Source organism: Emticicia aquatilis (assembly GCF_014644295.1).
Classification (GTDB): Bacteria; Bacteroidota; Bacteroidia; order Cytophagales; family Spirosomataceae; genus Emticicia; species Emticicia aquatilis.
The window spans coordinates 115,344-230,686 of record NZ_BMKK01000006.1 but is presented as its reverse complement, the minus strand read 5'-3'; the positions used below and the strand labels follow the sequence as shown (position 1 = coordinate 230,686).

The 115,343-nt window shown below is 38.6% G+C and carries 94 protein-coding genes (2 of these 94 cut by a window edge); 37 read left to right on the top strand and 57 right to left on the bottom strand.

What is annotated here, in order from left to right; all coding sequences use genetic code 11:
- The 3 genes from IEX65_RS16025 to IEX65_RS16015 form a co-directional block, all read right to left on the bottom strand.
- Positions 1-1,966 carry the 5' portion of a TonB-dependent receptor gene (locus IEX65_RS16025; RefSeq protein ID WP_188767241.1) on the bottom strand. It extends 209 nt beyond the left edge of the window, so only the first 1,966 of its 2,175 coding nucleotides appear in the window; it begins with the start codon at positions 1,964-1,966; the stop codon falls past the left edge of the window.
- Between the two features lie 122 nt (positions 1,967-2,088).
- A complete protein-coding gene (locus IEX65_RS16020) occupies positions 2,089-2,439 on the bottom strand; it encodes a YraN family protein (protein ID WP_188767239.1) in 351 nt (116 codons plus the stop codon).
- Positions 2,440-2,486: 47 nt separating this feature from the next.
- Positions 2,487-3,146 carry a phosphatidylserine decarboxylase family protein gene (locus IEX65_RS16015; RefSeq protein ID WP_188767236.1) on the bottom strand — a complete coding sequence of 220 codons (660 nt, stop codon included), beginning with the start codon at positions 3,144-3,146 and terminating at the stop codon, positions 2,487-2,489.
- A gap of 143 nt (positions 3,147-3,289) precedes the next feature.
- Between IEX65_RS16015 and IEX65_RS16010 the strand changes: the two genes are divergently transcribed.
- From IEX65_RS16010 to IEX65_RS16000, 3 genes are all read left to right on the top strand, one after another.
- Positions 3,290-5,872, top strand: coding sequence for a tetratricopeptide repeat protein (locus IEX65_RS16010; protein WP_188767234.1), 2,583 nt, complete (start codon positions 3,290-3,292; stop codon positions 5,870-5,872).
- Positions 5,873-5,955: 83 nt separating this feature from the next.
- Entirely contained in the window at positions 5,956-6,693 is a 738-nt protein-coding gene (locus IEX65_RS16005) for an ABC transporter ATP-binding protein (RefSeq protein WP_188767232.1), read from the top strand.
- Positions 6,694-6,788: 95 nt separating this feature from the next.
- Complete coding sequence (locus tag IEX65_RS16000) at positions 6,789-7,274, top strand: DUF2911 domain-containing protein (RefSeq protein WP_188767230.1); 486 nt, start codon at positions 6,789-6,791, stop codon at positions 7,272-7,274.
- Positions 7,275-7,368: 94 nt separating this feature from the next.
- Here the strand turns inward: IEX65_RS16000 and IEX65_RS15995 are convergent, their stop codons facing one another.
- The 5 genes from IEX65_RS15995 to IEX65_RS15975 all read right to left on the bottom strand — a co-directional run bounded on the left by IEX65_RS15995 (position 7,369) and on the right by IEX65_RS15975 (position 12,680).
- Positions 7,369-9,501: a S9 family peptidase gene (locus IEX65_RS15995; RefSeq protein ID WP_188767227.1), complete on the bottom strand. Its 2,133-nt coding sequence runs from the start codon at positions 9,499-9,501 to the stop codon at positions 7,369-7,371.
- 57 nt (positions 9,502-9,558) lie between these two features.
- Positions 9,559-10,491 carry a Brp/Blh family beta-carotene 15,15'-dioxygenase gene (locus tag IEX65_RS15990; RefSeq protein ID WP_188767225.1) on the bottom strand — a complete coding sequence of 311 codons (933 nt, stop codon included), beginning with the start codon at positions 10,489-10,491 and terminating at the stop codon, positions 9,559-9,561.
- A 105-nt stretch (positions 10,492-10,596) separates the two neighbouring features.
- Complete coding sequence (locus IEX65_RS15985; RefSeq protein WP_188767222.1) at positions 10,597-11,349, bottom strand: bacteriorhodopsin-like; 753 nt, start codon at positions 11,347-11,349, stop codon at positions 10,597-10,599.
- Between the two features lie 181 nt (positions 11,350-11,530).
- A complete protein-coding gene (locus tag IEX65_RS15980) occupies positions 11,531-12,349 on the bottom strand; it encodes an SdiA-regulated domain-containing protein (RefSeq protein WP_188767214.1) in 819 nt (272 codons plus the stop codon).
- A gap of 109 nt (positions 12,350-12,458) precedes the next feature.
- On the bottom strand, positions 12,459-12,680 hold the full coding sequence (locus IEX65_RS15975) for a DUF2795 domain-containing protein (protein WP_015028821.1): 222 nt from the start codon (positions 12,678-12,680) through the stop codon (positions 12,459-12,461).
- A gap of 222 nt (positions 12,681-12,902) precedes the next feature.
- Here IEX65_RS15975 and IEX65_RS15970 point away from each other — a divergent pair, with 222 nt between their 5' ends.
- Entirely contained in the window at positions 12,903-13,241 is a 339-nt protein-coding gene (locus IEX65_RS15970) for an L-rhamnose mutarotase (RefSeq protein ID WP_188767212.1), read from the top strand.
- A 102-nt stretch (positions 13,242-13,343) separates the two neighbouring features.
- Here IEX65_RS15970 and IEX65_RS15965 read toward each other — a convergent pair whose 3' ends face one another.
- Positions 13,344-15,851: a PspC domain-containing protein gene (locus tag IEX65_RS15965; protein WP_188767210.1), complete on the bottom strand. Its 2,508-nt coding sequence runs from the start codon at positions 15,849-15,851 to the stop codon at positions 13,344-13,346.
- Positions 15,852-15,956: 105 nt separating this feature from the next.
- Positions 15,957-16,286: a PadR family transcriptional regulator gene (locus tag IEX65_RS15960; RefSeq protein WP_188767209.1), complete on the bottom strand. Its 330-nt coding sequence runs from the start codon at positions 16,284-16,286 to the stop codon at positions 15,957-15,959.
- A 283-nt stretch (positions 16,287-16,569) separates the two neighbouring features.
- On the opposite strand from IEX65_RS15960, the gene IEX65_RS15955 reads away from it, so the two are divergent.
- The 5 genes from IEX65_RS15955 (at position 16,570) to IEX65_RS15935 (ending at position 23,498) form a co-directional block, all read left to right on the top strand.
- Complete coding sequence (locus tag IEX65_RS15955; RefSeq protein WP_188767208.1) at positions 16,570-17,895, top strand: sensor histidine kinase; 1,326 nt, start codon at positions 16,570-16,572, stop codon at positions 17,893-17,895.
- A 163-nt stretch (positions 17,896-18,058) separates the two neighbouring features.
- Positions 18,059-19,384 (top strand): vanadium-dependent haloperoxidase, encoded by a 1,326-nt coding sequence (locus IEX65_RS15950; protein WP_188767207.1) that lies wholly within the window; start codon positions 18,059-18,061, stop codon positions 19,382-19,384.
- Positions 19,385-19,652: 268 nt separating this feature from the next.
- Entirely contained in the window at positions 19,653-20,078 is a 426-nt protein-coding gene (locus tag IEX65_RS15945; protein WP_188767206.1) for an Hsp20/alpha crystallin family protein, read from the top strand.
- Between the two features lie 447 nt (positions 20,079-20,525).
- Positions 20,526-22,058: a Do family serine endopeptidase gene (locus tag IEX65_RS15940; RefSeq protein ID WP_188767205.1), complete on the top strand. Its 1,533-nt coding sequence runs from the start codon at positions 20,526-20,528 to the stop codon at positions 22,056-22,058.
- Between the two features lie 159 nt (positions 22,059-22,217).
- Positions 22,218-23,498, top strand: a complete 1,281-nt coding sequence (locus IEX65_RS15935; RefSeq protein ID WP_188767196.1) for a M16 family metallopeptidase — start codon at positions 22,218-22,220, stop codon at positions 23,496-23,498.
- A 62-nt stretch (positions 23,499-23,560) separates the two neighbouring features.
- On the opposite strand, the gene IEX65_RS15930 is transcribed toward IEX65_RS15935, so the two are convergent.
- Positions 23,561-24,529 (bottom strand): SMP-30/gluconolactonase/LRE family protein, encoded by a 969-nt coding sequence (locus tag IEX65_RS15930; RefSeq protein ID WP_229250715.1) that lies wholly within the window; start codon positions 24,527-24,529, stop codon positions 23,561-23,563.
- Between the two features lie 219 nt (positions 24,530-24,748).
- Between IEX65_RS15930 and IEX65_RS15925 the strand changes: the two genes are divergently transcribed.
- Positions 24,749-25,426 (top strand): AlbA family DNA-binding domain-containing protein, encoded by a 678-nt coding sequence (locus IEX65_RS15925; RefSeq protein WP_188767192.1) that lies wholly within the window; start codon positions 24,749-24,751, stop codon positions 25,424-25,426.
- Between the two features lie 105 nt (positions 25,427-25,531).
- Positions 25,532-26,479 (top strand): NAD(P)-dependent alcohol dehydrogenase, encoded by a 948-nt coding sequence (locus tag IEX65_RS15920; protein ID WP_188767190.1) that lies wholly within the window; start codon positions 25,532-25,534, stop codon positions 26,477-26,479.
- Positions 26,480-26,488: 9 nt separating this feature from the next.
- Here IEX65_RS15920 and IEX65_RS15915 read toward each other — a convergent pair whose 3' ends face one another.
- The 3 genes from IEX65_RS15915 to IEX65_RS15905 all read right to left on the bottom strand — a co-directional run bounded on the left by IEX65_RS15915 (position 26,489) and on the right by IEX65_RS15905 (position 28,437).
- Positions 26,489-27,280 (bottom strand): amidohydrolase, encoded by a 792-nt coding sequence (locus tag IEX65_RS15915; RefSeq protein ID WP_188767188.1) that lies wholly within the window; start codon positions 27,278-27,280, stop codon positions 26,489-26,491.
- A 108-nt stretch (positions 27,281-27,388) separates the two neighbouring features.
- The gene (def, locus tag IEX65_RS15910) at positions 27,389-27,964 is read right to left on the bottom strand and encodes a peptide deformylase (RefSeq protein ID WP_188767185.1); all 576 of its coding nucleotides are present in this window, start codon (positions 27,962-27,964) and stop codon (positions 27,389-27,391) included.
- A gap of 8 nt (positions 27,965-27,972) precedes the next feature.
- A complete protein-coding gene (locus tag IEX65_RS15905; RefSeq protein WP_188767183.1) occupies positions 27,973-28,437 on the bottom strand; it encodes a GNAT family N-acetyltransferase in 465 nt (154 codons plus the stop codon).
- A gap of 20 nt (positions 28,438-28,457) precedes the next feature.
- Between IEX65_RS15905 and lipB the strand changes: the two genes are divergently transcribed.
- Together lipB and IEX65_RS15895 are read left to right on the top strand one after the other, a co-directional pair.
- The gene (gene lipB / locus IEX65_RS15900; protein WP_188767181.1) at positions 28,458-29,174 is read left to right on the top strand and encodes a lipoyl(octanoyl) transferase LipB; all 717 of its coding nucleotides are present in this window, start codon (positions 28,458-28,460) and stop codon (positions 29,172-29,174) included.
- Positions 29,175-29,349: 175 nt separating this feature from the next.
- The gene (locus IEX65_RS15895; RefSeq protein WP_188767179.1) at positions 29,350-32,526 is read left to right on the top strand and encodes a WD40/YVTN/BNR-like repeat-containing protein; all 3,177 of its coding nucleotides are present in this window, start codon (positions 29,350-29,352) and stop codon (positions 32,524-32,526) included.
- 336 nt (positions 32,527-32,862) lie between these two features.
- Here IEX65_RS15895 and rpsG read toward each other — a convergent pair whose 3' ends face one another.
- Complete coding sequence (rpsG, locus tag IEX65_RS15890; protein WP_188767177.1) at positions 32,863-33,330, bottom strand: 30S ribosomal protein S7; 468 nt, start codon at positions 33,328-33,330, stop codon at positions 32,863-32,865.
- A gap of 146 nt (positions 33,331-33,476) precedes the next feature.
- On the bottom strand, positions 33,477-33,887 hold the full coding sequence (gene rpsL, locus IEX65_RS15885; protein ID WP_015028867.1) for a 30S ribosomal protein S12: 411 nt from the start codon (positions 33,885-33,887) through the stop codon (positions 33,477-33,479).
- Positions 33,888-34,297: 410 nt separating this feature from the next.
- Here rpsL and IEX65_RS15880 point away from each other — a divergent pair, with 410 nt between their 5' ends.
- Complete coding sequence (locus IEX65_RS15880) at positions 34,298-35,005, top strand: hypothetical protein (RefSeq protein WP_188767175.1); 708 nt, start codon at positions 34,298-34,300, stop codon at positions 35,003-35,005.
- Positions 35,006-35,076: 71 nt separating this feature from the next.
- Here IEX65_RS15880 and IEX65_RS15875 read toward each other — a convergent pair whose 3' ends face one another.
- Positions 35,077-35,415: a hypothetical protein gene (locus IEX65_RS15875; RefSeq protein ID WP_188767172.1), complete on the bottom strand. Its 339-nt coding sequence runs from the start codon at positions 35,413-35,415 to the stop codon at positions 35,077-35,079.
- 295 nt (positions 35,416-35,710) lie between these two features.
- Here IEX65_RS15875 and prfB point away from each other — a divergent pair.
- Positions 35,711-36,785, top strand: a protein-coding gene (gene prfB / locus IEX65_RS15870) for a peptide chain release factor 2 (RefSeq protein ID WP_188767170.1) whose coding sequence is annotated in 2 segments (ribosomal slippage) — positions 35,711-35,770 and positions 35,772-36,785 — 1,074 coding nt in all. Because the reading frame shifts where the segments join, the coding sequence is not laid out codon by codon here.
- 71 nt (positions 36,786-36,856) lie between these two features.
- Here prfB and IEX65_RS15865 read toward each other — a convergent pair.
- Positions 36,857-37,969, bottom strand: coding sequence for an alkane 1-monooxygenase (locus tag IEX65_RS15865; RefSeq protein WP_188767168.1), 1,113 nt, complete (start codon positions 37,967-37,969; stop codon positions 36,857-36,859).
- Positions 37,970-38,088: 119 nt separating this feature from the next.
- On the opposite strand from IEX65_RS15865, the gene IEX65_RS15860 reads away from it, so the two are divergent.
- Positions 38,089-38,682 carry a HupE/UreJ family protein gene (locus tag IEX65_RS15860; RefSeq protein WP_188767166.1) on the top strand — a complete coding sequence of 198 codons (594 nt, stop codon included), beginning with the start codon at positions 38,089-38,091 and terminating at the stop codon, positions 38,680-38,682.
- A 139-nt stretch (positions 38,683-38,821) separates the two neighbouring features.
- Positions 38,822-40,201, top strand: coding sequence for a protein-disulfide reductase DsbD family protein (locus tag IEX65_RS15855; RefSeq protein WP_188767164.1), 1,380 nt, complete (start codon positions 38,822-38,824; stop codon positions 40,199-40,201).
- A 283-nt stretch (positions 40,202-40,484) separates the two neighbouring features.
- Here IEX65_RS15855 and aat read toward each other — a convergent pair whose 3' ends face one another.
- Both aat and IEX65_RS15845 read right to left on the bottom strand, forming a co-directional pair.
- Positions 40,485-41,102, bottom strand: a complete 618-nt coding sequence (gene aat / locus IEX65_RS15850; protein ID WP_188767163.1) for a leucyl/phenylalanyl-tRNA--protein transferase — start codon at positions 41,100-41,102, stop codon at positions 40,485-40,487.
- A 126-nt stretch (positions 41,103-41,228) separates the two neighbouring features.
- The gene (locus IEX65_RS15845) at positions 41,229-42,224 is read right to left on the bottom strand and encodes a toxin-antitoxin system YwqK family antitoxin (RefSeq protein ID WP_188767160.1); all 996 of its coding nucleotides are present in this window, start codon (positions 42,222-42,224) and stop codon (positions 41,229-41,231) included.
- Between the two features lie 115 nt (positions 42,225-42,339).
- Between IEX65_RS15845 and IEX65_RS15840 the strand changes: the two genes are divergently transcribed.
- Positions 42,340-43,083, top strand: a complete 744-nt coding sequence (locus IEX65_RS15840) for an SAM-dependent methyltransferase (RefSeq protein WP_188767157.1) — start codon at positions 42,340-42,342, stop codon at positions 43,081-43,083.
- A gap of 80 nt (positions 43,084-43,163) precedes the next feature.
- On the opposite strand, the gene folK is transcribed toward IEX65_RS15840, so the two are convergent.
- The 3 genes from folK to IEX65_RS15825 are packed head-to-tail and all read right to left on the bottom strand — an operon-like array spanning position 43,164 to position 44,804.
- The gene (gene folK, locus IEX65_RS15835) at positions 43,164-43,655 is read right to left on the bottom strand and encodes a 2-amino-4-hydroxy-6-hydroxymethyldihydropteridine diphosphokinase (RefSeq protein ID WP_188767156.1); all 492 of its coding nucleotides are present in this window, start codon (positions 43,653-43,655) and stop codon (positions 43,164-43,166) included.
- A complete protein-coding gene (locus IEX65_RS15830) occupies positions 43,652-44,410 on the bottom strand; it encodes a phosphoglycerol geranylgeranyltransferase (RefSeq protein ID WP_188767154.1) in 759 nt (252 codons plus the stop codon). The genes folK and IEX65_RS15830 overlap by 4 nt, the downstream gene beginning before the upstream one ends.
- On the bottom strand, positions 44,391-44,804 hold the full coding sequence (locus IEX65_RS15825; protein WP_188767152.1) for a hypothetical protein: 414 nt from the start codon (positions 44,802-44,804) through the stop codon (positions 44,391-44,393). Before IEX65_RS15825 ends, IEX65_RS15830 begins: the two co-directional genes overlap by 20 nt.
- A 154-nt stretch (positions 44,805-44,958) precedes the next feature.
- Between IEX65_RS15825 and IEX65_RS15820 the strand changes: the two genes are divergently transcribed.
- Positions 44,959-45,762, top strand: coding sequence for a penicillin-binding transpeptidase domain-containing protein (locus IEX65_RS15820; RefSeq protein ID WP_188767151.1), 804 nt, complete (start codon positions 44,959-44,961; stop codon positions 45,760-45,762).
- A gap of 190 nt (positions 45,763-45,952) precedes the next feature.
- On the top strand, positions 45,953-47,188 hold the full coding sequence (locus tag IEX65_RS15815) for an exo-beta-N-acetylmuramidase NamZ family protein (protein WP_188767150.1): 1,236 nt from the start codon (positions 45,953-45,955) through the stop codon (positions 47,186-47,188).
- A gap of 48 nt (positions 47,189-47,236) precedes the next feature.
- Here the strand turns inward: IEX65_RS15815 and IEX65_RS15810 are convergent, their stop codons facing one another.
- Positions 47,237-48,436, bottom strand: coding sequence for a molybdopterin molybdotransferase MoeA (locus IEX65_RS15810; RefSeq protein WP_188767149.1), 1,200 nt, complete (start codon positions 48,434-48,436; stop codon positions 47,237-47,239).
- A 98-nt stretch (positions 48,437-48,534) separates the two neighbouring features.
- Between IEX65_RS15810 and IEX65_RS15805 the strand changes: the two genes are divergently transcribed.
- A complete protein-coding gene (locus IEX65_RS15805; protein ID WP_188767148.1) occupies positions 48,535-51,267 on the top strand; it encodes a formylglycine-generating enzyme family protein in 2,733 nt (910 codons plus the stop codon).
- Here the strand turns inward: IEX65_RS15805 and IEX65_RS15800 are convergent.
- The 10 genes from IEX65_RS15800 to IEX65_RS15755 form a co-directional block, all read right to left on the bottom strand.
- Entirely contained in the window at positions 51,264-52,406 is a 1,143-nt protein-coding gene (locus IEX65_RS15800) for a vWA domain-containing protein (RefSeq protein WP_188767146.1), read from the bottom strand. The genes IEX65_RS15805 and IEX65_RS15800 overlap by 4 nt on opposite strands.
- A gap of 51 nt (positions 52,407-52,457) precedes the next feature.
- Positions 52,458-52,835 carry a GxxExxY protein gene (locus IEX65_RS15795; RefSeq protein ID WP_188767145.1) on the bottom strand — a complete coding sequence of 126 codons (378 nt, stop codon included), beginning with the start codon at positions 52,833-52,835 and terminating at the stop codon, positions 52,458-52,460.
- Positions 52,836-52,891: 56 nt separating this feature from the next.
- A complete protein-coding gene (locus IEX65_RS15790; protein WP_188767144.1) occupies positions 52,892-53,776 on the bottom strand; it encodes an AAA family ATPase in 885 nt (294 codons plus the stop codon).
- Between the two features lie 148 nt (positions 53,777-53,924).
- Positions 53,925-54,776 (bottom strand): FAD binding domain-containing protein, encoded by an 852-nt coding sequence (locus tag IEX65_RS15785; RefSeq protein WP_188767143.1) that lies wholly within the window; start codon positions 54,774-54,776, stop codon positions 53,925-53,927.
- Between the two features lie 107 nt (positions 54,777-54,883).
- Positions 54,884-57,250, bottom strand: a complete 2,367-nt coding sequence (locus tag IEX65_RS15780; protein WP_188767142.1) for a xanthine dehydrogenase family protein molybdopterin-binding subunit — start codon at positions 57,248-57,250, stop codon at positions 54,884-54,886.
- A 140-nt stretch (positions 57,251-57,390) separates the two neighbouring features.
- Complete coding sequence (locus IEX65_RS15775) at positions 57,391-57,867, bottom strand: (2Fe-2S)-binding protein (protein WP_188767141.1); 477 nt, start codon at positions 57,865-57,867, stop codon at positions 57,391-57,393.
- Between the two features lie 34 nt (positions 57,868-57,901).
- Complete coding sequence (locus IEX65_RS15770) at positions 57,902-58,345, bottom strand: SRPBCC family protein (RefSeq protein WP_188767140.1); 444 nt, start codon at positions 58,343-58,345, stop codon at positions 57,902-57,904.
- A gap of 191 nt (positions 58,346-58,536) precedes the next feature.
- Positions 58,537-59,277: a hypothetical protein gene (locus IEX65_RS15765; RefSeq protein ID WP_188767139.1), complete on the bottom strand. Its 741-nt coding sequence runs from the start codon at positions 59,275-59,277 to the stop codon at positions 58,537-58,539.
- Between the two features lie 58 nt (positions 59,278-59,335).
- The gene (locus IEX65_RS15760; protein ID WP_229250713.1) at positions 59,336-60,469 is read right to left on the bottom strand and encodes an XdhC family protein; all 1,134 of its coding nucleotides are present in this window, start codon (positions 60,467-60,469) and stop codon (positions 59,336-59,338) included.
- 73 nt (positions 60,470-60,542) lie between these two features.
- Entirely contained in the window at positions 60,543-61,679 is a 1,137-nt protein-coding gene (locus IEX65_RS15755) for a cysteine desulfurase family protein (protein WP_229250734.1), read from the bottom strand.
- Positions 61,680-61,866: 187 nt separating this feature from the next.
- Here IEX65_RS15755 and IEX65_RS15750 point away from each other — a divergent pair, with 187 nt between their 5' ends.
- Positions 61,867-62,847, top strand: a complete 981-nt coding sequence (locus tag IEX65_RS15750) for an AraC family transcriptional regulator (protein ID WP_188767135.1) — start codon at positions 61,867-61,869, stop codon at positions 62,845-62,847.
- A 181-nt stretch (positions 62,848-63,028) separates the two neighbouring features.
- Positions 63,029-65,584, top strand: coding sequence for a phosphoenolpyruvate carboxylase (locus IEX65_RS15745; protein WP_188767133.1), 2,556 nt, complete (start codon positions 63,029-63,031; stop codon positions 65,582-65,584).
- Between the two features lie 102 nt (positions 65,585-65,686).
- Here the strand turns inward: IEX65_RS15745 and IEX65_RS15740 are convergent, their stop codons facing one another.
- Together IEX65_RS15740 and IEX65_RS15735 are read right to left on the bottom strand one after the other, a co-directional pair.
- Positions 65,687-67,606 carry a 3-coathanger stack domain-containing protein gene (locus IEX65_RS15740; RefSeq protein WP_188767131.1) on the bottom strand — a complete coding sequence of 640 codons (1,920 nt, stop codon included), beginning with the start codon at positions 67,604-67,606 and terminating at the stop codon, positions 65,687-65,689.
- An 86-nt stretch (positions 67,607-67,692) separates the two neighbouring features.
- The gene (locus tag IEX65_RS15735) at positions 67,693-68,883 is read right to left on the bottom strand and encodes an anhydro-N-acetylmuramic acid kinase (RefSeq protein ID WP_188767129.1); all 1,191 of its coding nucleotides are present in this window, start codon (positions 68,881-68,883) and stop codon (positions 67,693-67,695) included.
- Between the two features lie 176 nt (positions 68,884-69,059).
- On the opposite strand from IEX65_RS15735, the gene IEX65_RS15730 reads away from it, so the two are divergent.
- The 5 genes from IEX65_RS15730 (at position 69,060) to IEX65_RS15710 (ending at position 75,944) form a co-directional block, all read left to right on the top strand.
- The gene (locus tag IEX65_RS15730) at positions 69,060-69,773 is read left to right on the top strand and encodes a GDSL-type esterase/lipase family protein (RefSeq protein WP_188767127.1); all 714 of its coding nucleotides are present in this window, start codon (positions 69,060-69,062) and stop codon (positions 69,771-69,773) included.
- Between the two features lie 77 nt (positions 69,774-69,850).
- Positions 69,851-71,143 carry an acetylxylan esterase gene (locus IEX65_RS15725; RefSeq protein WP_188767125.1) on the top strand — a complete coding sequence of 431 codons (1,293 nt, stop codon included), beginning with the start codon at positions 69,851-69,853 and terminating at the stop codon, positions 71,141-71,143.
- Positions 71,140-73,215 carry a ComEC/Rec2 family competence protein gene (locus IEX65_RS15720; protein ID WP_188767124.1) on the top strand — a complete coding sequence of 692 codons (2,076 nt, stop codon included), beginning with the start codon at positions 71,140-71,142 and terminating at the stop codon, positions 73,213-73,215. Before IEX65_RS15725 ends, IEX65_RS15720 begins: the two co-directional genes overlap by 4 nt.
- A gap of 22 nt (positions 73,216-73,237) precedes the next feature.
- The gene (locus tag IEX65_RS15715; RefSeq protein WP_188767123.1) at positions 73,238-75,331 is read left to right on the top strand and encodes a TonB-dependent receptor; all 2,094 of its coding nucleotides are present in this window, start codon (positions 73,238-73,240) and stop codon (positions 75,329-75,331) included.
- Positions 75,332-75,413: 82 nt separating this feature from the next.
- A complete protein-coding gene (locus IEX65_RS15710) occupies positions 75,414-75,944 on the top strand; it encodes a DinB family protein (RefSeq protein ID WP_188767122.1) in 531 nt (176 codons plus the stop codon).
- 151 nt (positions 75,945-76,095) lie between these two features.
- Here the strand turns inward: IEX65_RS15710 and IEX65_RS15705 are convergent, their stop codons facing one another.
- Both IEX65_RS15705 and IEX65_RS15700 read right to left on the bottom strand, forming a co-directional pair.
- On the bottom strand, positions 76,096-76,446 hold the full coding sequence (locus IEX65_RS15705; protein WP_188767121.1) for a hypothetical protein: 351 nt from the start codon (positions 76,444-76,446) through the stop codon (positions 76,096-76,098).
- Positions 76,447-76,561: 115 nt separating this feature from the next.
- Entirely contained in the window at positions 76,562-77,755 is a 1,194-nt protein-coding gene (locus tag IEX65_RS15700; protein ID WP_188767120.1) for a lactonase family protein, read from the bottom strand.
- A gap of 232 nt (positions 77,756-77,987) precedes the next feature.
- Between IEX65_RS15700 and IEX65_RS15695 the strand changes: the two genes are divergently transcribed.
- Together IEX65_RS15695 and IEX65_RS15690 are read left to right on the top strand one after the other, a co-directional pair.
- Positions 77,988-78,824 carry a glycosyltransferase family 25 protein gene (locus tag IEX65_RS15695; protein WP_188767119.1) on the top strand — a complete coding sequence of 279 codons (837 nt, stop codon included), beginning with the start codon at positions 77,988-77,990 and terminating at the stop codon, positions 78,822-78,824.
- The gene (locus tag IEX65_RS15690; protein WP_188767115.1) at positions 78,755-79,333 is read left to right on the top strand and encodes a GNAT family N-acetyltransferase; all 579 of its coding nucleotides are present in this window, start codon (positions 78,755-78,757) and stop codon (positions 79,331-79,333) included. Before IEX65_RS15695 ends, IEX65_RS15690 begins: the two co-directional genes overlap by 70 nt.
- A gap of 50 nt (positions 79,334-79,383) precedes the next feature.
- Here the strand turns inward: IEX65_RS15690 and IEX65_RS15685 are convergent, their stop codons facing one another.
- From IEX65_RS15685 to atpD, 7 genes are all read right to left on the bottom strand, one after another.
- The gene (locus IEX65_RS15685) at positions 79,384-80,586 is read right to left on the bottom strand and encodes a pyridoxal phosphate-dependent aminotransferase (protein ID WP_188767114.1); all 1,203 of its coding nucleotides are present in this window, start codon (positions 80,584-80,586) and stop codon (positions 79,384-79,386) included.
- Positions 80,587-80,877: 291 nt separating this feature from the next.
- The gene (locus IEX65_RS15680; protein ID WP_188767112.1) at positions 80,878-81,684 is read right to left on the bottom strand and encodes a crotonase/enoyl-CoA hydratase family protein; all 807 of its coding nucleotides are present in this window, start codon (positions 81,682-81,684) and stop codon (positions 80,878-80,880) included.
- A gap of 90 nt (positions 81,685-81,774) precedes the next feature.
- Positions 81,775-84,156, bottom strand: coding sequence for a M1 family metallopeptidase (locus tag IEX65_RS15675; protein ID WP_188767110.1), 2,382 nt, complete (start codon positions 84,154-84,156; stop codon positions 81,775-81,777).
- A 274-nt stretch (positions 84,157-84,430) separates the two neighbouring features.
- Positions 84,431-84,874 carry a peptidylprolyl isomerase gene (locus IEX65_RS15670; protein WP_188767107.1) on the bottom strand — a complete coding sequence of 148 codons (444 nt, stop codon included), beginning with the start codon at positions 84,872-84,874 and terminating at the stop codon, positions 84,431-84,433.
- 85 nt (positions 84,875-84,959) lie between these two features.
- Positions 84,960-85,946 carry a GTP 3',8-cyclase MoaA gene (moaA, locus tag IEX65_RS15665; RefSeq protein ID WP_188767105.1) on the bottom strand — a complete coding sequence of 329 codons (987 nt, stop codon included), beginning with the start codon at positions 85,944-85,946 and terminating at the stop codon, positions 84,960-84,962.
- Between the two features lie 165 nt (positions 85,947-86,111).
- Positions 86,112-86,354 carry an ATP synthase F1 subunit epsilon gene (atpC, locus tag IEX65_RS15660; protein ID WP_188767103.1) on the bottom strand — a complete coding sequence of 81 codons (243 nt, stop codon included), beginning with the start codon at positions 86,352-86,354 and terminating at the stop codon, positions 86,112-86,114.
- A gap of 78 nt (positions 86,355-86,432) precedes the next feature.
- Positions 86,433-87,938, bottom strand: a complete 1,506-nt coding sequence (gene atpD, locus IEX65_RS15655; protein WP_188767101.1) for a F0F1 ATP synthase subunit beta — start codon at positions 87,936-87,938, stop codon at positions 86,433-86,435.
- 352 nt (positions 87,939-88,290) lie between these two features.
- Between atpD and IEX65_RS15650 the strand changes: the two genes are divergently transcribed.
- Both IEX65_RS15650 and IEX65_RS15645 read left to right on the top strand, forming a co-directional pair.
- A complete protein-coding gene (locus IEX65_RS15650) occupies positions 88,291-88,968 on the top strand; it encodes a glycosyltransferase family 2 protein (protein WP_188767099.1) in 678 nt (225 codons plus the stop codon).
- A 6-nt stretch (positions 88,969-88,974) separates the two neighbouring features.
- Positions 88,975-90,429: a cellulose synthase family protein gene (locus IEX65_RS15645; protein ID WP_188767097.1), complete on the top strand. Its 1,455-nt coding sequence runs from the start codon at positions 88,975-88,977 to the stop codon at positions 90,427-90,429.
- Between the two features lie 69 nt (positions 90,430-90,498).
- Here the strand turns inward: IEX65_RS15645 and IEX65_RS15640 are convergent, their stop codons facing one another.
- Positions 90,499-92,826, bottom strand: coding sequence for a TonB-dependent receptor (locus IEX65_RS15640; RefSeq protein WP_188767095.1), 2,328 nt, complete (start codon positions 92,824-92,826; stop codon positions 90,499-90,501).
- Between the two features lie 204 nt (positions 92,827-93,030).
- A complete protein-coding gene (cysS, locus tag IEX65_RS15635; RefSeq protein ID WP_188767094.1) occupies positions 93,031-94,518 on the bottom strand; it encodes a cysteine--tRNA ligase in 1,488 nt (495 codons plus the stop codon).
- 328 nt (positions 94,519-94,846) lie between these two features.
- On the opposite strand from cysS, the gene eat reads away from it, so the two are divergent.
- The gene (gene eat, locus IEX65_RS15630) at positions 94,847-96,163 is read left to right on the top strand and encodes an ethanolamine permease (protein WP_188767093.1); all 1,317 of its coding nucleotides are present in this window, start codon (positions 94,847-94,849) and stop codon (positions 96,161-96,163) included.
- 67 nt (positions 96,164-96,230) lie between these two features.
- Here eat and IEX65_RS15625 read toward each other — a convergent pair whose 3' ends face one another.
- The 3 genes from IEX65_RS15625 to IEX65_RS15615 form a co-directional block, all read right to left on the bottom strand.
- Positions 96,231-97,835 (bottom strand): SusD/RagB family nutrient-binding outer membrane lipoprotein, encoded by a 1,605-nt coding sequence (locus IEX65_RS15625; protein WP_188767092.1) that lies wholly within the window; start codon positions 97,833-97,835, stop codon positions 96,231-96,233.
- A 12-nt stretch (positions 97,836-97,847) separates the two neighbouring features.
- Positions 97,848-100,934 (bottom strand): SusC/RagA family TonB-linked outer membrane protein, encoded by a 3,087-nt coding sequence (locus IEX65_RS15620; RefSeq protein WP_188767091.1) that lies wholly within the window; start codon positions 100,932-100,934, stop codon positions 97,848-97,850.
- Between the two features lie 256 nt (positions 100,935-101,190).
- A complete protein-coding gene (locus IEX65_RS15615) occupies positions 101,191-103,788 on the bottom strand; it encodes an FBX42 beta-propeller domain-containing protein (protein WP_188767084.1) in 2,598 nt (865 codons plus the stop codon).
- A 209-nt stretch (positions 103,789-103,997) separates the two neighbouring features.
- On the opposite strand from IEX65_RS15615, the gene IEX65_RS15610 reads away from it, so the two are divergent.
- Positions 103,998-104,843, top strand: coding sequence for a UbiA family prenyltransferase (locus tag IEX65_RS15610; RefSeq protein ID WP_188767082.1), 846 nt, complete (start codon positions 103,998-104,000; stop codon positions 104,841-104,843).
- A 125-nt stretch (positions 104,844-104,968) separates the two neighbouring features.
- Here the strand turns inward: IEX65_RS15610 and IEX65_RS15605 are convergent, their stop codons facing one another.
- On the bottom strand, positions 104,969-105,481 hold the full coding sequence (locus IEX65_RS15605) for an RNA polymerase sigma factor (protein WP_188767079.1): 513 nt from the start codon (positions 105,479-105,481) through the stop codon (positions 104,969-104,971).
- 327 nt (positions 105,482-105,808) lie between these two features.
- On the opposite strand from IEX65_RS15605, the gene IEX65_RS15600 reads away from it, so the two are divergent.
- Entirely contained in the window at positions 105,809-106,732 is a 924-nt protein-coding gene (locus IEX65_RS15600; protein ID WP_188767076.1) for a sugar phosphate isomerase/epimerase family protein, read from the top strand.
- 105 nt (positions 106,733-106,837) lie between these two features.
- Here IEX65_RS15600 and IEX65_RS15595 read toward each other — a convergent pair whose 3' ends face one another.
- From IEX65_RS15595 to IEX65_RS15575, 5 genes are all read right to left on the bottom strand, one after another.
- Positions 106,838-108,172, bottom strand: coding sequence for an MFS transporter (locus tag IEX65_RS15595; protein ID WP_188767074.1), 1,335 nt, complete (start codon positions 108,170-108,172; stop codon positions 106,838-106,840).
- A gap of 172 nt (positions 108,173-108,344) precedes the next feature.
- A complete protein-coding gene (locus IEX65_RS15590; protein ID WP_188767072.1) occupies positions 108,345-108,668 on the bottom strand; it encodes a hypothetical protein in 324 nt (107 codons plus the stop codon).
- Between the two features lie 228 nt (positions 108,669-108,896).
- Complete coding sequence (locus tag IEX65_RS15585) at positions 108,897-109,802, bottom strand: prohibitin family protein (RefSeq protein ID WP_188767601.1); 906 nt, start codon at positions 109,800-109,802, stop codon at positions 108,897-108,899.
- A 409-nt stretch (positions 109,803-110,211) separates the two neighbouring features.
- The gene (locus tag IEX65_RS15580) at positions 110,212-111,132 is read right to left on the bottom strand and encodes a sugar phosphate isomerase/epimerase family protein (protein WP_188767070.1); all 921 of its coding nucleotides are present in this window, start codon (positions 111,130-111,132) and stop codon (positions 110,212-110,214) included.
- Between the two features lie 70 nt (positions 111,133-111,202).
- Positions 111,203-111,724 (bottom strand): KdsC family phosphatase, encoded by a 522-nt coding sequence (locus IEX65_RS15575; RefSeq protein WP_188767068.1) that lies wholly within the window; start codon positions 111,722-111,724, stop codon positions 111,203-111,205.
- 86 nt (positions 111,725-111,810) lie between these two features.
- Here IEX65_RS15575 and pbpC point away from each other — a divergent pair, with 86 nt between their 5' ends.
- Complete coding sequence (pbpC, locus tag IEX65_RS15570; protein ID WP_188767066.1) at positions 111,811-114,147, top strand: penicillin-binding protein 1C; 2,337 nt, start codon at positions 111,811-111,813, stop codon at positions 114,145-114,147.
- 77 nt (positions 114,148-114,224) lie between these two features.
- Positions 114,225-114,833: a Uma2 family endonuclease gene (locus IEX65_RS15565; protein WP_188767064.1), complete on the top strand. Its 609-nt coding sequence runs from the start codon at positions 114,225-114,227 to the stop codon at positions 114,831-114,833.
- Positions 114,834-114,919: 86 nt separating this feature from the next.
- Here the strand turns inward: IEX65_RS15565 and rpsA are convergent, their stop codons facing one another.
- On the bottom strand, positions 114,920-115,343 hold the 3' portion of the coding sequence (gene rpsA, locus IEX65_RS15560) for a 30S ribosomal protein S1 (protein WP_188767062.1). Its footprint extends 1,409 nt past the window's final position; the window shows 424 of its 1,833 coding nt (coding positions 1,410-1,833); its start codon lies beyond the right edge, outside the window; its stop codon occupies positions 114,920-114,922.

Sequence of the window (115,343 nt, the reverse complement as noted above, 5' to 3'; positions counted from 1 at the left end):
TATAACTCGCCGAAAGGCTCACGTTTTGATACGGTTTCATATAAATTGGCAAAAACGACGTGGTAGCAAAATCATAGTTTGGTCGCCCGCTTGTATGCGTGAATGTTACACCAACGTTTGTGCTGATTTTTTCAAGAAATTGTTTATAAACCACGCTAAAATTGTGTTTTGAAGCAAAAGTTGGCGTAGCTTCTTGCTGATAATTTCTGAATAAGCGTTTGGTATCCAAGAAAGAATAAGTGAACCAAAAATCTCCATTTTTGATGCTTTTCTTGTCTCGAAAAAATCCATCGAAGCCTTGAGCGTAGCCGAACCCGCTATTATCGGTTTTTCCAATCGGGAAACGATATGGGTTTGGGTCGTAGAAAGTTGTGTATTCTCGTACTAAATCTTTATAATCTTTTCTAAAAGCCTCAACTCGAAATGTACGGTCGTTTTTGATGATTTGATAATTCAGAATCAAGTGATTAGCCAACTCAAAATCTAAGTTTTGATTGAGGTAAAGATAGTTTTTCTCTGGAGTTTGATAAAACTGCCCCGCCGCCAAAGAAACTTGACTATATTGACCCGTTTTGTAGGCCAAAGAGATTCGAGGAGCAATATTGGCTTTATCTATCACGTTCGTGTATTCGCTTCGTAAACCAAATCTTCCTGCCAATTTTGGTGTGATGTAGAGTTCAGTTTCTACGAAAGCCGTTCCATAATTTTCATTCAACCTAAAATCATACTGATTATAAACATTTCCGACTTTTATGGCGTGAAACTCTGTGCCAAACAGAACCGAACTGGCATTATTCCTTCCAAATAGGCGAGTCATTACTGCTCGCACCTGTGTACGCTCATCGAGGCGGTCGCCTGCGTTGCCTCCGATTGTTAATTTATCAGTATTATGGCTGTACGAAAGTCCAGTTTGTAAAATCCAACGTCCTTCATCAAAATTTACTTGATAGCTTCCATTCGTGAAAACATTGCGATTTTTCAGGTCAAATCTATACTTTGTGCCAACTTCCTCATAAGATGGAAACAAAATCGTAGATTGATTATCGGTATAAGTTCCGTAGATTTTCAACGAACTATTTTTAGTCAGATTTTCATTGACCGTTAGCGAAGTGCTAAAACCTTGCGGCATTTTATCAAAAATGATATTCGACTGAATCAGATTGAAGTAAGGAGAAAGATTGCTGTAATAAACTGACCCCGAAACACTGCCTTTATGCGTGTAAGTTGCTCCGATACCCGCCATATTGGCATTCAGATTCCAACCGCTGGCATTATCGGTTTTGTCTTTGGTTTGCAATAAAAGCACCGACGAAAGAGCCTGACCATATTGTGCCGAATACCCACCCGTGCTAAAAGCGGTTCCTTTAAACATAAAAGGCGTGAATCGTCCACGTTGTGGCACATCGGGCGTACTACTAAAAAACGGATTCTGCACAATCATGCCATCAATCACGGTTTTTGTTTCGCTGGCCGAACCTCCACGCACAAAAAGCCCTTCTTGCTCGCCCACTCGTTGCGAACCTGGCAAAAGCTGCATTACGGCCGTAATATCTGCTCCACCACCTGCGGTTGTTACAATATCGAGCGGTTTTAGCATAACCATTTTTTTGCTATCTGAGGCCTCGAAAGTTCCTGCCGTAATCGTGACGGTATTCAGCACATTCATGGCTTCTTCTAACTTGATGCTTACTTCTACGATTGGTTTATCCAGTTTTATTTTTTGCTCGAAAGGCTCGTAGCCCACAAAACTTGCCGAAATCGTTGCGGTGTCTTTCTGAGAAGTTTTGAACGTGAAATTGCCATCTAAATCGCTGGTTGCACCATCGTAGCTGCCTTTTACGAAAACATTGGCACTCGGCAGGGCTTCTCCTTTGCGGTCGGTTACTTTGCCTTTGATGGTTGTTTGGGCAAAAAGCGTTGAAAGTAATAAGAGTTGGAATAAAAAGAGAGGTAATAGCTTTTTCATTGATTTGTGTTTTTTGATGACACAAATTTATTTTTGAAAACCTCCTTAGATTAGCGTTTTCAGACAAACGCCTGTTTTTGAAGAATAAACTTAGCAGATAATGGAGTGAAATAAATCAAAATTTAGAAAAACGCATCTTCAAAGTGCATAATTTCAAATTTCTCGCCCACGGTTATAGCAATGATGTCGAAACGAACGTTTCCGTGCCAATCATGCTCATAAATGTAGTTTTCGGCAGTTTTAATAATAAGACTGGCTTTGTTTTTCGAGATAGTTTGTTCGGGAAAGCCATGAGCAACTTCTGACCTCGCCCGAACTTCTACAAAAACTAACCAGCCATCTTTCAGAACCACAATATCTATTTCGCCTTTTCCATGCGTGTAGTTTTGGTCGAGAATCTCGTAACCTTTCTTTTCCAAGAATTTGGCCGCCATAGCTTCGGCCTTATTGCCCGTTTCGTTGTGTTCTGCCATTGTTGTAGAGCAAGTTTCTAACTTGCCCTCAGAAAGTGTAAAATGTCTTACATTAATTCTGCAATTACTGTTTCACCACCAACTGGTTTATCATCGATATTGACTAAGATTTTTGCATCTAATGGCAAGAAAATGTCAATTCTTGAACCAAATTTGATAAAACCAAATTCCGAACCTTGCTCCACGGCTTGTCCTTCTTTCACGTACCAGCAAATTCTACGAGCCAAAGCCCCAGCAATTTGGCGGAACAAAACCTCTGTGCCGTTGTGGTGTTTCACGACGATTGTCGTGCGTTCGTTTTCGGTGCTTGATTTTGGGTGCCAAGCAACCAAGTATTTACCAGCGTGATATTTGGCGTAAGTAACAATTCCAGCAATCGGGTTAAAGTTGATATGCACATTGAGTGGCGACATGAAAATCGAAATCTGGCGACGTGGGCCTTTGAAGTATTCAGTTTCTACAACTTCTTCAATTACCACAACTTTGCCATCAGCAGGAGCTATCACGTGTTTGGGATTTTTAACAGTGGTGCGAGTTGGTTTGCGAAAGAATTGAACCACAATCACAAACAGGAATAAGCTCACGACGAGCAACAATGTGTGTAAAATTTCTTGTTCGGGTAAAAAATATCTTAAAGCCGCATTAGCTGCCAATAGTCCAATAATTGTCAATGAAATCGTTCCTGTGCCTTCCTTATGAAGTGTCATTTTCTGAGCTGTTTAGTTTTTTAGAACCGCAAATATAATCAAACAATGTTTTTACGTTATCTTCACGGCTCAAATATTTATAATGCGTGTGCAAAAGCTGTGGATAAGTTGGTGTTTCACGTGGAAAAACTCTTGATATAATTATGCAAAAACTCTTTTTTTGGCGAAACTGGCCTAAAAATGAACGATTTAGCTTTGTTTTTATTCTTACGATACTTTTCACCTCAATTCTATTACTTTCTTTTTATTGGTTTAAAGGATTAGAAAATGTCATTCATTGGGATATTCTGAGCGAGCTTGACGAAATTCCTGCCGTTTTGGATACTTTCTCGGATGGCCAATTAAAGTTTACCATTAACGGAAATGCTTATATTGTTAAAGAGCGTTATCTCGCTTCGATGATGGATATTAACCTTTGGGCAAATCATGCTTTTGCGGTATTGTTTATCTTAGGTCTGAATTTGCTATTAAGTGCTTTTTCGGGTATGAGTCGTTATTGGTTTTTGGGTGGAATGGTTCTACTGGCAGGTATTCTGATAACCTTTCATCTCGAAATTGTCTTTAACTCGGTCAATCAGCTGCCATTTTTGGTGGCTTTTGGTGCGTTTGCCGGTTTGGCTTTTTACTTCAACACATTTGCTCCTCAAATCAATGCCCTGAAAAGATTCTTAGCTTTTCTTGTTTTGAGTGTAGCAGCCGCTGCCTTGATTGGTTTTACGGCAAAAGCAGCCAATCCAAGTTTGGCAGTTTTTTCTTATGGATTGCTTTCAGCAATTATTCTATCAACAATTTTTATCTTATTGGTTGCTCACGAAATCTCGGCAAGTTTGGTTTGGGTGGTATCAAATTCTGGCGTGAAAAATCGCAATCATATTCCTTCGTTCTTGGCAATTTCGAGTATTTATTTGCTCAATGTTCTTTTAATTTACCTCGAAAAATCGCAGTATATCGATTGGAATATGATTTCAATAAATCCCGTAGCTCTTTTTGGCATTTCTATGATTTTAGGAATTTGGGGTTTCAGAGATTATTCTGAGCAATCGAATTTCTTTGATTTTCGTAGCATTGGCTCGTGGTTTTATTTGGGTTTGGCCATTATCACCACCGCTACAATTGGCTACGCTTACGCAACCGCCAACGACCCACTCATTGAAGCTTTCGAGGATTTTATCTCGTATGCTCATGTAGCGATGGGGCTTTGCTTTTTCTTTTATGTATTGATAAACTTTACGCAACCACTTCAAAAAGGTTTGGAAGTGCATAAAGTGATTTACAAACCAAAGTTTTATGAATTGCTACTTTTTAGAATGGCGGCGGCAATTTTGGTTTTCATGCTGATTTCGTTCAAAAATTATAATAATTACTTCCAAACCAAAGCTGGCTACTATAATGCCATTGCCGATTATTATACAGCCACCGAAGATTTTCAGGCCGCTGAGACATTTTACAAAGAAGCATTGCATTTTGATATTCGTAACCATAAATCAAATTATGCGTTGGCGTCGTTGGCTCTAAAAAATGGCGATAAAGAAAATACAGGCTTATTTCTGAAAAATGCTTTAGAAAAAAATGCCAGTCCGTTTGCGTATGCGGGTTTGAGTAAGGTTTTGCAGGAAAAAGATATGTTTTTTGATGCTCTTTTTACGTTGCGTGAAGGCGTGAGTAAATTCCCGCAGAACCAACAACTTTTGACCAACATTGCGTATCTCTACGAAAAAACAAAAGTGCTTGATTCAACTTTTTATTATCTGAATCTGGCAAAAACTAACTGCTCTGACTGCGATTTGGCGGAATCTAATTTGTTAGCTTATCAATTAAAATATGGAGAAAAAGATTCTCTTTACAAATCATTAAAGGCATCAAATCCAAAACTCGGAGGAGATAATCGAGCAACAAAAAGCATGAGTCTTCGTGCAAATAGGGCTGCTGCCGATAAAATTTTACTGGTGCAGGCAACGACAAATATCGAATTAACAAAAGATTCTGCCATTAACGTAAGTCAATTTGCATTGCTTTATAATTTGTCTTCATTTAATAATACCATGTTTCCGTATTCAAGCAAAGATTTGCAGAATATTCAGCGAAAGGAAGTAAACAACGATTTCTTTGAAGATTTAGAATTTGCTATTTCTTGTCGAAATTATTTCAGTGAAAATAAACTTGAAGGATTGAAACAACTGGCGGTTTTGGCTAATGATTCGACCAAACACAAACCTTTATATAATCAAGTAGCTGGAATGTGGTTTTTGCAACAAGGCGTGTATGATAAAGCGGTAGAACTTCTCAGTAAAGCTGGAGATGTTTCGTCAGTAGAAGTTTTGCAAAAACAAAATTATCAACAAACAATTGCCGATTTTCAAAAAGCTAAAGCGGAGGAATTATTTAAAACTGCTTTAACTAAAAAAGCTGACTTTGATAAGGTTTTGCAGGAAAATCCACTAAATCCTTATGTTTTGAGTAAAGTCGCTGATTTTTATAACAATACACTCAAAAAGCCCAACGATGCCTATAATTTCGTTTTCCGAGCAGCCGAATTAAACGATACTTCCGCCGAAATTTGGAAGTTATACACACTACAATCGCTCAGAATTGGCTTGACCGACTACGTAGCTGATGGTTTGGCAAAAGTACAACAGCTAAGTAGCCCTGCCGATTATCAAGCATTTCTTTCCATCTATCAAGCCCAAAAAGCATTGATGGAAAAAACAAAGGATGGTTTTGAATAGAATAATATCTTTGGATATTGAATAGTAAAATGAGTGAAAGTTATTCGCTCATTCACTCATTCACTCATTCAACATTTCTTCTCATGAAAATTATCGAAACAACCAATATTTCAAAACGCTACATCATGGGTAGCGAAATTATTGACGCCTTAAAATCGGTTACGATTTCGGTCGATAAAGGTGAATATGTAGCATTTATGGGGCCTTCTGGGTCGGGTAAATCTACATTGATGAACATTATTGGTTGTTTGGACTCCCCAACGGGCGGACGCTACGTTTTGAACAACAATGATGTAAGTCGCATGAGCGAAAATGAACTGGCTGAAGTCCGAAATAAAGAAATTGGTTTCGTTTTTCAGACATTTAACTTGCTTCCTCGTCAATCAGCCCTCGAAAATGTGGCTTTGCCTTTAATTTATGCGGGATACACCAAATCGCAGAGAACAGAAAAAGCCATGCTTGCCCTCAAAAATGTGGGTCTTGATAATAGAGCCCATCATAAACCAAACGAACTTTCGGGTGGGCAGCGTCAACGTGTAGCCATTGCCCGTGCGTTAGTGAATGACCCAAGTATTCTATTGGCCGATGAACCAACGGGTAACTTAGATACTCGTACTTCTTATGAAATCATGGAGTTATTCGACCAACTTTATTCCAAAGGAAATACCATCGTAATGGTTACGCACGAAGAAGACATTGCCAAATATTCGCACCGAATCATTCGTTTGCGTGATGGTTTGTTGGAGTCGGATAAAGTAAATCCAGAGCCAACCAACCCACGAGAAATGGCCAAGCTTTTTGCCGAAAAAGTAAAAGAGTAAGCCGTTGAATAGAAATATTGCAATTGCTTCAAACTAAAATCTAAAGTTTAGCGTTTATAGTATTAAATCAACATTTTCAATCTTATATTATTTTTATGAAAAAAGTATTATTCTTTTTCTCTTTATTGCTCACAATTAGCACATTAACTTTTGCACAAAGCCCAAGAGTTTCTGCTGAAAGTGCAAATGTAAAAGTTTCTTACGGTCAACCTTCTAAAAAAGGCCGTGTGGTTTTTGGTGGATTAGAAAAATTCGGAACAGTATGGCGTACTGGAGCTAATGAAGCAACCGAAATCACTTTCAAAAAAGATGTAAAATTTGGTGGTAAATCTGTGAAAGCAGGTACTTATTCTTTATTCTCTAAATTAGGCGAAAAAGAATGGACTATCATCTTGAATAGCGAATTAAAACAATGGGGAGCTTATGGATACGATAAAATTAAAGATAAAAACGTAGCCGAAGTTACGGTTCCTGTAAAGACATTAAAAGACGTAGTAGAGAAACTAACAATCACTACTGACGACAAGACTTTAACCATTTCCTGGGATACGACGAGTGTGAGCGTACCTATGGAGTTTTAGGGTTTAGGTAAGTGTAGTAATAAAAAGCCGAGGTTTTGCCTCGGCTTTTTTTGTGGCTCGTTCCCTGAGCGTAGTCGAAGGGAACAAAAGAGAGTTACTTCTTTCCAACAAATCTCTCAAAAAATTCATAAATGCGTAGCATTCGGTCGATTCTTTGACGAACATTTCCTGTGCGTGAAAGTTCGTGCGTGCCTCCTGGCATTCTTACATATTCTACTTCTTTGCCCATTATTTTCATTGATTTATACATCATTTCGCTCTGAATTACGCCCGTGCGAAGGTCATTTTCGCCGTGTTTGATGAGCAATGGCGTACGAATTTTGTCAACGAATGTATAAGGAGAATTGGTCTCTAAGACTTTTTCTTGTATATCATTCCAAGGATAATTGAAATAACTCGGAATCAAACGCCATGCGTTTCCTTCGCCTAAAAATGTCGTAAGGTCATACACGCCACGCTGAGCAAAAGCTGCTTTAAAACGGTGGTCGTGAGCAACAATCCAAGCGGTCAGATAGCCCGCATAAGAGCCACCAGTGATAACTTGACGAGAAGTATCCACCCACGAAGCCTTGGCGGCATCAGTTGCGGCAGCGAGAACGTCTTCCGTTGGCCCAGTTCCCCAATCTTTGATATTAGCACGCATAAAGTCTAAACCGTAACCGCCCGAACCACGTGGATTGGCATAAACCACGCCGTAGCCTTGTGAACAAAAGTACTGATGCTCATGCCACATCGAAAACTCGCCTGGTCCCCACATGGCAGTTGGACCGCCGTGCATATTCAATAAAAGTGGATATTTCTTGCCCGCTTCTAAATTAGTTGGCTTCATTATCCAATATTCTACTTTCTGGCCTTTTGAGTTGGTATAGATTCGTTTTTCTGGAAAACTCAATGCTTTGTTTTTTACCCAATCATTTACCGAAGTCAATTTTACAGGATTTTTCATCTGCAAATCGGCTACATAAAGCTCGTTTGGATTGGCAACTTCAGTTTTTGAATAAAGGATTTTATCGGCCGATAAATCAAAACCTAAAATTCCCGAATCAAAATCAGTTAGCTGCTCCACTTTTTTACTTGCAACATCAATTCTATAAATAGGCTGTCCACCGTTTGATTGTGCTGTAAAATAAACATATTTCATGTCTTTCGACCACGTTAGTCCACTCGCCGAACGGTCAAACTTAATTAATTGTGGATTCGACCCATCGGCTTTGGCAATATATAATTCGCCAATATTTACACCTTGCGAGTTAGATTTTGTGTAAACAATGCTTTTTCCGTCAGGCGACCACGTTACTCCGCCAAACGATTTTCCTTTTTCACCTAAAATGGTCTTACGATTCGAGCCATCTGGGTTCATTACCAAAACTCTATTATCTTGTTCACGGTCTGGGTGGAGTAGTGAGTCAAGAGCCGTTTGTACCGCAATTTGTCCATCTTGTAGCCATGCTCCACCGCCATAACTCCTGAAACCCGTAGTAAGAGGCGTGGCTTTTGCACCTTCTTTCACTTCGATTGTGTAGATATGCGAGAAATTCAACTCTGGTTGAGTAGTAGCTTCACCTTGAAAAGTAAGACGATTGATGACTTTCGCTTTTTTATCTTCGACGTCTTTCTCTAAATACGCTCTAATTTCTTCGATTGTACCATCGGGATTTGGTTTCACGCCTTTGGCGGGTTTTAAAAACTCATTTTTTGCAAAACCAGGCTTTTCTAAAGACCACACAGGAACGCCTTTCGATGGATTCAGGACAGAATCTTTCAAAAGTTCGGTCAGAGAAAGCCCCACGCTAAATGAGATTTTTGAACCATCTTTCGACCAGTTCGGATTTGAAGCACCATATTTTGAATCAGTTAGCTGAAATGCTTCGCCACCATCAAGCGGCATAACAAAAATCTGAGATTTACCTTTCGTATATCTTGCAAATGCAATTTGTTTACTATCAGGTGACCAAACACCATTATTTACACTTTCAACTCCACGAGTAAGCTGTCTAACTGTCTGAAAATCTGTTAAAAACAAATGGGTACGATACTCATATTCGAGCTTGTTTTCCTCGCTTGGTTCGGAAGTTCGGAGCGAGTAAATGGCTTTTTTTCCATCGGGAGCGATGTTGATAGAGCCAATTTGTTTGATTCGGGTGAGGTCTGTTACTAATACTTTTTCTTTGCCAACTTGGGCAAAAACTAAGTTTGAAATGAAGATAAGGGTTAGAATTATTCTCATAATTGATTGTTTTTGAAGTTTACTTGGTAAAAGTACAAAAACAAATCAAGATTGCATTCAGGCGTTTTGATTGAGCCGAATTTTGTGGTACATATCGTGCATGACTTGCATGTGCGGAGCAGTCAGAACGGCAAGCCCCAGAAAACTGTACGCCATTATTGCATTATTATTGATAAACATAAAGCCCGTAAAGCCAAAAATCAAAATTCCGCCGATGGCCAATAGACTGTAAAATACAATTTGCCGAATAACTCGGTTGGCTGTATTAAAGTTGCTATTTTTTCGGAGATAAGAAGTGATATTTTTGAGTGATAAAGTAGAATGCCAGATTACAAAATAAAAAGTAAAGCCCAGCACCATCGGAAGATTGTATAGGATGACCAAAATCAGCAGAAACTGTATGGAGAAATACCTGTTTTCAGAAAAAGCAAGCTCTTTGTTTTTACTGAAATAAATAGTCACACTTAATAAAAATAAGACAACTGCCGAGAAAATCAAGCCGATTCGGTGCGAATCAAGCCAATTGATAAATGCCAAATTATCAAAACCAGCTTTGAAGAGTAAAAGTATCGGTCGAACTTCATTAAAGTTAGGCATCAGAATTATGCTTAAAATAACCAAGCCGTAGTTCATAACCAAAATCTTACCCCAAAGAGTGTCAGTTCTGAAGCGATGCAAATCAGTTTCGCCAAAATGATAGGCCGCAAGGAAGATGAACAGAATATTTCCAATCAAAGGAAAAAACCAAAGAATTGCACCAAAACCAACGAGTCTGCCTAAGTAGTTGGTAAAAAAGAATAACATCGAAAAGCGTTTTTTCTCACTATTGGCATTCTGATTGGCTACCAATAAATCGGCCGCTCCGTGCGGAATGCCCAGAAATAAAATACCAGTTGCAAACGCCAAAAATTGGCCTTCTACCGAAATAGGCTGAATATAATGATGCACAAACAGCATAGCAAAGCCTACAAACAAGAGGATTATTCTCATTAGTTTTGAGTATTTAGCAGAAAAAAGAAACTGATTGTACGAAGAGAGAGAAAAGCATTCTGCCCAAAAACCATAGTAGATTTTCGGGCAGAATATTAAATCATTTTAAGCGAAAGCTTTTTTAGACTCAGTAGTTGCAATGTTATAAACCACCAAACCAAAACCTATTTTATTGATTGCATCGGCAATGTTATAAAATAAGTTCAAATCTTTTGTTTGAAACAAACCTGCACCATCTGGTCCTAACCAACCACCAGGGCCAGCCATGTAGCCGATTGGGTAAATCGCCCATCCAGCCAATACGAACCAAGCCAGTGCTTGAATTCCTGACTTTACTGAATCAGAGTTTGAAGAAGCAGCTAATTGCTTTGCCTCGCCAGCCCATGCCGAATAAAGTACATAAACATAACCGAGAGATGAAATCACACCCCAAATTACAGAGTGACTTGTTGAGGCCGTTGGATTGAAAGCTTCACCGATGTAACCCGCTACCAACATCAATACTGATGCTACTATGAGTTTCCACATGAAAGCTGGTTTTGCACCTGCTGGCTTGAGTAATAAATAAAATTCAACGCACATCAAAGGCACTGTGAGCGTCCAGTCGATGTAACGCAAAGCTACTGGGGTTTCGCCCGTTGCTCCGTAGAAATCTCTCATGTAGTAATAGTGAACCGCTGCGATACCAGTGATTAATCCTGAAACTAAAAGAGAGGTTTTCCATTTGCCATCAACACTTCCTCTTTCAAACAAGAAAAATACTGATGCGGCGAGCATTGCCATGTAACCTGTGAAGAATGTAAATGAAACTGGGTCTTTGCCGTCAACATTGACGATGTTTAGGAATAGAGAGTACATTGGGTATTATTATTTTAAGTTGAACAATACAATTACAACAGAACGTTTGTATTTTTGTTTAACGTTTTGTTTTGAAAACTAAACAAATGTTGTCTTTTTAAAATTTGAAATTGTATTATTCTAATAAAATATTGATAAATAGCCAAATTCTTTCCGTAAGAAACCAATACAAAAAATTTAATTAAAAATAAGAAAATTTTAGAATGTAACCGTTTGAATCTGACCCTTCTGACGAAATATATAAATCTCCGTTGGGTGTGAAGCAAATTCCTTCGGGCTGAACGAAACTCTCGGGGTCGAGTTCGATGAGGGTGTTTTTTTCTCCTTTGGGGGATAAAATTAAGAGTTTTTTGCCTTGTGAAGATATCACAAAAATTTCGCCCGTAACTGGGTGTATAGCAATACCCGATGGTGCAAAAGCTTTCTTGCCATCGCTGCCTTTTATCATGTCTTCATCAATAGTCAGATATCTCTCGAACTTTTCGGTAGTTAATGAGTAAGCATAAATGGTCTTTTTATCGTTTTTATCCTTGTCTTTTTCTTTCGTTACGAGTAAAAGGCTTCGGGTTTGTGGATGATAACTCAGTCCTTCGTATTCTTTTACGTCTTTATCCGAGCAATCAATTTTTCTTTCTGAGCCATCGCTGATTTTGAAACCTTTGATTTTACCATTGCTTTTCATGATAAAAATCTCATCATCAACCACCTCGATACCTTCGTAGTCGCCGTTTTTGCCAATATCAATGGTTTCTACAACCTCTTGCAAGGCCAAATCATAGATAAAAACTGTGCCTTTTTCGTCGTTTACGCAGGCAAGCTGATTTTCTTTGTAGAACGATAAGCCAGAAATCTCTTTTAAGTTTTGAGGCATTTCCATTTTGTTATTGGGCTTACTGATGTCATATCGAAGAGTATATTCTTTGGCTTTTTTCTTGGGTAAACAAGCAAAAACAATCAAAGCCAAAACCAAAATCCCGATAAAAATTTGTAGAATATTCATGAGTGAGAGGAAGTTAAGGTGTAGAAACAACAAAGCAACAATTAGAAAGGCTAACTGTTGCTTTGAAATAAATAAAAATCCGAATACGCTACCGAATCAGAAACTCTGTTTAATATTCATCTTCATTAAAGAAAAAGTCATCTTTGGTCGGGTAATCTGGCCAAATCTCCTCAATGCTCTCGTACGGTTGTCCGTCGTCCTCAAGTTCTTGTAGGTTTTCAATAACTTCAATGGGTGCTCCCGAACGAATCGAAAAATCTATCAACTCATCTTTTGTAGCGGGCCACGGAGCGTCCTCCAAATACGACGCAAGTTCGAGTGTCCAATACATAGTCTTTATTCCTTTTTAGTGTTACAAAAAATTTAAGGCTGCAAAAGTATAACAAAAATTTACTTCTCAAATGAAATAACGAAAAAATCTATTTAATTTCAAACGTTTTTTACGAAAAATATTGTAGGAAAACTAAAAAACATTTCTACTCAATCATAAAAACTCTGATTATCAATTAATTATATCTGAAATTTTATTCAAAAACTCCCCCATTTTTTCACGATGAAACGTTATACGCTTGCTCTTGATTTAGTTGACGACCCAACTCTGATTGCCGAATATGAAAAATTACACGAACGCATCGCCGATGAAATTGCCAAGAGCATTACTGATGCAGGCATCACCGAAATGGAAATTTACCGAATCGGAAATCGGTTGTTTATGATTATGGAAACCGAAGATGATTTTTCGTTTGATAGAAAATCAGAAATGGACGCCAACAATCCTAAAGTACAAGAATGGGAGGCTTTTGTGTGGAAATTCCAACAAGCCCTACCAATGGCCAAACCAGGTGAAAAATGGATGTTGATGAAACAAATATTTAAACTAACCAATCAATAAGCAAAATGAGTGAATAATGCTTGATGGCTTATTCACTCATTTCTTTATTCTAAATAATCTAACAATCAAATAAACTGCTGTTGACTGTCGACCATTGACCATCTATTCTCTGCTAATCTTGCTTGCTCCGCTTGTATTTGAGTCGAAATCTTTTACTTTTCCGAAACTAATATGACTTGCTCCGCTGGCATCGGCTCTGGCTTGGTTGATTTCCATGCGTTTAGCATCAATGTGGCACGCTCCCGAAATATCCATGTTTACTCTTTCGGCTGAGCCTCTCAAGTCTGCTTTTGAAGCACCCGAAGCATCGAATTCGATTTTGCGAACTTCTACATCAATGGCAGCTTTTGATGCACCCGATAACTGAATATCTAAGTCTTTGTTTTTATCTTTGAAACCAATGACTTTTAGGGTCGATGCTCCCGAAATATCAAGCCCTTCGAGCGATGGCATCGTGATATTGATTCTAACGGTTTCGTTTCTTCTACTAAACGAAAACTTGTCTTTATGACCGATTTCGAGGGTATTATTACGAATTTCAAAATCAATATCATCTAAATCGCTTTGGTCGTCGGTATCTGCTATTACTTCAAATGAGCTACCTTTACGAATCGTCACGATAAATGCACCTCCCACTTCTACTTTATCAAAGCCGCTTAACTCAAATTTCTTTTCATGCTGACCTTTTTCTTCAAAAACACCATAATCAAAGGCCGAATCATCGTCGTCATCGTATCGATTATCTCTAAGTGCCTCACGTTCTTCGTCGCTTAGTTTTGGACAATCACGGCAGACCATACCCGAGTCACGTTTCATTACATAAGTGTATTTATCAACATCGTCACCGTCAAGTTCAAAATTTTTGTTTCCCCAATCATGGCGATACACACTATGATAGAATGACTTTGTGATTTTGAAAGGCTTGTCGTAAGGAACATAGAGCGTCATGTGAAGGTCTTGTCCACGGAAGCGAGCTTTCTCTGGTAACGAAATCTTTTGGTCGAATGAAAGAGATGAATCTTTTTGTATGACATTATACAAAATATTTTTCGCATTGGCTTCGGCTTCAGCTTTTGTAGGTCCAGAAGATTCAAAACGTTGTTCGAGTTTCAAATCAGTGCCTTCATAGCCCTCTAAGTTTACTTCGACGTCTTCTCTAATTTGGAATTCCTCGAAATCATCATCTTGGTTATTATTGGCATCAAGTACCAATGTTTGTCCTGAAAGCGTGTAGGGGAAGTTTTTAGTTTGTTCAAAACGACCTTTTTTCTTGAAATTCAAGGCGTATTTTGTAGCTAAAATACCTGTTCCCATCAACCCAGCTAACCAAAGACCTAATAATGAAATCCAAAAATTACGATTCCCAATTCTTCTATTTGAAAGTAAGGTCAAACCTGTAAGCAAAAGAGCCAAGAAAGGTGTAAACATTGCCAAGAAAGCAAAGAAACCTGTCATTGGGTGAATGTCTTGCGAGAAGATTTTGAACGGACTACGGTCAAAAAACTCAGTTCCTTCAATACCCGATGCGACACCAAAGAATGCCGCAACTGCTGCAACAACGCCAACTATCATTGCTAAAGAGAAAAGCATCAGCATTATGCCTGCCAAAACTCTGGCAACTGGCCCGAGGTGTTTTAACACTTCACCCAAAGCCTTGATAACTATACCGACTAAGCGGAAAGGGAATAAAAGGATTTTGGTAAGGGCGTTTTCTGGGGCGTTTTTATCAACATTAATACTTTCTTTGATATTGGTTTCGATATTAGAAAGCGTAACTGGCTCACCTTTCATTTCCATTTTTTGTGTGAGGGTCTGGGCTTTTGGTGCTACAATCCAGAGGATAATGTAAGCCAAGAAGCCCGTTCCGAATAAAAACACACTCAACACGAAAAGCAAACGAATAACGGTAATGTCAACTCCAAAATAAGCAGCTAAACCACTACACACACCACCTAAAACTTTGTTATCATTATCACGGTAGAATTTCTTGATTTTCTTGTCTTCGTCGAGGTTGAAGTTTGGCGGGAAAACAACCCAACAAACAAAATATGCTAAGAAAACAAAACCTGAAATTGGCCCGAGGTCGTCATCAATTGGCGGTAAGCCTAAGAATAACAACAAGTATATAATTCTGACCCAAACCACATCAATATTGAAATAATGTGCCAAGCCTGCCAAAACCCCGCCCAATGCTTTGCGTTTTACATCACGATAAAGGCGTTTTGGTTGAGTTGCTTTACTATCCGATTCTTGGCTTCCTGCTGTTGACTGTTGACTGCTAAATGTCGATTGAGTATTGTTCGCTGTTGATTGTGCAGTGTTTTTCAAATCTTCTTCTTCTTCGATTGCCTCAAAGTCAGATACACTACCCATTGATTTAATGAGGTCGTTTACGCCTTCATACGTAATAACAGGTTGGCTATCAGATTTTTGATTTGTCCAGAATTTTTCGGCAATACGTGCTTCGATATCAGAAACAATCTCCTGACTACCCTCATACGACGCAAAATATTGTTTAATTGAGGCTAAGTAGGCGTTTAGTTTTTCGTAGGCATCTTCTTCGATATTGAAAACCATGCCTGCTATATTTATTTGTATAGTCTTTTTCATTGTCTTATTGATAAAAAAATCGTTCGCTGTTAGATGCTTGATTTAGGGTAATTAGATTAGGTGATTTCGAGTGAATAAAACTGAAAGCTCGAAATCAGATTTTAATTATTTCTTGCTTATAATTGTCGTAACGGACTCCGAAAGTTCGTTCCAAGTATTGTTCAAGTTTTCTAAAAACATTAGCCCTGTATCAGTCAATACGTAGTATTTACGTGGTGGGCCAGAAGTTGATTCTACCCATTTATAGTCGAGCAAGCCTGCGTTTTTCAGACGAGTCAATAAAGGGTAAAGCGTGCCTTCAACAACCATTATTTTGGCGTTGATAAGTTCGTAGAGAATTTCGGAGGCATAAATTTCACCCCTCGAAATTATATGCAGAATGCAGTACTCCAAAATCCCTTTCCGCATCTGCACTTGGGCATTTTCTAAATCCATATTTTTAATCCCTTATCTTTCAAAAGGGGGAATTTAAAAAGTTTAAGTTTTCTTTAGTATCAACAACAGCTTTCTGATGATGACGCTACAAAGATATAATAAGGTACTATGCAATGCAAGATACTTGGTTAAAAACTTTTTGATTTTCTGATGAGTGGTAAAAAGAATGTATAAAACTTGTATTTTTGAGGATGGAAATTTTGCTATTATTGACTCTTTTTGCTTTAGTTTATAGAAAATCAACATCCTAAATCTCCATTTTTCAATTTTACAGACAAAATATATGAGACATTTTTCGATTGGAATACTTTGGAGATTGACCATTCTGACATTACTATTAGCCGCTTTTGCGTACTTTGTGCTACAAAAACAGTGGTTTTTGTCGTTTTTTATTCTGGTCGGAATAGCAATTAGTTTTTACTTGCTATTCAGTTATGTCACATCAGTCAATCGAAAACTGGCACGTTTCTTTGAATCGGTTCGCTACGCCGATTTTGCCGTAAAATTCAGAGCCGATAATAAACTGGGCAAAAGTTTTGAGGAAGTAAACAACCAACTTAATGGAGTTTTAGATGCGTTCCGCCAAGCTCGTGCCGAAAAAGAAGCCAATCTACATTATATAAATACCATAGTTCAGCACGTAAATGTGGGTTTACTTTCGTTTGATGCTTCTGGCAAAATCGAATTGATAAATAATGCCGCTTTTCGTACTTTAGGTATTTACAGGCTTCGTAATATTTCAGAATTGAGCAATAGCGTACATATCGGGCTTTACGAAATCCTAAAAGATTTGCCTTCGGGCGGTAAAACACTTTATATAACCTCCAACGAACAGCAAATCACGATAAACTCTACGACCGTTAGTCTTCGTGGAAGAGTTATAAAACTGGTTTCGCTACAAAACATTCAGTCCGAGCTACAAGAAAAAGAACTCGATGCGTGGCAAAACCTCACAAAAGTGCTTCGTCACGAAATTATGAACTCCGTCACGCCAATAGTTTCGTTGGCCAGTACGATGCGAGAAATTATAGAAATAGATTTATCCGAAAAAACGGAAATTAAAGAAACCGTCGATGATTTGAAAGAAGCCCTCCAGACCATCGAAAACCGTAGTAAAGGCATCATGAATTTTGTGAATGCTTATCGAGAATTTACTACAATTCCGAAACCAGTTTTTACCGAAACTACCGCCAAACAACTTGTCGGAAACCTCACAAATCTAATTTTACCTCAGATAAAAGCCAAAGGAATCAGCCTTCAAACCAACATAAAACAAGATTTTTCGCTCATCGTAGATAACGAACAGATTGACATGGTTTTGATTAATCTCATGAAAAATGCCATTGAAGCTGTAGAAAATAAATTAAATCCAGAAATAAAAATATCAATATATCAGTCTGATAATCAGAGGTTTATAGAGGTGTCAGATAATGGAAGTGGTATTGAACCCGAAGCTATCGAAAAGATTTTCATTCCTTTTTATACGACCAAAAAGACTGGTTCGGGTATTGGCTTGAGTCTTTCTCGGCAAATTATGCAAATTCATGGAGGTAATCTGAAGGTAATTTCTAAAGTAGGTGAGGGCAGTAAGTTTTTGGTTATTTTTTGAGTAGTAATTTTCCAGTAAAATAGAATTTTAACAAAAGATTCTAAAAAAAACCATGTATTTTTGTGTTTTTATGTAGGACAGGTTTGTAACCTGTTAAATAAAACTATATTGACAGGTTAAAAACCTGTCCTACAACTACTTAACCATTTACATTTTTTAGAAGATGAAACCTCTTAAACACTTGCTTACGCTCGTATTGATTGTTTTGTTTGCCAATGGCTGTAAGCAAAAAACATCGGCCGAATATACTCCGTTAGTAAATAATCCCGATTTTTATCATGATTGCGTCAATCAGCTTACCGATGTAATCGTACATGATATTTTTTCTCCACCAGTGGCGAGCCGTATTTATTCGTATGCAAATTTAGCTGGTTATGAAGCTCTCGTTTCTGGCGAAAAAGATATGCCTTCGATGGTTGGTCGAGTAAAAGATTTTAATGAAGTCCCAAAAATTGAAGCAGGAAAAGAATATTGCCACCAATTGGCAAGTATCAAGGCTTTCATGACAGTTGCCCGTGGCCTTACGTTTTCGGTTGAAAAATATGATGCTTTCGAGAAAGCTCTTGATAAGAAATTTGAAACAGCAGGTGTGCCAAGCGAAGTTATTGAGCGTTCGGTAGCGTACGGAGCGGCAGTCGGAAAAGCTGTTTTGGCTTATGCAAAGAAAGATAATTACCCACAGACTCGTGGTTTACGCTATACTTTACAAAACAAACCTGGTACATGGACTCCAACTCCGCCATCGTATGCCGATGCCATTGAGCCCAATTGGGGCAAAATCAGACCGATGATTATTGATTCGTCCTCGCAGTTCTTGCCACCGCCGCCATTTTCTTATGATTTGGCCAAAACCAGTCCATTTATGAAAGAAGTAACCGAGGTTTATGAAATTGGAAATAAACTTTCAGAAGAAGAAAAACGCATTGCATGGTTCTGGGACGATAACGCTTTTGTGATGAACGTACAAGGTCACGTAATGTTTGCCGATAAAAAAATGACCCCGGGTGGACACTGGTTGGCTATCGTAAAAACAGTTTGTAAAGATAAGAAAGTAGATTTTGCCAAATCAGTACAAGCATATCTATTGGTTTCGATGGCTTTGCGTGATGCTTTCATTCAATGTTGGGAAACAAAATACCGTTTTCACAAAATCCGTCCCGAAACTATTATCAATGCCAGTGTAGATACCAAATGGGTGCCATTTTTACAAACTCCACCTTTCCCAGAATATACAAGCGGACACAGTACGATTTCGGGAGCATCGGCCGAAGTTCTTACTGAGTTATTCGGTGGAAATGTAGCTTTTACAGATTCTACCGAAGCGAAATTTGGTCATGGTGTTGGACAGTTTAAGTCTTTCAATGAAGCAGCTGAACAGGCATCTATTAGTCGTGTGTATGGTGGTATTCACTTCCGTTCGGCTTGTGACGAAGGACTAAAAGCTGGTAGAGAAATTGGCAAATTGGTTATTCAGAAAGCGAAAAAATAAGCATAGATTTCTTTAAATTATAGAAAGGATTTGGCTTTGGTCAAATCCTTTTTTGTTTTTAGGCATTTCGAGCTAATTACCCATTTCTGCCGTTGAGTCAGTCTGAAAAATCACAAACAAGACATTTTGTCATTTTAAATTTCTGCAAAAACGCAGAAATCGGTCAAAAAGTCCGAAAAATTCAACTGGTACACAAATTGATAAAAAGTTTGCGTCGCCACAACGGTGTGGCATAAAAAAGAAACAAACATTAAAATCAATAAAAATCATGGCAACATTAGTAAGAAATTTCGCACCAGTTTTCCCAGCAGTATTAGGTAGTTTTTTAAATGACTTCGAGCGTGTAGCTCCTGCACACACACATTCGTTTCCAGCAGTAAATGTTATCGAAAGTGAAGAAGCTTTCAAAATCGAATTAGCGGCACCGGGTTTGAAGAAAGAAGATTTTAAAGTAAACGTTCACGAAAATATTTTAACTATCTCGACTGAGAAAAAAGAGGAAAGCACCGAGACTGTTGGAAAGTACACTCGCAAAGAGTTTAATTTCAGCACATTCAAGCGTTCGTTTACATTACCAAAAACTGTAGATAGCGAAAAAATCGTAGCTACCTACAACGACGGTATCTTAGGCTTAGAACTTCCTAAAAAAGAAGAAGCAAAACCAAAAGAGCCTCGCTTGATTGAAATTGCATAATTGATAGAACGGGTTGAAAGACCCGTTCAAACATTAAAATAAGGGCAAAATGCAAATCTACTTTGTATTTTGCCCTTTGCATTGATAAAACGTTATTCCTTAAAATAACCGTTCATAACGCAATAAGATTCGGTTATCCAACGCAACTTACTTTTTCAGTTAAAATTTGTTAAAATTCATCAAATACCCGAATTTACATCAATACTTTTGCGTTAAATTTGCATGAAACAAAAACGGACTTGATTTCGTTATAAACACAAAACTATTTGAAGAAACATTACAAATAATTGAAATATAAGATAAGTTACTGATATAAGATTGTAGATTACGAAGAATGATTATTCTACACTTGGTAAGCAACTTTTTGAATAAACTATTTTCCAGTAACTGCTTTGAAAATCGATTAGGTAAATAAAATATTAACTGTAAAACAACGGCATAAAACACATGAATAACACAGTAAAAACCATCGGTATTGCTGTATTGAGCAGTATCGCCACGATTGGAGGTTATCACTTGCTCGGATTGCAGGGCAATGACGTAATTTTTAATGAAGCCTCAAAACCTTCACTCGCACGCTTAGCAAACTATGATGGCCCAGCAGGTGTACCGGGCGACTTTACTTATGCTGCCGAACTCTCAACACCTTCGGTGGTGCATATCAAAGCAAAATCAGTACGAGCTGTATCTCAGCAACGCTCTATTTTTGATGATTTCTTTGGTGGCGAAAATCCTTTCGGACAGCCTCGTAATCAACAACAAGAATCATCGGGTTCGGGAGTTATTATTACCAACGATGGCTATATCGCAACTAACAATCACGTAGTAGAAGGTGCTACCGAATTAGAGGTTGTAACATCTGACCACAAATCTTATACTGCAAAAATCATCGGAACTGACCCTTCAACCGATATAGCAGTTATCAAAATCGAAGGTGGTAAGCACCCAGCAATGACTTTTGCTAACTCTGATAACGTTAAAGTTGGGGAGTGGGTATTAGCAGTAGGTAATCCGTTTAACTTAGAATCGACAGTTACGGCGGGTATTGTAAGTGCAAAGGGACGTAGTATTGGTATTTTGGCCGAAAAACAGCAACAACAAATGTATCGTCGTTATGGCGAAAGTGGTAATCAACGCACCAGCGATGCGATTGAGTCGTTTATCCAAACTGATGCGGCCGTAAACCCTGGTAATAGTGGTGGTGCTTTGGTAAACCTTAAAGGTGAATTAATTGGCATCAACACAGCCATTGCCAGCCCTAATGGTGCTTATGCAGGTTATGCGTTTGCAGTGCCTTCTGAAATCGTTAAAAAAGTAACTGCAGATATTGTAAAATACGGAAACGTACAACGTGGATATTTGGGTATCAATTTGGTTGAATTAGACGGCAAAAAAGCCGAAGAATTTAAAACCAAAACCGATGAAGGTATCTACGTAGCCGATGTAGTAGAAAATGGTGCAGCAAAAGCAGCGGGTATCCAAAAAGGTGACGTAATTGTGAAAGTTGATGGAATGGATACTAAGAGCGGCCCGAAATTACAAGAAATGATAGGCCGTAAACGTCCAGGTGAGTCAACTCGTGTAACGGTTAATCGCAATGGTTCGTTGAAAGACTTTGAGGTTACGCTTCGCAATCGTGATGGTGGAAAAGACATCGTGAAAAATAACATCGTTTCAGAAAGCAAAGTTCTTGAAAAATTAGGCGTAGAATTGGCCGAACTCTCATCAACTGACAAGCAACGCATGGGTATTCAGGGTGGAGTAATGGTGAAGAAAATCTACGAAGGAGATATTGCTGATTATACACAAATGCGTGAAGGTTTCGTAATTATGAAAGTGGGCGACAAACGCATCAATTCGGCAAATGATTTCAAGGCAGCCATCAAAGAAGCCAAAGAAAATGAAGAAGAAGGCGTAATGATTTGCGGAACTTACCAAAGTTCGGCTCGTACGACCTGCTACGGATTGAGTTTAGAGTAAATATAGTTGAGAGTAAATAAAAACGCACTTGTGTCGATAAACTTTTATCTTCATAAGTGCGTTTTTCTATGTAGAAGGCTGAAATTTTACTTTTTAGCTATACATTTACGTCAGCGTTTTCACTGACACCATATTCGATAAATTATAAATAGATTTTTGATGATTTTAGACCGAACCATTGCTCCACCATCAAGGAAAGTAGAACACGTAAATATTCCGACTGCTGAAAAGATAAATCTTGATAATAACATTCCACTTTATACAATCCGTGCAGGCGAGCAGCCAGTAATGCGTTTGGAATTGATTTTTGATGCGGGTAGTAAATTCGATGCCATTGGCGGAGAATCTCTCTTTGTTTCAAAAATGCTTACTGAAGGCACAAAAAATTATAAAGCCGCCGAAATTAGCGAGTTTTTCGACCAGTTTGGTGCTTTTACCGAAATCACACAATCGTTCGAGCGTTTGGCTATTACGGTTCATGGACTAACCAAGCATCTGACAAAACTTTTGCCGATGCTCAAAGAAATGATTTCGGAGTCGATTTTTCCCGAAGCTGAGTTTTCAATGCAAAGAAATATTGCTTCACAAACCCTAAAAGTTAATCTCGAAAAAACCGCTTTTGTGGCCAGCCAAACTTTCAGAGAGCAGATTTTTGGTGCTAATCATCCTTACGGAAAATCGGTCAATCAAGCCATTATCGAGAATATTATACCCGAAGCAGTTCGTGAGTTTTATGCAAAACAAATAAGTGGAAAATCATTCACGATTTTTTTATCAGGAAATTTCGGTGAAGAAGAAATAAAAGCCTTGAACGAAAGTTTTGGGCAAATTCCAGCAGGTTCACCAGAAAAATTAGAAGAGAAATTTCCTGAAACTCCAAAAGTTGGCGAAAACCTACTTGTTAGTCGCTCTGAAAACTTACAATCTTCAATTCGAGTTGGAAGAAAATTGTTCAATCGTTCGCACCCCGATTTTTTCAAGTTTATAGTTACAAATACAATTTTTGGTGGGTACTTTGGCAGCCGATTAATGAAGAATATCCGTGAAGAAAAAGGCTTTACCTACGGTATTTCATCATCGTTGATTCCGCAAAAAGAAGGTGGTTATTTGATTATCGGAACCGATGTAAAAAAGGAGTTTACTCAACAAACTATTGACGAGATTCACAAAGAAATTGTTCGCCTACAAACCGAACAAATTTCAGAAAACGAACTCGAAACTGCCAAAAATTATATGATTGGCTCGTTTGTCGGTTCATTGAATACACCATTTGAGGTAGCTGACCGCCAAAAAGTAGTGATTTTAGAAAACCTGCCGAGCGATTTTTACCAAAATTATATTCAGCAAGTAAATGCAGTTTCGGCCGAAGATGTGATGCAAATAGTCAATAATTATCTCAAAACCGAAGAACTATGCGAAGTGGTAGTAGGAGGGAAGTAAGAATAAAATCAAAATTTTGTGCCACACCTTATTATTAATTCAATAAGGTGTGGCACAAATGTTTAAAAACCATTGCCAATTGTCTGAGTTTGTACTTTTAGCAAATACATATCGGCCGTAATATAAAGCACCGAACCATCGTTTCCGAACGCACAGTTGGCCGTTGCTTCGCCCGTATCAATTCTTCCCAATAATTTAGCTTCGGGCGATAAAATCAAGACTCCTCCTGGCCCTGTCGTAAAAATGTTCCCTTTTTTATCAATTTTTAGTCCATCGGGCAAGCCTTTTAGTCCTTGTTTTACCATTGAAGTCATATCGTAGAAAACTCGTCCTTTTCCAACTTTACCATCAACAGAAACAGGATAAGCCATTAAATATGCACGGTCAGGGTCAGATTGTGCCACGTAAAGTGTTTTTTCATCGGGCGAAAATGCCAAACCATTCGGGCGAGTTAAATCCTCAATAATTAATGTCGTTTTCCCAGTTTTATCAACTCTATAAACGCCAAAAAGTGGCGTTTCACGACTTGGGTCATCTTCTTTTTGGCGTAAACCATAAGGAGGGTCGGTAAAATAATAATCTCCGTTCGATTTCTGTACCACATCGTTTGGGCTATTGAAGCGTTTCCCCATATAATTATCGGTCAATGTACGTTTTCCGCCAAAAGTTAATGGCATTTCTGCCAATCGGCGGTCACCGTGTTCGCACGAAACTAAATTTCCTACTCGATTGATAATCAATCCGTTACTCCCAGGTTCGTCGCTGTATGGTGGAATTCCAGTATAGCCCGAAGGTTTTAAAAACTCAGTAATTTCTTCGCCTTTTTTCCAGCGATAAATCGTATTGGCTGGTACATCCGAAAACAACAGATATTCGCCATCTTTTACCCAAGCAGGGCCTTCCGACCAAATGAAACCTTCGCCCAAAACTTCAATTTTGGTGTTCGCATCTAAGATTTTGTCTAAGGCGGCATCATAACGGTCGATTTTACCAATAGTTTTTGATTGGGCAGTAATAATGTGAGTACTCATAGAGAATAAGGACAAGAATAAAATTTTTTTCATAGTTTGATTGGGTTGAAAACAAAACAGACGAATTTAAACTATTTATTCTAATAAGTGTTAAATACTTGAAAATTTTGTTGAGGTTCTTTGATAATCAAGGCAAAAGCTATATTTTTAAAAAAGATTTTTACGTTCTTTCCACCACACAAGACTGCTGTAAAGAACCATAACCCAATCATTCGAGAAATGATGGTGGATTACCAACCAACCCAACAGTCAAAAATTGATTTACGGGTACTAAAAGAACTGGTTCGCCACGGCGAAAACAAGTTCGTAGAATTTAAACTAAAAACCAATCACCCTGAGAAGATTGTCAGGGAAATGGTCGCTTTCGCCAATACCGATGGTGGAAAATTGATTGTGGGCATCGGCGATGACAAGAGCATAAAAGGCTTGAAATTTCCCGATGAAGATGAGTATATTCTGCAAAAAGCCATCGAAAAATACATTTATCCTGCCATTGATTATCATCTCGAACGCCTAATTGTTGAGGGCGAGCGAGAGGTTTTAATTTATGATATTCAGAAAAGTCCGTTTAAGCCACACTACGTAGATTTAGATGGGATTGCCGAAAACCGTCGGGCGTATGTACGTGTAGCCGACCGCTCAGTGCAAGCCAGCAAAGAAATGCGAGAAATTCTGAAAGGCGAGCGAAAAGGCTTGAATATCAAGTTTAATTACGGAGAAAAAGAACGAATTTTGATGAAATATTTGGCCGAAAACCCAACTATTACGGTAGATACCTACGCCAGCATTGCTAATATTCCACGAAAAGTAGCTTCTCGGACTTTAATAGTTTTGGTGTTGGCCAATGTCATAAAAGTACAACCCCACGAAGTGCAGGATTTTTTTGTGGCGGCGTGAGGGTTCTACCTATATTTTATCCTAATAAAGTCTTTTATTACCTTTTGTCAATATTTGGTGGTTTATTTTGCTGCTTAGCTTTTGTTTTGAATCAAAAACAAGATTATGAAAGCTATTATAAATACTGAATACGGCTCGGCTGATGTACTTAAACTACAAGAAATTGAGAAACCTATGCCAAAGCCTAATGAAGTTTTGGTGAAAATTTATGCAACAACCGTCAATCGAACTGATACGGGTTTGCGTTCTGCCGAATATTTTATTTCAAGATTATTTACGGGACTTTTTAAACCAAGATTTCATACACTCGGTAGCGAATTTGCGGGAGTTATTGAGCAAATCGGCGAAAACGTAAAGTCATTCAAAGTCGGAGATGAAATATTTGGACTAAGTACTTCAACCTTTGGCACTCACGCCGAATACCTCGCCATACCCGAAAGTGCTTCTATTGCTCTTAAACCCAAAAACTTCAATTTCTACGAAGCCGCTTGTATTGGTGAAGGCCCATATTTAGCTCTGAATTATCTAACAAAATTCAAGATTGATAAAACTACCCAAATACTTATCAATGGTACTTCTGGCTCAATTGGTAGTTCGGGTTTGCAGTTGGCCAAATATTTCGGAGCGGAGGTAACAGCCGTAACCGATACTAAAAATCTCGCTTTGGCCAAGACTCTCGGAGCTGATTTTGTGGTAGATTATACGAAAGAAGATTTTACGGATACCGATAAAAAGTTTGATTTGGTCTTTGATGCCGTTGGCAAAAGTTCGTTTTTCAAGTGCAAAAAACTGTTGAAAGAAAACGGCACATACTTTTCGACCGAACTGGGGTATTTATCTCAGAATGTCTATTTGCCACTTTTTACCAAGAAAATTATTTTCCCGATTCCGAAAGACACGAAAGAACAAGTAGAGTTTTTCAAAGATTTAGCCGAAAAAAGGCATTTGCGTGCCATAATTGATAGACAGTATAGTTTAGAGGAGGTTGCCGAAGCACACCGATACGTCGAGAAAGGCATGAAAGTGGGAAGTGTTTCTATAAAAGTTGTTTGATTGAGGTAATCACCCAATCACAAAACTATCAGCATCTAAATAAGCAGGGAAACGCTGGCGAAACTCATCGAGCGAAGAGCGGTCGAGTGTGTGGTGGTGAATAACTTCGTTATCAATTTCACGGAAAAGTACTTTTCCTGTAAAATCAATGACAGCCGAATTGCCCGAATGCGGAAAACCATTACCATCTTCGCCCACACGATTTACACCTACCACATAACTTTGGTTTTCGATGGCACGAGCCACCAAAAGAGAATCCCACGGATACATACGCACTTGAGGCCAGTTGGCTACGTAAATCAATAAATCGTAGTCGAGATTAACGTTTCTGCTCCAAACTGGAAAACGTAAATCATAACAAATAAGCGGACAAATCTTCCAGCCTTTAATTGTCTTGATGAGTCGCTTAGTGCCTTCGGCATATACATCATTTTCTTTCGCCATTCTAAACAGGTGGCGTTTGTCATAGGTATCAACTTCACCTTCTGGAGTGACCCAAAGCAAGCGATTATAGTAATTTTCTCCTTCCTTAATAATCACACTTCCCGTAATGACCGCCCCAGTTTGTGCCGCCATTTGCTTCATCCAACGAGTTGTTGTGAGGTTCATAGGTTCGGCAAACTGCTCGGCTTTCATCGAAAAGCCAGTCGTAAACATTTCGGGCAAAATGATTAAATCAGTCGATTCATCAATGTCAAAAATTTTTTCTTCAAGCATAGCCAAGTTCGCCGTTGGGTTTTCCCAATGGAGATTCGTCTGAACCAACGAAATTCTTAGATTTTGGCTGCTATTTTCTGACATTTGCTGATTTTAAATTAAAATAGAACACAGATTGTTATGATTTTTATGGTAGTTTATGATAAAATCTTAACGAATCATAAAAATCATAATTATCAGCGTTCTATAATTTTACTTCGGAAACTTCATTCGATACTCAATATCCACATCACCTTTGGTGATATTGGTGAGTTTTTTCTTCAACATTTGTTTTTTCAACGATGTCAGGTGGTCAGTAAACAAAATACCATCAATGTGGTCATATTCGTGCTGAATAATTCTTGCTGCCAAACCCTCGTAAGTTTCAGTATGTTCTACCCAATCGGTATCAAAATAACGAATCGTAACAAACTCTGGGCGATAAACATCAGCTCTTACCCCAGGAATACTCAAACAACCTTCTTCATAAGCCCATTCGTCGCCATCTTCTTCAATGATTTCGGCATTGATAAACACTTTCTTGAAATCAATCAATGATGGGTCAATGTCTTCTTCGGTTTCTGCACCTTCGTTGATAGGTGTCCCATCAACCACAAAAAATCGAATATCCATGCCAATCTGCGGAGCCGCCAAGCCAACTCCCGATGCAGCGTACATGGTTTCAAACATATCGGCCGCTAATTTCTTAACGTCTATTTCTCCTTGCACAATATCACGGGCTTCTTTTCTCAGAACAGGGTCTCCGTAAGCAACAATTGGGTATATCATCTTCTTTACTATTTATCTATTTTTAACATTTTTCGGAGAATAATTCTGTTATCTTCAGCATTCTCCTTTATCTCTATATTTTCAATTAAAAAGCCATTTTTCAAGGCAAAAATCAGCATCGCTCCGAAACGATTGCGAGTTTTGAGCGTAATCGAACTAAAACCTTGTTCAGAAACCCATTTCTCTTGCTCATTTGCCAATTGGGCAGCAATTCCTTCTTTTCGGTTTTCGGACAAAACTCCACCGAGCCAACTATAAAAACTACCATCTTGATAGCGGTCATATCCGACCTTGAAGCCTACGACCTGCTGGTCTTTTTCGGCAACTAAAATCAAGTATTGTGTGTTTGATAATCGTTGGAGGTAGCTTTCTTCGCTGTGATTTCCACTCGAAAATTCGGGTATTTTTTCAGAAATCTCAATACATTCGGCAATTGTACCTTCACGAATAATTACATTTGCATTGGTGTTCATGCCACAAAGTTACGAAACTGATGAATAATAATCTTAATAAAACAGTACAGTTTATTGATTTAGGTCTGATTGATTACCAAGAAGGCTGGGATACGCAAGAAAAACTCTTCGCTGAAATCATAGATATTAAAGTTGCCAACCGAGGAATAGCCCCCGAAGAGCAAAAAACTACACCTAATTATTTGCTTTTTTGTCAACACCCGCACGTTTACACGCTCGGGAAAAGCGGAAAAATAGATAATCTTTTGCTCAATGAAGAAGGTTTGCAGGAAAAAGAAGCAAAATTCTATAAAATTAACCGTGGCGGAGATATTACCTATCACGGGCCTGGGCAACTGGTCGGCTATCCGATTCTGGACTTAGAGAATTTCTTTACTGATATTCATCGCTATATGCGTTTTTTGGAAGAAGGCGTAATTCTGACTTTGGCTGATTATGGAATCGAAGCGGGAAGAATAGATGGTCTAACTGGCGTTTGGCTTGATGCAATCGAGCAGAAAAATCCAAGAAAAATCTGTGCAATGGGCGTAAAATCGAGTCGTTGGGTAACGATGCACGGTTTGGCCTTGAATGTAAACACCGATTTGAATTATTTTCAGAATATTGTTCCATGTGGAATAGACGACAAAGCCGTAACCTCAATGGCCACCGAACTCGGAAAACTGCTTGATGTGCAAGAAGTTGGAACAAAGCTAAAAGGACATTTAGGTCGCCTTTTTGAAATGGAGTTTGCATAAGGATTTACCACAGAGGCACGGAGGACACGAAGAAACACGGAGCTTTTTCTCAGTGAAACTCTATGTCCTTCGTGCCTTAGTGGTAAAAAATAGCCTTTTCATCTCAACTTTTGCATTTTCTGACATTTGAAGTTTATTTTACCTTTTCAATACACTTAAAAACCCTTCGACAAACATGAAAAAAAACTACTTTCTGAGTTTTTTCCTAATCACTTTGCTCTCTACGGCAGCTTTTGCCCAAAAACTCAACACCGATTTATTCAAGAAAATGAAGGCTCGTAGTATTGGCCCAGCCGTAATGTCTGGTCGAATCACTGCTGTTGATGCCGTTTGGGAAAACCCCAATATCATTTATGCTGCTTCGGCATCGGGTGGCGTTTGGAAAAGCGAAAATGGTGGCACAAAATGGCAGCCTATTTTTGATGATATGCCATTGCAAAACATTGGTTCGATAGCCATTCAACAATCAAACCCTTCGGTGGTTTGGGTAGGAACTGGTGAAGGAAATCCTCGAAACTCAATTAATTTAGGAGCAGGAATCTACAAATCGCTTGATGGCGGTAAAACGTGGAAATTGATGGGACTTGAAAAAACTCGCAATATTCATCGCATTCTGATTGACCCTACGAATCCGAATGTAATTTATGCGGGAGTTATCGGAAATCCTTATGCCGAACAACAAGAACGTGGCGTTTACAAAACCACCGATGGCGGCGAAACTTGGCAGCGAGTATTGTTTACGAACGAAAAATCGGGTGTAGCCGATATGATTATGGATGCCAAAAACCCGAATAAACTCTTTGTGGCAATGTGGCAACACAAACGCACCGCATGGGATTTCAAATCGGGCGGTGAAGGTTCAGGACTTTATGTAACATACGATGCTGGAAAAAACTGGAAGAAACTATCTAAAACTGATGGTTTACCCGAAGGTGATTATGGTCGAATTGGTTTGGCGAGCTGTCGCTCGTATCCAAATCGTGTGTATGCGTTGATTGAAGCGACCAAAAATGGACTTTATCGCTCCGATGATGGTGGTATGAAATGGGAAAAAGTAAATGAAGACCCAAAAGACGTAACAAATCGCCCGTTTTATTTCAATGATATTTTATGCGACCCAAAGAACGAAAATCGACTTTATAGTCTTTATCAAGTAATTTCGGTGAGTGAAGATGGCGGAAAATCGTTCAAAACTACTGCTACTTTTGACCAAGCTCACGCTGACCACCACGCAATCTGGATTCATCCCGAAGACAATAATTTTATTATTAACGGAAATGACGGCGGCGTTTCGATTTCGAGAGACAGAGGTAAAACATGGACTTTTGCCGAAGCCTTACCTTTAGGACAATTCTATCACGTAAATGTCGATAACGAAATTCCGTATAATATTTATGGTGGCTTGCAAGATAATGGTTCGTGGCAAGGCCCAGCATACACTTGGAAAGAAGGCGGAATCAGAAATTACAGTTGGCTTTCAGTCAATGGTGGTGATGGATTCGATGTTATGCCTGACCCCGAAGATGCTCGTTATGGCTACGCCATGTCGCAAGGTGGTTTTTTGGGCAGATATGATACTAAAACTGGACAATCTACTATGATTCGTCCGCCACAAGTAGATATTAAAAGTCGTTTGCGTTTCAATTGGAATGCTGCAATTGCTCAAGACCCATTTGAAAAAGGGACGATTTACTACGGAAGTCAGTTTGTCCATAAAAGTCAAAATAAAGGTTTGACTTGGGATATTATTTCGCCCGATTTGACAATCAATAATCCAGAACAACAAAAACAAGACCAAAGCGGTGGACTTTCGCTTGATATTACCTCGGCAGAAAACCACAATACAATTCTTACGCTTGCTCCGTCTCAAAAAGAAAGAGGCGTACTTTGGGCAGGAACTGATGATGGAAATGTGCAGTTAACGAGAGATTTTGGCAAAAACTGGTCGAATCTTACTTCAAAAATCAGAAATTTTCCGAAAGAAGGATGGATTTGTCAGATTCAAGCATCCAAATATAATGCTGGCGAAGCCTTCGTGACTGTTAATAATTATCGTCAAGGAGATTTTGCTCCGTATGTTTTCCGCACGAAAGATTTTGGTCAAAATTGGGAGCGTATCGTTGACGAAAACAAAGTGCGTGGCTATGCTCTTTGTTTCTTGCAAGACCCAACAACACCAAACTTAATGTTCTGCGGTACCGAACACGGCCTTTGGGTAAGTGTTGACGAAGCAAAAACTTGGACACAGTGGAAAGCGGGCCTACCATCGGTTTCGACAATGGATTTAACGATTCAAGAGCGTGAAGCTGATTTAGTGGTTGGTACTTTTGGTCGTGCTTTATATGTTTTAGATGATATTCGCCCACTTCGTAAAGTTGCTCAAGCCTCTACGAAGGTTTTAGACCAAAAACTGATAGCTTTTGATTCTCCTGATGCTTATTTAGTAGAATTTTCGACACAAATTGGCTACAACACAATCGGTGATGGAATGTACGAAGGCGAAAATCGTGCAGCAGGTGCAAGAATTAGTTATTTTGTGAATGTTCCGAAAAAAGAAGATAAAAAAGATGTGTCTACTCCAAAAACGCCAAGTATCAAATACGATACAGTTTATGCAAAAATCTATGATGAAGTAGGCAAACAGATTCGTACTTTATTTAGTGTGCCTGATACTTCGGGAATGCAACGCATCACGTGGAATTTGACCGAAAAGGGCATTCGTTATCCAAATGCTCAAAAACCCAAAAAAGGAGCTGCCGAACCAAGTGGAATTAATGTTTTGCCAGGTAAATATAAAGTAGTATTAAGTTTTGGCGACCAAAAAGATTCGACTTACATAAACGTAAAACCTGACCCAAGATATAATTTCGACCGCAGTGCAGAAGTAGCTAAACGAGATATTTACGAACGCCTAAAAGTGAACGTAGCTAAACTCACCGAAGCAACCGACCGCCTCACCGAAGCCAATGATGTTACAGAAAAATTATTGAATCAGATAAAAGATAGTGAAGGTAAAGAAATGGAAGATTTCAGAAAGCAAATAAAAGCTGTTCAAGATACAATCAAAGCGAAAAAAGAGCTAATTGTGGCAAAACCACTCGAAAAACAAGGTTATGGACGCCCGTACAGAGTAACTCCACTTACAAAAGCTCAAGAGTTAATGATGTATTTGGGCAATCGCCAGTCTTCGCCATCAAAAACCGAATCAATCATTTTAGAACAATTTGATGGCCTTACAAGAGAATCAATTGCCAAAATAAATTCATTCTTTGCAAGCAACTGGGTCGATTTCAGAAAGAAAGTAGAATCAATGAAGCTGAGTATGTTTAAAGATTATGAAATGATTCGATAATCTTTTTTCGTAATAAATTTCATTTAACGACGGCAAGGTTTTGAACCTTGCCGTCGTTGTTTTTGCCGAAAAGAAATAATTACAAAAAATCATTGCCGTCAGTTTTAACTGACGGATTGCTGAAAAAACAATAAATTTGACTTTAGTCAAACCATTAATTTAGACTAAAGTCAAATTTGATTTCTTACAAGTATCCGTCAGCTAAAGCAGACGGCAATGAATAACCACTTTTATTTTGATAGCTTCACAAACCCAGCAAACGCAAAAAAGCCGCAAATACTTTTTAGCATTTGCGGCTTTTTATATATTGAATCCTTAAACTGACTTTCGTCTGAATTAGAATCTGAAGTGCGAGAATGCTTTGTTAGCTTCTGCCATTCTGTGCGTATCATCTTTTTTCTTCACTGCCGCACCTTCACCTTTAGCAGCAGCGATGATTTCGCCAGCTAAACGCTCAGTCATGGTTTTTTCACCACGCTTACGTGAATATCCAATTAACCATTTCATACCTACTGATTGCTTACGGTCAGCACGTACTTCCATTGGAACTTGGAATGTAGCACCACCTACACGGCGGCTTTTTACCTCTACTGTTGGCATTACGTTAGATAACGCTTTTTTCCACAACTCAAGGCCATTTTCTTTTGTACGAGCTTCAACTAATTCTAAAGCACCGTAGAAAATTGTGTATGCAGTACTTTTCTTACCGTCATACATCAAGTTATTTACAAATTTTGTTACAGTTACGTCTCTGAACTTTGGGTCAGGAAGCACGTAACGCTTTTTTGGTTTTGACTTTCTCATTTTGTTTAAATAAGGTTTCGTTCTTGAAAACTAATTCACCTCTGATTGCTCCGAGATTACTACCCTGTTGTTAAGCTGTATTATTGAAAAACTGAACGTTAATCTTCTAACCGAAAACTTTCAACTGGAAATTATTTTTCAGGAAATTATTTTTTCTTTCCTTTAACTGGAGCTGCTACTTGACCTGGTTTAGGACGTTTAGCACCATATTTAGAACGGCTCTGCTTACGGTTGTTTACACCGGCAGTATCTAACGCTCCACGAACGATGTGGTAACGTACCCCTGGAAGGTCTTTTACACGACCACCACGAATCAATACGATTGAGTGTTCTTGCAAGTTGTGTCCTTCACCTGGGATGTAGGCATTTACTTCTTTTTGATTTGTTAAGCGAACACGAGCAACTTTACGAAGTGCTGAGTTTGGCTTCTTTGGAGTCGTAGTGTAAACACGAGTACAAACGCCACGACGTTGCGGACATGAATCCAACGCCGGAGACTTAGATTTCCAAGTCATTTGTTCTCTGCCGTTTCTTACTAACTGTTGTATAGTAGGCATTTTGTTAAAAAATTGTTTTCGTTAGATACTAATTTCCAATTAGGGCTGCAAAGGTACAGGTTTTATTCTAAAAAGAAAAACTTTTATTAGAGATATTCTTGATTTATTGGTTTTTTGTTTGTAAAAGCTGAAAATTGAAGCTATTATATAGGATTTTATAGGCTAAGACAGTTTTAATCTAAATCAATATCTAAGAAAATCTTATATTATTTTCGATAAAAAGTACTAATAAGAGCAGTTATTAGGAGGCTGATAGTCAGTTTTTTAGGCTCAATATTTTGTTTCTTCTGAGTTTCTACAATAGTTTTTTATCATTTCTTCTTCCAACCAATTCTTCAAAGTCTGAATCTCTTTTTACGACCGGTCAGAAAATTAATCAACATAAAAACAAATTTTAAAAACAATAAAGTATGAAAAAGTGGATGTTATATAGTTGTGTTGCTTTGGCAATGGTGTTTGCGTGGGCGTGTGATAAAAGCGAAGTTAGCAACAACGTGAGCGTGGTTTCGAGTTTCGAGAATGGTTTTGATGGCTGGAGCGTAGATTTGGCCGAATACAATACTTCGATGGATAGCAGTATGATAGAATTTAAGTATGCTGTCGCAAAAATGCCTTCAGATTCAACCAAAAAAGGTTTGCGAGTGCAGAGCCATAATCGTAGCGATGATATGTTTATGTATGCAAAGAAAAAAATCAGCGGTTTAGACAGTAAAAAAACGTATGAAGTTTTCTTTGATATTGAACTCGGTACATACTTTCATGCAAATAGTATCGGAATTGGTGGTTCGCCAGGGAGTTCGGTTTTTGTGAAAGCAGGTGCTTCATCGAAAGAACCAGCTAAGTATTTAGAAGGCGATTTTTATAAGTTCAATCTTGACAAAGGTAATCAATTGGAAGGAGGAAAAGAGCTTGTAACAATCGGTGATGCCTCAAATGGTCTATCGGAGCCAGGTTTCAAGGTCGTAAATCGTAATAACACAACTAAACTGGTAACAGTAAAACCAAATGAAAAAGGCGAGATTTGGCTTTGTGTAGGTACAGATTCTGGTTTTGAAGGCTTGAGTGTTTTATATTATGATAAAATAAGTGTTTCGATTAGAGAAAAGGCTTCTTTGTAAAGTAATACCACAAGAGGTAGTCTTGGTTTAAAGGCTACCTCTTGTATTGATTTTTGAGCTAAACAATCATATTAGTTTGTTACACCTTGAAAATGCAATTTGCCACCAATAAGCGTTGTGCCATTGCACATATAAACGGCTGTTGCAGGATTGCCTGATTGATAAATGAATGATTGTGTGGCAGTCTCGTCATTTCCTGCCATTACCCATAGATAGAAAGTAACAATTGAGCCATCAGGCACACCCAATGTTCCTGGGTCAGTTGTGTACGACTGGTCGATTAATTGATTGCCTGTTTGGCTCGACATTCCAGAGTTTCCATTGTTCATGTCGATGTACTTAAATTCTGTTCTTGCAACATACGCACCTTGTTGATTCAAAGTGAATTGTCCTACTGTTTGAAGTGCCATAGCTATAAATGTTTAAAGGTTTATGTTGCCTACTCTGTTTCGGATTTTCGGCTTTCTCCTTGTTTTTTTGATATGACAAAGTTCGACACAATCCTTATCGTATATAAGCGTATAAAGACCCCTTTTTACAAACAGGTATATTTGCTTCCTCAAATGCGTAGTTTAACTCTTCTTATCAAATCAATGTGCTTTTATTTATCTAATACGCTGTTTTCTAATCAATTATCAGTAATTTTGCACCTCATTTGAGAAATATTCGTTTCTCATTACTCAAAATCATTCATTCACAAATAATATGACTACCGAACAATTGAAGGAGTTAAAGGCCAGATTAGCGGCCTTGAGGGGGTATCTTTGACTACGATAGCAAGAAAGAACAACTCGAAGATTTAGAGCAACAAACCGCTCAACCCGAATTTTGGACTGATGCTGCCAAAGCAGAAAACGTAATGAAACAAGTACGTATGCTTAAAGGTTGGACTGTTGGCTACGAAAATGCCAATGCAGCCATCGGCGACCTCGAAACACTTTATGAATTTTATGAAGGAGGCGAAGTAACCGAAGAAGAAGTTGACGAAGAGGGTAAAAAGGTAGAAACGATACTCGAAGAGCTGGAGTTAAAACGAATGCTCTCGAACGAAGAAGACCAAATGAGTGCCATTTTGGAGATAAATGCAGGAGCAGGTGGAACAGAAAGCCAAGACTGGACAAGTATGCTCATGCGTATGTATATGATGTGGGCCAATAAAAAAGGTTATAAAGTATCGGAACTCGATTATCAAGATGGCGATACGGCTGGGGTAAAATCGGTTTCGCTACAAATTGATGGGCCAATGGCTTATGGTTTCTTGAAGTCAGAAAACGGAGTACATCGTTTGGTTCGAGTATCTCCATTTGACTCAAATGCTCGTCGTCATACCTCGTTTTCATCGGTTTTTGTATCGCCATTAGTTGATGATACGATTACGATTGAAATTCGTGATGCTGATATTGAAATCCAAACTTCTCGCTCGGGCGGTGCTGGTGGACAAAACGTTAATAAAGTTGAAACGAAAGTACAACTCACGCACAAGCCAACGGGTATTGTAGTAGTTTGTCAGGTTGAACGTAGTCAGCTCGGTAATAAAGAACGTGCAATGCAGATGCTTCGCTCGAAACTTTATCAATTAGAAGTTGACAAACGTAATGCGGCAAGAGCCGAAACCGAAGCTGGAAAGATGAAAATCGAGTGGGGTTCACAGATTCGTAGTTATGTATTAGATGACCGTCGAGTGAAAGACCACCGAACTAATATTCAGACATCAAACACTGAAGCTGTTTTGAATGGCGATATTGATGATTTCATCAAAGGTTATTTGATGGCGAATTAATATTTAGTGGTTCAGACCTACGTCGGCATGGCTCGAAGCCATGCCGACGTTCAAATGATAAGCTCTCGTTTTTAAGCAAACTGCTTTACTACTTTCATAATATGCTCGGTATCAACGCTGTTTTTTTGCCATTTCTCTAAGCGTTTATTCATTACCCTAAACCAAATGGGTGGCACGAGCGACATCAAAATCATCATAGTATAACCAAAAGGTAGCTGAGGGCTTTCGTCGAAATGTCGAAGTACTTGGTACGGCCGTGCTGCATAAGCATGATGGTCGGAGTGCCGTTGCAGATGAAAAAGCAGCAGATTACTATAAAAATGATTAGCATTCCACGAATGAAGCGGATTTACTTTCTCATAGCGTCCATTTTCGAGCTGTTTCCGCAAAATTCCATAATGCTCAATATAATTTACACATTCCAAAGATAAAATCGCAATTATGCTCTGCACCGCAAAAAATGTTGGGACTATCCACGTAATTGCTTGTGATTTACTGAATGAAACTGCAAGTACATAGCAAAGAAGAATGGGCAATATAACCGACCAAATCATTTCATTATTAATGCTCCAAATCGGTTTGTCTTCTTTTTGAAGAAGCTTTTTCTCAATATTCCACGCACTTCTGAAACCTCCAACGATACTTTGCTTCCAAAAAGCAAAAACGGTTTGGTTTTTGCGAGCGGTTGCGGGGTCGAGGGGCGTTGCTACGTGCGTGTGATGCCCACGATTATGCTCAACAAAGAAGTGCATGTAGCAAACCGAAATCAAGGCGGCACGGGCATGGAATTGTGCAATTGCACTTTTACGGTGGCCTAATTCGTGAGCAACGTTGATGATGGTAGAAGCATAAACGCCTTGGCTAAGCATCAGACCGAAAATTTGATACCAAGTGAGGTCATCGTGCGTAAGGACATAACACCCCCACAAAAGCATAAAATATTGAATATAGACGTGAGAATAGACCAAAACGTCGAAATAGCGGTCATTGAGAAGTTTTTCGTATTCTTCGGTGCTGGCGTTTTGGGAGTCTCGACTTACGATTTCGTCAAGAATCGGAATCAAACCATAGGCGTAGATAAATACAAAAAATGTCCAATTGGGACTGATATAATAATAGCCCAAAAGAAAGAAGGCGATAAACGAGTAGCCCCATGCAAAACCGATTTTTTTTCTGATGCTCATGGTTTACTGATTTTTCGTTGTAAATTTAGTCAATCAATACAAATATTATAATTTTGTTGGATAAATCCTATTAAAACAACTGCTTTTTGAGTTGATTCAAATAATGACCTAACCCTATCATGAGCGAGTTTTTTATTTATTTACAGCTTGGTTATCAGCATATTACCGATATAAATGGCTACGACCACATTTTGTTTGTAGTGGCTCTTTGTGCGATTTATAGAATTACCGACTGGCAAAAAATATTATATCTTGTTACGGCCTTTACGATTGGGCATTCGATTACGCTGGCGTTGGCCGCTCTCGAACTTATCGATTACAGCACCGATTTAATTGAGTTCTTGATTCCCGTTACGATTATACTCACTTGTATTTCAAATTTCTTTCACCGAAGTACCGAAAGCGTTCTTGACCCCGAAGAGTTTTCGAGAGTGCGTTATTTTTTCGCCATGATGTTTGGTCTTATTCACGGCATGGGTTTTTCTAATTATCTGAAAAGTCTTCTCGGAAAAAACGAAAATATTGTTGTGCAATTATTAGCATTCAATATTGGTCTCGAATTTGGGCAGTTGCTCATTGTGGCAGTTGCGATTACGCTTTCGTTTTTGGTTTTGGATGGCTTCAAGATTAAAAAACACTCTTGGAATCTTATTTTATCTGCTTTTGTGGCTGGAGTAGCCTTCAAACTCATGACCGAAAAATGGTATTTTTAAAGGAGAAATAAATTTGATAGTCTTTTAAGGTGCTTATTATCAGGTACTTATATTCTTAATTCTACATTCTTAATTGTTCGTCAGCACTTTTGCACAGATTTTGTGTTATAAATAACGTAATCACTATTTTTTATTGCTCATGCAAGAAAGTACATCACTTCTCGGTTTTCTCTTAACGGCATTTTTGGCGGGTTTTGCGTCAATTTTTATGCCTTGTATTTATCCAATTATGCCCATGACGGTCAGTTTCTTCACGAAACAATCGCAAGGAACTCGTAAAGCTACTTTTTATGGACTTTCTATCATGTTCGTTTTCGGACTAATAGGTTTAGTAGCAACCGTTTTCGGAGCTCCATTTCTCAACTTCATAAGTACTCACTGGATTCCAAATCTTATATTTTTTGTCATTTTTATCATTTTTGGAATTTCCCTTTTGGGGGCTTTTGAAATCGTTCTGCCACATAATGTTGTCAATAATATTGATAGAATGTCAGAAAAAGGCGGACTTGTCGGTATTTTCTTCATGGCTCTTACACTCGTTGTGGTATCGTTTTCTTGTACAGCCCCGTTTGTTGGCTCATTGTTGATTATGGCGGCAAAAGGCGAGGTTTGGCGACCACTTTGGGGAATGTTGGCTTTCGGATTGCCATTTGGAATTGTGTTTACTTCGTTGGCGATGTTTCCGCAGTGGCTCAAAAGTTTGCCGAAATCTGGTGGTTGGATGAACGAAATGAAAGCCGTTTTCGGAATTTTGGAGTTTGCTTTAGCACTTAAATTTTTAAGTAATATCGACCTTACGTATCATTTCAACTATATTTCTCGAAACACTTTCTTGGTTATCTGGATAATCATTTTTGCTGCCATCGGACTATATATTTTAGGTATCCTTCGCCTTCCGAAAGATAGTAAAGTGAAGAAATATAACATTCCAAGAGTAGTTTTCGGAACTTTATTCCTTGCATTTGCGGCGTATATGATTCCTGGAGTTTCGCACGGAAAAGAACTAAGTTTATTATCGGGGCTATTACCACCTAAAACAATCGCTACAACAGTTGCGGATGGCTCTAAACTCAGAGATTTACCGCACGAATTGAAAGGATTCTATGATTATGATGATGCCCTTGCATACTCGAAAGAAGTTGGCAAGCCGTTGTTCATAGATTTTACAGGCTACGCTTGTGCGAATTGTCGTAAGATGGAAGAAAATGTTTGGCCAAAACCCGAAGTTTTAGAAAAACTTAAAAATGATTTCGTGATAGCTTCTTTGTATGTTGATGACAAAAAGGAACTTCCAAAAGAAAAACAATATACATCAAAATATGATGATGAATTGAAAGTAACAGTAGGGGATAAAAATATGGATTTAGAAATTGTAAAATACAACAACAATGCTCAACCGTACTACGTTATTGAAGATTCTAACGGAAAACTGATTGTAAAGCAGCCAATTGGCTATACTTCAAAAGAAGAATTTTTGAAGTTTCTGGACGAAGGAATCAGCAATTATAAAAAGCCTTGATTTATATCTAACAAGTTAGAAAAGCCTTAGTATTTTCAATAAATGCTGAGGCTTTTTTATGTTTTATTAGATATTTTTCCAATTAAATTATTGAGGAGTAATAACTGGTTTTAGTCCGTAGGACTTTCATATTGGTAGAAACAATCATTGGGTTAACTATCAGAATGCCGTAGGTATTCAACTAAACCGCCTATTTGTTGAATACCTACGGCATTCTAATTATACTTTTTCGATTTTATGCTACCAATATGAAAGTCCTACGGACTATAGATTTGAATAATTGTTATCTATTAAACAAATGTTCGATTTCGAGTTCAGTAAAGCGGGCTTTTTTTGCAGTGGCTTGTCGGAGCAAGTTGAGGTACTGAAATTTTGGAATTTCGATAGCACCAAAACGCCTTACATTATCGTTAATGAATTGAGTATCAAGTAATTCGAATCCTTGTTGGCGAAGGGTCTGAATTAAATAATGAAAAGCCACTTTTGAGGCATTAGGCTGGGTATAAAACATTGATTCACCAAAAAACGCTGCTCCGATAGAAACGCCATAAAGCCCTCCAACGAGTTCGTTATCTAAATAAGCCTCTACACTATGAGCCAGCCCCATACCATTTAGGCCAGTATAAGCATCAATGATTTCTTCTGAAATCCAAGTATCGTCCGAATCACTTCGAGCAACGGCACAGCCACGCATGACCCCCTCAAAATTATGATTAAAGCGAATCTCAAAATAGTTTTTGTTGAGTACAGGACGAAGCGATTTTGGTGGTTTGTAGGTATCAATCGGAATGATAGCACGAGGGTCGGGCGAATACCAATAAAGCGTCCCGTCCGAATCTGCCATCGGGAAAATACCATTTATATAGCCATAAATTAAGTCGTCAGGCGTAAGTTTTGTCATTAAATAGTTGTAGCTATATGCTAACAAAATTAAAGAAAAAAATAAAAAAAACTAATTTTGACACAACTGTTTTCTGAAATTAAAGAAATTTCTGTTGACAGTTTACCGTTGTCGGTTGACTAAAACTTAGTTCTTCTTAATTTTTGGAGATTCAAAAGTGATTTTCCCTTTTTCGTCGTATTCATAAACTACGTACGATTCAAAGCCGTTATCGTAGCAATCTTTCCCGTACTGAGTTTCTTTCTTGCGGCGGTTGCCTGTTGGGTAATATTCAATCCAACGACCAACTTTTACGCTATCGTCCATCATGCCTTGCTCGGCCAATGTTCCGCTTTCATTAAATGTTAGGTATTCGCCTGTTACTTTTCCGTAGAGTTTGGGTTTTACTTCTTTGATTTTTGTTTTGCTTTCGTCGTAGTAACTTATTTCAGAATCTTGGTAGAAACCTCGTTCGTAGTATTCTTTATTCAGCAAATTGTAATTTTTATCGTATAATTCCCAACGCCCATCTTTTGCTCCGAGATAATACCAGCCTTCTTCAACCACCAAATCGCCCAAATATTTTTTATACGGTCCGTGCATTAAATCATTCGTAGCTCTGTCTCGCCCGATACCTTCCACAATTCTATTGGCTTTGCGGTCGTACCAAAATAAGTGTCTGTTATACGGATTTGGTTGCGTAAATTCTTTGAGCGTATAAAACTCTAAAAAGGTCAGATTATTGCCAGTTCCCTGTCTGATTAATTGTTTTTCAACCTTAATTCCTTCGTAATCACGGCCATTAAATTCCTTTTTCAAGCCTTTAATCTCCTTTTTTACATCTTTTATGGTCTTTTTGAGCTTTAGACCTAAATCGGGTAACGTTTCGGTTGCAAACTTTTTAGCATCATCAACACTCGAAATATTGTTTCCTCCGGGCAAGGATGCCGAAGCCGTTGGTGTGGTCACACCAACGGGAAGTCTGTCAAGTTTTTCTTTAATCGTTTCTTTTTTATAACCTTTATCTCCTTTACGCTTTGCTTTTGGTACAGCATCACTTGTTTGGGCATCGGCCATTGAAAATGATAGCAGAACAAATGATGAAATCGAAGCTAATAGGTATATTTTGTGGTAAAGTTTCATTTTCGATAATAATGATGGTAATTTTGCACTCTATTTACAACGGAAAATTTGAAAAAAAATTGAATTCGGGCTTAGTTTCTCTCAACTCCGAATGTACTAAATTGATATAAAGATAATGAAAGAGTGGTTTGCAGAATGGTTTGATACTTCTTTTTATCATCAACTTTATAAAAGCCGAAGCTACGAAGAAGCTCAAATGCTCATTGATAATCTCGAAAAACAGCTTGGTTTTGCACCAAATAATACTTTTCTCGACCTTGCCTGCGGAAAAGGCCGTCACGCTATTTACCTAAATTCAAAGGGCTATGATGTAACTGGAATTGATTTATCTCAAAATAATATCAAAGCAGCTAATCAATCAGCCAGTGAGAATTTGCATTTTTTTGTGCATGATATGCGTGAAACTTTCCGTGCTGACTCTTTCGATTTTGTCTTAAATTTATTTACAAGTTTTGGATATTTTGAAGAAAACTACGACAATTTTCGAGCCATAAAAGCAGTTGCCGAAAATTTAAAATCAGGCGGAACACTCGTGCTCGATTACATGAATAGTGCCAAAGCCGTAAAAAACTTAACAAAATACTACGAAAAAGAAGTTGAAGGCATAAAATTCGTCATTACAAAAAAAATCGAATATGGTTTTATTGTAAAAAATATTGATTTCGACTACGAAAATAAGCATCATCATTTTGAAGAGAGAGTCAAGATTTTGACTTGTGAAGATTTTAGATACTATTTCCGAAAGGCAGAATTGACTTGCAAAGAAATTTATGGAAGTTATGACCTACAACCCTTCGACGTAGCGGAATCTGACCGAATGATTTTTGTGGTTCAGAAAGTACCTGCCATTATGAATTAAGTAGTCCATGGTCAATAGTCCATAAGTCCACAGATATTTACTTAATTGATATTTAGTCACCTGTGCCATTGTCTGTGTCCTCACAGACAATATTGTTTTATCTCGCCCGAATCTCGACATTTTTCGAGTAATTCAAGATTTGTCTGATTCAACTTCGGGTGAATAAACGCTGGAGCGATTTCGCAAAGTGGCACTAAAACAAATTTTCGTTCTTGAATAAATGGGTGCGGAACTGCGAGGTTTTGGGTAGAAATAATCTCGTTGTTGTAGTACAAAATATCAATATCAATGCTTCGTTCGCCCCACTTGATTTCACGAATTCGCCCCATATCTTTCTCAATTTTTAGCACTAAATGAAGCACTGCACTTGGAGAAAACTTGGTTTCAACTTCAAGAACTTGGTTCAAAAAAGCATTTTGTTCGGTAATTCCCCACGCAGCGGTTTCATAAATACTTGATTTCGAGCGAATTTTGCCAACTTTTTCTTCAATTAACTTTTGTGCCGTCGAGAGATTATCTTCTCGATTTCCTAAATTAGAACCTAAGCCAAGAAAGATTTTATGGGGTTTCAAGCAATTGATAAATTAAAGGTTTGAACGGCTTCGGCAATTTCTGAAAGTAAAGCAGGGTTTTTCTCGAAGGCATTGCCAATCACAATAATATCTGCTCCTGCTTCGAGAGCGGCGGTAGCTTTTTCGGGCGAATTTATTCCTCCTCCAACAATTAGCGGTAAACTCACGTTTTTGCTTACTTTCTCAATCATTTTTGGCGAAACAGGATACATCGCTCCGCTTCCGCCATCCAAATAAATCAATTTCTGACCAAGCATTTCTCCCGCCATTGCCGTACAAACTGCAATATCAGCTTTGTCGTGCGGAATCGGGGTAGTATTGCTGATATAAGAAACCGTAGTTTGGCGACCGCTATCAATAAGCATATAGCCCGTTGATAAAATCTCCAAACCGCTTTGTTTGAGCAGTGGAGCAGCAATTACGTGCTGACCAATCAGATAATCGGGATTTCGTCCAGAAATCAATGACAGTAAAAGAATAGCGTCGGCCGTTGGCTCAATGTGTAGGCTATTTCCTGGAAAAATAATGACAGGAATATTGGTTTTTTGGCGAATGACGACAATCATTTCGCCCATGATGTTTTTTGTAATCAAGCTACCGCCAACCAAGAAATAATCTACTCGGTTTTCGGCACAAGCATATAAAAAAGTCTCGAAAGAATTTAACTCAACTTTATCGGGGTCGAGCAAAACAGCCAAAGATTTCTTTTGTAATTGCTTGTTGGATACTATTTTATCAAGAATTGGTCTCGACATTTTCGGTTGCGTCGGTGGTAAGATTATCTATAATTCCCAAAAGTTTATTTTTTGCAATAGTCAGCAAAACCGACGTTGCAACACCTTTCAGAGCAGCCCATACGAAAGAATCTTCGTCGTTGTCTTCTTCTTCTTGTACGATTGGCTTAGGGTCAAGCGAAATTTTTTGTTTAGCCGAAGGCAAAAGTAATTCTGTCAGAGCGTAGGCCGTTAGAACCACCCCTCCGATAACCAAAGCATTCTTCCCCACTTTCTTCAAATCTCCGATTTGCGTTTCGATGGCCTCCAAATATTTATTGGCCGACTCCTGCAAAAATTCTTTACGCTCTTCACGGCTAACTCCCTTTGGCGGAACCACAGGAATATTAATGATGCTTTCGTTCGATTTTTTCACTTTAAGCTGATTTTTGTTCAAAAGTATTGAAAAATGCCCAAAAAAGAAAAGTGAATCGTTGATTTGTGACTTTGTGCCAGTAAAAGCAATATTATTTACCGATAAAATGTTAGTTTTGGTTGAGATTTAAAATTATGAGAAATAATTATTTCAAATGAAACGCCACTACTTTGTGTTGCTGGTTACCTTATTGGTTTTTGAAGTCAAGGTTTCGGGGCAAACTGATTTACAGCAAGCTTTTCGAGAATGTGGCATCAAAGGCAGCACCACAATCTATGATTATAAAAATCAGAAGTGGATTTATTCAGATTCTCTCGATGCTCAAAAGCTAAGTTTGCCTGCTTCGACCTTCAAAATCATTAATTTATTGATTGCCTTAGAAACAAAAGTAATCAGAGACGAAAACGAGGTTGTGAAGTGGGTAGGAAAGACCGATACTACGCTTTATGGCTATCGCCCAGAGATTTATAAAGATATGACCGTGCGGGAAGCATTTGAAGTATCGGCTGGCTGGGTGTTTATCGAATTGGCCAAGAAAATAGGTCGAAAGAATTATGCAAAGTATCTGAAAGCCTGCCGTTATGGTAATGTAGATTTATCGGAGAAAGGTGCTGATTTTTGGAATTTTGGACGTTTTGGAATTTCTCCGCAAAATCAAGTTGCGTTTATGAAGGCTGTTTATGAAGAAAAATTACCTTTTTCTAAGCGAAATTACGGAATTTTGAAAGAAGTAATGTTTGTAGAGAAAACCAACGATTACACAATCAGAGCCAAAACTGGATGGACTCGTGATGGTGGTATTGATTCCGGTTGGTGGGTTGGATATGTGGAAAGTCGAGAAAATACTTATTTCTTTGCAACTCGAATAGCAAAAAAGCGAACCGAGCAGAATCCAAATTTTGGTCAATGCAGAAAAACAATCACAAAAACGATTTTGAAACAAATCAAAGCTATTTGAATTGGTTATTGATTAATTTGTTGCTGGTTTACGTTGATTGCATTAAACGCTTAATGGGTTGGTGAAATGTGCCGTTAGGCACTAAATATTGGTAGAAATAAAAATGTCACATCGATTTAGCGTGCCGTAGGTACGCAACTGACAGGCTCCTAAAATTCAAGAAAATAAACATTAACAATCTATAAACTTTATGAAAAGTCCTCTTTTTAATCTTTTTATTGCCCTCGGAATTGTGGTATTCATTGCTTGTACAAAAAAACAAGTAGCCAATAAATATACCGTTTCTACGAATCAGAAAACTCAAATCATCACGGGAGCCGACCAAATTTCGGAATATTTGCCATTACTAAAAGGCAAACGAGTAGCGATGTTGGTCAACCAAACTTCAATCATCGGCAAAAAAGCCAGTGTTGATAGTTTATTGAGTTTAGGCGTAAACATTGTGAAAGTCTTTGGCCCAGAACACGGTTTTCGTGGCAATGCGAGTGCGGGAGCAAAAGTAAACAATGAAGTTGACCAGAAAACGGGTATTCCGATAATTTCGCTTTACGGAAAAATCAAACGCCCTACGAAAGAACATTTGGCCGATGTTGATGTAATGATTTTTGATATTCAAGATGTTGGGGCGAGATTCTACACCTACATCAATACGCTCGCTCATGTAATGGAATCTTGTGCCGAAAATGGCAAAGAACTAATCATTCTCGACCGACCAAACCCGAATGGTTATTTGGTAGATGGGCCAATTTTAGAAAAACAAAACTATTCGGGCATTGGTATGTTTCCGATTCCGATTACTCATGGACTTACGATTGGGGAGTTTGCCCAAATGATTAATGGTGAAGGCTGGCTTCCGAATAATCTACAATGCAAGATAAAAATTATCAAAATTGCCAATTATAACCACGATATGTCGTATGATTTACCAGTTTTTCCATCGCCAAACCTTAATTCTCAGCAGTCAATTTTGCTGTATCCAAGCACTTGTTTGTTTGAAGGTACAATTTTAAGTCAAGGTCGTGGTACTTACATTCCGTTTACGGTTTTGGGTGCTCCAGCCCTAAAAGGTAAATACGATTTTAGTTTCAAACCAGTAAGTATTCAAGGCATGAGCGAAACGCCCCTTCACCAAAACGAAGATTGCTTTGGACTTGATTTAAGAAAATACGACACGAGTATTCTGAGAAAAAGCCGACAAATCAACCTTTCATGGATGATGGAACTTTACAAGGCGTATCCAATGAAAGACAAATTCTTTGACAGAACCCAAAGCAAACAAATGGGAGACATTAATAAATTGGCAGGAACAGAAAAATTCAAACAACAAATCATAGACGGCGTTTCGGAAGCCGAAATCCGCAAAAGTTGGGAGCCAGGTTTAAGCGATTTTAAGGTTTTGAGAAAGAAATATTTGATTTATCCGTAATCTTGTAAATTAAGTTGTGGCACACTTCAAAAGTGTGCCACAACTATTTTAACGATAAATAAAAGCCTTAAAAGCTTCTCCCTTCTTAAATAAACTTCTTTCTAAAGGCAATTCGAGAAAAGCATCAGCTTCTACTAAATTCGCCAAATCGCCCGAGCCGTGGCCTTCTACTGGAGTTGCCAAAATTTTGCCAGTTAATGTATAAGAAAGCTTTACTTGCAAGAAAAACGTCAGTTCGGGTTTGAACGTAAAATCTTCTGATAACTCGGCCATTAATTGCTGATTTCCAAGGTCTTGCGAAGCATCGAGCCACTTTTTGAAATAGCGATTAAGGCACATAAATGTAGAAACTGGATTGCCGGGCAAGGCAAAAACCACCGTTCCGTTAGCCGATTTCCCAAACCAAAAAGGCTTTCCTGGGCGTTGCGAAACCTTATGGAATAGCTTCTTAACTCCTTGATTTTCAAGAGCTTTCGGGACAAAATCAAATTTCCCCGCCGAAACCCCACCGCTTAAAATCAGTACATCGAACGTTTCCATAAATGCTGCAATTTTTTGCTCAATAATTGCTTGGTCATCGGGTAAAAGCACATTTTCAGTTTCAAGTCCCCAGTTTTTGAGCGAAGCTTGTAAGGCAAATCCATTGGATGTACGTATCTGATGCGGAAGTGGCGTTTCGGTAATCGGCACGATTTCTTCACCCGTTGAAATCACTACCGCACGTAGTTTTCGTTGTACCAAAATTTCATGTTTTCCAATCGTAGCCGCTACACCGATTTCGGCAGGAGAAAGTTTTCGACCTTTCGGCACAATTATATCACCCATTTTTCGGTCAGAACCTTGTGGGTGAATGTTTTGCCTTGCTTTGATTTCGTTTATGTCAATCGTAATTCGGGCAGTTTTATCTTTTATTTCAATATCTTCGTATCGAATGACAGCATCAGTTCCGAGTGGAATCATTGCCCCAGTCATTACCTCAATACAATTTTCGGGGTTTTGTAAGGTTTTTTCGTGGCTTCCTGCCGCCGCCGTTGCTTCAATCAAGAAGCTGGTTTGACCTTTTGAAAGTTGCTCGTGTCGAATGGCGATACCGTCCATCGTAACTCTATTGAAGGGCGGAAAATCACGGTCGGCACATAAATCTTCGGCTAAAATTCGTCCCAGAGAGGCATCAATGGATACTTTTTCGGTGGGAATTGCAATCGTATTTTCTAAAATTAGTTGTTCGGCTTGTTCGACAGTTATCATAAAATAGTTTATTCAGAAAGACAAATTACCAGATTTTTTGTGAATTATTTGGTAAAAAATCACAATTTTCGCTTCATTCGTGTCCTAATCTTCAAACTATGAAAAAAACTTTATTTCTCCTCTTTTTCTCGTTGACTTTACAGGCTCAGCATCTCAAAATACAGCTTGATGATTTTGCCATCAAAAGCATTTCAAATACCAAAACCGTTGAATCTTTACCCTTGATTTCGTTTGAAATTAATAAGCAGGCAACGTCTTCGCTAAACAAAGATTGGACTTCAAAATTTGAAATTACTTACACCGAAGAAGGATACTTTAGAAATGCTTTTAAAGCTAAAATTGTTTTCAAAAATATATCAAAAGATACGCTCAACCTCCGAAATATAGTACCGTTTGGTGCTTCTGAAAAGCATGTTTATATGACAGGTTTGGGTGACCATTGGCTTTCTCGCACGCATCTTTTTCAGCCAAATAAAGTTCCTGTAAATGTCATTGTGCCTGACAACGCTTGGGAGTTGGGCTATGCAGGAATTGAACTCGCAAACGGACAGAAAGTTTGTGCCGTTACTCGGCGAAAAAGTTGGGAGAAAGCCACTCGCAAGCGTTTTGAGACAATTGTTGCTCCCCAAGGAACGGTTGTTTATGAACTCTATGCTGATTTTTATGAAGGAACCTGGCAAGATGGTGTGCGAAAGGTTTTTCAAGAAAATTACTTGTATGATGTGGAAAAATTCGACGAGTCGCTTTATCAACGAGAAGATTTGAAATGGATTCAAGATACTTACGTCATGCATTTAGTTATGGCGTGGGATAAGTGGTTTTACACGCCTAAAGATGGCTATGATGCGTATAAGAACTTCTTGAAAAATGGCGAAAAACTCTACGGAGGAAACGATGTAGTAGGAATTTGGCCAACTTGGCCAACGCTCGGACTTGACCAACGAAATCAATGGGATTTATTCCGAGATTTGCCGGGTGGACTACCAAAATTGCGAGAATTGGCCGAATATTCCCGAAAACAAGACACTAAATTCTTCATTTGTTATAATCCGTGGGACGAAAGTACGAGTTATAAAACCTCAGCCAAAGAAGGCGAAAAAGGGCATCTTGATGGTATGGCGGAGTTGGTAAAGGAAATTTCGGCTGATGGTGTGGTGCTTGATACGAAAGGAGAATCGAGTAGAGATTTGCAAGCGGCGGCTGATGGGGTCAGAAAAGGCGTGGTTATGTATTCGGAAGGAATGGCCGTGCCGAAAAATATGCCTGGAATAATTTCGGGGCGAGTGCATAATGCTTTGTACTATCCACCGATGTTGAACCTCAATAAATTTATTCGACCAGATTTTGCTATTTTTAGAGTAGCCGAATTGTATCTCGAACCAATCAAAAGAGAGTTTGCAACTGCATTTTTTAATGGTTATGGTACAGAATTGAATATTTTCAGAAATGGAAAACCACTCGAATGGCTCGATGAACAATACCGTTATTTAGGTAAAACCTCAAGAATTTTGCGGGAAAACTCGGCATTTTTTCACTCAAAAAACTACATTCCACTCATTTCTACACTAAAAGATAAAATCTACGTCAATGAATGGAAGCACGAAAATGGCAAAGAAGCGATTTATACAATTTTTAGCTTGATTACCGAAGGCTTCAAAGGTGCATTATTTGCGGTAGATTCTACGAAAGATTATCATTATATCGACCTTTGGCATCATAAAGAGCTTACGCCAAACAAGCAAAATGATGGCAAATTCTATATCGAAGCCGAAACAGATGCGTTCAATGCTTCTTGGTTGGGTACAAATAATGAAGGTGAGGTCGATGCGGTTGCAAAATTTCCCAATCTCCTCAAAATTAGCTTGAATATTTACGTAGATTCATTGAAAGTAGAAGCAAAACAAGGAACAGAAGTCAGAATTTGGGCGGGTTCGCCAAGCTATGAGAAGGAATATAAATCTTTCAAAAACCAGCAAAGTTTTTCTATAAAACTCATGGATTATTTTGAGGAATACGAAGGTAAATTTGTAGTGCAATTGTTTGATAATCAAAGGATTATTGATGAACGAGTTTTTGAAATAAAAGCAGGTACACCTCGATTAGTAAGCACTCATAAAACCAACAAAAAAGCTGTTTTAAATACAAAAAATATGGTACAAGTGCCAGCAGGGAATTTTAAGTTTACTTTTACTCGTGGCGATGATTTTGTGTTTTATCCCGACGGACAAAGTGGCATGGAGAAAACCATGAAAAGCTTTTGGATAGACCAAAATTTGGTGACCAATGCTGAGTTTCAGACTTTCTTGATACAATCAAAATACAAGCCCACCGACGCTCAGAATTTTCTGAAACATTGGCAAGCCAAGAAAATGCCTGATACTTTGGCAAACTTCCCTGCGGTATATGTCAGTTATGAAGATGCCCAAAATTACTGTGCGTGGAAAGGAAAAAGGCTTCCGACTGAGCAAGAATGGCAATATGCCGCTCAATATCCCGATGCCCGTGAATATCCGTGGGGAAAAGACTTCGATTCGACGAAAATAAATATTGGAGATGGAAGAATAAGTGTTGTTGGAAAATACCCAAGCGGTACAAATGCCTTGAAAATCAATGATTTGGTAGGTAGTGTTTGGCAACTAACCAATGATATTTATCAAAATGGCTCATACAAATACATTATGTTGAAAGGTGGCTCATACTTCAAACCGACTTCAAGCTGGTGGTATGTACAAGGTGGGCCACAAAAACTTACGCATCGCCAGCATTTATTACGAGTCTCGGAAGGTTTTGAGCGAAATGCAACGGTGGGTTTTAGGTGTGTGGCAAACTAAACTTTTAACTTCAAAATCACCTCTTTCAAAGTTTCAAAATTGTGTCCTGATGCAAACACATCAAGTAGTGGGAGGGCGGCTTTCATAGAACGAGCTTCTGGTTTATAGCCCGCATGACCAGCCAGTGGATTGAGCCATACGATTTTATTGGCTCTTTTCTTGATGGCTTTTAGGCTGTCTTCTACAAGCTCAGGTTCGCCCATGTCAAGGCCATCACTGATTATCAAAACAATACTTTTACGGTCGAGAAGCCGTTGGCAGTCGTTTTCGGCGAAATTTTGTAAGCTTTGTCCAATATCGGTTCCGCCTGCCCAATGAGGAACTGTGTCCGAAACTTTTTGTAGGGCCGTGCGGAAATCAGATTCATTGAGTTCTTCCGAAATTCGTTGTAATGAAGTGCTAAACACATAAGTTTCGATGCGGTGATATACTTTTTTGAAGGCATACATAAACTGCACGAAAAATCGACTGTAAATTTCCATTGATTTGCTTACATCGCAAATCAGAAACAACTTTACACGAGTAGGTTTGGCTTTTTTATGGTGCAGAAATAGGATTTCTTCACCATTTCGGAAGTTTTTTTGAAGTGTTCGGCGTAAATCCAAAACTCCGCCACGGCGAGTTGGCTCGAATCTTCGGCTTGGCTTTTGGGCTAAACGTCTGGCAATCAGTTTGATTAATTTTTCGGCTTCGGCTAAATCTTCATCTGTAAAAGCAGAAAAATCCTTTTTTTCGAGCGAAACATTGTCGCTATAAGCCGCCAATTCTTCCTCTTTTTCCTTATTGCCGTAAAGCCAGTTTTTTAATGATTCAAAAGCTGGAGCAGATTGTTTTTTTTCAACGGGTTTCTTCTTTTTCTTGGCCGATTCTTCTTCGGCCATTGCAATCTTTGCGTCAACACCTTTTTCGAGTTCTTTCCAATAGTTATCAAAAATGGCATCAAAATCTTTTAAATTCTTAAAGTTTTGAGGGAAAACACACCGAAGTGCTAAGTAGAAATTTTGTTTGGTAGGTTCGATGTGTGTCAGTGCCAAAAGTGCATCGCTTTCTCGCATGGGCGAAACCATGAAGCCTTTCACCCGCAAATAACGACTGAAAGCCACAATATGAGCAGATATTTCGGTTTCTCTTTGAAGCATTGTTTCTATTCTCCCGCAGAAATCGCAGAAAAACGCTGAAAGTTGGATTTTCTATAAATTATTTACTTTTCTGTAAATTGATTTTAAAATATCATCGCTGTTGAAATTGACCAATAAACCTAATTTTAACCCTGTTAATCGAAGATAAGTAAGCACCTGTTTATGGTGAACTTCTGCTAAGTTTTCGACGGATTTTATTTCTATAATTACTTTATTTTCAACCAAAATATCAAGCCGAAAGCCAACTTCTAATTTTTGGTCTTTGTAAACCACAGGAACGGGCACTTGAGTTTCAACTTTTAGACCAAGCTTTTGAAGTTCAAAAGTTAGTACAGCTTCATAAACCGATTCGAGTAAACCTGGCCCTAAGTTTTTATAAACTTCATAAATCGCACCTCTAATTTTGTACGAAATGTCATTTTCAGTCATGCTCTATTGTATTATTGTGTAAAAAGTCTGCGTTTTTCAGCGATTTTTGCGGGAAATTAAAGTCTTGAAGTAACGCCAACTTTTTCCATTAATTCAGAAAGTGAAAGTTGGGTATTACGAATGTCTTGCCAATCTTTCAGAATTACGCCTAAAGTGCTTTCTATTATTTCTTTGTCGAGATGGTCGAAGTGCATGGCAGCCAAAGCCGTTGCCCAATCAAGCGTTTCGGCAATACCTGGCACTTTATTGAGTTTTTCGTGGCGAAGATGCTGCATGAACTTCGTAATTTGTAAGGCCAGTTGGGCGTCAATTTGTGGTACTTTTTGTTTTACAATTTCGAGTTCTTTATCGAATTCGGGGTAATCAATCCATAAATACAAGCATCTTCGGCGAAGAGCCTCCGAAAGTTCACGATTGCGGTTGCCTGTGATGATTACGTGCGGGATAGATTTCGCTTGAATTGTGCCAATTTCTGGAATCGTGATTTGCCAATCCGAAAGTATTTCGAGGAGAAAACTTTCAAATTCTTCATCGGCTCTATCCATTTCATCAATGAGTAGAACAGGTGCTTTTTCTTGTGAAATGGCTTGTAAAAGTGGGCGTTTTAATAAAAACTTATCTGAGAAAAGTTGAGATTCAAGCAAGTTTGTGTTTGAAAGCTCTTGGTTTTCTGACATTTTCAAAAAAAGCAACTGTTGTTGGTAGTTCCATTCATAAATGGCATGGTTTGAATCTAAGCCTTCATAACATTGCAAACGAATCAAGTTGGTGTCCAACGCCTTTGCCATTACTTTGGCTATTTCAGTTTTTCCTACACCCGCAGGCCCTTCAATCAAGAGTGCCTTGTTGAGCGTCATAGCCAAAAAGACCGACATCGAGACGTAGTCGTCGGTAATATAGCCTTGCGATTGGAGGAGTGATTTAATAGTATCTAAATTCATTGATGAAAATCACGGGTCTAAACAATCTCTGATTTTATGAAAGTTTTATCTCTAAACAAAGAAAACAAAAAAGGCATGGATAACACAATTATATTAACCTTTCAAGGGATAATAAGTGCGTTTTCGATGCCTTTTTGTGAGGTATTAATTATCTGCAAACAGCTGTTAAGGCTCGTTTGGCATATACTCTTGCCAAATGTTGGCGGTAATCTTCATCGGCATAATGGTCGGCGTTGAGGCTTACGTCAGAGGCCGCTTGTGCAGCCGCCGAAGCGATATTTTCGGCAGTTGCTGTTTTGCCCGAAATAGCCGCTTCTACATTTCCATCACGGAATGGCCCATCCGAAACACCCGTAAAAGCAACTTTCACATCAGCAACCACACCATTTTCGACTTTTGCCATTGCGGCACAGCCCACAATCGCAAAGCGAGAGGCTGGCTGCATGAATTTTTGGTAAGTCATTTTTGTGCCTGCTGCGGGTACTGGTACTTGGATTTCGGTGATGATTTCGCCTTCTTCGAGTGCCGTAGAGAAAAAACCTACAAAAAAATCGACCGCAGAAATGCTTCTTGTATCATCTCCATTCGTAACTACGATTGAAGCATCAGCCGCCAAAAGAGCCGCTGGCCAATCGGCTGATGGGTCAGCGTGAGCGATACTTCCTCCGATTGTTCCCATATTTCGTACCTGCACATCGCCAATTACATCGGCAGTTTCGGTAAAAAGAGGTAGTTTTTCGGCAAGAAGCGATGAATGGGCTATCTGTCCGTGCGTAGTCATGGCACCGATGCAAATGTTTCCGCCTTCTTCTTTGATATAATTCAAATCAGATAAGTTGGCAATGTCAATCACCATCGAAGGGCTATTGAGGCGTAGCTTCATCGCAGGAATTAGGCTATGTCCACCCGCCAATATTTTTGCGTCAGGATTCGCCTTCAAAACACTAAGGGCGTCACTGACCGAGCTTGCTCTATAATAATCTACTGTATTTGGTAGCATATTTTTTTAGAATTAAAAATTAAGAATGTAGAATTAAGAATTTTAAAAAATCAAGAATTAGATATTCCTTTAATATGAATGCCTAATTCTTAATTCATCATTCTTAATTATTTATGGTTCATTGCTCGCCACACTCTTTGTGGAGTTAATGGCATTTCGAGGTCACTCACGCCCAAGTGCCAAGTGGCATTCATTACGGCGTTTACGACTGCTGGTGTTGAGCCGATTGCACCCGCTTCGCCAGCACCTTTCACACCCAGTGGGTTGTGCGGACAAGGCGTTGTTTTACGGTCGGTTTCAAACATCGGTAGGTCGTCGGCACGAGGCATGGCGTAATCCATGAATGTTCCAGTGGTTAATTGGCCGTTTTCGTCATAAATTACTCCTTCGAGCAATGCTTGACCAATGCCTTGGGCCAATCCACCATGAATTTGACCTTCTACAATCATTGGGTTAATTACATTACCTACATCATCAACGGCTACGAAGCGTTTAATAGTCACTTTTCCAGTTTCAGCATCAACCTCCACTACGGCAATATGGCAACCAAACGGATAAGTAAAATTAGCTGGGTCATAGAAGCTCGAGAAGTCGAGACCTGGCTCTAAATTGGCTGGATAAACGTGCGGGACATAAGCCGTAAGGGCAACATCGCCGAAACCAATTGATTTATCTGTGCCTTTTACTGTCCATTTACCATCAGCAAAATCGAGGTCATCGGCCGAACATTCTAATTTATGAGCTGCTATTTTTGCTCCTTTTTCAAGGACTTTTTCGATACTTTTTACGATGGCACTTCCACCAACGGCTAAGCTTCGTGAACCGTAAGTTCCCATACCAAAAGCTACCGAATCAGAGTCTCCGTGAATGATTTCGACATCGGCTAACGGAATACCGAGTTTATCGGCTACTACTTGTGCGAAACTGGTTTCGTGGCCTTGCCCATGCGAGTGTGAGCCTGTATAAACACTTACTTTTCCTGTGGGTTGAACACGTACTTGTGCCGACTCAAACAAACCTGCTCTTGCACCCAGAGCCCCTACAACGGCCGACGGAGCAATTCCGCAAGCCTCGATATAAGTCGAGAAACCAACTCCCAAAAGTTTTCCATTCTTTCGGGCTTCGGCTTGTTTTTCTTTGAAATCGGCATAACCGAGCATTTCTAAACCACGTTCTAAAACAGCCTTATAGTTTCCACTATCATATTGCAAGGCTACTTGGGTTTGATAACCGGGCTGATTGACTCCATCAAACGGAGGAATGAAGTTTTTGAAACGAAGTTCGGCAGGGTCAATGCCCATTTCATGAGCCGATACATCCATTAATCTTTCGAGCAAATAAGTTGCCTCTGGACGCCCCGCCCCACGATACGCATCTACGGCTGTGGTGTGCGTGAATACACAAGTCATGTCGAGATGAATCTTTGGCGTGGTATAAACACCTTGCAAGAGTGTTCCGTGCAAATAGGTGGGTACTGCCGAAGCAAACGTAGAAAGGTACGCACCAAGGTTTGCGTAAGTTTTGATGCGAAGCCCGACGATATGTCCATCTTTATCGAAACCCATTTCGGCAGTCGAAACGTGGTCACGACCGTGAGCATCTGTCAAGAAAGCCTCTGAGCGGTCAGAAGTCCACTTAATTGGGCGGCGTAGTTGCTTAGCAGCCCAAGTTACCAGAGCTTCTTCGGTGTAATGATAAATTTTACTACCGAAACCTCCACCTACATCTGGCCCTACTACACGTACCTTATGCTCGGGAATACCAAGCACAAAGGCACACATAAGTAGGCGAATTAAGTGCGGATTTTGAGTAGATGTATAAAGCGTATAACGGTCGTAGGCCGTATCGTAATCGCCGATGTAGCTGCGTGGCTCCATTGCGTTAGGCACAACACGGTTATTCGTAAAATCTAATTTAGTAATATGATGAGCCGAGGCCATTGCTGCATCAACCTCAGCTTTATCATTTCCGATTTGCCAATCAAAAGCAACATTATCTGGGTATTCATCGTGTACGAGCGGAGCACCAGGAGCAAGGGCTTCTTTCGGGTTTGTTACGGCCTTCAAAACCTCATATTTTACGTTAATTGCTTCGGCAGCATCGGCAGCAATTTCTTTGGTTTCGGCCACTACCATCGCTACGCCATCGCCTGCGTGTTTTACTTTATCCAAAACTAAAAGTGGGTGCTTTGGCTCACGCATGGTTGTACCATCTTTGAAATTGACTTGCCAACCACACGGCACACCGTTGATGTTCTCAAAGTCTTTGCCTGTATAAATAGTCACCACACCTTTCATAGCCAGAGCTTCGCTCGTATCAATGCTTTTGATGCGGGCGTGTGCATAAGGGCTACGCAAAATGTAGGCGTGTACCATGCGTGGCAGTACAATATCATCAGTATATCGTCCTTGGCCTGTAATGAACCTTTTATCTTCAACCCGCTTGACGGACTGACCTATATATTTATTACTCATAGTTTTTTTAATTAAAAATTGATAATTGAAAATGGATAATGCAGAAAAAAACAAATAGTAAATGCCTTACTACTAATCACTTATGTTTTTTCTATAAATTATCCATAATAAATTTTACATTATCCATTAAGCAGAAACAGCTAAGCTGTAACTGCCATTTTTTCGGCGGCGTCTTTGATGGCCTCAACGATATTATGGTAGCCAGTGCAGCGGCAAATATTGCCTTCGAGAGCTTCTCTGATTTCGGTTTCTGATGGGTTTGGATTATGATTGAGCAAATCAGCCGCTGTCATAATCATACCTGGTGTGCAAAAACCACATTGTAAGCCATGCTTTTCACGGAACGACTCTTGCAACGGATGAAGCTCGTCGCCATTAGCCATGCCTTCGATGGTCGTAATACTTTTACCATCGGCTTGAGCGGCCAACATTGAGCAAGATTTTACGGCTTTTCCGTCGATGTGTACGGTACATGCTCCGCAACTACTCGTGTCGCAGCCTACGTGCGTACCCGTAAGTCCGAGCGTATCTCGTAGGAAATGTACCAACAACGTGCGTCCTTCCACTTCTTTCGAGTATTGAGTGCCGTTTACGGTAATATTAACTGTTTCTGCCATAGAAAATAAATGATTATATGATTTGAATAGAAGATTAATGATTCTGTAATTCTTTCTCGAAGTTTGAGAAGAATTGCTTGGTAAGCGTATTGGCTACGCCACTCATCACACGGTTTCCTGTACGAGCCAAAAGCCCCGACATATTGGCTACGCCATCAAACGACAACTCGGTTTCGTTATTCTCGGTGGGCTTCATGAGCATCTTAATATCGGCCTCTACATTTCCGATTTTGCTATTTTGCGTTACTTTCAACACAAAACTTTCGTGTTCTACTTTGTCTGTCAATTCGGCAGAACCTTCAAATTTGCCATGAACTGGCCCGATTTTAATTTCGGCAATGGCTTTGTATAAATCGCCTGATTCTTGTTCGAGTCGAGAGATTCCAGGAGTAACTTTTGCCAAAAACTCTGGGTTCAGAATTAAATCCCATATTTTTTGTACGGGTGCTTGTAAAACATGTGAACCTGTAAGTTCCATAATGATAATATTTAAGTTTTAGAGGAAAATAGAACAGGAGTTTGCTTTAAATAAGATAATTTTTTCTTTGTATTTTACAAAAATATCGAGAAAATAGCGAAGACTGATAGAAGAATTGTATAAAAGAATGTAAGTATTCTATCAAAAATATTGAGAGAATAGGATTGATTTGGAAGGAGAAGAAACTCGAATTAATAGAATGACATCTGTTTTTTGTTCTTTTGGCGAGAAAGGCCATCAACTACCAATAGCAAGCCGACCGAAAACAAAATTTTACCATAGGTATAGAGCAAGTTTGGCTGCGAGTTTAGTACGAAAAAGCAAGTGTAAACATAAATGTCAACCGTAACGATGGCAATCATACCAACTACGAGTTCGTACCAAGTACGTTTGAATGGGCGATTGACGAAGAAACTCAAGAAAACAAGCAAAGAAGCGATAAGTAAAAAGCTAATCAGGATTAGAAAAGTGAATGGACGAGCAGGTATATAATATTGGAAAATCTCTATACCCGAAAAACTAAATGCGGCTATCACAAGTGTCGTAAAGCCAATAGCACAAGCCCAAACCGATTTGGAGGCTTTGTCAAAGCTATTTTTTTTGTTCAACAATATAAAAAGAAGTATTGCGTACGAAACAATATTATTCATAACAATAACCGCAAATTGGTTATCTGGATGAATGATATAATGATAAACTTCGGGAATGATAGAACTTATCAAGAACAGTATCAGAAGCCAAGTTACTCTTCTTTTTGCCTTATTGAGTGGAAAAGCCAAGTAACCCAATAGAAAAACTGTTGGTGCTTGGTTGAGAATTTTTGCCAACAAAACTTCGTCCCATTTCAGATAAGTAGCTACTGGAAGGTATTGAAAGAAAGGCCCCGTAATAAGTACTAATATCAAGTAAAATGTAACAAAATTAGCGGTCATAGGTTAGTTTTAGCAAAAATATTCGACAAAAGTATGACCATTCCCCCGAAGTACAAAATTAATTTTCATAAATAGGTTTTGGCCTAAATTTCAGTCGATTCCCATCTCTTCCTGAGAAAAATGCACGGATTTCGGCACAAACTGAAAGTGCGATTTCTTCGGGAGTGGCAGCTCCAATATCAAGTCCAACGGGACTGTAAATGCGTTCTTCTTGTTGGGGAGTTAGAGAAGAGCCTTCTTTGCTCATTCTGTCGTACATTTTTATTGTACGCTTTTTCGGACCAAGTAAACCTATATATTTAATGTCGGTTTTTAGTAACATTTGTAGATTTCGGTAGTCGGTCTCGTAATCATGGCACATCGAAATAGCCGCTGTGAAATCATCAATTTCGGGTTGATGGTCTTTCGGAACAACCGCATCGGCCATTTCGGAGAGCGAAGCGTGCATTTTGGCTGGATTACAAACCGAAATCACTCGCCAACCGAGTTCTTTGGCCACTCGCACCATCGGATAAACATCATAATTGCTACCAAAAACATATAATTGAATAGCTGGAGGAATTACTTCTAAGAAAAACGTAAGTTTTGTGCCATCTTCCAGAGTATATTCTTTCGAGCTTGATTTGGTTGTATCAAGTGCCTCATTAATGGCAGGAATTAAGCTTTCGTTGAGCTGCGATAAAGGAAAGATTTCTGTGAAATGTGCTTCATTATCAAACCTAAATACATTTCCAAGAGCAATGCTTTCGTGTGCCTTACTGATGCCCGTAACAGTAACTACCAAATTAGGCGTACGCTGGTCGATACAACTTTGGAGTTGTCGAACAGCATTGTTAGGGTTCTGTGGGTCGAGGGGCGTAATAAGGACATCAATGATGCCATTGCAGCCAAGACCAACGCCAATCTGATAAGGGTCATCGTCGGTAGTATCGTAGGTAATAAGCGTGGCTTTGTTTTGTGACATCGCCAAACGAGCTTTTTTCAAAGCATCACCTTCCAAACAACCGCCACTGATTCCGCCAATCCATTCGCCTGACTCTAATACTAACATTCTGGCTCCCGTACGGCGGTAAGACGAACCCTCAACTCTCACAACTGTTGCCAATGCGGCTTGGGTTTTACTAAAATCTATGTTTTGATAGGCTTCTGTAATTTGCTTAATTTCTTTCATGTATATTCTGTAAAAAGGCATTTTTTCAATTGTTTTGTAGAACAAGTTTTCAACTTGTTCCTTGTAATCAGCAGAAACAATTTAAAAAATTGTTCTACTTCATTTTTTCTACGACGCTCACTACGTGTTCGATGGCTAAATCAATATCACTCTCTTGGGTCATTCGGCCCAAACTAAATCTAACCGAACTGTAAGCTGATTCGTCGTCGAGACCCATAGCTTTCAGTACATAACTTGGCTCAGTTGAGGCCGAATTACAAGCCGAACCATTTGAAACCGCAATTTCGTTGAGATTCATCAATAATTGTTCGCCATCAATCTTTCCAAAGCTAATATTGGTTGTGTTGGGTAATCTGTTTTGTTTATTTCCATTCAATTTGGCCGTTGGAATTTGCTTTAAAATACCCGTTTCGAGCTTGTTTCGCAGTTCCGAAATCCTTTTTACTTCCAAATCTATTTCTTCTTGGCAAATCTGGGCAGCTTCGCCCAAACCTACTATTCCTGCCACATTGAGGGTTCCGGAACGCATTCCTCGTTCATGTTTTCCGCCATCTTGTTGGGCTACAAGGTTGAGTTTTTTTCTGATGAATAAAGCCCCAACGCCTTTTGGGCCATAAAGTTTATGTCCCGAAAAATTAAGTAAATCAATTTCATCTTCCAGCACATTTATCGGAATCTTTCCAACGGTTTGCGTAGCATCGGAATGAAACAAAACGCCGTGTCGATGAGCTATTTCGGCAATTTGTTTAATGGGGTAAATTACGCCAGTTTCGTTATTCGCCGCCATGACCGAAATCAGAATTGTTTCTTTTTTGATGGATTTTTCGAGATTTTCTAACGAAATATTGCCCTCAGCATCAACATCTAAGTAAGTCACGTCTGCCCCGAGTTTTTCTAAATGTTGACAAGTATCTAAAACTGCCTTATGCTCGGTTTTAACTGTTATGATATGATTTCCCTTATGACGAAATGCTTCAAAAACACCTTTAATTGCCAAATTAACTGCTTCGGTAGCCCCGCTCGTAAAAATGATTTCTTTTGAAGTACAACCCAATAAATCGGCCACTTGTTGACGAGCCGTATCAACGGCCTCAGCGGCTTTCCAGCCGTAGGCGTGCGAGCGACTGGCCGCATTGCCGAAGTGTTCGGTCAGATATGGTATCATTTCCTCCAAAACTCTTTTGTCGAGCGGAGTGGTGGCGTTATAATCCATATAAATCGGGTATTTTATCATCTACTTGGCTTACTTAATTTTTCTTCTAACGAATAATTAATCAACAATTAATCGTGATTTTGTAAAATTATTATTAAAATTGTACTAATAATTATTCTAATATTTATACGAAATAAACATATATCTTAGTTTTCAGTTTGAACAATCGTATAAATTAAGAGAACTATTCTATCAACCTTTGGCAATGGAACCTTATTTTAATATCAGCTACCATCAACAAAACCGCAAATTAGTCGATTTGGTTGAGAATCGAACAGCTTATACGTTGAATAATGCTGAATTGAATATCTATGAAACCCATAAAACAGCCGAAAAAGTTGCTTTACAATTCACAAATCCTGTTTTGGCCAGTATGATTAGAGGCAAAAAAGTGATGCACCTCACAGATTTGCCATCGTTTGATTTTTTGCCTGGAGAATCCGTAATTGTGCCGAGCCATGAAATCATGCAAATAGATTTTCCCGAAGCCAAAGAAGACAACCCCACACAATGCTTGGCTTTGGCCATTTCGCAGCCACAAATAAAGAAAATAACTGATGAACTGAACGAACATTTCCCGCTTGTCGATGATAAAAATGGTTGGAATTTTACAGAATCGAACTTTTATCTGACCAACGATAATGGTATCAATCATTTGGTTTCGCACTTAATTTATATTTTTACCGAAAACAATAAAGCCAAAGACGTATTTGCTGATTTAGTACTGAAAGAGTTGATAATCAGGCTTATGCAAACGAAAGCCCGAACAATTCTGCTCGAAAATTTCCAGCAAAATATCAATACAAATCGACTTTCGTATGCGGTAAAGTATATCCATGATAATTTATATCGAACACTATCAGTCAAGGAGTTGAGCGAGAAAGCTTGTATGAGCGAGCCTAATTTTTATAGGTGTTTCAAACAACAGTTTGGTATTTCGCCAGTAGAGTATATCAACCAAAAACGTATCGAACTGGCAAAAAAATTGCTTCAAACCATCGAGACAAATATTGCTGATATTTGTTTTTCGTGCGGTTTCAATAATCATAATCATTTCATTAAGACCTTCAAAAAATATACACAAACTACGCCCGCCAATTATCGAAAAAAATTCTTGAACGATATTTCGGTAGGCAGTCTGAAAAATCTTCCACTCGGATATGTACTGAATAGTCAAGCTTTTTGATTTTTTCTTGCAGTAAAACTATCTGAGTACAAATACTCTAAAATTACTCTGCTGATTTTGTTATTTGTTTTGAAAAATTTTAATTTTTCCAAGAAAATCCAAACTTTATTCGGTTAAATCATCAAAGTGCAGTATGTTTTTGCGTATTTTGCTTATTCAAAACCATAATACTTGCACAAGAATGTCAAAAAACTCAATCGAATCGGTTTTTACACAAGAGGTTCATAACAAATATCTTGTATTCAATACGCTTTTTTCGAGGCTGCCTTACGATAAAATGGCTAAGATTGGCCAGTTGATGCCTTTTTTACATGATTTATCAGAAGCAGGTTTTGAACAAGGTAAAGAACCCAAAGAAATCATCAATCTTTTCTTTAGTCAATACACCTCCATCAAAGACGAAAAAGAAAAAATCGACCTGTTGTTTCGGTTCATCACCTACATTGAGCGTCAGGTAGTTTTGTTTGATAGTATTGAAGATTCGGCTTTTGAGAAACTTACTCCGCTCAACGGAAAAGGTACATTGCAAAGCACGCTTGATTTGGCGGTTCAGCAAAACAAACTTGAAGAAGTGAAAGAAAAACTCAAGAACTTTAAGGTTCGAGTTGTTTTCACGGCACACCCAACGCAATTTTACCCGAATAGCGTTTTGCGTATTATTCAAGATTTGGAGGAATTAATCCCGAAAAATGATATCAACGGCATTGATGCTCTTTTGCAGCAGCTTGGTAAAACGCCATTTATCAATGACCAAAAACCTACACCACTCGAAGAGGCACAAAGTATTATATTCTATCTTCGTCACGTTTACTACCAAGTAATTGGCGAGATTCATCAGAAAATCAACAATTATCTTCAAAACGAAGAATCAGATTTTAGTCCAGTTCTCGAACTTGGTTTCTGGCCAGGTGGCGACCGTGACGGAAATCCATTCGTAACTGCCGAAATCTCGAAGAAAGTTTCGCAAGAATTACGCACAAGCATCTTGAAATGCTATTATAATGATTTCAAAATTGTTTGTCGTCGTCTGACACTCAAAGGTATCATGCCATTATTGACCCAAATCAGTAATCGCATCTATACCAACATGAATGGCCTGAAAAACGACTTAACACTTGAAGAATTATTGGCGTCATTGTATGAAGTGCGTGAACTACTTATCACGAAGCATAATTCGATTTTCTTAGACCTTTTCGATAGATTTATCCAACAAGTAAAACTTTTTGGCTTACATTTCGCCAGCTTGGATATTCGCCAAGATAGCAGTATTCATGAAAAGGTGATGGAGGAAATCAACCAGAAATATGAGATTTCGCCAAAACCATATTCAGAATGGACACACGCCGAAAAACTTCATTTCTTGACCGAAAAAGAACTCTTAATCAACGAAGATGATTTTGAAGACGCTCTCACGAAAGATACTTTCAGAACAGTAAAAGCCATTCAAGAAATTCAGGCCTTAAATGGCGAAAGAGCTTGCCATAGATATATTATCAGTAACTCTACATCGATGTTTTCGGTGTTAGAGGTGTTGGCCTTATTCAGATTCTGCGGTTATAAAGACGCTGATGTGAAGGTTGATGTAATGCCATTGTTCGAGACAATCGAAGGTCTTGATAATGCCCAATCTACAATGTCGGCTTTGTATCAGTTGCCATACTATAAAAACCATTTGATAAATCGCAAAAATCATCAGACAATCATGCTTGGTTTTTCTGATGGAACCAAAGATGGTGGATATGTAAAAGCCAACTGGGAGATTTATCAGGCAAAAGAGAAACTTTCGAGAGTATCGAAGAAAAACCAAATTGAAGTGAAGTTTTTTGATGGTCGTGGAGGCCCTCCCGCTCGTGGAGGTGGAAAAACGCATCAGTTTTATGCTTCGCAAGGACCAACGATTGCCAATAACGAAATTCAGATTACGATTCAAGGGCAAACCATTACATCGATGTATGGCTCAAGAGCTCAAGCGATGTATAACTTTGAGCAACTGATTTCGGCAGGAATCATCAATGATGTTTTCCAAGATGATAGGTCGATTATTGACAAAAAAGAACGCAATCTGATTGATGAGTTGGGCGAAGAAGGTGTAAGAAAATATTTTGAATTGAAAGAACACCCATTGTTTGTGTCGTATCTCGAAAACAAGAGTCCGCTCAAATACTATGGATTGACTAATATCGGAAGCCGTCCAAGTAAACGCAGTTCAGGTAAAAAATTGACACTTTCTGACCTCCGTGCGATTCCATTCGTGGGTTCGTGGAGCCAGTTAAAGCAAAATGTACCGGGGTATTTTGGTTTTGGTTCGGCTTTACAAAAAGTTATCGAAGAAGGTCGTTTGGAAGATTTGAAGTCGCTTTACCAAAGTTCGTTATATTTCAAGACCTTAATGGAAAATAGCATGATGGCTTTGACCAAAACTTATTTCCCACTGACCAACTACATGAAAAATGACACAGAATATGGCGATTTTTGGAAGATTCTCTACGATGAGTATTTACTGACGGTAAAAAATATGCTTTTGGTTTCGGGTCAAAAAGTTTTGATGGAAAGCGAGCCACTTGGCAAACTTTCGATAGACTATCGTGAGCATATTGTATTACCACTACTCACAATTCAGCAATATGCGTTACAGAAAATCGAAGAAACAACCGACGAAACAACTCGATTAGTTTACGAAAAAATGGTAACTCGTTCGTTGTTTGGAAATATCAACGCCAGTCGAAATTCGGCGTAAGTTTCTGATATATTTAGCAACAAAAAAGGAGTTTTTCATGCGAAAAACTCCTTTTTTGTTGCCTTATTCTGTGAAATCATCGTCTATCGACCGTGGACTATTTCAATCACACCCCAAAATAAAAGCTTTAAAAACTGCTCCTGCTTTTGCTTCAAAACCTGGCAAAAGTTCTACTTTGGTTTTAGCATTATAATCAATTTTACCACTTAATTGAATAATCTGATTACTCTGAATCGACTGCTTACTTTCATAAGCCGATTCGGCCACATTCACTGAGCCATTCAACGATAAACTACTTGGAAAACAGGAAGAAACAATGACAGATTGCGGCGAAGAAGCAGAACTTATACAATGTAAGGTTTTACATTGAACCGTATAGGCTGCCGTTGCAGCAGGAGCAAAAGTAAGCGGATTTACGTTCGCACCCGTTGACCAAACATAACTTCCATTACAGTTGGCTCCTGTAAGTGTCAGATTTTCGTTTGGTCTTACTTGTATAGCCGAAGTCGTAAAAGTAGGATTGGTTGCTAATGCAAAGCTCGTCAAATCAATAACTGGACTAAAAAGTACTTTTTTTGAAGTTTTTCTAACATTTGCAGCTATTCTTGCCGCCGAAACATTAATAGTAGCTACACTATCCAGTGTTCGCCAATTAAGATTTTCATAACTTGATAGTGGGAAATTTGTAAAACGCCCACAGCAGTTATTGGAAATTCCTAATGATTCATTGTTTGTGTTTTGTCTATTTGACCAAGCATATTTATCATAATCAGAAGCAACAGTCATTAAAATTGGTGCAGACGGATTGCCTGTATTGCAAGCCAATGAAATAGCGAGTAAGGGAGAGGCCATCATTGGAGTTGAATTGGTAAAAAATGTATTATTGAGGCTGGCATCCCAAGCATTGGCAAACTCAATCTGCCCGGCATATGTATCAAAGTGAATTCCGTCTGTTCTGATGGTAGGCCCATAAATATTATCTGTATTTGGGCCTGCAAAAACATTTGGTACTGGAGGGATAATATTATTAAAGCCAGATATAAGGGTATTTTGCCCAATAACGACACCATCATGTGACTCTGGATTTCTTGACGCCCTTGCAACTACCCATGATAAAGAGTTATGTTCGGTATTTTCACGAGTTTTGTAAATAACATTTCTTACATTTTCATAATATGGAACAAGAAAGGTTTCGGGGTCGCTTTCTCCTTGATGCCAAAGTACCCCTCGAAGGCCAGTCAGACTACCATAATAGGCAACACTGTTTTCTAATGCACGATATGGAGCTCCTAAATTTTGCTGAATCCAGTCGGGGCCGCTAAACGGTAAACCTTGTGCAGATTTACTCCAATGGTCACTTGAAGTTCCCCCATGCCCTGCACCGTAGAATAAAACAGGTACACCTAATTTTGTGGCTAATAAGTCTCCTAACCTACCCCACGCCCAAGGAACATAGTGAAATGGACCTATTTTCGTTGAATCTCCATTTGCTGTTGGTGTGCTTCCTAATTGCGAAAACCCAATTGGTAGTTTGTTATAATCACTATAGTCATTTGAATAATTCACCGAATTCACACGGTCGTCGGTAGCGGGTGTACTTACACCTGCTCCACCTTGTGCATTAGATTGCCCTGCAATGGCAAAAACTTCACCCACACCTACTTTTTGAATGGTTTTGGTATCAATCAGAGCGTTGTCTTTATAAGCCCTTACTTCTAAGCTGTACCAGCCACCTGTTGCGGTGAGCGTGCCATAAAAATAGCCGTTGCTTGGGTTTGTTTGTATGGTAGTCCATGCAGTTGTTGTGCCGCCTTGCTGTGCTACTACTCTTGCATCAATCCTATCAATGGCCGAATAATAAGTGCCAGCAATATTGATTGATGCTTGATTTGAATTATTTCGCTGAAATATCATTCGCTCAACGGGGTGCGAAATGGCAATTTGGCAGATGGCCTTTAGAGAAACGATACACAATAAACCCAATAGGGAAATGTGTCTTTTAATACTGATTTTTGGGTACATTTTTATAAAGTTTTACTCAGGCTATTTTCAATAATAACGAAATAGACTGATGTTTCGCTTAAAATATTATACAAATGTGGTGAAAATCAGTTAGGAAATGAAATTTTACCCATACTAACACTCGGAACACCCTTGCGTGAACCAAAATCTGTTTGTCCACCTGCAACTGCTTCATTGGCAAGGGTTGCGAATAAAACCGCCTCTTTTGCATCGCCCGAAATACCTAAATCATCGGTTTTCTGAAAATCAAAATTGGGCAATAGTTTTTGTAAATTACTCATAATTAAAGGATTATGAACGCCACCACCACTTCCGTAGATTTTGTAAGAATCTGATTTGAACTGTAAAATTGCTTCGGCAATCGTTTCGGCTGAAAAACGGCATAATGTAGCCAAAATATCTTCGTGCGAAAGCTCAAGCGTTTGGCTTTTCTCTTGGGCATTTGTCAAATATTTGAGATTGAAAAGCTCAGGTCCAGTTGTTTTTGGAAAAGGTTTCTCAAAAAACTCGTTGTTTTTTAGTTCATACAGTAGAGTTTGATTTACTGTTCCCTTACTGGCAATTTTCGCATTTTCATCATAAGGTAAGCCAAAATGTTTTTTCACATACGCATCAATCAACGTATTTCCAGTGCCAGTATCGGTCGCAAAAACTTCGTTTGCATCCAAATTTCCTGCTAAATACGTAAAATTGGCAATCCCTCCCATATTTAACAAAATACGATTTTCACCTCGTTTTGAGAAAATTAAGAAATCTCCATAAGCTGCCAGTGGAGCTCCTTCACCTCCCGCTGCACAATGTTTTTGACGAAAGTCTGATAAAGTAATAATTCCTGTTTTTACAGCAATATGGTCGCCATCACCAATTTGTAATGTAGCATTCGGGAATTTTTCGAGTCCATGAAGAATTTTTGGAGCGTGAAAAACCGTTTGCCCGTGGCTGGCGATTAGGTCCACATCATCGGCTGAAATATTCCATTTTTTCAAACAATCATTAATGATTTCGGCGTGAAGATTCCCAATCCAAGGGTTCAGCACGCATAGCTGTTGAAAATCAATGGTTGATTTGGCAAAAATTTTTCTGATTTCATCCTTAATATCTTCATCAAAACCGACCGTTTCAAAGGCAACAATGCTTACTTCGGTATCTCCACCACTACCACGAAATTTGCACAAAGCTACGTCAAGCCCATCCATCGAAGTGCCTGACATTAAGCCGATTATCAAACGTTCTTCCTTTTGGGCTATCTTATAAAGTTTGTCGATGTTTTGGTTCATTATGTCTATATTTTGAATACAAAGCTAAATCATTTTAGACACGATTAAAAAAGATTATTAGTTTTACAAGATTTGATTTCTTGCGATTTGAACGATAATAAATTAGAAAACCAATAGTGTTTTCTGTATTTTTGATAATCTATTTTTCTCCAATCAATTCAACCCTAACAAAACTCATGATAAAAAAGACTTTACTTCTTCCTATTTTCTTGTGTTTACTTACAATCGCTTGCCAACGCACCTTAACTTACACACCCATTGCACCGCCTGATGGAGTTGATTATAAAATCGACCGACTTGAAAGTGAAATTGTGAATTATGAGAAAAAAGATGCCGAAATTGGCTTAGAAAAACTACAAGGACAAACAATTTTCTACGGAAGTTCGAGTATCAGACTTTGGAAAACCTTGAAAGAAGATTTTGCTCCTCTTTCAGTTATCAATCATGGTTTTGGGGCGGCTACTTTTCCCGAAATGACTTATTATGCCGAACGAATGCTCGTGCCGTATAAACCAAAAACGATTGTTTTGTATTGCGAAAATGACCTTTTTATCGGAAAACCTCAACGAACTTCTGAACAAGTTTTTGATAATTTTGCCGAATTGGCCACTTTAATTCAAAATCGACTGCCAAAAACGAAAGTTTACTATATTTCGATGAAACCTTCAATTTCAAGGAAAACCGATTGGCCGAAAGTAGCCAAAGCCGATGCCATGATTGAAGATTATATCAAAAAGCATAAAAACTTTACTTATATTGATATTCGCCCAGCGATGTATCGTCCAAATGGCAGCATTAATGGTGATTATTTTGTGGGCGATAGCTTGCACATGAAACCCGCAGGATACGAAGCTTGGACAAAAATTATTAGACCATATTTGCTAAAATAAAGTGGAAATGGGTGGCTGAGCGTAGTCGAAGCCACTCACTTTTTACAAAAACATTCAACCCTAAAATCATATTTTCAATGAAAAAACTCGTTTATATTCTCTCTTTTCTGCTTGTCAGTAGTTTGGCTTTTGCCCAACCTGCCACACAAATGATAAAAGTAATGGTTGCACCTGACCACGAAGATTGGACATACAAAATTGGCGAAAAAGTAACTTTCTCAGTAACGGTTCTCAAATGGGGAAATCCTTTGAAAAACACAAAAATCACTTATCAAATCGGGCCAGAAAGGTTTGAAACAAAGAAAGATAGTGCGGTTTTGAAAGATGGTGTGATAAAACTCGATGGCGGAACAATGACAACTTCGGGCTTTTTGCGTTGTACGGTCATTGCCAAAGTTGATGGAAAAGAATACCGAAATCTGGCAACGGCTGCTTTTGAACCCGAAAAGATTCAACCAGCAGTGGAAATGCCGAGTGATTTTAATGAATTTTGGAATAAAGCGAAGGCAAATCTTGCCAAAGTACCAATGGATGCAAAAATGACTTTGCTTCCCGAACGATGCACCGAAACGGTGAATGTTTATCACCTAAACCTTCAAAATTATAAAGAAGGTGGCACAACTCGCTTATATGGCATTTTGTGTGTACCGAAAAAAGAAGGAAAATATCCAGCCTTGTTGCGTGTACCAGGTGCGGGCGTTCGTCCGTATGCAGGAGATGTCAGAACTGCCGAAAAAGGAGTAATTACCTTAGAAATTGGCATTCATGGAGTTCCCGTGACAATGGATTTGGGCGTTTATACCGATTTGGGAGCAGCCGCACTTAGTGGTTATTGGGCTTATAATTTAGATAATCGTGACCAATATTATTATAAAAAAGTATTTATGGGTTGTGTGCGTGCCAATGATTTTTTGGTAAGTTTACCACAATTTGATGGCACAAATTTGGCCGTAGCGGGCGGTAGTCAAGGCGGGGCTTTGTCGATTATTACGGCTGCTCTTGATTCTCGTGTAAAATGGGCAGCTCCGACTTACCCAGCAATGTCCGACATGGTTGGTTATCTGAAAGGTCGTGCGGGCGGTTGGCCACATATTTTTGATAAAAACAATCCGCACCATAATACTGAAGCTAAAATCAAGACCGCTGCTTATTATGATGTGGTGAATTTTGCCAAAAACCTTAAAGTACCGTGTATTTATTCGATGGGCTTCAATGACGAAACTTGTCCACCGACTTCGATGTGGGCTGCGTATAATTCTATTTCTTCGCCAAAAGAATTAAAATTATACCAAGAAACAGGTCATTGGACTTTTCCCGAAGAAAATGAAGTTATACAAAATTGGTTGCTCGATAAATTAATCAAGAAATGAAATTCACCGCTTTTCCAGTAGTCAGATACTTGCTGTTTTTTATTTTGGGGATAACTGCTTTTTTGTTCATGCAGTCGGAAGATACTACTTTGCCATTTTCTCCAACAAATATCTATTACTTGATTGGCGGTTTATTGATTGTTTTCATCGCTTCAGTTTTTACGCAAAAACCAATTCTGCGTGGAACAACACTCATGCTTATTGTTTTCTTGGCTGGTTGGTTGCTCACTTATCAGAAAACCGCTATCAATCAGTCAAGTCATTATACAAATTTGCCACAGTTTACTCATTATCAGGCTGTTATTATTTCAAATGCTGAAACTAAACCCAAAACCTACAAAGTTGAGGCCGAAATAAACGCCATAAAAGTTGATGGTAAATGGCAAAACTCTACTGGTAAAACACTCCTTTATTTCAACCGTCAAGAGTCAGAGAAACCGCAATACGGCGATGTTTTTTTGATAAAAGATATGCCTCGTGAAGTAGAAGCCCCGAAAAACCCCGAAGAATTTGATTACCGTAGGTTTATGCAATACCGAGGGATTTATGCCCACCATTTTTTGTGGGGACAGGAGTACATCAAAATTGGTCACGAAGCACCTTCTAAAATTTTAGAGTTTTCGTATAAAGCCAATCAGTATGCCGATAGCGTTTTTAAAGCCCGAATTCAAACGCCCAATGAATATAGAGTTGCGAGTGCGATGGTTGTTGGTTTGCGTGATGATATTGACAATGACTTACTCGATGCTTACTCAGCTTCGGGGGCAATTCACGTACTTTCGGTGTCGGGAATGCACGTTGGAATATTGTTTTTGTTGCTCGGTTGGATGCTGGATTGGATAAAAAAGCGTGGAAGATACGGCAAACAAATCTTTGCAGCGGTCGTAATTCTGCTTTTGTGGGGATATGCTGTTTTTACGGGACTCTCCTCAACTGTGCTTCGGGCAACGGTTATGTTTTCAATTATTCAATTAGCACCAGTCTTCAATCGCCAACAGAACATTTATAATACACTTGCCATTTCGGCACTTTTACTGCTTTGTTGGAATCCCTATTGGTTAGTTGATGTGGGTTTTCAGTTATCTTATTTGGCCATTATTGGCATTGTTTTCTTGTATCCTTATCTCAATCAACTTGCTACGCCCAATAATCTGATTTTCAGAAGTTTGTGGGAAGGTACTTGCGTTTGTTTCTCGGCACAGTTGTTTACTTTTCCGTTGAGCGTTTATTATTTTCATCAATTCCCGACATTTTTCCTCATTGCCAATCCATTTGTGGCGTTTTTCTCGTTTGCGGTTTTGCCTGCGGGTTTGCTTTTATTGATGATTGCTCCGATTCCTGTTTTATCAGATATTATTACTTTTATCTTAAAATATTCACTCGTTTGGCTGAATAAAAGCGTTTTTTTCGTAGAAAAACTGCCTTTTGGTACGCTGAAAGGTTTTTCGATGTCAATTCCCGAAATGTTGTTTTTGTACGCAACAATCCTGCTATTTATTCTCTTTTTTCTTCGCTCTGAAATCAAATATCTACGAGTTAGTTTATTGATTATGAGCATTTTATTTTGTCTGAATATTACGGAGGATTATTTTCAAAGTAATCAAAAAGCCCTAACTTTTCATTTCATTCCTAAGAAATCAGGTATTAGTATCATTGATGGAAAATCTGCCACGTTCATTGCCGATACGACTCTGCTCAACAGTAAGAAAATCTATGATTTTCATCTCAAAAACTATTATGATAAACACGGAGTTGTCAATCAAAACGAATTGGTTTTGAATCAGTACGCCAACAAACAAGGTGTAACTTTTCTGGATTTTGAGGGAAAAAGAATCTTGTGGTTACAACAAAAATTCAACGGAAATTTGCAAGGAAACGCCGATTATGTGCTGCTTTCAAACAATGCCGTTCGGGAACTAAGCCCAGCTTTCAGTAAATTCCAAACGGGTTTAATCATTGTTGATGATTCCAACAAACGATACGTAGTAGAAAACCTCAAACACCAAGCCGATAGCCTACACCTCAATCTTATTTCTTTGTACGATACAGGTGCTTTTTCGATTAATGAATAATTACAATTTTTAGAACTTCCAAATGCTTAAAACTTACCTTTTTAATACTCTTTTTATTGCTTTCATTGCTCTAAATTGTTTTGCCCAAGAAGCTGATTCTACCAAACAACTCAACGAAGTTGTGGTGCGAGGTTTTGAAACCGAACGCAAGTTGAGCGAAACTGCCGCATCGGTTAATGTGCTTACTATCAAAGACATACAGCGTTTTGAAAACACTTCGCTTGTACCAGTTTTCAATACTTTGCCAGGTGTACGCATGGAAGAACGCTCGCCTGGGAGTTATCGTTTGGCCATTCGTGGAAGTTCGCTGCGTTCGCCTTTTGGAGTTCGCAATGTAAAAGTTTATTGGAATGATATTCCGCTGACCGATGGCAATGGCAATACTTTTCTGAACTCGCTCGATATGAACACAATCGGCAATATCGAAGTAATTAAAGGCCCTGCAGGAAGCGTTTACGGAGCAGGAACGGGCGGAGTTGTGCTACTCGGAGGAGCAAAAGCCGATGGAAATAACACCCGAAAAGGACATACGAATTATATCAACACTGGTGTGGCTTATGGTAGTTATGGCTTGCAAAATAGAAATGTTTCGTGGAATGTGGCTTCCGAAAAAGTTAATTCAGTGCTGAGTTATGCCCACGCCCAAACCGATGGCTATCGACAACATAGTGCGGCCGTTCGTGATGTACTAAGTTGGCGTTCGAGTTATTTTGTTTCACCCAATAAAACCTTAAATATCAGTACTTTATACTCGGATATTAAATACCAAACCCCAGGCGGATTGAATCAAGCACAGTTTGAAAAAGACCCAAGTCAGGCACGTTTGGCAACTGCAACTCTGCCAAGTTCGATTCAGCAAAAAGCAGGAATTTATCAGAAATTATTCAATATTGGGGTTTCGCAAGAATACCGTTTGAATGCTCATTGGACAAACGTAACGAGTATTTACGGAACAGTTTCCGAACTACGAAATCCATTTATTACGAATTATGAAATCCGCAACGAACAAACTTTTGGCGGAAGAAGCCGAATGAATTATTCGTTTGATGTCGGAAATTTAAAAAATCGCTTCACGGTGGGCGGTGAACTACAAAAATCGGCTTGGGTGATTCGTAATTTTGGAAATAAATCGGGCGTAATCGATACTTTACAGACCAATGATAATGTAGCAGCTTGGAATTATTTTTTGTTTGGTCAGCTCGAAACCGACTTACCTCAAAACTTTATCCTGACGATTGGCGGCAGTTATAATCGTTTCAAATATGATTTTACTCGTTTGTCGGATGCTCCGAAAATCAAGCCAATTTCTGAATTATTGCCAGCGGCTTTTTTGCCAAGAATTGCCCTTTTGAAGAAAATACAAGATAAAATCTCAGTTTTTGCGAGTGTGAGTAGTGGTTTTTCTCCGCCAACCGTTACCGAATACATCAGCGGTTATCAAAATAGTACGTTTGTGCCTTCGCTCGCTCCCGAAAAAGGTATCAACTACGAAGTCGGTACTCGTGGAAATCTCCTGAAAAAACGAATTAATTTTGATATCACGGCTTATTCATTTCGCCTAAAAAACACCATCGTTCGCCGTACCGACAATGCAGGAAGAGAGATTTTTACAAATGCGGGAAGTACGCTTCAAAATGGACTTGAATTATTGCTAAATGGCTTGATTATCAAGCATATAGATAAAGAATTTATTCAAGAATTGCGAGTTTTTACGAGTTATACTTTCAATGATTATAGCTTCAAAAACTACCTCCAACTCAAAACCGATTTATCGGGCAATGCACTCACGGGTGTGCCTCGTCAAGTGTGGGTTTCGGGCGTAGATTTACAAACAAAAATGGGCTTTTACCTCAACTCAACCCTCAATTTCACCGACCGAATTCCGTTGACTGATGCCAACACGGTTTATGCCAATTCTTATAAATTATTGAATGCCAGAATAGGCTATCGTAAAAATTTCGAGCGAATTGGCTTGAATATTTACACCGCCGGCGATAATCTACTCAATGAAGTATATAGCCTCGGTAATGACATCAACGCTGTAGGAAATCGCTTTTTCAACACCGCAGCTCCAAGAAACTGGCAGTTTGGAGCGAGTTTGAGTTTGTTTTTGTAATTGTACGATAAGTTTCCATATTGTTTTTAAATTTACATTATTCTAATTTTTGTATATTGTATTTGAAAATTGAAATTATAATATGGAAAAAGTACAAAACTTAATCGAAGCCGTTAATTTTGCTCGTCAAAGTTATCTAAAAAAAGTAAATGAACTTACTGAGCAAGAAGCTCAATGGAAACCTGCTCCCGAAATCTGGAATACTGTTGAGATTACGGAACATTTATTTTGGGCTGAACAAGGTGGAATTTTGAGTATTTGGAGGTCTTTGCAAGCAAACAGAGAGGGCAAAGCTATATGGGAAGGTGAAAGAATTCATGCAGGGAAAACTATGGATACAATCATTGCAGAAACTTGGAAGGAAAAAGAAGTAGTTCCAGCCATTGCTGCTCCACGATTTGGTGGCCCAATTGCCTATTGGAAAACAATGCTATTGAGTTTAGAACAAGTTTTGGAAAGTTTAGGAAGACATCTTTCGGACGAAGATTTATCGATAATGACGCCACCACACCCTATTTCTGGACCTTTTGATATACAACAAAGATTAGAGTTTTTGGCATTTCATATCAACCGACATCTTGGACAGGTTGTTGAATTGCATAAAATGACATAATTAACTTACTTTCAGAATAGAATTCTGCTCAACGAAGTGTATAGCCTCGGCAAAGACATTAATGCCGTAGGAAATTGCTATTTCAACACCGCTGCACCAAGAAATTGGCAGTTTGGTGCGAGTTTGAGTTTGTTTTTGTAAGAGGTGAACACTATTCTTTTAAGTCATCTATGTCTTTTTTGATACCCATTTCGAGTTCACTATACTCTTGTTCAGAAATAATACCTTTTTCATAAAGTGTTAGAGCTTTTACCAACTGTTCTTCAAGATTTTTCCTGAGTTTTTTATCATTTTGAGGTTTTAGTTGATTTTGTTGTAACTCTAACATCTTTTTTCTGTACTCTTCTTCTTCCTTTTTGGTTGAGTTGAATGTTATAATTATACCTATTAATGGACTTAATATTATAGACCAAAAAAATGCAGGCCAAAAGCCTATTCTTCTATCAGAGCCAACATACCCGACCACAATTGCTAAAATAAACCAAAGAAAAAAAACAGTCATTTATTTGAAAAATTTATGTGGTGAAAATTATTTTATTAAATATAATATTAATTTTGTTTAAAATCATTTTTTAGCATCTACCCAGCAAAATAAGTTGAAAACCCTGTCCTAAAAATTACTCCGCCGAAACCATCTTCAAACAAACAGGCACAGGAACTTCGATTTGCTTGCCTGTTGGCGATAATTTTCCTGTTTTGGCATCTCTTTTAAAAATCGTGATATTATCTGTCTCTTGGTTGGCTACCAATACAAATTTCCCATTGGGTGTAATCATAAAATTACGAGGTATTTTTCCTAAAACTGGTTCGTTGCCGATGTAGGTCAGTTTTCCAGTTTTTTGGTCAATGCTATACATAACTATTGTATCTGTTGTATTATTAGGAGCAAAAATGCCATTTTTATTGCCAGCATCAACAAAGCGATTTGAACCGTACAAAAACTTTCCGTCGGGCGAGATATGAATATCGGCACAAAAACTCTTGTTTTTATCTTTAAAATCTTTGGCAAGCGTCGTAATCGTCTGAATAGGAGTCAATTTACCCGAAATATAATTGAAAGCCGTAACGGTGCTACTTAATTCTTGAATCACATAAGCAAATTTACCGTTTGGATGAACCGTAAAATGGCGTGGCCCCGAACCATCGGCTACCTTCGTAAAAGCAGGTTTTCCTCCCAAAAATTTACCATTTTTGGCATATAAACTGTACGTCATGATTTTATCAATGCCCAAATCTGGCACAAAAACATCTCGATTATTCGGGGCAATATTTACCGAATGAACGTGCGGTTTTTCTTGACGACCAGTATTCGGGCCTTTACCTTCGTGATTAATGGTTTGCGTAGCTTTTCCAAGTGAACCATCGGCTTCAACTGGCAAAATCGACAAATTTCCTCCCGAATAATTTCCCACCAAAACCCATTTTCCTGTTTTGTCGATACTAATGTGGCAAGGGTCTGCTCCGCCCGATGATTGTGTATTGAGTTTAGTTAAATTTCCTGATTTTTTATCAAAACTATAGGCCGTTACCGAACCATCGCTTGTTTCGGTGACAGCATAAACAAATTTTTGGTCGGGAGAAACTGTCAAAAACGAAGGATTTTTGATGCCAGTAGCTTTACTAACAGCACTAAATTCGCCAGTATTGGTATTGAATTTATAGACATAAACGCCCTCACTCGGATTTTTTGTGTTGGGGCGAGTATATGTGCCAATGATTAGATATTGCTCATCTTTTGACTGAGATTTGCTGATTTGTGGCAAAAATAATAAGCTACAAAATATGGTAACTAAAGTTTGTTTGAAGTTCATGAATAGAGGAATAAATGGCGTAGTTGGAAAATAATTTTTCCAAAGATATACTAAGATTACCTTGATTTCAAGATTAGTAACAATCTCGGAGATAATATATTTTAATGATAATAAATGTATTGCGAATAGTTTTTCAGAATCTATATTTGTAGAACGATTTAAACGTGTTATAAACTTTATCCTTGAAGTACTTAACCAATACTTCAAGGCAACTAACCTATTCTACAAAAAAATGATTGAGAAACTGCTAAAACAAGGAGTGATGGTAGTCCACGCCCTAAAGGGGTATGAATACCACGAAAAAAGAATTATTGAGTTATTTGACCAGATGGGTATGTCGTATGAGTTCGTTACTGATGGCGACCCTATTTATTTCAGGCAAGAAATTCTGGATAAATACTTTGTTCCAAACATAAGAGATATTTTATCTGATGGGGTGCTTTCATGTACCTTAAATCACATCTTTGCTCTTGAAAGAATTGTTGAAAAAGAACTTGATTATGCCCTCATTTTTGAAAATGACCCTTTCTTTTTAGGGAATTTTGTTGAAGATTTGGAATTGATATTTAATGAAGTTGAAAGTCTGGATAAAGGATTTATGATTTCATTAGAAAATAGTACTTTAAGATTTCCTTCGTATTGGGATGTTAAAAAAGACAAGCATTTATATCAAGCTTCTACGTGCCGGATGTCGGGTTCATATATCATTGACCAACAGGGAGCGATTAATATTCTCCGAGAACTGAAGGATAATAAATGTCCAACGGTTGTTGATGGCTGGCACGACCAATTGATTCAACAAAATATCATTAAAATGTATTGGGTACATCCACCAATGGTTGAAGAAGGCTCGCATAATGGACACCTGAACGCAACGATTTCTACCAAGCCCCGAAGCCAATACAGGAGATTTGCATGGCAAATGCAGAAGTTTTATAAACAGTATATTAGAAGAATATTTCCAAATAAATACATAATTAAAACGAATTCGGAAAAAGTATGCTCGATTCATCCAAAGGACCAATTATTACCACAGTCAAGAGTGACGATGATGTTAGAGGAATTTTAGCACTTCAACAAAAAAACCTCAAAAAAAACCTTACACCCGAACAAATCCAAAGCCAAGGATTTGTGACAGTCGAACATGAATATGCAGTGTTAAAGGCAATGAATGATGCTCAGCCGAGCGTTATCGTAAAAGATGGCGATACAGTTGTGGCTTATTGTTTGGCGATGTTACCACAATTCAGAAACGGTGTGCCAGAATTAAAAACCTTATTCGAGGCAATTGATGAAATAGACTACGACGGACAAACATTAAAAGACTTTAATTACGTAGTTATGGGACAAGTTTGCGTAGGAGAGGGCTACCGCAGCATGGGTTTTTTTGATGGAATGTATCAGAAACTCCGAGAAGAACTATCTGCTAAGTTTGAAATGTGTGTAACCGATATTTCAACTAATAATACTCGCTCATTGAAAGCTCACGCACGAGTAGGTTTTATTCCTGTAAAGGATTTCCACGATGCTGCTCTTGGCGAAGTTTGGCGAGTAGTTGTTTGGGATTGGAGGGCATAAAGAAGGACGGCATCGCTCAAAGCGATGCCGTCCTTATATTTATAAATTGCTTACTTCAAATTAGCCAAAGCAGCTTTTACTCTTGCAACTGCTTCAGTAAGTGCTTCGTCAGAAGCGGCAGTTGAAAGACGTAAACAGTTTGGAGCTCCGAATGAGCCCCCACCCACAAGTGCTACGTGAGCTGTTTCCAACAACCACATACACAATTGGTCAGCATCTTGGATAGTTACATTTCCGTCAGATTTTCCGAAATAATAACTTACATCTGGGAATGCGTAGAACGCTCCGTCAGGCATATTTACTTTGAAACCTGGAATTTCTCTCAATAAACCAACTACCAAATTACGACGACGTAAATAAGCTAATTTCATTGATTCGGCAGCCGAAGTATCGTCCCAAGCAACAACCGCTGCACGTTGAGCGATTGAGTTTGTTCCCGAAGTCACTTGTCCTTGTAGTTTCTCTACTGCATCAGCAATCCATTTTGCCGCTGCGATGTAGCCCAAACGCCAGCCAGTCATAGCAAAACCTTTAGCAAAACCGTTTACTGTGATTACACGGTCTTTCATGCTTGGAATTGAACCCATGCTGAAATGTCCTTCGTCAGTAAAGTTGATATATTCGTAGATTTCGTCAGCTAAAACGAAAATATTTTCGTGATTTTCGATAACCGCCGCCAATGCTCGCAATTCTGCTTCGCTATAAATAGAACCTGTTGGATTATTTGGCGAAGCATACATTACAATTTTCGTACGGTCTGTGATGGCTGCTTCTAATTGCTCAGGTTTTACTTTGAAATCATTTTCAAATTTTCCTTCTACAATTACCGATTTTCCTTCAGCTAATTTTACCATTTCTGAATAACTTACCCAATATGGCGATAAAATAGCTACTTCATCACCTGGGTTAATCAAACAAGAAATAACATTCGCCAAAGAGTGTTTTGCTCCTGTCGAAACCACAATGTTTTCTGGTTTCCAATCTATATTATTCTCACGTTTAAGTTTGTCTGCAATAGCCTTTCGTAGTTCAGGAATACCTGCTACGGGCGTGTAGTGGTGAAAACCAGCGTCGATTGCCGCTTTTGCAGCATCGCAAATGTGTTTTGGGGTTTTGAAATCTGGCTCTCCAACTGAGAGGTTGATTACTTTGTGTCCCTGTGCCGCTAATTCACGTGACTTTTTCGACATACCAAGCGTGGCAGATTCTTCCAACGCATTGATTCTGTCAGCGACTAAATTTAATGCAGACATGATACTTTTTTGTAAAATTAATAATAAAATTGAAGAATTGAGTAAAACTGCTCAAATCGGGTGCAAAATTACTTCCTTTCAAATTGAAAAACCACATTTTTTTGAAATAAATGCTGACAATGAGCTAATTAGATAGGAGTGTTTTTATAAAAGACAATAAGAAAATTCTGTGATTTGAATGTTTTTGTTTCAAAACTAAATGATTTTGGCACGCTGATAAAACGGATGTACCAACGCTGATAATCACGTTTTTTTTATTTTAAACAAGTGATTATCAGCATCCATTTAAACTTAATTTTCAAAGTTAGCATCACGTTTTTGCATTTTAGCGGCAAAGGCTTCTTGAAGGTCGTTTGAGAGCAACATGGCGGCATTCCAAGTTGCCATGTAGTTGAGTCCGTCAGCCACTGAATGGTCACGGGTGTGAAGCAAAATATGTTTTGTTCCACGAATCGACAATGGCGATTTTGAAGCAATTGTAGCAGCTATTTTCATTACTTCTTCTATCATCGTAGCTTTGTCAGTAAATGAACGATTAACAATTCCGATTTTCTCGGCCTCTTTTCCTTCTACATTTCGGCCAGTATAAGCCATTTCTCGCACCAGTCCATCGCCAATGAGTTTGGGTAAACGCTGCAAAGTGCCTAAATCGGCCACCATTCCCATATCAATTTCTTTGATAGTAAAATAAGCATCATCGGTGCAATAACGCATATCACAACCACAAACCAAGTCGATTCCGCCACCGATACAACCACCATGAATGGCTGCTAAAACAGGTTTTGAGCAGTTTTCGATGGCATTGATTGGGGCTTGTAAACGAAAAACATCTTTACGCACACGCTCACGTCGCCGAGCATCGCAAGCTATATTGGTTTGTGAAACCGACATCAGCAAACTCAAATCAATTCCTGCACAAAAATGCTTGCTTTCGCCACCTTCGAGTACTACAACTCGTACTTCGGGGTTTTCGTCGAGGTATTCAAAAACTTCGGTGATTTCGTCCCAAGCAGTTTGATTCAAAGCATTGGCTTTTTCGGGGCGATTGATTATCACATGAGCAATATGGTTTTCGATAGATAGTTTGAGCGTCTGCATGATGGTTTTGTTGTTGAATGATAATAAAAAACGGTGAAGCCATTTGATTGACTTCACCGTTAAAATTAAGAAACTTTTATTTAATTTCTCTTATTTCTTATCTCCGCTCGTCTGAGTTCCTGCTGGTTTGTTTTTCAATGCTTCTTGCATTGGGTTTGAACCGCCACTGCCAAAACTTCTTTGCTTGAAGGCTTGGAATTTTGTTGGTTGCTCAGGTTCTTTCGGGAACGCATTATCAGAGGTATCAATATCAGGAATTTCGTGATAAGGGTCAAGCTTAAATTTGGCTACTTTTTTAGTTGTTACCAAAGTTTTCTTTACTTCTTTATCATTCAAACGCCAAATCTCGGCTGGAATTCTTACGTCTTCTTTTGTGCCATCTTCAAACTGCATTTGAATAATAATTGGCATAATTAAGCCACCTTTATTTTTCAGATTTACCACATAAAAATTCTTTCCTTCTTCAATCAATTTCTTATCGTCCTCGCTCAAAGTTGACAAATACTGCTCATATTTTTTCTTATCGGCATCGGTTACGGCATATCTATCATAAGTATTATAGAAATCTTTCATTGTTGGGTCTGCCTCAACAACCGTTTCTTTGATGTCGGTTTTGTTTCTGATATTGCTCAAAGTCTGTGCTTTTGCATCGGCATCAGCTTTGGCAGCAGCTTTTAACTTGCTTGGGTCTTGGCTGTCGATGCTGTACCATTCTACGTTGGCAATCGCTTGGTCGGCAGGTTCAACACTGTAGAACCAACCTTTCCAGAACCAATCTAAATCAACACCCGAAGCATCTTCCATGGTGCGGAAGAAATCAGCTGGTGTTGGATGCTTAAATGCCCAACGGCGAGAATATTCTTTGAAAGCATAATCAAATAATTCACGTCCCATTACGCTTTCACGCAAAATATTCAAACCAGTTGCGGGTTTTGAATAAGCATTTGGGCCGAAAGTTCCTGGCAAAATATTGTCCGAACTACTCATAATTGGATTTTGTTTGGCGGCATCAATTTTCATATAGCCAGTAATTGCCTGTGGCTCAATACCACCTACTGGGAAATTTCTGTCCCATTCTTGCGAAGCCAAACATTCCAAAAATGTATTCAAACCTTCATCCATCCACGACCACTGACGTTCGTCAGAGTTTACAATCATCGGGAAGAAATTATGACCAACTTCGTGAATTACTACCGAAATTAAGAAGTTTTTTGTACCTTCCGAGTACGTACCATCAGCTTCGGGTCTTGCACCATTGAAACTCATCATTGGGTATTCCATACCACCAACCGAACCATGCACCGAATAGGCAACAGGATAAGGATAGGCAACACTACGCTTTGAATAGCTTGTGAGTGTATGAGCAACTACTCTCGTAGAATATTGCCCCCAAAGTGGATTGGCTTCTTTTGGGTAAAGCGACATCGCCCAAACTTTTTTACCTTCTACATCAACTTGCATGGCATCCCAGATAAATTTGCGAGAAGCAGCAAAAGCGAAATCACGCACATTTTTAGCAGCATAAACCCAAGTTTTTTTGCCAGTTGGCTTGCCTTTCTCGGCAGCTTCTGCCTCTTCTTGCGTTACGATTGCAATTGGGCTTTTAGTGTTTTTTGCTTGCTCCCAACGCTTAATTTGCGTAGTTGTCAATACATCTTTAGCATTTTGGAGCTCGCCAGTTGCACCAACAACCATGTCATTTGGAACAGTCAGAGCAACTTTATAGTCACCAAAAGGCAAAGTAAATTCGCCTTGACCTAAGAATTGCTTATGTTGCCAGCCATTCACATCATCATAAACTGCCATGCGTGGAAACCACTGAGCAATTTCGTACAATACGTTTCCATCTTTCGGGAAAAGCTCGTAACCACTTCTTGCTCCACTGCCTTTCAAATCTACGATATTAAACTTCCAATCGACTTGTAGCGTAAAAGCCATGCCTTTTGTCAAAGGTGTTGGTAAATCAATACGCATCATTGTTTCGTTGATGGTATATTTCAAATCTTTTCCGAGAGCATCTTTTACGGCTGAAATCTTATAACCATAATCTTTAGCATTTGCTCCTGTCATGTTGCCAAGTGTATTGAAACTTGCACCGTTAGCTGGGTTAATGGCCGATTGACCAATACTCGAACCCATCGAACCTTTAGCAAAGAGATTTTGGTCGAGTTGTAGCCACAAATATCTTAATTCTTCGGGGGCATTATTTGTGTAAGTAATCTTTTCAGTTGCCGTTATCGACTGTTTTGAGTCGTCCAGTTCAGCTTTGATGTCGTAGTCAGCTTTTTGTTGCCAATAATCTCGCCCAGGGCTACCCGCTGCTGTACGGAAAGTGTTTGGTGTAGGCAATGCCGCTCCTATTTGTTCAAATCGGGTATTGGCATTGTATTCGGTAGTAGTCGCAGGACGTTGGGCTTGAACCACCAAACTACAACTTAGGATAAGTAGGGTAAAGATGGATAGTTTTTTCATATAAAATGGATGAAGTTTGATTTTATGCGAAGATAGAAAGAAATAATTATTTTTGGTGAAGCATAAAGAAAAAGCTACTCGAAAAACAAGTTTTTGAGTAGCTTTCTTTAAATTAATTCAAGTTGTAACCTTCAAAAAATGGAACGCTGATGACGCAGATTTTTACAGATTTACGCTGATTTTAAATGAAATTTTGTTTTATCAGTGAAAATCAGCCTAATCTGCGTCATTCGTGTGCTAATTTTATTGGTTATAGCATACGTTAAAAACAATATTATGCCTCAACTTCAATAACATTGATTTTTTGGATTTTATCTCCTTGACGAATAGCATCAACAACGTCAAGTCCTTCAACAACTTTACCGAAACAAGTATGATTACGGTCTAAGTGTTGCGTATTTGAACGGTTATGGCAAATGAAAAACTGCGAACCGCCAGTGTTACGCCCACGGTGAGCCATTGAAAGTACACCTTTATCGTGGTATTGGTTATTTCCTGTCAATTCACAAGGAATTGTATATCCTGGGCCACCAGCACCTGTACCAGTTGGGTCGCCACCTTGAATCATAAAGTTTGGAATCACACGGTGGAAAATCAAACCATCGTAGAAACCTTTTTTTGCTAAAGTAACAAAGTTATTTACTGCAATCGGAGCATCTTGCTCATAGAATTCGATTGTCATTGTACCTTTGTCGGTAATCATTTCTGCTTTTAACATACTTTTTTGAATTTGGTAATTTGTAAAGTTTTATTCTAATTTTAATATTCTATCATCCTATCATTGAATCATTCTCTCATTGGATTTATCCTCCAATCGTAGTCATTGACTCTGAAACCACACTTGACCTGCGATTTTCTGCCTCAAAACCATCTTTTGCTCGATTTTGCAGGGCGTCGTAGATGCGTTGTTTGATTTCATCATTAGATAATTTCTGACGCATGAAATCTCTTACGTTGAAAACACCATCATCGTACAAACAAGTTCGGAAACTGCCTGTTGGCGTAACACGAATGCGATTACAAGTGCCACAAAAAGTTCGGCTAAATGCTGCAATTACGCCAACTGTTCCTTTAAAATTCGGAATATGGTAATTATATGACGTAGAATTAGGTTCGTCTTGTAATTTATAGAGTTCAGGGTGAGCAGAGCGAATTAAATCAATAATACGTCGATAACTCCAAAACTCCATTTGTTCGGGGCGAAGACCTTCGCCATTGAAAGGCATTTCTTCGATAAATCTCAATGAAACGTTTTGATTGCGAGTCAGTTCAACCATTGATAAAATATCTTCGTCGTTTTTACCCGCCATCACTACCGTATTGATTTTTACAGGAATGTCATGTTCGAGAAGTGCTTCAAGTGTTGCCCACACTTTCGGAAATTCATCTCGGCGAGTAATTTCAAAGAATCGTTGGCGGTCGAGTGAATCAAGGCTAAGATTAACCGAACTGATGCCAATTTTCTTTAATTCTGGCACTAATGGAGCAGTAAGCACGCCATTAGTAGTAATATTAATTTTGTTGATTCCCTCAATTTCTGATAACTTCCAGAGAAAAGGAATAATATCTCGGCGAACGAAAGGTTCTCCGCCCGTAATTCTGACTTTACTAATGCCCATTTCGGCCAAAATCGTACAAAGTCGAATCATTTCTTCGTAGCTCAATAAATGCGGTTTGGGCAAATATTGAATTCCCTCTTCGGGCATACAATAAAAGCAACGCAAATTACAGCGGTCGGTAACAGCCAATCGCAGGTAATTAATAGGTCTTCCGTGATTATCTATGAGCATCAATACGATAAGTAATATTTACATAACCTATTTATAATCTTTGAGGTTCAAAAATTATTGATGGGTGTTATTGTTTGAGTAAATATACTCTCATTTCGCATAAAAAACCAAAAGAGGCACAGAATTCTCTATGCCTCTTTCGGATATGCTTTTCAAGAAAAGTTTTTAAGCTACTGACTCAGCTAAAACCAAAACTTTATTTTTGGCTGCTTCAACTACGCCACCATCCACCACGAAAGTTTCCTTTTTGCCGTTGGCTTCGATAACTAAGTTTCCTTTAGCGAGTGTGCTAACGATAGGTGCGTGGTTATTCAAAATCTGAAATCCACCGTTGCTTCCTGGTAAAATTACCGAGTCAACAACACCAGCGTAAACTTTCTTATCAGGAGTAATTATTTCTAAGTTCATTTCTTTATAATTAAGAATGTAGAATGTAGAATTAAGAATGGCGGATAAATTCTACATTCTTAATTCTTAACTCTTAATTTATTTAGATGCTTCTGCAATCAATCTTTCGCCTTTAGCTACTGCATCTTCGATAGTACCTACTAAGTTGAAGGCAGCTTCTGGAAGGTGGTCATAATCTCCGTCAATGATTTGGTTGAAGCCTTTGATTGTATCGTTGATATCAACCAATACTCCTTTCAAACCTGTAAATTGCTCAGCTACGAAGAATGGTTGAGATAAGAAACGTTGTACACGTCTTGCACGTGATACTGTCAATCTATCTTCTTCTGAAAGTTCTTCCAAACCAAGGATAGCGATGATATCTTGTAATTCTTTGTAACGTTGTAAGATATTCTTCACACGTTGAGCAGTGTTGTAGTGAGCATCGCCCAATACGTCAGCCGAAAGAATACGTGAAGATGAATCAAGAGGGTCAACCGCAGGATAGATACCTAACTCAGCAATTTTACGGCTCAATACAGTAGTTGCATCAAGGTGGGTAAATGTTGTTGCTGGAGCAGGGTCAGTCAAGTCATCGGCAGGTACGTAAACGGCCTGTACTGATGTAATCGAACCACGTTTTGTTGAAGCAATACGCTCTTGCATGGCACCCATTTCAGTTGCCAATGTTGGTTGGTAACCTACCGCTGATGGCATACGACCTAAAAGGGCTGATACCTCAGAACCCGCTTGAGTAAAACGGAAGATGTTATCAATGAAGAAAAGGATATCACGACCTTTACCTTCGCCATCACCATCACGGAAGTGTTCGGCTACTGTAAGACCCGAAAGGGCTACACGAGCACGAGCACCTGGAGGCTCATTCATTTGACCGAAGATAAATGTAGCTTGTGATTCTTTCAAAGCTTCTCTATCTACTACGCTCAAGTCCCAGCCGCCTTCTTCCATTGAGTGCTTGAATTTGTCACCGTATTTCACGATACCAGATTCAATCATCTCACGAAGTAAGTCATTACCTTCACGTGTACGCTCACCTACACCAGCAAATACTGAAAGACCAGCATAAGCTTTTGCAATATTATTAATCAACTCTTGAATCAATACGGTTTTACCAACACCCGCACCACCAAAGAGACCGATTTTACCACCTTTTACGTAAGGAGCAAGAAGGTCAATTACTTTGATACCAGTGAAAAGTACTTCGGTTGCAGTTGCTAAGTCTTCAAACTTAGGAGCAGCACGGTGAATCGACATACCTTTAGTTGTCACTTCGCCCAAACCATCAATCGCTTCACCAACAACGTTGAACAAACGACCTTTGATTTCTTCGCCCGTAGGCATTGTAATAGGTGTACCTAAGTGAAGTACTTCCATTCCACGTTGTAAACCTTCAGTTCCGTCCATCGCAATGGCACGAACTCGGTCTTCACCAAGGTGTTGTTGAACTTCAAGAATTACTTTCTGACCGTTTGCCTTTGTTACAGACAACGCATCGAGAATTGGAGGAATTTGAGAACCTTCGCCTTCAAAACTTACGTCCACTACGGGTCCGATAATCTGTGAGACTTTACCGATATTTGCCATTTATTGAGAATTTTTAAATTAAAATCTGAAACCGTGATTTTAGTGTACTCGCATTTCAGCGTGCAAAATTAGATAATCAAGTTCTGAAAAGCAAAACTTGTGACATAGTTTTTGTATTTTTTTTAGAGAAAAGTTCTTTTTCTGCCTTATTTGTTGGAGTAAAAGAGGAAAATGAGATTATTGTATAAATAAAGGTGAAAAATTTTAGGAATAATCATGTCGGTAAAAGTAAAATATTGAACAAGAAAAACGCATAAATAAGTCTTTACTGTTTCAAATTCATACACTTTGTCGGCTTGCTTACCTTTGTGTATGTAGAAAAAGCCTAAATTGCAGTCGAAATATAATTTTAATGAAAATAATTGTCATCATTCCTGCTTTCAACGAAGCAAAATCTATTGATAAAGTAATTGCCGAGATTCCACAAGATATTGTTGATGAGGTAGTTGTGGTAAATAATAATTCGAGCGATGAAACCTCAAAAGTAGCTCAACGAGCAGGAGCAACCGTTTTAGACGAACTCCAGCAGGGCTACGGTTTTGCGTGTTTGAAGGGAATTGAGTACGCAAAAAAACAAAAGCCTGATATTGTAGTTTTCTTAGATGCCGATTACTCAGATTATCCCGAAGAAATGCGAGAGTTGATAAAACCTATTACCGAGCAAAATTATGATATGGTGATTGGTTCACGAGCTTTGGGCGAACGTCAAGCTGGGTCAATGACAATTCCACAGATTTTTGGTAATTGGCTGGCTACCAATCTCCTGCGTTTGTTCTACGGCGTACGTTATACTGATTTAGGGCCCTTCAGAGCGATAAAGTTTGATTCTCTTTTGGCACTTAATATGCAAGATACAACCTACGGCTGGACAGTAGAAATGCAGCTAAAAGCAGCCAAAATGAAAATGAAAACCACCGAAATGGCCGTTAATTACCGTCGTAGAGTTGGAAAATCAAAGATTTCGGGAACGGTAAAAGGTACTGTTTTGGCTGGTTATAAGATTATTACTACTATTTTTAAATATTTGTAAAAGTCAATGGAGCTATTTATTCTTGTCATTTATGCCATTCCGTTGGTTTTTATTTTTTCTTACAGCTTGGTGCAGTTGAGTTTGATTATTAATTATTTAGGTAAAAGACAATTATCAATTATTAATTATCAATTATCAATTAATAAAACTCCTTTCGTAACCATTCAACTTCCTGTTTATAACGAATTGTATGTAGTTGAGCGGTTGATTGATGCCGTAGCTAAATTTGACTACCCGAAAGAACGTTTTGAAATTCAAGTTTTAGATGATTCGACTGATGAAACGGTAGAAATCATAGCTAATAAGATTCAACAAATTAAAGCGTCTGGCGTTGATATTCAGCATATCAGACGCACAGATAGAAAAGGATTTAAAGCTGGGGCTTTGGCTTACGGCATGAAAATCTGTAAGGGCGAATTTATTGCCATTTTTGATGCTGATTTTGTTCCGCCAGTTGATTTTCTACAAAAAACAATTCCTCATTTTGCTGCTCCAAACGTTGGTGTTGTACAAACTCGCTGGCAGCACCTCAACGAAAACTATTCTTTACTGACTCAATTACAAGGTTTTGGCTTAGATGCTCACTTCACGATTGAGCAAGGTGGTCGAAATGCTGAAAACCATTTCATCAATTTCAACGGCACGGCAGGAGTTTGGCGAAAAAGTACGATTGAAGATGCAGGAGGATGGTCGGCCGATACTTTGACCGAAGACTTAGACCTAAGTTATCGAGCTCAGATGAGAGACTGGAAATTTGTGTATTTAGAAAACGTTGGATGCCCCGCCGAGTTACCCGTAACCATGTCGGCCGTCAAATCTCAGCAATATCGCTGGACAAAAGGTGCGGCCGAATGTGTCGTAAAAAATCTCCGTAAATTATTATCGGATAGCCATTTAAGCATTTCTACGAGGTTGCACGGTTTTTATCATCTAATGAATAGTGCGGTTTTTGTGGCAGTATTTTTCTTGTCGATTTTGAGTTTACCTGTGATGCTTATTACTTCAAGTTCGGATAGATTTGATGTATTTTTTCGATATACAGCTTTATTTCAAGTCAGTTGGGTGATTTTGGGGTGTTTTTATTGGATTTCTTTCCGAAAAACTGGACTTGGTTTTTTTGAATTTGTGAAGCGTTTTGTGCTTTTCTTACTTTTTATGATGGGGCTTTCGTTTCATAATTCGATTGCTGTGGTAGAGGGCTGGATGGGGCGAAAAACACCTTTTGTGCGTACACCTAAGTTTAATGTAAACAATCAATCAGACTCGTGGCAAGGAAATAAATATTTGGCCCAAAATATTGGTAAAAGCACTTGGATTGAGCTTTTGTTGATGTGCTATTTTATTATGGCTTTGGTTATTGAAATATATCTAAGTAACTACGGTTTAGTGCCTTTTCATTTGATGCTAATTGTGGGGTATGGAAGTGTTTTGTTCTATACTTTTAAGCAGGTTCTGCGTTGAATTTTCCATTACCACGGAGGCACAGATTTAAAGATTAGCACGAAATTGATTCTGTGGTTATATTTTTTCTCAAAAATCAACTTTGAAGTTCAAAATTGGCACAATCGGTAGGGCATAATTATAATAAAGTTGCTTGGTGGTGCTATTGTAGCGTTGTTGAATTTTGTTTTTTCGGTTCGTAACATTCTGTAAATCAGCACTCAGAGTCCATGTTGCACCCATTTTATTGATTTTGTAGGCTATTCCTAAATCAATTCGCCAATAGTCGGGTAGGCGAGGTACGTATGCTTGCGTAGCGTCGGTAACGGTTGTGTTTTTCTTGATTGATTCTGGCAAATTTATTGGAATGTACCGATTCCCACCTCGCCACATTAATCGGCTATTTATCACAAAAAAATGTTGTTTTTGTCGGCCAAGCGGAAACTCCTTTCCTGCCAAAGCATTTCCTGCATAAGTATTATTAAAAACCGTATTTCTCCACTGATTGTCTCGTGCTTTAAACTTCGACTCGAATAATGAGCCTGTGAGCAAGAAATAATAACCTTTAGCAAAATACCGCTCTAAAGTTAACTCCAAACCTCGGTTTTCGCCCAAACCGTCATTTGTAAGCACTGTCGTTGTCAGACCTGATGAAGAATTGAGCATCGAAAAGAAATTTTTGCGGTTTGAATCAACAGGTACTTCAAATAATTTCTGATAGTAACCTTCGATTTTCAGGCGAGTGTTTTCTCCCAGACTTCGGTCGTAGCTAATCACATAATGGGCGGCACGGGTCATGCCCAAATTGCGGTTGGGTTGAACAAATGTTTCGCCCGTTTTGCGACGTTTGTAGAGATATAAAGAAATTGGTTCAAGCCGACTATGAAGACCAAAACCAGCACTGAGCGATTGTTTTTCATCAATCTGATAACGTAAACCAAAACGTGGTTCGATGGTCTGATTATCATTCAATAAAAATCTGTTGAAATGTACGCCGCCCGTAATACTCAGTTTTTGAGAAAGATTATATTTTGCTTGACTATATACTTGAATAAAATGCGTAGCATCGTTTTCGGTGAGATAATTTACCAAAGTATTTCGGGCATTATCTCGGCGGTCTTCGTTTAATTTGTAGCCTAATCGACTGATGATAAGTCCCGTACGAATTGTTCCACGAGAGTTTATCTTATAATTATAGAGTGTCGAAAAGCGAAGATTATTATAAGCATAAAGATTCTGATTGGTCGTTACCCAAGTTGTATTATTGATAAAATTCTCTTGAAATGACTTGTTTGATTCGTTTGAGGCCGATAAAACGGAATAAAAATATCCTTTACTTCCTGTCGAAATTTTATGGCTTAGACCGCTCACGCCCATTTGGTTTCGTTCGTTTGCCCTGAAAGTCGTGCCATTATCATCTGAGAAATTTAAACCACCAACGCCCCAAAGCGAAAATATTCCTGCTTTTTTGGTGGGTAGATTTAGCGTAAAATTCATATCTCGGTAAGCAGGTTTAAATCCACCCGTTTCGATGGCCAGTAGCCCTGATTTAAGTAAAAGTTCGAGCGTAGAATAGCGAAAATTAAAGCGATAAGAAGCTCCATTTTTAGAAATTGGCCCTTCGGCGGCAGCTTCTAAACCAATGACACTTAGTTGACCCATAAATTCGTGTTTTTGGTCGTTTCCTCTCCGTAGTTTTAAGTCAAAAACACCCGAAGTGGCATTGCCATACTCGGCAGGAAATGCTCCAGTCAGAAAATCCGAATTTGCCAAACTTCCACTATTTATCATGCTGATGATTCCACTCGTTGAGCCTTGTCCATCGCCAAAATGATTAGGGTTTGGTATTTCTACTCCCTCCAAACGCCAAAGTAAGCCTTTGGGAGAATTTCCTCTGATAACGATTTCGTTATTTTGGTCATTGCCAGCCGATGTTACGCCCGCAAACGCCATTGCCATACGTGCGGGGTCGGCGTATCCGCCTGCGTAGCGGTTGCTTTCCTGCACCGTAAATTGCCTGCCACTTACCATGGCGAGTTCGTTTAAGGTTTTTTCTTTGTTTTGTTCGGCTTTTACGACAACTTCTTTCAAAAATTGTGGACTTTCGGTCATTTCTATGGTCAGAATCAACTCTTTTCCGCTACCAATTTCGAGCGTTGGTAGATTACGTTTATCATAGCCAATCATTGAAAAAGTAAGCGAATAACGCCCGATTGGTAGCTTTTCAAAGCGGAAATTGCCTTCGTTGTCAGTAGTAGTGCCTTTGTTTGATGGTGAAATAATGACCGAAACCGCAGGTATAGGTTGTTGAGTTTCCTTATCTAAAACTCTTCCTCGAAGATTTTGGGTAGGGGTTTGGGCGAAGCTAAAAACAGTACAGAATAAAAGCAAAAAATAGAAGTAAAAAGCTATTTTCATAAAACTGTCTTGAAGTAAAACCCTACTAAATTAAGAAATACCCCGTAGGGGTAAAATATTGGTAGCAATACAAGAAAAACAGGCATTTTATCATGCCGTAGGTATGCAACGGTAATATATGTCATACCTACGGCATTTCGATAGGTAACTCTTTTGATTGAATCTACCAATATTTAGTCCCGCTGGGACATCTTGTAAGGTTTCTTACTCCTCCCAAGCCCAATCAATGCGGTGTTTCATGTCTTTGATTGACATTCCGTTGGCTTTGAAATAGCTTCTGATTTCGTCAACTTTATCGTATTGTTGAGCGGCTTTGTATTCTCGGTAAAGATTCAACATTCCGTTCAGTACCGCATCTGAGTTTTCGGCTTTTTCTTCTTTCAAACCTAAGATTCCTTCAATGAAAAGTACAAACTTGTATTTTAACTCATTGAAAGTTCCTTCTCCGATAGCGGCTGGTTGCAACTGATTCATGTAAATCATGTTTACATATTTCAGTAAATTGAATAATTGTGCAATCGCTACGGCGGTATTCAAATCATCGTTCATGGCATCATAAAATGCAACGATTGATTTTTCGATGTCTTGTTTTTTCTTTTCGTCGGTGGCTACTTCTGCTGGCTCGAAAGTTAGCGTTTTTACAATTCTGAGGCCATTTGTCAATCTTCTGAAGCCTTTTTGTGCTGCTTTTAGGGCATCGTTCGAGAAATCAAGCGTACTTCTGTATTGTGATTGCAACATGAAGAAACGCACCGTCATTGGGCTGTAAGGTTGCTCAAGTAATGGGTGATTTCCTGCAAAGAGTTCGGCTGGTAAAAACGAATTTCCCAAAGATTTCGACATCTTTTGGCCGTTTACGGTAAGCATATTCGAGTGCATCCAATATTTTACTGGTTCTTTGCCCGTGATACCGACACCTTGTGCAATTTCGCATTCGTGGTGCGGGAATTTTAAATCCATTCCACCGCCGTGAATATCGAACTGAGCCCCTAAATATTTGGTACTCATGCAAGTACATTCTAAGTGCCAGCCTGGAAAGCCCATTCCCCACGGACTTTTCCATTGCATGATATGTTCTGGATTTGCTTTTTTCCAAATCGCAAAATCAAGCGGATTGCGTTTTTCGGCTTGTCCATCTAACTCACGTGTTTCATTCAAAAGGTCTTCCAAAATTCTACCCGAAAGTTTGCCATAGTCGTGCCCGCCTTCGTTGTATTTATTAATATCAAAATAAACCGAACCGTTCGATTCGTAAGCTAATCCTTTTTCTATTAGGGTTTTAACTGCCTCAATTTGCTCAATCAAGTGTCCAGTTGCGGTTGGCTCAATGCTTGGTGGCAAGAAATTGAATTGCTCCAAAACCGTGTGAAAATCGTTGGTATAGCGTTGTACGATTTCCATTGGTTCGAGTTTTTCGAGCTTCGCCATTTTGCCGATTTTATCCTCACCCTCGTCGCCGTCGCCTACTAAGTGACCAACGTCGGTGATATTTCGCACATAACGTACTTTGTAGCCAATATGAGTAAGGTAACGATAAAGCACATCGAAAGTCATAAACGTGCGGACATTGCCCAAGTGAACATTGTTGTAAACAGTAGGCCCACAAACGTACATACCCACGTGGTTGGGCGTGATGGACTGAAATTCTTCTTTTTGGCGAGTTAGCGTATTATAAATTTTCAGATTTTGCATAGAAATTTAATGAGTGAATGAGCGAATGAGTGAATGAGTGAATGAAATAGTTTCATCAATGATTCTATCAAAACTCTTTGTATTTAGGAAAATATAGGATAGCTATTGTTTGGGAACAGTTAGCAGAGTAATACAATTACAGACAGCAACAACAACATCGAAAGGCAGACGTATGAGACATTACTTGGGAGTTTTTTACAAAATTACAGAACATAAACCAAAACATAACAGGATTTATAAGATTTTTAGATTCGCAGGGTATATCTCTTGATTTTTTGCGATTAAAAACCTTACTTTAAAGATATTAATTCAACACTAAAACCTTGCCATGTCGAACCCTAACGAACAAAAACTTCAAAAAAGCCTTACACCAACACTCCTTTGGGGGCTGGGCGTTGGATACGTAATTTCTGGAATGTACTTTGGTTGGAATCTCGGCCTCGAAAAAGGCGGTACGTTCGGAATGGCGGTTGCCACTTTTTTTGTGATTATTCTTTATGTTACGTTTTCGTTGAGTTATGCCGAATTGGCTTGTGCGATTCCGCAAGCGGGTGGTGCTTTTGACTATGCGAATCGAGCTTTGGGGAAAAAGTGGGGATTTCTGGCGGGAATGGCTCAAAACATTGAATTTTTGTTTGCTCCACCCGCTATTGCGGTTGGAATCGGGGCTTATTTCAATGCGGTTTTTCCGCAACTTTCTATTTTGGGAGTAGCCATTGGAGCTTATTTGGTTTTTACTTTACTCAATATACTTGGCACCAAACTCGCCTCAGCATTTGAACTGATTATCACGATTTTAGCGGTTTTGGGTTTGATTATTTTTTGGTATTTCACTTTTCCGAAATTTGAAGCGAAAAACTTATTGACTAATAATTTGCCGAATGGTTGGAGTGGAGCTTTTGCGGCTTTGCCGTTTGCGATTTGGTTTTTTTTGGGAATTGAAGGTTTGGCAAATGTGGCCGAAGAATCGAATAATCCACAAAAAGATATTACGTGGGGATTTGGCTCAGCAATGGCTACTTTGGTGGTTTTGTGTGTGCTGACTTTCATTACGGCAGTCGGAATAAACGGCTGGGAATCAATCGTTTATAAAGCAGATGGAAGCGTAACTGACTCGCCTTTACCAATGGCTATGAGCAAAATTATGAGTGATACGAGCGGGGTTTATCAATTGATAGTTGGCATTGGCACTTGCGGACTCATTGCATCGTTTCATGGCTTAGTTTTGGCGGCAGGACGTGCAACTTTTGAGTTTGGTAGGGTAGGAAATGCTCCAAAATTTATGGGCAATGTTCACCCAAAATTCAAAACTCCAGCCAACGCTTTACTGTTGAACATGGTTTTCGGAATTGTGGCACTTTTGAGCAATTCAACGGCAGATATTATCATTCTTTCGGCTTTTGGTGCTTTGACGATGTATATTTTTTCGATGGTTTCGTTATTGGTTTTACGCAAAAAAGAACCTAAACTTAAACGTCCTTTTCAAGTACCGTTTTATCCAGTTTCGCCAATTATTGCTTTAGTTATCGCTTCTGTGGCTTTGGTGGCATTGATTGTTTATAACTTCAATTTATCGTTGGTGTTCTTTGGTATTCTGCTCGGAAGCTATGTTTTAGCTAAGTTTTTTAACGCAGATTTGTCTTAAACGAAAGAAACGGAGCAGATACTGCCCCGTTTCTATTAACTATTATGAAACAAATCTACTAATAAGATTATTTATCCCACCAAACTCTTGCTGTGAAAGTATCTCCACCTGAGATACCTGCAACTGCAGTTTTATAGTTTTCTGGGTTGTATGATGGCTCTGTTGATTTGTAAGGAATTCTTCTTGGAATAGTTCCGCCAGAGAATCCGTTTGGATATACAACAGGAGTTAGAGCAGGATAGCCCGAACGACGCCAGTTAGACCAGTTTTCGATAAAGTTGAATGTAATACCTGTTGTTACCCAAATCTGCTCATTGATTTGTTTGATAGAAGCATCTGTTGAGCTTACATTCAATGGGTTTTTAGCTAAGTAAGCATCCATTTCTGAAACAGCTTTTGCTACCGCAGCATCTCCAGCGGCTGTAGTATTAAACTGTGCTAATGAAGCTGCTGCCGCTTTCACACCATTTTTATAGTGGTCTGCCGCAGTTGTTGCACCAACATTCCAACCTTTTACTTTAGCTTCTGCCAATAACAATTCGGTTTCTGCATAAGTTAGTACAAAATTCACGCCACTTCTATCAATGAAAATTGATGTACGTGGGCGAGAGTATTTACCTACACGAGCTACATCAGCACCAGTACCCGAAGCACCTGGATATTGTGGGTGTTTGGCAATATCAGTAGCACCACCATTTAGGTCATAGCCATTCGGAAGACCGATTTGAGCTGCCGCTGAATTATCGCCAGCTAAAGCTTGGTTTGTGTTGTTAGCATATCCAGCTTGTGCAACCTCAGCAATAGCACTTACACGTGGGTCAGAAGTAGCTTTCAAATAATCAATGAAAGTTTTGCTCCAACGAACCTCACGGTAATCGTCAGGTACTCTCAATGCACCACTTGTGTTATTTCCTGCTGTTGCATTATCAGTCAAAACTTTAGCGTTATCGTCGATGCTTGTGAAAACACCACCAGCATACGCTTTTTCTGCCCAAGTTTTAGCAGCAGCTGCATCAACTTTCGATAAACGCATGGCCAAACGCAACATCAAAGAATAACCGAATTTTTTCCATTTAGCCACATCTCCACCGTAGATTAAATCAGCGGTTGGTTTTGTTTTAGAAGTACTAAGAGCCGTAACCGCAGCATCTAATTCAGTCAACATGGCAGGGTAAATGCTTGATTGAGAATCGTATTTTGGTAAAGTGATACCTTCTTTAGCTTTAAGAGCTTGCGAATAAGGAACATCACCATAGCAATCAGTGATACGTGCTAAACAAAGCACTTTCATGATTGTGCCTACATTATATAGGTTCGACATCTCTGGTTTGTCTTTTACCAAATTCATCATTTCGTAAGACAAAGATGCTGCACGGTAAGTTTCTTCATGAACACGACCTTGGTACGCTACAAAGCTACCCGATGCAACGTATTTATCGCCATTGCCATAATACGAAAACGTAGAAGCCAAAACCTGAGTCCACATACTTTGGAACAACAACTGAGAATATCCAGTGTTTCCGTATTCGTACTGTGACTGCGACAATAAGTAATTAGGGTTGAAGACCGCCGCACTTGTTTTGTTTGGGTCGGTGTTGATTTCTTCAAACTTGTCAGTACAAGCCGTAGCAAATACTGTCAGTATTGTTAATATATATCCTATTTTTTTCATAGTAAGCCTCGTTTAGAATTTAACATTTAGGTTCAAACCATAAGTGCGAGTAGATGGTAAACTGTTACCTTCGATACCTGCATAGCTTAGTACAGATGAGAAACCTGCTTCTGGGTCGATGTTATCGGTGTGTTTCAATAATGTAAGAAGGTTTCTTCCTACGATTGAAAGTTCGATAGATTTGATTGGAGTTTTACCCAAGAATTTAGGATTGAGAGAATAGCCGAGTGTAACTTGGCGAAGTTTGATGAAACTTCCGTCCATTACGTTCAATGCTGAAATTCTACGTGCTAAGTTTTGGTAGTAAGTTTGAGCTGGTACATTTACTGTATTTGTTGCACCAGATTTTGTTACACCAGCAGCTACTACACCTGTCTCACGACCTTCAAGAGTCATTTGGTTCAAACCACGGAAAATTGTGTAATAGTTAGTTGCTGAAAGCACTTTATTACCAAAACGATAGTCAAACAAGAATGAAAGATTGAAGTTTTTGTAGCTAAATTCGTTGTTGAAACCACCATAAACTTTCGGTAATACCGAACCCATTGGCGTACGTGCTGCTGCTTGTACAGGAATACCAGTTTCGTCGATTACAATTCTTCCTTGAGCGTCATAAACATAATCATAAGCCATGATTTGTGGGCCAGGTAAGCCTTTAATCAAAGCTGTATTGGCGTTCAACGGGCGGTATGTTCCTAAGCCTAATTGTTGGTCGGCACTTCCAGAACCATTGATTTCAACGATTTTGTTTTTAATCCAAGTAAAGTTGAATGAAGTAGTCCATTTCAAACCACCTGTCTCAACTGGTACACCCATTACTAATGCTTCTAAACCTGAGTTTTGAGTTGAACCTGTACCGATTTGTTGGCTGCTAAAACCAGTTGCTTCTGACAACGAACCATTGATGATTTCGTTATGAGTTTTACGGTTGAAATAAGCCACATCGAAACCTAAACGGTTTTTGTAGAATTTCAATTCAGTACCTAACTCAAACTCTGAAAGCGTATAAGGTTTCAGGAATAAATTTGGTAATGTACTGCTAAACGAACCAGTTGTGATTCCTTGGATAGCTCCACCAACGCTATAATACTGCGAAGTACTATATGGACTTGCTGGCTCACCACTTACAACTGCGTAAGATGCTCTGAATTTACCATAGCTCAATTTCGATGAGTTTGCTAAATCTGTGAAATCATAGCTCAAAGAAACTGATGGAGTAAAGATACCGTAATTGTCTTTTGGTAATGTCGAGAACGCATCATAACGGCCTGTTGTAGATAAAATCAACTGATTTTTGTAGTTGAAATCTAATGAATAGAAAGCCGAATTGGTTTGTTTCTCGCTATAACCATAATCACGGTTGAAAGAAAGAACATTGTATGGACTATAGAAGAACGGGATAACAAATGGGCCACCACCTACACGAAGCATATCGTATTTGTTTTTACGAGCTGCCGCACCAACAATGGCATCTAATGAAATATCTTTTACTAAATCAAAGCTACCACCTAAAATAGCTTCAGCATTTAACTCAGAAGTAGTAGATTTTGATAAATCATCTAAGCCACCTTTTTGTCCATTTGAATAGGCTGTACCAGTTGGAGTTACTTTGAAAGTACCATCATTCAATAAATCGTATCCAAAACGTATTTGTGAGTAGATTTTTTTAGTGATGTCGTATTTTGCCGTCAATGCCGAAAGCATACGCTTACGTTTTACATCATTTCTATAACGATTTACAACAAACCAAGGGTTGGTTACGTAAATATCATCGTTATACTGAATCTCATTTCCGTTTTCGGTGCTTGCATCGTAGCCAGGCATTAATACTGATTGAGCCACGTTGGTTGCCAAGAAGTTGATGTTATTGGCATTCATTGGGCCGTCGCTGAGTTGTGGTTTGTTGGTGTTTTTCTCATCAACATAATTTACCATCAAATCAACTTTGAGTTTTTGACCAAATTTTTGTGAACCAGTGAAGTTGGCAGTTTTGCGGTCGAGGCCACTATTTCTCAAGATTGAGTTATTACCCAAATTTGCCAGTGAGAGACGGAAGCTACCAGTCTCGTTACCGCTTGCGATTGCCAAAGAGTTAGTGATTGACGAACCTGTGCGGTAGAAGTTTTTGATGTTGTCTTTAACTGCTGAGTATGGATAGCTTTTGCCATCAAATTGGATAGTTGAAGCACCGTCTAATTTTTCACCCCAGCTCAACATACCGCTGTTTAATGCACTAACCGTATTAGCTGGTCTTTTGCCATTCAAGCCTTGACCATAAACATACTGATAATCGGTGTAGTTGATAGCTTGTTCAGCCACTGTATTAAGGTTGTAGTCAACTGACATTTTGCCTTTTTTACCAGATTTGGTAGTAATCAAAATTACACCGTTGGCTGCTCTTGCACCATAAAGAGCCGATGCCGAAGCACCTTTCAAAACCGACATACTTTCGATGTCGTCAGGGTTTAAGTTTGAGATACCGTCGCCGTTATCTGCACCACCCCACTCTCCAGCACTACCTCTTTGCGTATTGTCAATCGGCACACCGTTTAATACGATTAGCGGAGAGCTTGCGGTAAAGCTGGCCATACCTCTCAACAAAATTCTGGCCGAAGAACCCGAACCTCCATTTGTACCTGAGATATTCAAACCTGCTACACGACCAGCCATCGAATAAGCCACGTTAGTCTCACGGGCTTTAGTCATTTGGTCGCCATTTACAGTTGTTACTGCATAACCAACTTTACGGGCTTCTTTAGAGATACCCAAAGCCGTTACAACTACTTCGTTGAGTACGCCAGCCTCTGGTTTTAGACTTACATTAATGACATTTGAGCTACCAACTGTTACGTTTGTGGCAGAAAAGCCAATGTAACTAAATGTTAGTTCGCTTCCTTTAGCAGCCTCAATTGAGTACATTCCTTTATCATCAGAAATTGTACCTTTAGTAGAACCTTTGATTGCCACATTGACACCATAGAGAGGAGACCCTCCGTCGTCGGTTACTTTCCCTGTAATTTTCACGTTTTGGGCATAAGCCGAAAACACAAAAAGAGAAAGTATGAAGGCATTGAAAAACTGTCGTAATGTTTTCTTCATACTCGAATTTAAATATTAGGTTAATGAAAAGAATTATGAAACTTTTATTGACATCTAAAATATTAACACGCACATAATTTTTTCTTAATTTTAAATTAACAGAAAGCCCATTTTTACCTACTTTTAAACAACACAAATGGCCTTAAATAGCCTTAGAAGCACTAAAAAAGCCCTTTAAACATCGCTTAAAGGGCTTTTTTAATTTTTTTAATAAATAAACAAATATTTGATAATATCTTAATATTGATTTTGTGCTTTATGTTCCTAAGACTTCCTTGTACGATACGCCATAATCTTCGGAGTATAAGCGTTTGTAGTCTTTCGCAAATTTTTCGTAGGATGTTTTGGCTAAAGAATGCTTTCCGAGCTGAACTAAAGCACGACATTTCATTGACATGGCGGTCTCGTCAACCGAGTCGAATTTGAAAATATTGTCGGCAATTTCGATAATCTCTTCGGCATTTTTACTGATGTCGAGCTGCTTAGAATAGGCCAAATAAGTATCAATAACTTTATTAGAAATTTCGCCTTTAAAATCATCGAGCCATTCGTATTCTAAAGTTGTCAGAAAACCGCCACGATTAATGATTTCGGTTAGTTGACCAATTTGTTGGCTATTGATTGTTTTCTTTGAGTTAGTCAATTTCAAAAACTCAAAGTAGTCTAAATACACTTTTTCGGGGTCGAGTGTAATCATCCAGTTTCCTGTGTCTTTGCCAATGGCTATCGAAGGTAACTGCTCAAAGATGGTCTTCAGTTTTGTAATATTTACCGAGCGATTATTTCTGGCACTATCGGCAGTTTTATCGAACCACAATAATTCGTTGAGTTGCTGCGAATTAATTCCCATGTTCCATCTAACCGAATGCAACAAAATATACAAAAACATTTCCTTCAATAAAGGCGTGAACATATTGGTTAGGTCTGTTCCTTTATCGTTGATGAATTGAAAACCGCCAAACAAAAGTACTTTCCCCTTATTGATAACTTCTTCGTTGAGTTGAGGTGTTGGTAGTTCTTCAATAACTGGCTCATCGAATAGGGCTGCTTCTGTTTGCGTTTCGTTCAATGCAATTTCTGTATTCTCAGGCATTGCTTTTTTTCTACGCAAAAAATAGTAGCCGAGACCACCAAGCAACAGAAGAGGAAGAATGATATAAATGTTTTTGCTGAAATATTGGCTAAAAGACACCTTATTGGCTTTTATCTCAGCGGGTAGGTTTGATGGTGGAAAATCAAGCGAGTAAATGATGATTTCAGTCGAATCTACTGGAATACGGTCATGAAAACTCGTTACGCAAAAAAGTTTTGAGTTGTTTTTATCGAAATAGATGTCGGCGTTGCTACCTACATCCAAAAACTGATAAGGGATTTCTTTGGAAATAGGTTTTATTTCGGGTTTTGAAAGCGAACCTTCAACCAACTGGAGACTCGAATTAAACTTTAACTGATTATATATTAGCCCATAAAAAGTATCGTTTTTATCATTTAGAATTAATGATGATGCTACCACGAAAGGGGTTTCGGGTACTTTTAAATCATAGATTTTTTTGATAGTGTTTGTTTGCCAGTCAATTTCAAACATATCATAATAATTTTGTGGATTTAGGCCTTGGTCGCCAGTTTTTGAGCCAAAACCACCAAATAAATATGACTTTGTGCTATTTTTCGTGCCGAGGCCAAACATATACCGAGGCGTAATGGTATCGCCTTTTAGGTGCAAATCAGACCACGTATTGTTGTTGAAAGAATATTTCTGAAAACTGTTTTTGTATTTATATTGTCCGTAACCACCAATTAGTACCATTGCCGAATCAGTCGGATATATGTATTTATTATGATGCCAATATTCGGTCAGGTTATATTTTTCGTCGGGCGTTATATCCCAACTGTTTTGTGAGGCATTATAATTAAAAACCTTTTTTTCGTTTAGTCGAAGATTCATGAGCTTGTTTTGTGATGGTAGAAAAACTGCCATATCGCCAAACGTAAACTTCTTATGGCTTTGCCCCAGTGGCTTGCTGCTCAAAGAATCATTTTGAGTATTGAAAAAATAAGTCTTTAGGTCGGTGTTAATAATAATTCTCCGTTGATTAGAATCAAACGCAAAGCTCGAATTTCCTTTTACTTTCAATCTTCCGAGTTGTTTCCACTCGTAGTGTTTTTTGAGTAGCCAATTCGCATTTTTAGTAAAGGCTTTTTGTTGAGCATTAAAAATATCGGCAGTAGTTGTACCCGAAATCTCTCTTAAAGGCCAGTGGTGCAAGATTTTTTGCTCAGATTTGAGCGTGATGTTCCTTAAATACATCGGTAGAGCATCGCTCGTCAGAAATTTTGGGTCAGAGCATTCTCCAAAATAAATTTTAAAGCAACCTTTTATCTTAGACGAGATTACGCCCGAGCCTAATAGTTGATTATCATCGAAGACTTCAATCTTTTTATCTTGAATCGCAATTCTGAATTTATTCCATTTAGCATAGAATAAATTGGTATTGAGGGTTTTTAGCTTAATGTCTTTATCGCCCGAAATTACCCTAAAGGTTTGCTGTTTGCCACGGGCATCCGACTGAAACAATAAATCGAGATTTTGGCCTTCGTCAGTAATAATTCTGAATACATAGCCAAAATACGATTGAACCTTTGGCTTAAATTTTAGCTCAAAACTTAGTTCAAAATCTTTTTTTATGCAGACTGGTTGCTCTTTTCCTATTATTAAGGCAGTACGTTGGTCAGTAACTACTTCGTGACCCAAGAACTCAAGGCCATACTCTTGTCCATTGACCCGAATAGAGAGTAAAAAGGTCAGGGTTAGTAGTAAGGAAATCAATTTTATGGGTATAACGGCTCTTAGCATAGGGTAGTGGTGTGACGATAATCACGACAATTTAGGCACAAATTTAAAATCCTTCCTTCTAAATTCAGAAAAATACCAAAATAAAGATTCTTTCATGATTTAGATTTCGTGCTAAATGTACATTTATAAAACCTCAATCCGAAAGATATTTTGTTTTTGTGTGGTATATATCTACTTTTGATTTGAATGAAAAACAGAGCTAAGAACCCATGAATGCTAAAGATATTCTACTTCACCTACGAATCCCATTTTCGTTTTTTCTGATGCCTGTCTATTGGTTTGCGATTAGTCAGGCTCCCAATCTTGATAAATCTAAAGCTTTTTGGATATTTATTATTTTACATTTATTGGTTTATCCTGCCAGTAATGCTTACAATAGTTATTTTGATAAAGATGAAGGCAGCATTGGTGGACTCGAAAAACCTCCGGCGGTTGATAAAAAACTTTTTTGGGTTTCGTGGGTAATGGATGTTTTGGCCGTGATAATAGTTTTTTTTGTTATTGACTGGGTTTTTGCTCTGATGATTTTTGTTTATGGTTTAGTATCAAAAGCTTATAGCAACGATAGCATTAGATTAAAGAAATATCCGATTTTGAGTTGGTTAGTTGTTGGTTTTTTTCAAGGAGCATTTACTTATTTCGCAATCATTATGGCTTTTGAAAAAAACTTTGAAATCTTAAAACCTCAAATTTTACCTGCCATTATCAGCACGCTAATGCTTTGGGCAGTTTATCCGATGTCTCAGATTTATCAGCACGAAGAAGATGCCAAGCGAGGAGATACCACTATGAGCATATTATTGGGCATCAACGGTACGTTCGTTTTTACGGCTATTGTTTTCATGCTTGCATTTGCTGGATTCTTCTATTATTTTACCATAAACAATTTTATAGCTTTATCTATTTTCAATCTGCCTACGCTCGCATTTTTTGGTTGGTGGTTTCTGAAAACGCTGAAGAATAAAAGTCAAGCGAATTTCAAAAATACGATGTGGCTCAATTTACTTGCATCAGTTTGTTTGAATGGTTTCTATATTTGGTTGTGTGTCAAATAAGAAATTGTGAATTTCTGCTGCCCAAAAATGAAAAAAGGTTGTCAGCAAAGCATACAACCTTTTTGAACCTTCCTCTTTTTTAACCAAAAACTATACAGATGGTCGTAACCATCAAAATAATATTATTAGAAAGAATAAGCGTACATGTACAATTTATCCTTTAATTCTTTTCTTGCAATATGTATTCTGTTTTTTACTGTACCAATCGGAATACTCAATTTCTGAGCAATTTCATGGTATTTAAAACCCTTGAAGTGCATCATAAATGGTTGACGATACGCTTCATCGAGTGTTTCTACCGCATTATTGATGTCTTCCATCGCAAACGACGAATAAGCATCATTATCAACTAAACTTTCAGTGCTATTGATATAATGAAGATTATCCGTTGTATCAATAAAAGTATTCTTTCTCACCATTCTCTGATAGTTCGTAATGAACGTATTCTTCATGATGGTATAAAGCCATGCTTTTAGGTTTGTACCGTCCGAATACTTATCACGATTCAAGAATGCTTTCATGAGTGTATCCTGTAATAAATCATTGGCATCTTCATTGTCTTTTGTGAGCCTCATAGCAAAAGGCTTCAATGACTTTGATGTTTTTGATATGGCGTAGTTGAATTCGAGAGCAGTCATAGCTTTGTTTATTTTTGTTGAAGCAAAGTTAAACAAAATGTATTTGTAAAAACAAGCTTTTGTGTAAAAATATTTATAAAAAGTTAAACGTAATTGGCGGTGGACTATTAAATACTAACTAAAAAGCACGATTATAGCAAATAATACTCACTTTTACGTTTTAATTGGGCTTATGCTTATATGTCTATTTGTTTAAACAAAAGTATATAATCATAAACAATAAATGCTGCTTTAAAGAATAACATACGTTGAAATATGATATTTGGATTTTGACGAAGGTATTTTTTTCATAAATTTGATTGAACAAACTTCTATTCAACAAGTATTATGTTAAAACTCGGATTTGTAAGTGCGATTCTGGCCGATTTTGGCTTTGAACACGTAGTAGATTTTGCATCTAAACACGAATTTTCGTGCTTAGAGATGATGTGTTGGCCAACAGAGGGAGGCGAGACACGTCGTTATGCAGGCGTAACCCACATCAATGTCGATAAACTACACGACCCACATCAAGTGAAGTATATCAAATCATATCTTCACGAAAAAAACATTAGTATTTCGGGCTTAGGTTATTACCCTAATCCATTAGATGCCGATAAGGCAAAATCTGAATTTTATATTGAGCATATCAAGAAAGTAATTAGAGCCTGCAATACGCTTGGTGTTCCTGTAATGAATACTTTTATTGGGCGTGACCCCAAGAAAAATATCGAAGATAATTTGAAAATCTTTAAGAAATTGTGGAAGCCAATCATCGAAACTGCTGAGCAAGAAGGTATTAAGATTGGTATTGAAAACTGCCCAATGTTCTTTACGAATGATGAATGGCCGGGGGGAAAAAACTTAGCAATCAGCCCAGTTGTTTGGGACAGAATGTTTGAAACCTTCAAAACCCCACTTTTCGGACTGAATTATGACCCATCGCACATGATTTTTCAGATGATGGACGAAATCAAACCAATTTATCAATACAAAGACCGTTTGCATCATATTCACTTAAAAGATGTAAAAGTATATCACGATAAATTGGATAGAGTTGGAATCTTAGCCAATCCGCTTGAATATCATTCACCAAAACTGCCTGGTCTGGGAGATGTTCGTTGGGGAAAATTCTTTGCTGCACTCACTGATGTGCGTTATCGTGGCCCAGTTGTGATTGAAGTGGAAGACAAAGCCTTCGAGGGAAGCCCTGATGATGTAACAAAAGCAATTTTGCAAAGTAGAAATTACATTCGTCAATATTTGCCATAGGTTTGTAAAACAAGTTTCCAACTTGTTTCATAGGAAAGCCTTCAAAACTAAAATTTTGAAGGCTTTTCATTTATCAAACATTTATCATTCAACATTAAGCATCATTTAATGCCCTCCGCCCATTGGCATATTTACATCACCTTCTACTTTTTTTGCTTTGATGAGCAGCGTTGCTCCTGCCGCAATTAATAAAAGTATTCCTGCAAACGTAATGGCTTTACCTGGGTCGTTATTCAAGAAATTTTTCAGGATATAGCCAAAAGTAAGGGTCTGAATCAGCATTGGAATCACAATCATCATATTGATAATTCCCATATAAACGCCGTAACGTTCTTTCGGAATTTCGCCAACTACAATCAAATACGGAATTCCCATCATACTTGCCCAACCAATTCCAAAACCCGTAATCGCAGGGAAAAGCAAATATTTATTTTCAATCAGTGGAAAAGCCAGAAAGCCAATTCCTGCCAAAATCAAGCAAAAGGTATGAACCAATTTGGGAGAATATTTTTTAGCAAAACCAACTAAACTAAATGCTACCAAAAACATTACAATGTTATACCAGCCATTTACTAAGCCTGTCCAACTAACTGCTTCGTTATAAATAGGATTGTCTTGGTAAGTTGTAGTTTTCCAAACCGATTGTGCAATACTTTTCGATGAGTTCTGCCAGTAGCAAAACAATGCGTACCATTGAAACAAATAAACTAAAGCCAACTGCCACATAACTTTTGGCATATCACGGATAGCTGAGATAATATCAATAAATGGTGAAAAAATATTTAAAGGATTTCGTTTCATTTCGGCAAGTTCTTCTTCACTTGGCGGAATCTCAGCAGTTGTACGCATACTCCACCAGACTGAGCCAATCGAACAAACTGCCCCTAAAAAGAAGGACGCATAAACCCAAGTAGGCAAAGAACCAGTTGTGCCTAAGAATATCATCGGAAAAATAAAAATCGAAAGATTCACCAGTGTCTGCCCCAAACCAGTAAAGAAACTTTGTGCCTGAAAGCCCGTTGGTTGCTGCGAAGCATCAAGTTTATCGGCAATAAATGCTCGGTAAGGCTCCATGGCAGTATTGTTGCCCACATCCAAAATCCAGAGAAGCCCAGCAGCCATCCACAATGTACTACTAAAAGGATAGAGGAAAAGAGCCAAGCTGCACATTAAAGCCCCAACAAAGAAGTACGGCTTACGACGGCCAAAACGAGGCGACCAAGTTTTGTCAGACATTGCTCCAATAATCGGTTGAATCAAAAGACCAGTCATTGGGCCAGCTAAATTGAGCAACGGAATTTCGTCGGGACTTGCCCCCAAGAAGTCATAAATTGGGTTTACAGCACTTTGTTGAAGACCAAAACTATATTGAATGCCAAAGAATCCGACATTCATATTAATAATTTGTGAAAAACTCAGTTTAGGTTTTGAAAACTGCATCTGATTATGTTTTAGGTTAAAGTAAGTAATTGCACAAAGAAAAGAAAAAATTTAATTTTTCTGAAGAAATCCCCCAAATCAATTTGCTTGTTTCCTTCATAGAATTGGGTTTGTAAACCCGATTCTATGAAAAAATAATATCTTGTAAATCCTAAAATCGCTTAATCGTATCTTACTTTTTTGTGGTAGGAAACTCATCAATTCCGAGTGTAGTCAACAATGGGTTGAGCGTCTTTGTTGTGATAATTACCTGAAAAAACTTCACTTTCATGGCATCGAAGTCGCACACAAATTTATTTTTTACTTTGAGCGTCCGATAAACTGCTGTGTAATTTACCTTCTTTTGTTCCCAGCCATTCACTGCTAAATTGCTTTGCACGCACTCAATGGCTCGTTTGAGGTTTGAAAAGTAAACCACAAAAGGCTCACGTTTCCGAATATCGCTTAATGAGCCAATATAATTAATCGTTACTTCGTAGATGATAGACTGACGCATGGAATTTAATGATTAGGTTGATGAATGAGTGAATAAGTGGGCTGCATTTATAAATTCACCACAATTTTTTAGAAATCGTAAAAATAAATCTTTTTTTGAAAAATAATTAAATAATTTTTCAAACAAGAAACATTTTATATAACATCAGCGTTTTTATATCATGTTGCAAATACAAAGAGCCTCGCAGTTATCTGCAAGGCTCTTTTGTTTTTCTCTTTTTTATCTTCGCTACTTATCATTTATCATAATAGGCGTATTTCCTTTTCCTCCCATAATAATCACTTTTGAATTGGGCGAAGTGGCAATTTCTTTCTGAGCTTTAATCATTTCGTACTGTAATTGTTTGTCAGTCAAGGTGGTTGTAATAATTTTCTGATAGTCCGAAATACCTTGTGCTTCTACACGCTTACGCTCGGCTTCTTGTTTTTCTTTCTGCAATACAAACTGCATTTTTTGTGCTTCTTGCTCAGCGTTTATTTTCGATTCAATAGTTTTCTTAACAGACTCAGGCAAATTAATGTTTCTGACCAATAGTTGTTCTAAAACCAATCCACGAGCCTTAAAATCGGCTTCGATAGCCTTAAAGATTTTTCCTTGAAACTCGTCTCTTTTGGTCGAATACAATGCGACTGCTTCATAATAAGCCGCAATATCACGAATACGAGTACGGGTAATTGGACGCACGATTACATCTTCATAATTTGCTCCGATTTTTCGTAAAATTGTTGGTGCTTGGTCGGGTTGTACTCGATAAAGCACGGTTAGGTCAATCACAACCTCAAGTCCATCTGATGAAAGTACTCTAATGGCATCATCGCCTGCTTGTTTACCTTCGTCATGCACGCCCGACATGGTGTAATTTTGAGTACGAGTGTCGAACTCAGTTACATCAACTAAAGGATTAATAAAATTCAAACCACTTGTAAGCGTGCCTTCTTGGACTTTACCAAAAAGTGATTGCACGCCAACTCGACCAGCGTCAATTTGCTTGACGGTCGAAGAGGCAAAGCCCAAAATAATGAAAATAAGTCCCACGAATTTAAGCGGGCGAGAAAAACGAGAAAATTGTAAAGAAGGAGTATTGATAGCAAATGCCACTATCAAAATAATAACTCCGATAACGACTAAAAACATGGTTTTCTGACGGTTTAGATATAGTTTATGCTTTGTTTGTGAAATGATTTCTGAACAAAAGCGTGGCAAACGTACAGTAAGTCGGTAGATATTATCCAAGATTTACATGAATGGTTATTTCTGATTAGCGAAAAGGCTTCTTTTAGTGATGAAGCATAGAAACGATAAATCAGTGAAATAATGAGCTGATTATAAGAGTTTTTGAAGAAATAATCAACTTATCCACAATTGTATCCACTTGCTAATTTTTGGTATAGTGTAAACGGTAGCGTGCCAAGTTTGGTATGCTTTTTAGACTAACATAATCAGAGTAGAATTTTTTCAAATATTGAAAGGATTTACGTGCTTTCTTGTTTTCCATGAACGACAGGTACCGAGCTATCAATCTTTAGATAGCTCGGTCTTTTTTTTATCGTAAATATCGTTTTCTGAGCATTTGCATCATACACACATTTATCGCCCATTGGTCGGCTACTGGTTGTTGTGTGTATGGTAAGGTCGGCAAATAATTCGGTGGACCAAATTCGGTCAAAATCGTCATTGTTTCGCCAGCCTTCATTTTTCTTTCCAGAACTCTATCCCACCACGCAAGGTGTGCTTTTACAGCACTTTCCCATTCGGGAGCTCTTGGGTCATTCACTTGTGGGCCTTCTTGATGCCCTATGCGTGCGTGTAGGTGTTCTACTCTTTCCAATGCCATCGCAACGGTTTCAGCTTGGTCTTCGAGCAAAGACTCATGTACATTACACCAATGTGAAATATCAAGCGTTAGGCGTAAAGCGGGATTTTTTTCAATAAAGTTTCGTGCAATATGAGCCGCAAACATAATTCGCCCTCGGTGGGTTTCGTGGCAAATTTTAATTCCTGTCTTGGCTGTCGTTTCGGTCGTATGGTCAATGAAAAGTTTACTTTGCTCGTACGTAAAAAAATCTTTCCCACTATGACAATTGATATACAAAGGCTTCTTGGCTGACTGCGTTGAGGCGGCATTAATGGCTTTTTTGAAACTTTCAAGATTAATGACTGGGTCTTTATGGCCAGAACCGCATAGGTAGCCAATTTCTAAATCATACTTTTCAAGTGCTGCAAAAAGTTCTTTTTGGTCTTTGGTTTCGTTTGGCCACCACATTTCGATACCATCATAGCCTTCCTTCTTGGCAGCAGCACAAAAGGCATCGAGCGAACCACTCCAGCCCCAGTTAGTAGCCATTATCTTTAGTTGAAATTTGGGGTCAACATTTGATACCCAAGGTATTTCTTGTGCCAGCGTTTCGACCGACGAAAGCAATGCACTCGTAGCAGTTAGATTTATAAATTCTCGACGTTTCATATATTTAATTATGAATATGCGAATGTTTTTTACTTTTTGCTGGGAGTTGGTACCCGAGCGAAGCCGAGGGTTAAAAAATCTTCATCCACTTACCTTGTTCTTTCATTACCAATTCAATTACTTCACGCACGGCACAATCTCCACCTTTACGAGTTGAATTGAAAGCTGCCACCTCGATGATTTCTTCCACGGCATCGGCTGGGCAAGCAGATAATACTTCTCGGTGCTTCATAATTTCCCAATCGGGCAAATCATCGCCCATAAATACAATCTCATCGGCCGAAAGATTATTATCGGCAATATATTTATCAAAAACGCTTAATTTTTGGTCGGTATTTACGCCCAGAAAAATATCTTTAATGCCCAAAGGCGAGAGTCTTTCTCTGATGCTTTCTTCTTTTCCGCCCGAAATAATCGCAATTCTAAATCCCGAACGAATGGCTTTTCCGAGAGCGTAGCCATCTTTTACATTAAATACACGAGCCAATTCGCCACCACGTAAGGCAATAACAGTTGCGTCGGTCAGAACACCATCAACATCAAAAATAAAAGTTGTAATTTTTCGGAGCTGAGACTTGAGTTTAATATCCATGAAATTAGGTTTAGGTCATTCAAAAATAATCTGCATAAAATTCGCATAAATTCGTTTAATTCGTGCATCTGTGTAGCATTATTTTTATGTTTGAACGAATAAACCCTAAACTCAAAGAAATTTTCAAACGCCGTTGGGTAAAAGTGTTTTTTGCTTTTATCATCGTTTTAGTAGCGTTAAATATTATTTTTCCTCCAAAAGTAAATGTTCCATATTCTACCCTCATTACCGATAAAAAAGGAGAAATCTTACATGCTTTTTTGAGTACGGATGAAAAATGGCGAATGTTTGTAGAGTTGAAAGAAATAACGCCCACGCTACGCAAAGCCATCTTGGCAAAAGAAGACAAGTATTTCAATTATCATTTTGGGGTAAATCCTATTGCTATTTTTCGGGCAGCTTTCAAGAATATCACAAAAAATCGAAGAACGTCGGGGGCGAGTACCATCACGATGCAGGTGGTAAGAATGTTGAACCCCGATGAGCGAACTTACTGGAATAAAATCTCCGAAATCCTTCGAGCAATTCAACTCGAAATCTTCTATTCTAAAGACGAAATCCTGCAAATGTACCTCAATCTTGTGCCTTATGGCTCAAATATAGAAGGTATAAAATCGGCTTCGTATTTGTATTTTCAGAAATCACCCGATAGACTGAGTTTGGCCGAAGTAACTACTCTTGCTATTATCCCCAATCGACCAACAAGTTTGCGATTGGGAACAAAAAATCCATTAATCGTTGAAGAACGCAACAAATGGCTCAAACGATTTCAAAAAGCGGAAGTATTTGATAATCAATTGATTAATGATGCTTTACGAGAGCCTTTAAGAGTTGCTCGGCACGAAGCACCGAAAGATGCTCCGCATTTATCGCTTAGGCTAAAAAAACAGTTTGCCGATGAAGCCATTATTCATTCGAGCGTCAGCAAAGCCACGCAAACCAAGGTCGAGCAGATGGTGGCAAATTATGTGAATCGGACAAGGGCTATGAATATCAATAATGCCGCTGTGTTGGTAATCAATAACGAAACCATGCAAGTGGAGGCATACGTTGGTTCGGCTGGGTTTAATGATAAACTTGATGGTGGACAAGTGGACGGTGTGCAGGCAATTCGCTCACCAGGAAGTGCTTTAAAGCCACTTTTGTATGCTACCGCTTTCGATAAAGGAATTATTACGCCTAAAAATATCATCAACGATGTACCGACAAATTTTAATGGTTTTGAACCAGAAAATTTTGACCGAAAGTTTAACGGAAAAGTATCGGTTGAGTTTGCTTTGGCCAATTCGTTAAATATTCCAGCGGTAAAAGTGGTAAAAGATTTAGGTAAAACAACGCTCATTGAACAACTCAAGAAAGCTGATTTTCAGACAGTTAAAAAACAAGAAAAAGATTTAGGACTTTCAATCGTGCTTGGCGGTTGTGGCGTAACGCTTGAAGAAATGACTCAACTTTACGCTGCCTTTGCTAATGACGGAAATTGGCAGAAAGCAAAGATGTTAGATGATAAATTTACAGAAAAGAATGTGAGTCATGCTTCAATTATTTCCCAATCAGCTACTTATCTAATCACCGAAATTTTAGCTCAAATCAAACGCCCAGATTTACCTAATAATTTTGATTATACTTATCGTTTACCAAAAATTGCTTGGAAAACAGGTACATCGTTTGGTCGTCGTGATGCTTGGAGTATTGGCTATAATAAAAAATATACGGTTGGAGTTTGGGTTGGAAATTTTTCGGGCGAAGGCGTTCCCGAATTAAGCGGTGCAGAAATTGCTACGCCTTTGCTTTTTCAGATTTTTAATACGATTGATTATAACACTTCGAGCGTTTGGTTTCGTCAGCCAAAGGAAGTTGTATCTCGCCAAGTTTGTGCCGAGTCTGGTGATTTGCCGAGCGAATATTGCAGCAATAAAATCTTAGATTATTCTATCAAGAATATTTCGCACACACGTAAGTGTACGCACCTCAAGAAATTCTACGTAAACCTTTCAGAATCAATGAGTTATTGCACACAGTGCTTGCCATTAGATGGATACAAAGAGAAACTTTACAGCAATCTCGCTCCCGAATTGCTTAGTTTTTATGAATTAAAACATATTCTTTACGAAAAGATTCCGACGCATAATCCGAATTGTACGAGGTTTTTCAAAACAGCCAGTAACGCACCGATTATTACCAATCCAAATAATGGAAGTGAGTATTATTTGAGTGAAAATGATATGCAACAAATGCAGTTGGCGTGCCAAACTGCTAATGATGTGAGAGAAGTATATTGGTACATCAACGACCGACTATTACAAAAAAACTCCGCCAATAAGCCAGTTTTTTTTACACCAAGTCTCGGTAAACTCAAAATATCTTGCACTGACGATAAAGGCAGAAGTAGTAGTATTTCGGTAATGGTGAAAGGCGAGTAAGTAAGACAAGTTTCTAACTTGTCAAATTGTAGAAAAAAGATATAAATTGATAACTTAATGTAACTACTTTTTAAATTATGGCTGAAAATAGACCAAACCAACAAAATGTAATTTCGGATAGTCTAATTTATGAAGTAATTGATGGGAAGTCATTTTATTACATGGGTTATAAAGATGTTTTAGCAAAGAAACGAACCATTGAAGAAATTGTGTATGTAAGCGGATTGCAGTTATTTATTGCTCAATATTTATTAGAATCTCTTTACCTTACTAAAGCAAAAGAGTATTATTTCTTGGTTGGAGTCGGCACACATCTTGATAAAAATAATAATCTTTCGGGTGATATATACATCTATGATAAACAGACTCTTTCTCCCAATAAAATTAATACACGGGCGGCGTTCCGCCATTACGTAGAAGTTGCACCAAAAATTGCCATTGAGATAGATATTCGTATAGATTTATCTGATGAAAAAGACTTTGGCTATGTTTTTACTAAAACCCATAAATTACTTGATTTTGGTGTGGAAAAGATATTGTGGATATTCACTAAACATCAGAAAGTAATGGTAGCTACCAAAGACCAAGACTGGTTAACCAAAAATTGGAATCAAGAAATAGAGTTGCTTGATGGGGAATATTTTAATATCGGTAAATTTTTAGCTGATGAAGGTGTAGAGCAGTAGAAAAATAACATTTTATATAAAACTGGAGTAAACAAAAAAGGCTTCCCTTACGAGAAGCCTTTTTTGTTATATTGCTTAGAAACTAATTAAGCTTCTGCCTCAGCATCTGTTGATTCTGCTGCTGCTGCATCTTTTTTCTTAGAAAGTTTCTTTTTCTCGCCTTCTACCATTGCATCTTTCAATGCAGAAAGAGCTGAAAGGTCGCCAAGAGTTGATTTCTCTTCAGGAGCAGATGTTGCTACTTCTTTTCCACCTTTTTTCTTAGCTTCTTTTGGAGCTTCTTCTTTTGGAGCTTCCCAGGTTTTAGAGTGAGAAAGCATGATTTTCTTCTCTTCTTTGTGGAATTCCAACACTTGGAATGTTAATTTCTCACCAACTTCAGCTACTGTTCCGTCAGCTTTAGCTAAATGCTTCAACAAAGCGTATCCTTCGATTCCGTATGGAAGCTCAAGTGTTGCTTGTTTGTCATTTTTAGAGATAATTGTACATTCTTGGTCTGAACCTACTGTG

Excerpts from the sequence above, each read along its gene's own strand:
- IEX65_RS15565 (WP_188767064.1), top strand. The coding sequence starts at position 114,225 with ATGGCTGAAAATAGACCAAACCAACAAAATGTAATTTCGGATAGTCTA.
- IEX65_RS15865 (WP_188767168.1), bottom strand. The coding sequence starts at position 37,969 with ATGAGCATCAGAAAAAAAATCGGTTTTGCATGGGGCTACTCGTTTATC.
- IEX65_RS15650 (WP_188767099.1), top strand. The coding sequence starts at position 88,291 with ATGAAAATAATTGTCATCATTCCTGCTTTCAACGAAGCAAAATCTATT.
- IEX65_RS15785 (WP_188767143.1), bottom strand. The coding sequence starts at position 54,776 with ATGCTACCAAATACAGTAGATTATTATAGAGCAAGCTCGGTCAGTGAC.
- IEX65_RS15960 (WP_188767209.1), bottom strand. The coding sequence starts at position 16,286 with ATGGATTTAGAAAATGCCCAAGTGCAGATGCGGAAAGGGATTTTGGAG.
- IEX65_RS15620 (WP_188767091.1), bottom strand. The coding sequence starts at position 100,934 with ATGAAGAAAACATTACGACAGTTTTTCAATGCCTTCATACTTTCTCTT.
- IEX65_RS15780 (WP_188767142.1), bottom strand. The coding sequence starts at position 57,250 with ATGAGTAATAAATATATAGGTCAGTCCGTCAAGCGGGTTGAAGATAAA.
- IEX65_RS15855 (WP_188767164.1), top strand. The coding sequence starts at position 38,822 with ATGCAAGAAAGTACATCACTTCTCGGTTTTCTCTTAACGGCATTTTTG.
- IEX65_RS15615 (WP_188767084.1), bottom strand. The coding sequence starts at position 103,788 with ATGCTAAGAGCCGTTATACCCATAAAATTGATTTCCTTACTACTAACC.
- lipB (WP_188767181.1), top strand. The coding sequence starts at position 28,458 with ATGAATAATAATCTTAATAAAACAGTACAGTTTATTGATTTAGGTCTG.
- IEX65_RS15990 (WP_188767225.1), bottom strand. The coding sequence starts at position 10,491 with ATGAGAATAATCCTCTTGTTTGTAGGCTTTGCTATGCTGTTTGTGCAT.
- IEX65_RS15625 (WP_188767092.1), bottom strand. The coding sequence starts at position 97,835 with ATGAAAAAAATAGGATATATATTAACAATACTGACAGTATTTGCTACG.
- IEX65_RS16020 (WP_188767239.1), bottom strand. The coding sequence starts at position 2,439 with ATGGCAGAACACAACGAAACGGGCAATAAGGCCGAAGCTATGGCGGCC.
- IEX65_RS15710 (WP_188767122.1), top strand. The coding sequence starts at position 75,414 with ATGGAAAAAGTACAAAACTTAATCGAAGCCGTTAATTTTGCTCGTCAA.
- IEX65_RS15820 (WP_188767151.1), top strand. The coding sequence starts at position 44,959 with ATGAAACGCCACTACTTTGTGTTGCTGGTTACCTTATTGGTTTTTGAA.
- IEX65_RS15645 (WP_188767097.1), top strand. The coding sequence starts at position 88,975 with ATGGAGCTATTTATTCTTGTCATTTATGCCATTCCGTTGGTTTTTATT.
- rpsG (WP_188767177.1), bottom strand. The coding sequence starts at position 33,330 with ATGAGAAAGTCAAAACCAAAAAAGCGTTACGTGCTTCCTGACCCAAAG.
- IEX65_RS15580 (WP_188767070.1), bottom strand. The coding sequence starts at position 111,132 with ATGAAACGTCGAGAATTTATAAATCTAACTGCTACGAGTGCATTGCTT.
- IEX65_RS15700 (WP_188767120.1), bottom strand. The coding sequence starts at position 77,755 with ATGAACTTCAAACAAACTTTAGTTACCATATTTTGTAGCTTATTATTT.
- IEX65_RS15640 (WP_188767095.1), bottom strand. The coding sequence starts at position 92,826 with ATGAAAATAGCTTTTTACTTCTATTTTTTGCTTTTATTCTGTACTGTT.
- IEX65_RS15930 (WP_229250715.1), bottom strand. The coding sequence starts at position 24,529 with ATGAGTACTCACATTATTACTGCCCAATCAAAAACTATTGGTAAAATC.
- IEX65_RS15975 (WP_015028821.1), bottom strand. The coding sequence starts at position 12,680 with ATGTATTGGACACTCGAACTTGCGTCGTATTTGGAGGACGCTCCGTGG.
- rpsL (WP_015028867.1), bottom strand. The coding sequence starts at position 33,887 with ATGCCTACTATACAACAGTTAGTAAGAAACGGCAGAGAACAAATGACT.
- IEX65_RS15600 (WP_188767076.1), top strand. The coding sequence starts at position 105,809 with ATGTTAAAACTCGGATTTGTAAGTGCGATTCTGGCCGATTTTGGCTTT.
- IEX65_RS15715 (WP_188767123.1), top strand. The coding sequence starts at position 73,238 with ATGCTTAAAACTTACCTTTTTAATACTCTTTTTATTGCTTTCATTGCT.
- IEX65_RS15985 (WP_188767222.1), bottom strand. The coding sequence starts at position 11,349 with ATGTACTCTCTATTCCTAAACATCGTCAATGTTGACGGCAAAGACCCA.
- IEX65_RS15980 (WP_188767214.1), bottom strand. The coding sequence starts at position 12,349 with ATGAATATTCTACAAATTTTTATCGGGATTTTGGTTTTGGCTTTGATT.
- IEX65_RS15815 (WP_188767150.1), top strand. The coding sequence starts at position 45,953 with ATGAAAAGTCCTCTTTTTAATCTTTTTATTGCCCTCGGAATTGTGGTA.
- IEX65_RS15590 (WP_188767072.1), bottom strand. The coding sequence starts at position 108,668 with ATGCGTCAGTCTATCATCTACGAAGTAACGATTAATTATATTGGCTCA.
- IEX65_RS15950 (WP_188767207.1), top strand. The coding sequence starts at position 18,059 with ATGAAACCTCTTAAACACTTGCTTACGCTCGTATTGATTGTTTTGTTT.
- IEX65_RS15925 (WP_188767192.1), top strand. The coding sequence starts at position 24,749 with ATGATGGTGGATTACCAACCAACCCAACAGTCAAAAATTGATTTACGG.
- aat (WP_188767163.1), bottom strand. The coding sequence starts at position 41,102 with ATGACAAAACTTACGCCTGACGACTTAATTTATGGCTATATAAATGGT.
- atpC (WP_188767103.1), bottom strand. The coding sequence starts at position 86,354 with ATGAACTTAGAAATAATTACTCCTGATAAGAAAGTTTACGCTGGTGTT.
- IEX65_RS15935 (WP_188767196.1), top strand. The coding sequence starts at position 22,218 with ATGATTTTAGACCGAACCATTGCTCCACCATCAAGGAAAGTAGAACAC.
- IEX65_RS15685 (WP_188767114.1), bottom strand. The coding sequence starts at position 80,586 with ATGTCTGCATTAAATTTAGTCGCTGACAGAATCAATGCGTTGGAAGAA.
- IEX65_RS15905 (WP_188767183.1), bottom strand. The coding sequence starts at position 28,437 with ATGAACACCAATGCAAATGTAATTATTCGTGAAGGTACAATTGCCGAA.
- IEX65_RS15695 (WP_188767119.1), top strand. The coding sequence starts at position 77,988 with ATGATTGAGAAACTGCTAAAACAAGGAGTGATGGTAGTCCACGCCCTA.
- IEX65_RS15605 (WP_188767079.1), bottom strand. The coding sequence starts at position 105,481 with ATGACTGCTCTCGAATTCAACTACGCCATATCAAAAACATCAAAGTCA.
- IEX65_RS15575 (WP_188767068.1), bottom strand. The coding sequence starts at position 111,724 with ATGGATATTAAACTCAAGTCTCAGCTCCGAAAAATTACAACTTTTATT.
- IEX65_RS15595 (WP_188767074.1), bottom strand. The coding sequence starts at position 108,172 with ATGCAGTTTTCAAAACCTAAACTGAGTTTTTCACAAATTATTAATATG.
- IEX65_RS15795 (WP_188767145.1), bottom strand. The coding sequence starts at position 52,835 with ATGACTGAAAATGACATTTCGTACAAAATTAGAGGTGCGATTTATGAA.
- IEX65_RS15585 (WP_188767601.1), bottom strand. The coding sequence starts at position 109,802 with ATGTTTTTAGTCGTTATCGGAGTTATTATTTTGATAGTGGCATTTGCT.
- moaA (WP_188767105.1), bottom strand. The coding sequence starts at position 85,946 with ATGCTCATAGATAATCACGGAAGACCTATTAATTACCTGCGATTGGCT.
- IEX65_RS15860 (WP_188767166.1), top strand. The coding sequence starts at position 38,089 with ATGAGCGAGTTTTTTATTTATTTACAGCTTGGTTATCAGCATATTACC.
- IEX65_RS15790 (WP_188767144.1), bottom strand. The coding sequence starts at position 53,776 with ATGAATTTAGATACTATTAAATCACTCCTCCAATCGCAAGGCTATATT.
- IEX65_RS15730 (WP_188767127.1), top strand. The coding sequence starts at position 69,060 with ATGATAAAAAAGACTTTACTTCTTCCTATTTTCTTGTGTTTACTTACA.
- IEX65_RS15920 (WP_188767190.1), top strand. The coding sequence starts at position 25,532 with ATGAAAGCTATTATAAATACTGAATACGGCTCGGCTGATGTACTTAAA.
- IEX65_RS15895 (WP_188767179.1), top strand. The coding sequence starts at position 29,350 with ATGAAAAAAAACTACTTTCTGAGTTTTTTCCTAATCACTTTGCTCTCT.
- IEX65_RS15965 (WP_188767210.1), bottom strand. The coding sequence starts at position 15,851 with ATGAAAAAGACTATACAAATAAATATAGCAGGCATGGTTTTCAATATC.
- IEX65_RS15775 (WP_188767141.1), bottom strand. The coding sequence starts at position 57,867 with ATGGCAGAAACAGTTAATATTACCGTAAACGGCACTCAATACTCGAAA.
- IEX65_RS15805 (WP_188767148.1), top strand. The coding sequence starts at position 48,535 with ATGAAAAAAACTTTATTTCTCCTCTTTTTCTCGTTGACTTTACAGGCT.
- IEX65_RS15610 (WP_188767082.1), top strand. The coding sequence starts at position 103,998 with ATGAATGCTAAAGATATTCTACTTCACCTACGAATCCCATTTTCGTTT.
- IEX65_RS15705 (WP_188767121.1), bottom strand. The coding sequence starts at position 76,446 with ATGACTGTTTTTTTTCTTTGGTTTATTTTAGCAATTGTGGTCGGGTAT.
- IEX65_RS15945 (WP_188767206.1), top strand. The coding sequence starts at position 19,653 with ATGGCAACATTAGTAAGAAATTTCGCACCAGTTTTCCCAGCAGTATTA.
- def (WP_188767185.1), bottom strand. The coding sequence starts at position 27,964 with ATGATATACCCAATTGTTGCTTACGGAGACCCTGTTCTGAGAAAAGAA.
- pbpC (WP_188767066.1), top strand. The coding sequence starts at position 111,811 with ATGTTTGAACGAATAAACCCTAAACTCAAAGAAATTTTCAAACGCCGT.
- cysS (WP_188767094.1), bottom strand. The coding sequence starts at position 94,518 with ATGCAAAATCTGAAAATTTATAATACGCTAACTCGCCAAAAAGAAGAA.
- IEX65_RS15995 (WP_188767227.1), bottom strand. The coding sequence starts at position 9,501 with ATGAGAATAATTCTAACCCTTATCTTCATTTCAAACTTAGTTTTTGCC.
- IEX65_RS16015 (WP_188767236.1), bottom strand. The coding sequence starts at position 3,146 with ATGACACTTCATAAGGAAGGCACAGGAACGATTTCATTGACAATTATT.
- IEX65_RS15875 (WP_188767172.1), bottom strand. The coding sequence starts at position 35,415 with ATGGCACTTCAAACAGTAGGACAATTCACTTTGAATCAACAAGGTGCG.
- IEX65_RS15940 (WP_188767205.1), top strand. The coding sequence starts at position 20,526 with ATGAATAACACAGTAAAAACCATCGGTATTGCTGTATTGAGCAGTATC.
- eat (WP_188767093.1), top strand. The coding sequence starts at position 94,847 with ATGTCGAACCCTAACGAACAAAAACTTCAAAAAAGCCTTACACCAACA.
- IEX65_RS15725 (WP_188767125.1), top strand. The coding sequence starts at position 69,851 with ATGAAAAAACTCGTTTATATTCTCTCTTTTCTGCTTGTCAGTAGTTTG.
- IEX65_RS15845 (WP_188767160.1), bottom strand. The coding sequence starts at position 42,224 with ATGAAACTTTACCACAAAATATACCTATTAGCTTCGATTTCATCATTT.
- IEX65_RS15670 (WP_188767107.1), bottom strand. The coding sequence starts at position 84,874 with ATGTTAAAAGCAGAAATGATTACCGACAAAGGTACAATGACAATCGAA.
- IEX65_RS15750 (WP_188767135.1), top strand. The coding sequence starts at position 61,867 with ATGGAACCTTATTTTAATATCAGCTACCATCAACAAAACCGCAAATTA.
- IEX65_RS15735 (WP_188767129.1), bottom strand. The coding sequence starts at position 68,883 with ATGAACCAAAACATCGACAAACTTTATAAGATAGCCCAAAAGGAAGAA.
- IEX65_RS15810 (WP_188767149.1), bottom strand. The coding sequence starts at position 48,436 with ATGATAACTGTCGAACAAGCCGAACAACTAATTTTAGAAAATACGATT.
- IEX65_RS15800 (WP_188767146.1), bottom strand. The coding sequence starts at position 52,406 with ATGCTTCAAAGAGAAACCGAAATATCTGCTCATATTGTGGCTTTCAGT.
- IEX65_RS15955 (WP_188767208.1), top strand. The coding sequence starts at position 16,570 with ATGAGACATTTTTCGATTGGAATACTTTGGAGATTGACCATTCTGACA.
- IEX65_RS15745 (WP_188767133.1), top strand. The coding sequence starts at position 63,029 with ATGTCAAAAAACTCAATCGAATCGGTTTTTACACAAGAGGTTCATAAC.
- IEX65_RS15675 (WP_188767110.1), bottom strand. The coding sequence starts at position 84,156 with ATGAAAAAACTATCCATCTTTACCCTACTTATCCTAAGTTGTAGTTTG.
- IEX65_RS15760 (WP_229250713.1), bottom strand. The coding sequence starts at position 60,469 with ATGCCTTTTTACAGAATATACATGAAAGAAATTAAGCAAATTACAGAA.
- IEX65_RS15765 (WP_188767139.1), bottom strand. The coding sequence starts at position 59,277 with ATGACCGCTAATTTTGTTACATTTTACTTGATATTAGTACTTATTACG.
- IEX65_RS15880 (WP_188767175.1), top strand. The coding sequence starts at position 34,298 with ATGAAAAAGTGGATGTTATATAGTTGTGTTGCTTTGGCAATGGTGTTT.
- IEX65_RS15770 (WP_188767140.1), bottom strand. The coding sequence starts at position 58,345 with ATGGAACTTACAGGTTCACATGTTTTACAAGCACCCGTACAAAAAATA.
- IEX65_RS15840 (WP_188767157.1), top strand. The coding sequence starts at position 42,340 with ATGAAAGAGTGGTTTGCAGAATGGTTTGATACTTCTTTTTATCATCAA.
- IEX65_RS15720 (WP_188767124.1), top strand. The coding sequence starts at position 71,140 with ATGAAATTCACCGCTTTTCCAGTAGTCAGATACTTGCTGTTTTTTATT.
- IEX65_RS15970 (WP_188767212.1), top strand. The coding sequence starts at position 12,903 with ATGAAACGTTATACGCTTGCTCTTGATTTAGTTGACGACCCAACTCTG.
- IEX65_RS15740 (WP_188767131.1), bottom strand. The coding sequence starts at position 67,606 with ATGTACCCAAAAATCAGTATTAAAAGACACATTTCCCTATTGGGTTTA.
- IEX65_RS15680 (WP_188767112.1), bottom strand. The coding sequence starts at position 81,684 with ATGCAGACGCTCAAACTATCTATCGAAAACCATATTGCTCATGTGATA.
- IEX65_RS16000 (WP_188767230.1), top strand. The coding sequence starts at position 6,789 with ATGAAAAAAGTATTATTCTTTTTCTCTTTATTGCTCACAATTAGCACA.
- IEX65_RS15915 (WP_188767188.1), bottom strand. The coding sequence starts at position 27,280 with ATGTCAGAAAATAGCAGCCAAAATCTAAGAATTTCGTTGGTTCAGACG.
- IEX65_RS15830 (WP_188767154.1), bottom strand. The coding sequence starts at position 44,410 with ATGTCGAGACCAATTCTTGATAAAATAGTATCCAACAAGCAATTACAA.
- atpD (WP_188767101.1), bottom strand. The coding sequence starts at position 87,938 with ATGGCAAATATCGGTAAAGTCTCACAGATTATCGGACCCGTAGTGGAC.
- IEX65_RS16010 (WP_188767234.1), top strand. The coding sequence starts at position 3,290 with ATGCAAAAACTCTTTTTTTGGCGAAACTGGCCTAAAAATGAACGATTT.
- IEX65_RS15690 (WP_188767115.1), top strand. The coding sequence starts at position 78,755 with ATGCTCGATTCATCCAAAGGACCAATTATTACCACAGTCAAGAGTGAC.
- IEX65_RS16005 (WP_188767232.1), top strand. The coding sequence starts at position 5,956 with ATGAAAATTATCGAAACAACCAATATTTCAAAACGCTACATCATGGGT.